Source organism: Pantoea sp. CCBC3-3-1 (genome assembly GCF_007981265.1).
Taxonomy (GTDB): domain Bacteria; phylum Pseudomonadota; class Gammaproteobacteria; order Enterobacterales; family Enterobacteriaceae; genus Erwinia.
The window spans coordinates 4,013,749-4,128,652 of sequence record NZ_CP034363.1 but is presented as its reverse complement, the minus strand read 5'-3'; the positions used below and the strand labels follow the sequence as shown (position 1 = coordinate 4,128,652).

Here is a 114,904-nt window from a genome sequence, read left to right as displayed (position 1 = left end):
GACTCCGTGCCGCCGCAGAATGGCTCTGCCGCACAACAAAGCTACGCAGAAAACTCATTCTGATGCCCACCTGACACACCCCGTTCGCGGGGTGTTTCTTTATTCTTTACAGGAGAAATGATTATGTCCTCACGCGGCGTTAACAAGGTGATTCTTGTCGGTAATCTCGGCCAGGATCCTGAAGTGCGTTATATCCCCAACGGCAGTGCAGTTGCCACCCTTTCTCTGGCCACGTCTGAGAGCTGGCGCGACAAGCAGTCCGGTGAACAGAAAGAAATGACCGAATGGCACCGGGTGGTTATTTTCGGCAAGCTGGCAGAAATTGCGGGTGAATATCTGCGCAAAGGCTCCCAGGTTTACATCGAGGGCCAGCTGCGCACACGCAAATGGACCGATCAGTCCGGCCAGGAGAAATACACCACAGAGGTGGTGGTTAACATTGGTGGCACGATGCAGATGCTTGGCGGCCGCCAGTCCGGCAGCGGTCAGAATACGTCTTCCAGGAACGACTGGGGTCAGCCACAGCAACCTTCAGGCCCGACTCACAGCGGTCAGGCTTCAGGCAGCAGTGCCGGTGCACCACCGATGGACTTTGACGATGATATACCGTTCATTGGCTTCGGGTATGGTGTACCAAAATCGGCAATCCATGCACTCTGAATTAACGGAGCTTTGACTGTAATGACTGTCTCTGACAAACTTCAGGAAGCAACTTTTTTTGTTGCATCTTATGCTATCTCCGGAGCATATCTGTTCCGGCGGTTTCTTCACTTTTTGACTAACGGAGGCTTGTATGGGCGCACGTTACGATTCAGACGTAGTTGCCTGGGCCAGTGAACAGGCAGCTTTACTGCGTGCCGGAAAGCTCAGTCAGATTGATATTGAGAATATCGCCGAGGAGATTGAAGACGTGGGCAAAAGTGAAAAGCGTGAGCTGGCCAGCCGTATGGCTGTCTTACTGGCCCACCTACTTAAATGGAAGTTTCAGCCTAGCCATCGTGGTAAAAGCTGGGAGTTAACCATTAAAGGACAGCGTGATTTGATTGTGCGTCGTCTTAACAAGACGCCGAGCCTCAAAAATGCGCTTTCTGATCCTGAATGGCTTGCGGATGTCTGGTTTGACGCCCGCGCCAATGCTTCTAAAGAAACGGGTATTGGTCTCGATATCTTCCCTGAGGACAGCATCTGGACAAAAGATACAATTCTCAGCAGCGAATTCTACCCGGACTGATTACTGTCTGGTTCACCGCAACGCCATCCTTTCGGGTGGCGTTTTTTTTCATCCACGGAAAATCAGTTGTTAATTGAGTGAAACCGGACCGATTCCGCACAGTGAGGGCTGTTTTATCACTGTACAGGAAAATTCCGGATGAAACGTAATACCTCTCACAACATATTTTCACCAGGCAGGCTTGTTGCGGCTCTTCCTCTGCTGCTCCTTACGGGCTGTGTTTCCCAGCCGCAAAAGCTGCAACAGCGTGCGCCTGCCGACCCGACACCCGGCACCACCGTCACCCGTAACGTTCAGCCGGTCTCGCCGGACGAGTACGCGCGGACGCCTGAAGTGGTGCGTTACGATCGTTATCTGCTGGTCAGTACCGATCCGCAGGCGGCCCAGCGCGACCCTCTTTCCCAGATCATTGATATCCGCATTCCGTCATCCCTGCATCCTACTGTGGCGGATGCGCTGCGTTACGCCCTGCGCCAGTCCGGTTATTCCCTGTGTGCGACGGGCTCTGCCAACGGTGTGCTTTACCGCCAGGCATTGCCGGCGGTCCAGTACCAGCTGGGCCCGATGCGCCTGCGTACTGCCCTGCAGGTCCTGGCCGGTCCGGCCTGGCAGCTTGAGGTGGACGATGTACAGCGGGTGGTCTGCCACAGCCTGCGCGACGGCTACCAGTTGCCGGTCTCCCAGCTTCCGCCGCCGGTCAGTACCTGGTCCACGCCTGCGCCGTCAGCCATGTCACAACCGGCCATCAGCGCCCCGCAGTCCGTCCCTGTTCAACCTGTCAGCGGAGGGTTTCTGAGAAAATGAGCGAACAGCAACCTTTTCATACGGACCCCGCGCAGGCCCGTAAAAGATTCAGCTGGCGTCCCGGCCGCCGCTTCATCCTGGGCACTGCCGGTGGTGTGGCGCTGGCCGGCATTCTGGCGCTGGGTTACACCGCCTTCACACTGGGCATCTCGAATCTCGACGAACGCCTGACGCGTCTTGAATCGCAGGGCAGTACCGCGGCCTCTGCTGAGACGGTCGCGGCCCTGCAGTCTGACGTGACCACGCTCAGCACAGGTCTGCAGGACACGCGGAAAAATCTCGGCGAAGTGCAACAGCGGCTCAGCGCTGTTGCGAAACAGACCGGCAGCGATGACGCCGTGCGTCAGTCATTGCGAACCCTTCAGGAGGCACAGCTGGGGCTGGAAACCCGCCTGAGTGCGCTCACTGAGCAGCTCGCAGCGCTGAAAACACACCCCGCACCGGCCGCACCTGTCGCCGCACCGGTTAAAAAAGCAGAACCTGCGGCAAAAAAGCCCCGTCCCGCTGACACACGTCGTGCTGCTCCGTCCCTTCGCGTGGCCCGCAATGCGCCTTTTGTGCTGACGGGCGTGGAGACGCGGGGGAATGATTCCTGGGCGGCCATCGCTCCCCGGGGTTACAGCAGCCTGTCGCAGGTGACACTGGTCGGGACGGGCGAAACCGTTGCCGGCTGGACGCTGGTCAGTGCCGGTTACGGTGAGGCGACGTTCCGGGTTAACGGCCGCCTGACCGTACTCAGGGCAGAATAACGGAGCGAATGATGAAACTGAAACATACCTTTTTAGCCGCCATGCTGCTGAGTCCCCTAACTCAGGCTGCGACCACATCAGGACAGACGGATGTCAGTCAGCAGGCATCAACACAACGGACGGACTCCGCACAGCAAAACCTGCAACAGCAGGCCGGTCAGTGGGGCCTCAGTGCTGACGAGTACCAGCGTTATCAGCAGCTGATGAAGGGCCCCCGCGGTATCCAGTCGCCGGGCCTCGATCCGCTTTCCACCCTGGGTATTGAGGCGCAGACGCCGGCAGAGCGCCGTAAGTTTGCGGAAAAGTGGGTGAAGGAAGAATTTGCCCGCACCCAGAAAGAGCTTGATTTCCAGCGTGAGGTGAACGCGGCCTGGCAGCGTCTGTATCCGGGCGCACTGCCGGTCAATATGGGGAACGCCTCCGGCGTGGCGCACGACAGCGGCGGCCGGCTGGCACTGTTCGTCAGGTCAAAAGACTGCGCGACCTGCGACGCAAAACTGTCTGCCGTGCTGGCTGACAACCGGCCGGTGGACATCTATCTGGTTGACAGCCAGGGCAGTGATGATGTGCTGCGCAGCTGGGCGCGGGACCATCACATTCCCGTGGAAAAGGTCCGCAAACGCCAGGTCACGCTGAACCACGACGGCGGACGGTGGATGCGCTTTGGTAACGGCCTGATGCCGGTATTACTGCAGCAGGCGGGAGACGGTAAATGGGCAATCGCAGCATTCTGACCGGTGCGCTGGCGCTGGGCGTACTGATGGCGGCCGTCTCTGACGGTCATGCTGACCAGACGGTGCCGGAGGGTTACGTCCGCGTGGCCATGGCTCACGGGGTTCCCCCGGAAGCGCTTTACTCGGTATCACTGAGCGAGTCATCGCGCAAACTTCCCCGCGGAGTACGGCCATGGCCCTGGACCATCAATGTGGCAGGCAAAGGGTATCGCTATGAGACGCGCCTGCAGGCCTGGCAGGCGCTGCAGGTCTTTATGAAGCGTCACCCGCTTAAGCGCATCGATGTCGGTATTGCCCAGGTCAATCTGGGCTGGAACGGTCATCATTTTGCCTCGACGTGGGATGCGTTTGACCCTTACACCAACCTGAACGCCGCCGCCACCATTCTGCGTGAGTGCTGGGCGCGTAAGCCAGGCAGCTGGCTGGATGCGGCCGGCTGCTACCACCATCCCGCAGGTGGTCAGCCTGCTGCACGTTACCGCGCCATTGTGAGAGGGCATCTGGCAAAAATCAGCCCTGCACCCCGCATTTCTGCGCCGGCAGCTGAAGCGCCCCGTACGGTTGCTGCGCTCACCCCCGATCCAGGCTTCGTCTGGACTGAACCCGGGAGATAACCCTGATGAAAACGCTGTCCTTACTGCTGTTTACCCTCCTTCCCCTGACCGGCCATGCTGAACTGAACGTGATTGCTGATCTGGGCGGTGAAGATGCCGCCCCGTATTATGAGGCCGTCAATAAACAGCCCGGCATGAGCACGGAAAACGACACCGAACCTTCACCCCCGTCACCCGTGCTGCAGGGCGAGGCCGCCATGCTCCCGGTATTCACGCCGGAGTTGCGCCCGGGCAGCGTTCCCGACCGGCCGCTGCAGCTGCCCGGCATCGGGGCGTTGTTTCTGATCGGGGATGATGCCCTGTCCCGTGACTGGCTGAAGGCCAATGCCGGCGCACTGGCTGAACAGCATGCGGCCGGGATGATCGTCAACGTTACGGACATGGCTGCCGTGCGCGAGCTGCGCGAGCTGGCACCCGGTGTCAGCCTGGCCCCGGCTTCCGGCAGCGAGCTGGCCCGTCGCCTGCAGATCGCGCATTATCCGGTACTCATCACTGATACCGGCCTGACGCAGCAGGTCAGGCCGTAATGGTAGCGACACCGCTCAACGGTCTGCTGACAGGGCACCCCGCAGGGATTGCCATGCTGGCCATCCTCTTCCTGGTGGCGATGGCCTTTCTCAACCTGCGCCGGCGGGAAAACGCCAGCGCCCGCCGTCACCGGCGATACCGGGCAACGGCGGGGCGGGTACTGGATAAACTGACCCGCCTGCCGGGAGACGGGCAGCGCCTGACTTATCTGCGCAAAATCAGCCCCTATGTCTTTGAAGAGCTGTTGCTGTCTGCCTTTGAACGCCAGGGGCTGACCGTGGTGCGTAATGCCTCCTACAGCGGTGACGGCGGCCTTGATGGCCAGGTCATCATCGACGGCGAGCACTGGCTTATCCAGGCCAAACGGTACAGTCGTGCTGTTTCCCCCGCACATGTTGAGGACTTCGACCGGCTTCTCCTGCAGTCTGGCCGCCGGGGGCTGTTTATCCACACGGGCCGTACCGGAAAGATGAGCCGCACCCTTTGCACGGCGTCACCGCGCCTGCGCATCATCAGCGGGCAACGCCTGCTGGCCATTCTTGCCGGTCAGGACGTCCGGCAATATCTCTGAGGAATCCCTTATGCATATCATCCTGAACAGTCTGCGTTACGCGTTGTGGCTTGTGTTCTGTTTATTCCGTCATGCCGTGTTCCTGCCTGCCGCTTTCTGCGGTGTACTCCTGCTCGCCTGGATTGTCCTGGGCCATCCGGTCAGTGACCTTAACGACCAGCTGCAGAAGGAGGCAACGGCATGGCGCACCGCGCCGCCCGGACACTACATGTGGGAGGAATGCCCGGTGCCTGATAATGCGGCTCCGCCTGAAGCAAAGCCGGCAGCCTGCACCGTCACAGCCGTCTCCACAGAAACCGCGGCGAATAATTACCTGCTGTCATTGCGGGCCGTATGGTTCGTTTTTCTCTTTCTGTCGAATGTTCTGTATGTGCTCTGGCGCTTACTGGCGAATGCCCTGCATTACCACTGTCTGCCCCGCAGGGAAGCCGGTGCCGGAAAGGGGGCGTATATCCGTATGGCCAATGGTAAAATCATAAAGGAGGCAGGCGATGAGTAACCGTTACGTGATTGAAGCCCTGTTGCGTCCGGCCGTTGAGCTGAATACCGCCGTGGTATCGGGCATGGCAGCGTATGTCTGTGTCCAGGCCCCGTGGGCTGTTGCCCTGGCCCCGTCAGTCAGCTATGTCACTGCTGCCGGGTTTGCGGCGCTGGCCGTCACCCGCACCCATCAGGGGATGAAGATTATTCGCTACCGCCGGAATCTCCGCCGCCTGCCGCGCTATGTCATGAGTACTAAACAGATCCCCGTCAGCCATCGTCGCCTGTTTCTCGGGCGGGGGTTTCGCTGGACCCAGAAACACACCCAGCGCCTGCAGGATACGCTGCGCCCGGAAGTGGCCCGCTATCTGCAGCCGAACCGCTTTTACCAGGGCGCGCGTCATCTTGAAATGCTGACAGAGCATCGTCTGCCCTGGCTGGGCAAGCTGCTGAGTGCCGATACGCCGCTGAACCCGGTGCGGCCATTACCGCCGGTGGGCGGGAATCCGGCGCTGCACGGCATCGAGCCCGACGAAAAAGATGTCACCCTGGCCCTGGGGGAGCGCGTTGGCCATACGGTGGTATACGGCACCACGCGCGTCGGCAAGACCCGGCTGGCAGAGCTGCTGGTCACCCAGGATATCCGGCGGGGTGAAGTCACCATCGTGTTTGATCCGAAAGGGGACGCAGACCTGATGAAACGCGTCTGGGCAGAGGCCCACCGGGCCGGGCGCGGGGACGAGCTGTATATTTTTCATCTTGGCTGGCCTGAAATGTCAGCCCGTTATAATGCCGTCGGGCGTTTTGGCCGCGTGTCAGAGGTGGCGTCCCGCGTGGCCGGTCAGCTTTCAGGGGACGGCAATAATGCCGCCTTTCGTGAATTTGCCTGGCGGTTCGTCAATATTATTGCCCGTGCACTGGTCGCCCTGGGAGAGCGCCCTGATTACACGCTGATTATGCGCTACGTGAACAACATCGCCGATCTCTATATCCGCTACGCCGAGAAAATCATTCATGAGCAACTACCCTCTCTGCAGACGCAGATTGAGAATAATCAGCAGGTGCTGGGAGAGGACGACGTGCCCCGTAACATGCAGGGGCAGCCGGATGCCTTACGCATCTGGGCCATTGAAATTGCCCTGAGTTCTGAAGAGGGTAAAAAACTCTACGATCCCATTCTTGACGGGCTGCGCTCAGCGGTACGTTATGACCGTACTTACTTTGACAAAATTGTGGCATCCCTGCTGCCGCTGCTGGAAAAACTGACCACCGGCAAGACCGCTGAACTTCTGGCCCCTGACTATCTCGATATGGATGACTCACGGCCCATATTTGACTGGGAGCAAATCATCCGTAAAAAAGCCGTGGTCTATGTGGGGCTCGATGCGCTCAGCGACAGTATGGTGGCAAGTGCCGTGGGCAATTCCATGTTCGCCGATCTGGTGAGCGTGGCCGGGCACATTTATAAACACGGCATCAATGCGGGCCTGCCGGGCGGTAAAGAAGGGAAGTCCCTGATTAACCTGCACTGCGATGAGTTTAACGAGCTGATGGGGGATGAGTTTATCCCTCTCATCAATAAAGGGGGCGGTGCCGGTATGCAGGTGACGGCCTATACCCAGACCTCTTCTGATATTGAGGCACGCATCGGGAATGCGGCCAAGACGGCCCAGGTACAGGGTAACTTTAACAACCTGATTATGCTGCGCGTCAGGGAGAACCGCACCGCTGAGCTACTGACCACGCAGCTGCCGCAGGTGGAGATTTACACCAAAACGCTGGTCTCCGGGCATCAGGACACGGCGGATGTCAACGCAGACCAGGACTTCACCTCCAGCACCCAGGACCGCGTCGGCACGGTAAAAGTCCCACTGCTGGAGCCGGCCGATATCGTGACGCTGCCAAAAGGGCAGGCGTTTGCCCTGCTGGAGGGCGGTCAACTGTGGAAAATACGTATGCCGCTGCCTGCCGGGGATGCTGATGATGTGCTGATGCCGGAAAGTATCGAGAAAATCGCGGAGGAGATGCGGCGCAGCTATCACAGCGGCGAATCCTGGTGGCGGGACGGTCCGGCCCTGAACGTGCCGGTCACAGGAGGGGAGAATGGCTGAGGTAAAACGTCCTCCACAGCAGCAAACGCTGCCGGAGCGCAAGCACGGCATTCTGTATAACCTGCTCTGGGGCTGGCCGTGGGCCCTGGTGGGCGTGGTGCTGTCCTCGCTGCTGCTGAGCCTGCTGATTGAATATATCGGCATCGCGTTTTTCTGGCCGGAAGCCGGGGCGGCGCACAGTGAAGCGGTCATGAACACCGAGCTGGGATGGCTGTCCACAGAGTTCACCCGCAGCCTGTTGCTGTCTGAGCCTTCCGTGACCGTCGTCCGGTGGGTGACTGTTGCATATCAGTGGGCCTTTGTGGACAGTGGCTTCCTGGACTGGGTCCGTCAGCAGTATGCGCACCAGATGCACAGTGATAATGCCATCACCCGGGAAATCAACAGCTGGAGCGGCTGGCTTGCCGGCTACCTGCGTGAATATCTGCTGGCCACAATATGGATAAGCATTATCACCCTGGTACGTGTCACCATCCTGGGGCTGTCCGTGCCACTGTTTGTGCTGGTCGTGGTGGTGGCGCTGGTTGAGGGGCTGGGGCGGCGTGATCTGCGGCGTTATGGGGCGGGGTATGAAAGTTCCTTTGTCTATCATCATGCCAAGAAGCTGGTCAAGCCGGCCGCTGTGGTGCCCGCCATGCTGTACCTTTCCTGGCCCACGGCAGTCTACCCGAACCTGCTGCTGTTGCCGGCGGCTGTCCTGCTGGGGATTGCCGTGACCGTGACCACGGCTTCGTTCAAGAAGTATCTTTAACCGGCGCTGGACGGAGGCGTGCAAAACCTGTTTTGCGCGCCTGCCGTCAGCAGACAAGCCACGAAACAACCGTTACTGGCGCGTCAGTGTCAGTTATTATAAACAGTCAGCTCTGTCACTTTAAAGCTGTCTGGCTTAATGGACAGGCTGTTAAAGGGGGCCTGTAGCTTCCATTGCTGACCCGGCTCCAGGTTCTCAGCCATTGCTATAGTATTCCCTACCACTGCGCCATTCTGCAGCAAGTTGAATTTGACAAATACAGACTTCACGGGCTTATCCGATACATTCGTTCCCGTACCTTCCAGTTGCTGCAATCCATTTCCGGTAGTGGCGAAATGCAGGTCTGACAGTTCAACCTTTTTATTAGCATCGGCAGCAAGAACAGGGCCAGTAATCAGTGCAGTGATTAACGTGGCCTTCAGTGCAGTCTTCATCATTTTCATTTTCCCTCTGTTTCCCGTTGAGCTTTTCTTAATACCACAATGAATATTTATTTACAGCTATTCCTGCCACCGGCACTGGCCTGCAATTAATTTTGAAATTCCTGTTTAGGGTTTATCGCTGACCCGAAGCTCCCCCTTCCGCATCCTGTCCGCACCCCTTAATCCTTCTGGAGGTGCGTATGAACTCAAATCGTCCGGCCATGCGGCACAACCGTCGTGTCCCGGGCATCACCGGCCTGGTGCTGCTGACCTTTCTGGCGTCAGCTGCTGCACAGGCATCCGAGAAAGACGAGCTTGCGTCTGTTCAGCGTCAGCTGGACCAGGTTCAGGCGTCGCTTGAACGGGCCCGCGTGGCGGCTGCACAGGCCGACCCGGCTGACCGTGGCCGCTTTTTCTTTGATTACCGTCAGGCCACATCCGATCTCAACACCATCCGCAGCGGCATTGACCGCTATCTGGAACCCTCCCGCGCGCAACCGCGTGACCCGTCTTTTGTGGCCGGTAATTACCGGCGGGAGCGGCCCTGATGCCCATGACACCCGAGCAAACCAACGCGTTTAAAGCCGGCTCCGGCAGCCTTGACCTGAGCATTCTTAATCTGCTCAGCATCGGGGCACTGATAGCGTTTCTTTTTCTGTGGGCCGCGTGGGGGCTGTCGGATGTCTGGACCGGGTGGAGTAACACCAAAGTGCGGGATGCGGCGCTGGGGCGATTTGTTATCCGCGTCGTGCTGCTGTTGCTCGCGTGTATCTGGATGTTCGCCAGTTAACGCATTCAAATCATTTCAGGAGATACATTTCATGCACCAATCTGAGTCTGTTGTTGCCCGCCTGCGCCGTCTTGGCAGCCGTGCGCTGACCCGCGCCGGTACGCTGGCTATTCTGGGCTGGCTCACCTGCAAACCGGCCTTCGCTGATTTACCCCAGGTTGAACCCCCCACATCAGGCGGCGGAAGCGGCCTGTCCGGACAAATCAAGGGGTACATCCAGGATGGTCTTGTCATCGGCGGGCTGGTCGTGGCCGCCGTTGCCTTTATCAGCGTCGCCATTGCTGCCCTGCACACGTTTACCGAAGTCCGTAACGAGCGGGCCACCTGGACCAAATTTGGCTCCATTATCGTGGTGGGCGTGGTGCTGCTGGTTACCGTTATCTGGCTGGTCGGCAAGTCTGCCGACATTCTGCTGTAGGAGTCCACGACGATGCAGACCATTCGTTTTCTCCCTGACCGTCTCAACAGTGAGCCCGTGGTGTTTCGCGGGTTTACCACCCATGAGATGGGGCTGGCAGCCCTTGCCGGCGCGGGAGTGGGTCTGCTCCTGTCACTGCCGTTTATCCCGCTGGCCGGCTGGGTTGTTGTTCCCACCGGCCTGCTGGTCATGCCGCTGCTGCTCGTCTGGTTTGGCGGCCGCTGGATGGCCAGGCTCAAGCGCGGTAAGCCCGAGAACTGGCTCTGGCAGCGACTGGAGACCAAAAAACGCCGGCTGGGAATGGGCAATCCGAAACTGATAGTGGATGCCCGGGGCTGGTCAGTGAAACGTAACAGGAGAGCCTCATGAGCCGTTATCGCCATGCGGTAAAAGACCGCGACCAGCATATTCAGACGCTGCGCATCGCCTGCGCCGTGCTCGCCTTTTTCCTTTTATTCACCTGTGCCGGCTGGATGCTGGCACCCAGCAAGCTGACCGTGCATAACCCGCCGGATTTACGCTCCGGCAGCACGCGGCCCTGGTGGGAAGTGCCGCCCCCGACGGTCTATTCCTTTGCGTTTTACATTTTTCAGCAGCTCAATGCCTGGCCGAAAAATGGCGAGGTGGACTATTCCGCCAAAATCGATGCGCTGTCGCCGTATCTGACGCCGTCCTGTCAGGATTTCCTGAAAGCGGACGCGAAGAAGCGCGGTGACGCCGGCGAACTCACCGACCGCGTGCGCGTGGTGTATGAACTGCCCGGCCGTGGTTACCAGTCACAGAGTGTGACCGTACAGGATCGCGATCACTGGATTGCCCGCCTGGACGTGGTGGCCGATGAATATTTCCACGCCGAGCCGGTCAAACGCGCCCTGGTGCGTTACCCGCTGAAAGTGGTGCGCTGGGAAGGGGATGCGGAGCGCAACCCGTTCGGTCTGGCGCTGGACTGTTATGCCGGTGTGCCCCAGCGTCTGGAGGCGGCACCGCCTGCACCCAAACCGGAGAAGTCAGGAGTGTTTCAGTGATGAGTAAAAATCCCCACGCCCGCGCCGGGCTGATGGCGCTGTCCCTCGCCCTGCTGCCCCTGGCGACACTGGTATCACGTCCTGCCGGCGCAGATGAGCTGATGAAATGGGAGCGTATTCCGCTGCAGATCCCCCTGAAGGTTGGGCAGGAGCGGGTGGTCTTTGTGGACAAAAACGTCCGCGTTGGGTTTCCGCCGGCGCTTAACGGCAAACTCCGGGTGCAGAGCACCGGTGGGGCCGTCTACCTGAAAGCCGACAGCGCCTTCCCGCAGACGCGGGTGCAGCTGCAGGATGTGGAAAGCGGCGAGGTCCTGCTGTTTGATCTCGCCGCCGGTGAAAAAGGGCCGGCCGAACCGGTCCGGCTGGTCTACAGCGGTGATGTCAGCACGCTGAGCCAGGCATCTGATGCGGCTGGTCAGTCAGGTGGTGCAGACCGGGGCGCTTCCGGATCAGGCCCGTCAGCCCCCACCGGCAGCGATGACGGCACGCAGGCCAGGCGGAAAAAAATCCGCTACAGCGCCCCCATTCCGGTGCTGCTGACCCGCTATGCCGCCCAGAGCCTGTATGCGCCGGCCCGTACGGTTGAGGCGGTGCCCGGTATTCATCCGGTCAACCCGCATCTGCCCCGGCGCGTCAGCACGCTGTACCCTTCAGAGCCAGTGACGGTCACGCCGCTGGCGGCCTGGGGGGCGGCAAACCGCAGCGTGGTGGCCCTCAGGCTCACGAACACCGGCGGCCGTAAGGTCGTTCTGGATCCGCGTGCGCTGCAGGGGCAGTTTGTGTCCGCCACTTTCCAGCACCGCTGGGTCGGTCCTGCCGGCACGCCGGAAGACACCACCACCGTGTATGTGGTGACCGCCGGTCGTCCGGAGAGCGCCTTCATCGCCGAACCATCTGCGCTGCGTAAAGCGGCCCGTGCAGTAAAACAGGAGGCCCGCCATGCAGATTAAATCCAATGCCCTGGTGAAAGTCATCGTGCCGGCCGTGGTGATTGCCGGGCTGGCCGTGGGGCTCAAAAGCTGCAAAAACGAACCGGCAGAGCAGCCGCAGGCAAAACAAAGCGGCGGTGCCCTGCAAAACCTCTCGCCGGATGAGCTGAAGGCGCTGGGCGTGGAAGGCGACACCCCGGAGGACACGCTGCGCACGCTCATCGGCCGGCTGAACGATGTGCGTGACCGTCAGAAAACGCTCGATAAACAGAACGCTGATTTAGTGAAGGAGAACGAGCGCCTGCGTAAGCGCAATCAGGACGTGTCAGGGCAGGTGAATGAGGCCGTCAACGGTCTGCGTGAGCAGTACGACAAACGCCAGGCACAGCTGCAGGATGAGCAGCTCAGCCTGACGGCGAAGATCAAGAGTCTGACCGACAAGCTGAAACAGCCCGACGCCGGGAAAAAGGCGGCAGACAGCGATATCCCGCTGGGGCTGGGCCTGGATGGCATGGGCAGCAGCACCGGGGGCGCGGCATCTCAGGGCAGTGACGGCATGATGTGGGTCACGCCGACGGACCAGAAAGAGACGGATCCGCGTGATGCGGCCAGCGGCAAGGCGTCATCTCAGTTCCCGACTTCGTTTCTGGGGGACAATGAGCTGACCCGCCAGAAAGCGGCCTATGAGCAGAAAGTGAAGGGGCACACCAATGAGAAAGGGGCGGAAGAGAGTGCCGAGCCGGTGTACACCCTGCCGGAAAACTCCACGCTGGTCGGCAGCCGCGCCATGACGGCACTGCTTGGCCGCGTGCCCATCAACGGCACCGTGACCGATCCCTACCCGTTCAAAGTACTCATCGGTAAGGATAACCTGACAGCAAACGGCATCGAGCTGCCGGACGTTGAAGGGGCCATCGTTTCCGGGACGGCCAGCGGTGACTGGACGCTGTCCTGCGTGCGCGGCCAGGTGACCAGCGTCACGTTTGTCTTTTCCGACGGTACGGTGCGCACCCTCCCGAAACCGGAGGCCGTTAACAGCGGCGGGCAGAATAATAACGCTCAGGCCAAACAGGATACCGGCACCGGTGGGGGTATCGGCTGGATTTCGGATGAAAACGGCATTCCGTGCATCGGGGGCGAACGTAAGTCCAACGCCTCCACCTATCTGCCGACCATCTTTGGCCTGTCAGCGGCCGGTGCGGCAGGGGATGCCCTGAGTCAGGGGCAGTACACCACGCAGAACAACGTCAACGGGATTTCCTCCACCATGACCGGCGACGCCGGACAGGCGGCGCTGGGCAAGGCCATTTCCGGCGGCATGTCGGAAACCACGGACTGGATCAAACAGCGGTACGGGATGACGTTTGATGCCATTTACGTGCCGCCGGGGGCCCGCCTCGCGGTGCATATCACCCGTGAGCTGGCCATTGATTATGAAGACAAGGGCCGTAAGGTGCGCTACGACTTCACCCTGCCGGGTGGCGTCAGCGACAGCGGCGGACTGGACTGAGTGACGGTCATGACGGGGCACATGACGCTTCTGCCGATGTCATCCGTGTGCCGGACCTTCAGCGATGGCGCGGGCTGGCACATTGACGTGCGGCCCTCGCCGTCGGCCGTCCTGCAGCTGCGCCCGGTGGCGCTGCTGCCTGCCCGTCTGCCTTTACTGCGCTGGCAGCGGGGCCGGCTTTTACTGGATACCGGCCGGTTTTCCCTGCCGCTCAGTGCCTGCGACTGTGCCGTGTCGTGGTACAGCCCGAAACTTTCGCGCCGGCTTCACTGCCCTTATATGTCCCTGCAGGAGCTGGCGCATCTGCTGAATGTCAGTGCATTTGTTTTTATCTGTAGCGGCTACGATCCGGCCGCCTCACAAAGGAGATACCGGTAATGTACAGAACAGTTTTCATTCTGGCTCTGGCCTGTTCAGTGCTCAGCGGCTGCTCAACCTCCAAGGAGGAAATGCTGCCGGCGGGCGATAACACCATGCTTGAGCTGTGGAACGGCGCGGACGGGGGCGGCAGTACCGCCCGCCAGTCGGCAGAGGCCCGGGACACGCTGCGCCGTCCGCTGACGGGCAGTGAAACGCAGGCGGACGCGCAGGCCGACCGCAGCTACAGCCGGACTCAGGAGAGTGAAATTTCGCAGCAGTTTCCCCGGCTGCCTAACCCTGACATGGTGATGTATCTGTATCCCCACCTGGCCGACGGTAACACGCCGGTGCCGGGATACAGCACCGTGTTTCCGTTCTACAGCCAGACGCAGTATGCCATGCCTGGCGAGCGCACGGAGGCCCTGTAATGTTTTCACTGTTTACCCGCACCACCTCCCCTGACCGTCAGACGCCGGCTGATGGCGGTCAGTCCGTTCAGGCCGATGATACCCTCAGCACGGGCGTGAGGGGCCGCCAGCCCCTGACTCGTCCCGGGAAAATGTCCCGCCAGGATGAGGCAAAAATTTATCATGCCAGTCCCTCCATCATTGACTTTCTGCCCTGGGCGGAGTTTCTCGATGAAGAGCAGTGTCTCCTGCTCGATGACGGTGTGTCGGTGGGGGCGGTCTATGATGTCACGCCGGTGGCCACCGAAGGACGGACAGAAGACCGTCTGGAGCAGATCCGTGACTCGGTGGAGGATGCGCTTCAGGACAGCTTTGATGAACATGACGTGAATCCCTGGGTCGTGCAGTTCTTCTGCCAGGACGAGGACGACACTGACGCGTACCTCGACAGGCTGCGGGGGTATGTCCGACCGCATGCGCAGCGCACGGCGTTTACCGACGCCTGGCTGGGGGAAATGGAGCGTCATATCCGCAGTATCTCCCGGCCTGAAGGCCTGTTCACCGACTCACTGATCACCGGCCAGCCGTGGCGCGGGCAGCAGCGCCGCACCCGGATGGTGATTTATCGCTGGCTGGGAAAAAACCGGGATCCGATGCCGCCGGTGGCGATGCTCAACCAGGTGTGCGACCGGGTTGTGAATGCCCTGGGCGGGGCGGGGATCCGCTGCACCCGGCAAAACGGCCTCCAGGTGCATGGCTGGCTGCTGCGGCTGTTCAATCCGTCACCGGACTGGGTGGAGAAAACCACGCTTTATCGCCAGGCTGCTTACGCAGACCCGCGCGAGACGCCTGAAGGCACCGTGCCGGTCAGCAATGATTTTGCCGAAACCCTGTGGTTCACGCCGCCGGTCTCCGACCCGGAAAACGGCGTGTGGTGGATTGACAACAAGCCGCACTGCGCGGTGTCGGTGGAAAAACTGCGTACACCGCCGGAGCCTGGCACGCTGACTGGGGAGAAAAGCCGGGGTGAAAAGAAAATCAATGCCCTGATGGATATGTTTCCGGAAGGGACCATGGTGTGCATGACGGTGGTGGTCCAGCCCCAGGACCGGCTTGAGGAACAGTTTAACCGGCTGTCGAAAAACGCGGTCGGGGAGAATACTGAGTCGGGCCGCGTCCGCCAGGATGTGAAGACGGTCAAAGAGTACCTGGGCAACCGGCACAAGCTGTACCGGGCGGGGATCACCTTCCTGCTGCGCGGTGATGACATGACCAGCCTGAAGCGCAAGCGGCTGGCGCTGTCGACCGTGCTGCTCGGGGCCGGCCTGCAGCCGGTCCGCCCGGAGTTCGAAGAGGGGCCGCTGAACAGCTGGCTGCGGGCGCTGCCGATGTGCTTTAACCCGGACAGTGACAAAAAACACTGGTACACCCGTCTGACCTGGGTTCAGCACCTGGCCGGTCTCCTGCCGGTGACCGGGCGGGAAACCGGCACGGGGCACCCCGGCTTCAGCTTTTTCAACCGCGGCGGGGATATCCTGACCTTCGATCCGCTCAACAAGCATGACCGCACCCAGAATGCGCATCTGCTGCTGTTCGGCCCGACCGGGGCGGGCAAGTCGGCCACACTGTGTGCCGCGCTCTCCCAGCTGATGGCGGTCCACCGTCCGCGGCTGTTTATTGCGGAGGCCGGCAACTCGTTCGGCCTGCTGGCCGACTTCTTTGACAGCCTCGGGCTGACGGTGAACAAAATCAGCGTCAGACCCGGGAGTGGTGTCAGCCTGCCGCCGTTTGCAGACGCCCATAAACTGGTGGAAGAGGGCCTCGCCGCCCAGGCCGTGGATGAGAGCGACCTGCCGGATATCGACACGGACGACGATGGCGAGGATGACAAACGTGACATTCTCGGTGAAATGGAAATCTCCGCGCGCATGATGATCACCGGGGGCGACCCGAAAGAAGAGGCTGACCTGAAGCGTGCCGACAGGGCGATGATACGTGAGGCGCTGCTGATGGCGGCGCATGCCACGTATAAAGAAGGACGGCAGATGCTGCCGTCTGACCTGCAGCAGGCGCTGTATGACATTGCCTCTGATAATGATGAGGGCGTCATTAATGTCCGTAATGCCCAGCGCAAGGCGAAAGCGGCGGAGATGGCGGAATCCCTGGGCATGTTCACCCAGGCCGGCAGCTTTGAAGCGGAGCTGTTCAACCGCGAAGGGGCGCTGTGGCCGGAAGCGGACGTGACGCTGGTTGACCTGGGGCATCTGGCGCGTGAGGGCTATGAAGCGCAGATGGCCCTGACCATGGTCTCGATGACCAACATGATTAACAACATCGCGGAGCGTGACCAGTTCCTGGGCCGGGATATTGTCTTCACGGTGGATGAGGCGCATATCGTCACGGTCAACCCGCTGCTGTCGCCCTACATGACCAAGGTGGTCAAGATGTGGCGTAAGCTCGGGGCCTGGCTGTGGCTGGCCACCCAGAACCTTAAAGATTATCCGGACATTGCCGAGAAAATGCTGAACATGGCGGAATGGTGGATTTGCCTGACCATGCCCCCGGAGGAGGTGAAAGATATCAGCCGGTTCCGCGCGCTCACGCCGGAGCAGGAATCGGTGCTGCTGTCCGCCAGTAAACTGTCAGGCTGTTATACCGAGGGCGTGGTGCTGGCGAAACGGATCGAGGCGCTGTTTCGTGCCGTGCCGCCCAGTCTCTTCCTGGCACTGGGCATGACGGAAAAAGAAGAGAAAGCCGAACGCCGGGCGCTGATGAATGAATTTCACTGCAGCGAACTGGAGGCGGCAAAACGCGTCGCGCAGAATCTGGACCGTCTGCGCGGTCTGACGGAGAAACAACAGGAGCCTGCCACTGTATGATGACACTGAAGTACCCTGAACCCGCCATTCATCAGCACAGTGGCGGCGCGCTTTTCACCCTGTCGCCTCAGGGGGAGCCCGGCGTGCTCCCGGCGACACATCAGCACCTGGTGAGGCTGCGGGCGATGCTCAGGCAGCGTCTGACCGGGCCGGTCAAAATGACGTGTCACCCGCACCGGGTGGGACTCAGCAGCAGCGTGGCCATCTATCTTGAGGGAAAGCTGAAGCAGGCGGTGAATATTCTTATCACCGTGACGGGACAGACGAGCTGGCCGCAGGAAGAGGAGTATGCGCATCCGCGCTGGTATATCACGGTGCCGGATTCGGCTGATCTGGTGTATCTGATGCTGTGGATTAACGGGCTTGACGTATAACTACAGACTTGCCTTCACCAGGGGCATGATTATAAAAAGAAAATAACAATATTGCATACCGGCCCCCAGGGCCGGTTTTTTTGCTAAGTAACGTCATAAAATTGACTACGAGGTCAAGAAGATTTCCTTCGCATAACCTTCTTAACACATTCACTTATAAATCCTTTTTGCTGATGGGAAATATCCATGAACATTGATTCACCCTCCATTTTGAAAGGTAAAACTCCTCCCTCGTATGCAAACCCTGTTTTGTTTAGAGGATAAAATAGCGCAATCCTATACTCTGCTTCATGAGAAAATATATTTGGTTTAAAAAAAACAAGTTCTTCAGGAGTGAAGCTGTCTGGTGCCGTTCCTGGATGGTAATAGATCACATCTTTCCCTTTAATTTCAGTACCTGGGAATCTGTGGTCTAAAAGAGAAAGTCTTTCTTGGAGAAGATCCACGTCGAATGCGATGCAGATATCAGCTTTAAAAGCAGCATAGAGTTCTGGCTCATCTTGCCGATTACTCAAACATATACAATAACAATGACGAGGCGATAGCGTAAACATGGGATCTGCTGTCATATCGTCAGGGTTAAGGGTGCGCCCATTAATTTTTATAGCAACTTGATAACGATCCGGAGTGAAAATTTTTTCCATTTCATTATCGCGCATTTTTTCGTTTTCCATGCGTGAATAATGCGTCAGGTCACACAGTCGTATCGGAGCTTCGTCGCGGATAACGGGGCCAAGAATCTTCTCCTTTCCATACAGATACCTGATATTCATCATCACCTCTGGCAATTTAGTTGATTGATTACAGATTAGTACTTTATGCCGGGTTTAACCGTCTGTAGTTATATCCTTAGCTAAAGGTTGTGATCATTTCCTACTGCAAAAGCTACAGATTCGCTGATTAATTTTTTTGTTCGGGTATAGAGTTTAATGCGGCTTTTTTGAACGGCCACGGGCACGCTGTCAGGCGATTCAGTCTGACGGAGCCCCGATTCATGAAACTGACCTCTCTTGTTTTCCTGCCGGCTCTGCTGCCGGCATCCGTACTGGCCGGCACGGTCGTCTTCACCGACAGTCAGCATCTGCCGGCTAATCTGCCGCCGGACGTGCCGGTGGTCCTTCTTGATGGCCCTGACCGGCTGCAGGCCGACATGTTCGGGGAGCTATCCGCAGACCCGCAGCAGGCCGAGGCACAGGTCAGGCAGGTTATGGTGTCTCCTGCCTGGCAACAAAAACAGCAGCAGCTGAATGATTCCTATCGGCAGGTGGTCCGGGCCTGGGAACTAGGCATTAAAAAAGTGCCGGCCGTGGTGTTTGATGACCGCGATGTGGTGTACGGCACTACGGATGTGGCCGTGGCCACTTCCCTGCGTAACCGGGGAGGTGGTCAGTGATGACAAAACCTTCCCGCCTCAGAACCACGCTTTGCTCGCTCGGTGTTGCGACTGTGCTGGGTACGGCAACCGCGCCGGCCGCTGTAGCGGCGCTCAATACTGCGCAGATTATTGCCAGTGCCGTGTCGCAAAACTGTATCAGCTGGCGTGTGAGTGGCATCTGTTACTGGCTGTTCTGTACCCCTTTTGGTTGTAAGGTGCGCACGTCGGTCAAGGTCACCCACTTCATCCCCCAGACAGTCGTTTCGACCTATGTTGCGCCGGGCGGTAATCCGTGGCAGGAAATGGCGTTTGTCAGCCAGACTGCCGGCGGGCTGGAGAATGCGGTAACCAGTGGGCTATCCGGTGTTTCTGCCGGCGGAGCCAATCCGGCCGACATGAAAAATCCCGGCCAACGTAAATCTGCCGTGCGTTTCAAGTATGCCGAGGCGATTGGCCACCCGGCCACCTCCCTCATTGGCGGCAGTATTCCGGGCTATTCCTGTAATACTGCCGCCACCCCGTTAATGCCTTACTTCCTGAGTACGCTGGATTCGGCGGCCTGGCGCACGGGCGTACCGGAGTCCCTCTATCCGGAAGCGCTTGTGCCCGGCCAGCGGGAAATTGGCAGTCAGGCCGCAGCAAACATGTGGGGCAACGTCTATCCCCGTTCAGGGTTTGTCAGCCAGACCGATGATGATAAAGCCTCTGCCGTAGTGGCACAGCGTGTCGCAGACATTATCACCCGCGCCGGGCAGCCGCATGTGTATCAGGTGCTTAAAGGCAACCGCCATGACGGGTACTGGCCACCGGGCGAGGTCAAGGAAAACACCGGCACGCGTAATCACAAATGGCAGCGGCTGGCCCCCCACATGACACAGTCATGTGCCGTCTTCCCGGACGGGAGCCACACCGCCGCGAGCGATAACAACGAAGCCTTTGCGCTCTGGCAGCCCTACAGCTGCTGCAAAAAGCGCGGGCAGACATTTCTGGGCAGCACTGATATCTGATGAGGAAAACCGTGAAAAAATCACCTTCATTTTCGGCCGTTCACGTAAGCCTGCTGCTGACCGGCTCCCTGCTGACGGTTCTTCCGGCGGCACACGCAGCCGATGATGACAACACCATCCTCGGCATGTCCCTGCCGCAGGTGAACAACAGCGCCATCGGTTACGGCAAGTCCGTGGATGGTGCCGTGTCTGACAAACTGTTCTACACCCTCGGCGGCGGATCTGTCATTTCCCAGCCGGCCACGCGCGGCAATATGCAGAAGCTGGGGCTGAACACCGGCTGGAGCAGTGACATGATGTGCGGCAATTTCGACCTGAAAACCACCGTCGGCAACCAGCTCAACGGCGTGACATCCGGGTTTAAAAATCTGATGGGTGACGTGATTCAGGGGGCCACGGGTGCGGTGGCCAGTCTGCCGGCGATGGTCATTCAGCGGGCCAACCCCGGTCTGTATGACATGCTCACCAACGGTGTGCTTCAGGCCAATGTGTCATTCGACAAGGCGCAGCTCAACTGCCAGAACATGGCAAAAAAGATGATGGACTTCAGCGACAGCAGTAACTGGACACAGCAGGCCATGATGGATGAATACAAGTCCATCGTGAACAGCGGCGACGCTGATGCGGTCCGGGTCGATGATGCAGGCAGGAACGCCACCGGCGCGTCGGGCAGCAACTGGATCGGAGGAGAGAAACGCGGCGGCGCGGGCCAGCCTGCCATCCGGGTTACCCATGACCTGATCGCTGCCGGCTACAACATGATGAACGGTCTGCCGGTTACGGCTAACTCAACGGTGGGCGAAAGCCGCTGTAACGGCGGCGCGTGCTCTAAATTCGGCAGCGCTGAGGAGGCGGCGGCCATGACCGTGAAGGTGCTGGGCGACAAATCCATGCGCACCTGTGCCAACGCCAGCGAATGCACCAGTGGTAATGCCGAGAACCAGCCCGGGACGACCATTGCCGGCACAGGCTTTGCGCCCCTGCTGGAAGACGCAACCAAAGCCAACGCTGAGCAGCTGGTCAAACTGGTCAATGGCACGGAGAAGCCCACAGCGGAGAATCTGGCGAAGCTGAAAACCGGCGGACTGCCTGTGACGGCCGGCGTGATTAAAGCCCTGCAGCGTGATCCGGATAATGCGGCCCTGACCGCCCGCCTTGCTGGCGAGCTGGCCATGTCCGACACAGTGGAAACGGCCCTGCTGATGCGCCGCATGATGGTCACCGGTATGTCAGAGCCCAATGCTGCCGCCCAGCCAAAAGCACTCGGTGCTGCCGGTGAGCGCATTGAGGCGCTGGACCGGGAAATCGCGGCGCTCAAAACCGAGATGGAGATGAAGCGCGAGCTGTCCCGTAACTCGGTGCTGACCATTATCGACAGGGAGAATCAGCGCGTCGAAACCAACCCGCAGACCCAGGCGGATGACAATACCGACAGCCGCTTCAATCAGATGGCCACGCCGAAACAGGCCGAATGAGGGAACAGCTATGCACAATAAAATGACTGTCAGGAAAGCCCTGACCCGTGCCGGCATCTTTCTGGCCTGCATGGCGCTGTTCATGGTGGTCTCGCTGATAGTGGCGGACACCGCCATGAAACATCCGGGGGAGGCTGCTGCATTCCGGCGCTGGATGCAGTCGACGCGCGACGGCTGGCTGATATGGCGGCTGGCGCTGTATGCGCTGGTTGCGTGGGGCCTCTGGAAAATCCGGCATGCGCCGGGTTTTCGGGAGGAGTTCCGGTGGCCGCTGCTGCGCATCAGCGTGGTCAGTGTGCTTTTTATCGCGTTGTGTGAGTACGCGATGTTTACCGGTACGGGAGCTTGACGATGACAACAAACAGCTATCTTGAGTATTTTCTCACGCTGCTCGGCTGGGTCATCAATCACGGCCTGTGGAACGTCCTGCTGGGTACCGGCCTTTTTGTTCTGCCGCTGGCATTCAGGGTTGTGGGTATCTGGATGCGGGTTCGCGAAGAAGGGGAGGATGAAGGCAACAAGGGGATGCTGTCGCTGCCCCGTATCGAGAACGCGCTTTATGCCGGGTTCCTGGTGATGATTGCCTGCTGTGTGCCGCTGATTAACGTCAGCCTCAGCACAATGCAGTACGACACGACCCGGGCTAAAACCTGTGGCGTCTGGACCCCGAAAGCGCCGGATGAAAGCGGTTATGCCGGCGTGGTCTCCAGTCTCAACGACCAGACGGCCGCAGCACCGGTGTGGTGGGTGCTGATTCATAAACTCTCAAAAGGTGTCACCCAGGCGGCCGTGGCGACCATCCCCTGCCGGCCGGATATGCGGCAAATCCGCTTTGAGGTGCAGCACACGCGCATCGATAACAAAGCGCTGGCGCAAGAGCTGCAGGACTTCACCAACGACTGTTACTCAGTCGCGCTCTATCTCTGGAAGCAGCAGGACCAGGGGCAGACAAAGGACAAAACCACGCTGCGTGATATCGAATGGATCGGCAGCAGTACCTTCCTGAGCCGGTATTATCCCTCGCTACAGTCGAAACTGCCCCGGGCTGCATTCCCGTGGAGTGACAGCCGGGACAGCGGCCGACCCAATACCGGAAGAGGCGGTTATCCCACCTGCAGCGAGTGGTGGAGCAGTGCGGATACCGGGCTGAAAGCCCGCGTGAAGGACCAGGCCGACCCCGATATGTGGCTGCGCATCTCGGCCGCCATGAAAATGTCAGGCTTTAATGAGAGTGACTACCAGGAAGCCGTCATCCGTCGACTGGTAAGCCCGGAAAGCCTGACGGTCTCACAGACCGGGCATGTGTATGCCGGCTATGGCGGTAACGCTGATTTTACCCTTGATAATGCCGCGGCGCGCGTGGCCTCTGTTGCCGGGGCCTCTCTGGGCAGTCTGGCGGCGTTCCCGGCGTTCGATGCGATGCGGCAGGCGCTGCCGATGGTGCAGGCCATCCTGCTGATGGCAATATATGTCATGCTGCCGCTGATCCTAGCGTTTGCGGCCTATGAGTTCAAAACCGTTATTACGCTGACCTTTGTGATGTTCGCCCTGAACTTCCTGACGTTCTGGTGGGAACTGGCTCGCTGGCTCGACAGCTGGCTGCTGACTGCATTATACAGCTCAGATACTCACAGCCGGTTTAATATGGCAGGTCTGCAGAACAGTACCGATGACCTTATTATGAATCTGGTTATGGGCACTATGTTTCTTGTACTTCCTGCCGTTTGGCTAGGCGCTTTATCATGGGCAGGAGTCAATATCGCTCAATCGCTAAGCAATGCTTTTGTAAGCGGTACGGCTGAAAGCAAAAACTCAGGAGGGAAGTTAGGCGAAGCGGGCGCAAATTTGGTTGTTAATAAAGTAGGAAAATAAAAGATAAGACGGCGACTGATGCTTTAGTCGTCGTCTTCAAGTTTTATACCAGAAGCATACCATCCTGAACCTGCATCTCCATGAGTCCTGTATTCCATAGTTGGCTTTTGACCGGATATGGGATTGTTTTCATCCATATCCTTAGCTGTTGATGAACTAGATAAGAGAGCTGAGCCAACAAAAACTAGCCCTCCCAAAAGTAGTGCCGATCCTGCGATAAGCATTCCGCAAAATATAAACGCTAAAATAATTAGAGAAAATAATAAAACCGCCGGGATATTTCCAACCCAACCGGGCATATTATGGTTAGTGGCCCATGAGACAAGCTTATGATTCAAATTGAAGAAGTTTCTTTTTAGGAACGTCCAATAAAACGCAATACGTTCGCCTCGGCGGCTGGCTCGTTCCTCTTGGTTCAGATGCATTTTAGGCTCCTGTCCTGAGTTAGAGAATTATTGTGGGACTATAGCGGATTTTTTGAGCAATTACTAATTACTGCTTCAGTACCCAGAGCTACCTAATAAATTCTCTAAAAATCATCAGGTTAATTTTTTCCGATGCGTTACGACTTGTCATCACTAAAAATGCATTATTATACTGTTTTTATATACAGTATAATTTGAGGGGGCGAACCATGCCGATTCCTTTAGAACAGACGATGTGTTGGGATAAAACTTCGCAGAAAAATTCAGCCAACACACCGGTTTTGATGATGGCGGCGATCGCCAGACTTACAGGTAGCAATCCATCACTGGCATGCGTTCCGTTGTTTAGCGATGGGGTTTCATGTGGGTTCCCTTCTCCTGCTCAGGATTATGTCGAAAAGCGTCTTTCCCTTGATGACCTTTGTATTCGCTATCCGGAAAGCACCTACCTGGTGCGGGCAGAAGGTGACTCAATGCGTAACGCTGGCATCAGAGACGGAGATTTACTTATAGTTGAATGTATACGTGAAGCTAAACACGGTGACATTGTTATCGCAGCTGTAGATGGAGAATTTACCTGTAAGAGGCTACAACTACTGCCTTCACCAGCCTTGGTGCCGGCTAACCCGGCATATTCAGCTATAGCACTGAATGACGATATTGAAACAGTTGTCTTCGGCGTGGTACGCCATCTTGTGCATTCATTCAAGTTCAGGGACGCTTAACAGTGTTCGCCCTGGTCGATGTTAACTCATTTTACGCTTCATGCGAGACAGTTTTCAGACCCGATCTCCGTGGCAAACCTGTGGTGGTGCTGTCTAATAACGATCTGAGTGGTGAGAAGTGTTAGTTAGTTTCGAGCGTTCAATTCTTCAGGTTTAAAGAAAAAAATGGTCCGCTATGAGCGAACAGCGGACGTAATGTTTTAGTTACGAACAGGATTAAGCCACTTGATGTATGCTGGGTCAGCCAATAAAGGATGAGAAAATGACTGAAAAAAAAGACCCCTTCTGGAACCGTATGGTTCCAGAGCTGACGGTAACGGATTTTCCCGCCTCCCTGCACTTCTATGTCAATGTGCTTGGCTTCAACATTATGATAAAGCGAAAAGAACCCGATTTTGCTTATCTCAATCTTGGTGAAGCCCAACTAATGCTTGAGCAATACCACTCGGATGGATGGAACACGGGAGAATTTACAAGGCCACTCGGACGTGGCATAAATTTTCAGATAGAAGTTGATGACGTTGAACAGATTCTCGCCCGGGTACATGCGCATGGCGTAACGCTTTATCGGGATCTCCACGAGAGCCATTACAGTATCGGAGAAAGCTCTGCCTGCCAGAGAGAGTTTCTCGTGCAGGATCCAGATGGTTATCTTTTGCGATTTAGTCAGTTTATCGAATGAGATAATAGTGTCCGCTTCTGGGGCGGGGCGGACCAGATTACTGAATTGAAGGTCCACTGTGAGCGAGAAGGGGACCCACCATAATGATATGGTTTCAACGGAGAGTATCTTTGCCTGAATGCTTCAGTTGGCACTACGTGCAAGCTTATCTATTGATGGGCCAGAAATCCGATGATAGTTAACACTCCTGATAATCTGAGCACCGAGAGACTCATAAAACTTTTGCGCCTGTGGGTCTGCTGCCACTGATAACCAGTCGAGCTGAAAGCATTCCCGTTCTTTAGCACGGCTGGCTATAAAACCCATCAGCCCTCTCCCAATTCCAGCCCTTCTGAAAGGTGCAGAAACAAAAAGCTCTTTGATAAACATTTGCCCACTGAAACGCGGTGAGGGGTACATTACTGACACACATGAGAACGCAGCGATAACTCCATCACAAACCACTTTGTGAACTTCGGTACCGGAGTCGGCTGCAAAGATCTTATCCCTCAGATACGCGGACATGTCACTCCTGGATAGGCAAAGCGTCTGGTTATAGTAGGTTTCCATTTCGATAAAAATATCAGCTAAATCATCATATTCGTCTGGTCTGCAGATGGTGATGTGCATGTATGGTCCTCAAGAAAAATGTAATGATTTATCCTAGCGTAAGGAAAACAGAAGTAAGGGAGCTATCTCAACAATGAGCTCTACAGCGCTTCCCTCCTCAGAGCACTGATATTTGCTACTAACGGTACACAGCGGCTGAATGCAGCTATGAGCGAACAGCAAACGTTGACTGGTGAATACTTAGTGAATTCATCATTATTGAACATACCCTCCCGGCAACGAACCCAATCTCAATCGTTCTCAGACAGCTAGCGCTAGTTGTTGATGACGCTCTATAAATTTCGCTTTGAGGGCGCTATAGCGACGAGCATCGTTCCTGCTGAGTAATGCAGCTGCGTGTTTTATCTCAGCATATTCTTCTGCGATGTCTTTGTTTATTCGAAGATAATCACGAAAAGCAAGATGTCTCAATACCTTCATATCTCCGACTGCAAACGCATGGACTTGATGACTACGCTGATCACCACCTTTAATGAAATATCTGCGCCCCGCAATCCCGTTCTCACCGCGAGCAACATACCCGGCGTGGGCCATTGCTGAATGGTACTTATCCAATTCATTGATGTCGGAAACTTCAAGTAGTATATCAATTACGGGCTTTGCTGAGAGACCAGGAACTGACGTACTTCCAATGTGATGGACATCCTTAGCCATTCCACCGAGCAATGTTTTTATCAGTAAACTTTCAGCTTCAAACATCTCAGGCCATTTATCATCGTATGGCACAACAATAATCTTCCGCATAAACGCATTCTCTCTGTCCAAAATGTGCAACTCAACCCTGAACCCCGGCATTGCCTGCAGCCGGCGTTCCCTGGTGAAAAAACAGAGTCCACTGGCCCTCATCCGAACAAATCCAGCAAGAGGAACGTAATGCATGATGGCTGCCATCAGCGTAAAACGTCCGATAGTGAAGCAGAGCGTAACCGCAGCCCATCTCCGTAAGACGGAAATCGCTGCTGAGAATTAACGGTGCAGCCTTTTCACTTAGCAGCGACGCAATGGTCTCTGACCGGTCGACCGTCACACCTGACCGGGTGATTTCACGGAATTCAGGATGAAGAATCAGTTCCAGCCACTCCCGATCATTGCGCCTGTCGCCGTGAAGGCTGCACTCAAGCAATCTGAGCTTCTCCAGAAGCATTTTGCTTATCCTCAAGTGATTAAGCCGGAAGTTCAAATTTACCATAACAGTTCATGCGCTACTTCCGCTTTTGGCACACTACGGACGGTGACTGATCATTTCCTTTTGAAGATGCTTTTCATCGGATTCGATCTAAAAGTTGTTAACTGATGTAGCCCTCCGGCTCTTAACACACAGAAAAAGTTAGTAATTCAATACTTATAAAAATCATGTCGTTACATATTACTAACTGTGAGTGCCATTCAGATATAACGATGGCTGCATAATAGCCCGCTCCTCAGCAGCAAAATCACTTGGGTTAAAAATGGGCGATCCTTGGTTTAAGGTTGGTCGTGAGGCTGAGAGAAAGGGAGTTGTAGCATTTTCAAGTAATTACAGCTTATATGCTGATATGTCAGACAGAGTGATGACTATTTTGCAGCTTCTAACCCCGCGCGTGGAAATATACAGCATTGATGAGGCATTTTGTGATCTTCAAGGGGTGAGTAATCTGTTGTCGCTTGAAGAGTTTGGCCATCATATACGTACTCAGATTAAGCGAAGAACACATCTGACTGTGGGAGTGGGAATAGGCCCTACAAAAACGCTCGCCAAACTGGCTCAGTATGCAAGTAAGCGCTGGCCCGCAACGCGAGGTGTAGTAGATCTCAGTGACAGACAGCGTCAGCGTAAGTTAATGGCTTTAGTGCCAGTTGAGGAGATCTGGGGTATCGGACGTAGGCTGGGTAAAAAACTACAATTTATGGGAATTAACAATGCACTTCAGCTGGCTGAGCTGTCACCTTCATTCATTCGTAAACAGTTCTCAGTAGTTGTTGAGCGCACGGTCAGAGAGCTGAACGGCACTCCTTGCCTCGGTTTAGAAGAATTTACTGCCCCAAAAGAACAAATCATATGCTCCCGATCTTTTGGAGAAAAACCGTCGGACGAAGTCAGCCTGCATCAGGCCATTTGCGCTCATGCTGAACGTGCAGCAGAAAAACTCCGTGCAGAGCATCAATTTTGTAAACGGGTAGCAGTTTTCATTAGTACCAGCCCTTTCTCAGAAAATGAGGTGTTTTATAAGAACCAGGCGGTAACAGAGCTTGCTGTACCCGCTCAGGATTCACGGGATATCATCAACGCGGCTATAAAGGCATTTGATACGATATTTGTCCCAGGGCACCGTTATCATCGTGCTGGCGTGATACTCACTGATTTCCGAAGCGCTGCTATATCTCAATTGACCCTTTTTGATGACTTTCAGCCCCATCGAAACAGCGAAGAGCTGATGACATTAATCGATAGCATTAATCACTCAGGTAAAGGTTCGGTCTGGTTTGCAGGGCAGGGCATTAAAAGTGATGCCACAGGCTGGAAGATGCGAAGAGAAAGACTTTCGCCTGCCTTTACAACCAGGCTGGATGACATCATCAAGGTGAAGTAGTTCTATTAATGTGCTCAGCCGTCGACCCCGAATTATTGACTTTCATTGAACAATGCGTCAGGGTCTTACGGCCTGTTACATTGTGCAAAAGTTATTAAATTATGGAGGAAAGTGAATATGAGGAGTGTCGGACTAGCCTTAATACTACCTGTTTTACTGACTGCCTGTAGTATGAGTGAGATAGCAGAAACAAATAAAAAAATTAGTGATGATGCATCAGGGTTAATGGGCTCTTTAAGAGGGGATGGCTCAGATAATTCTTCTAAGGTCATGACTCCTCGTCAGTCAGAAAAAAAAGAATCCACTTCAAAAAGCTTCAAGATCCCTGTTGATGTTGATACGGCAGCGGCCAGAATAAAGCGAAAGTATAAATTTTTATCCAACGATGAGTTAAGGTCGATCAGAGAAAGGAATAACGACGGCGAGTGGGTAGCTGGCGCAATAACTGACAGCCATCAGGAATGGGATTCAATGCCCGGCAGCTATTATAAAATGGGCTCCGACTGGGGTGATTATGATGATCACCTTACTATTGAGCTCGAAAAAAATGGTTCAGGGAGCCGTCTTTTTATAACATATAGCTCATCATCTCAAAAAAGACTGGCGAGTTCCGGATTGCAGGATTTAATAAAAAATATTAAAAGCTCTGCTGAAGGAAAATAATATTTATATGAGTGTGGATAAGGTGCGTCCACACTCAATATTAAATGGGGGGCTATGTTTAATCTTTTATCATCTCTCAGAAAAAAGAAAGGATATCGTACTTTAGGATATAGTGACACACTGGGCTATGTTGCTAACTTTGAGCATGCTTTAAAATTTACAAAAAAATTAGGATTTAACGAAGGCACGATTAAAGATATAAATGAAAGGCCGCTTAATTATGAAAATATGATGGAGTATGTGTGCTTTGCAACGGGCTTGCGAGATTTCAAATCTTCCGCAAGACAATGTATTAAATGGTGTCATTTTTTAAAACCTTATTTTGAAGATGCTTTAGGTTGCAGAATATGGACAACTGTTGGCCAAATATGGAAGGGTGATGAAAGTATTTATGACCCATCATATGATGAGTTTGAAAGATGGTGCAGGAAGGGGTTTCACCATGAGGATTTTCTGGACAGAACAGCTTTAAATCTCCATGCGTGGTACACAACAGATACAGGTCATTTAATCGATATTTCTTATCTGAGTACTATTGCTGGTTTTTATTCTGATTGCCATGAATTTGCAGGGGAAGTGTTGATAGGTAAGCCTGATGAAATTTTCCGTGGTCATCAGTACGTACCCATGATTCTGGGAGACAGAATAATCGAAAAAATTCAAAAAAATTCATCTATACCTTTCCTCGCTAATGATGTTGAGGAGCTTAAGTCAATTGCTATAGTGATTTATCCAGATCCTGATTATAAATAACGCAAGATAGTTGACGGTTATTTGAGCCATTGCTAATATCCACTTTGCTTAGAAGTCGCTACGGCGACCATCCAAAACCCCAGTAACCTGAGAGGGGTGCCTTCGGGCGGTTACCAGCTAATGCTTCAGCGGTCTGAGAGAAGCGCCTTCGGGTGACTGCCAGCTAAAGTCCCGAAAACCTGAGAGGGACGCCTTTGGGCGGGAAACCCGTTTAACCTTTGAAAACGGGAACCATAATCTGGTCAAGGTTACCGGTTGAGAATGACCGGCTATCACATCAATGATTCACGTCTTTATGATGATGAATTGTCTACAAAGGAGCTGAATCAGGCTCTGATCTTTCACTACGTTATGATTCTTTTCAGGGATACGCCCTGAGTTTCGTACGACTTTTGCATCGACGGATAAGGCCATTTGGTACATTTGGCCGCTTACGGCGTTGCATTAGGAGCACGAAGCTGCGCGGCGTCACTTGTGAAGTGGCGAAGACACTACCAAGTGACGCGCGCAGCGCATAACGGTCAGCGCTTACGCACTGTACCTTCAACGACATGTTTACCAACTGACTAACACGTATTAAAGGGTTTCTGACGTCCTGAATACGTTTTTCATCTCAAAACTGATTAACTTTCAACCTAACGTTCATTCGTTTTTTAGAAGTTTGAACACCACTTAATAAGGAGAAATTGGCACGACATCGATGGCGACACCAGACAACTGGTGTGTGGAGGCAGACTGATTCATTTCAGCCCGGCGAAAGTCGCGAACAGGTCAGAGACCTGGGGAGCCTCGCAATAACTCAACATTTCGCCGCCCCGATGCACAGATGTCTGCCGAGACGCAGGAAGCGCAAAATGAACCGTGCCGTTGGGGTGAAATTTTATCGTCTGCTATTGTTGTGCAGCCGGTGACAGAGCTTTTCCGTTCACACAGACGGAAAAGCTCTGTCACCTCATTATTTGGAGAGTCGTTTGTGGCAAAACTGAATAAAAACTTAAAAACACTTGCCCGCCAGGCGGGGGGAAGTTTTAAAACCGTATCTGACCGTACTAAAATTGCTGATCGATTTGCAGAACGAATGATCAGTCTTAACATTCAAATTCGGGACATTAAAAACATAAAGACTAACCACATAGAAACTTACATTCGAAGTCGCCTTGCTGAAAATATTTCCAAGCGTACACTACAAAATGAGATGGCGGCGATACGCGCAATACTACGTGTGTCGGGTAAAACCTTCATGGCTGATCCAACTCATCCGAAACTGAACAATGATGCTTTGAATATTTCTGGAACCAGCCGTGACGGAACTAAGGTTGCAATAACTGATGACTATTTCAAGCAGGTTTTTGCATCTGTTAGTGAAAAGGATGAAGGCGTCGCCTGCGCAATGAAACTTTCACGCCTTTTAGGTTTGAGAACTGAAGAAACTATACAGTCTGTAAAATCACTTCAGACATGGAAAAAAGCACTGCAGAATGGAGATGAGAAAGTTCGCGTTGTTTTTGGTACTAAAGGAGGGCGACCGAGAGATACCACGATAATAAACCGAACTGAAACTATTGAAGCCATCAACAGAGCAATAACTTATTCTGCTGAGAACAACGGAAAACTTATCGATAAACCTTCTATTCATCTGGCAATCGAGCGATACAGGAATATCGTCCGGGATGCCGGGTTGGTTGGAGAGTTTGCTCCTCATAGTCTCAGATATGCGTACACTCAGGATGTGCTTAAACTCCATAAGAATAATGGTTTCAGCCAGAAAGAAGCTGAGGCTCTTGCTTCAATGGATTTAGGGCATGGTGATGGCAGGGGGCATTATATAGCCAGAGTATATAATAAGACTAAATAATGGCAGGACTTCACTTTGTCAGATTTGCTTTTTTTTAAACTCTTTTAATCTTATCCGAAACCCTACTCAAGTTATTAGGGGGAGCCGAAAAGTATCTAACTAAGCACACAACCACGGGATATTAAGTTGTTATCGGGGTTTGAGGACCAATGGAACTAAAACGTACGTTAAGGAGATAATTCATTGTTTAAATTGAAATTTAATTCTCTCAAATCTCCGTTTAAAATATCATCGGATAGCGTGAACGTATAATGCCCCAGCATATTGATATGCCCGTGCATCAGTGGGGATAAACGGGCGATATCCTCATCCCTGGTTTCTTCTCCATGACTGCACATCCAGCTCAGTGCTTCCTGCATATAAAGCGTGTTCCATAGTACCACTGCGTTAGTGACCAGCCCCAGTGCCCCGAGTTGATCTTCCTGCCCCTCACGGTATCGTTTTCTGATCTCACCGCGCTGTCCGTAACAAATTGCACGCGCCACTGCATGGCGGCTCTCTCCCCGATTTAGTTGCATCAGGATCCGACGACGATAATCTTCATCATCAATATAATTAAGAAGATACAGCGTCTTGTTTACACGCCCCACCTCCATGATAGCCTGAGCCAGCGCTGACGGCCGTGAGCTTTTCAGTAGTGAGCGAATGAGTTCTGAAGCATGAATGGTACCCAGCTTCAGCGAACCCGCCGTTCGCATCATCTCATCCCACTGATTTTCTGCCTTAGACAGATCTGCACACCCACGGGCCAACTCATCAAGTGCTCCGTAATTTGCCGATTTATCCACTCGCCAGAATACGGCTTCACCGGCATCAGCCAGACGAGGGGAAAACTGATACCCAAGTAGCCAAAACAGGCCAAAGATAATGTCACTGGTACCGGCTGTGTCTGTCATGATCTCAACCGGATCCAGCCCTGTCTGCTGTTCAAGAAGACCTTCAAGCACAAAAATGGAGTCCCGTAATGTGCCGGGGACAACGATGCCGTGGAATCCAGAGTACTGATCAGAGACGAAGTTGTACCAGGTGATGCCACGCCCAGAACCAAAATATTTTCTGTTCGGCCCGGAATTGACTGTTTTCACTGGCGTGACAAAGCGCATGCCGTCAGCTGAAGCCACCTCGCCGCCACCCCAGCGGCCAGCAAGCTCCAATGTGGACTGAAAATCAACCAAGCGGGCATTGGCACTGACCAGCGTTTCTGCCCGGAGGTAATTCTGTTTCACCCAACTGAGTCGGTGGCGCGTCAGTGCCGGTATATTGTGCTTTATCAGCGGTTCCAGTCCGATATTGCAGGCTTCAGCCATCAGTACCGCGCACAGGCTAATGTGTAGATCCTGTGCTCGAGCCCCGGATTCACTGACATGCGTAAACTCACGTGTAAATCCCGTTCTGGCATCTATCTCAAGCAACAGCTCCGTCAAATCTACCGGTGGGAGCAGTTGTCTGACTCGATTGTTTAGACGAAGCAACGACGGTGGCTCCTCCAGTTTCTCCAGGCTGCTGATAGTCAGGGAAGGATATTTACCGTCATTGCAGATATGGACTTCCGCATTTCCTTTAAAGCGGGATGCAACTGCTCTCCAGGTTTCATCCAGTTGGACCGCTAACTGTTGTACGCCTTTATGTCCATCGGTGGGATGCCCTAGTGCCCGGCAGACGGGGACCCGCTGAGCCTGCCATTCTTCCCCCTGCAACAACTTCTCGCGGGGATCTCCCCAGCGATCGCTGTTTTTCAGCCAGATGTCCCGGCGTCGCAATGCATCCTGAAGGCGCTCCAGCAGACAAAGCGAGTAACCAGCACGTTGTATCCGGCCTTCCGCATCGTACACCAGGCGTTTCCAGGGACCGGTAATAATATGTTCAGGAGCATCATCAAGGATGCGTTTTTTCGAGCCGTTTAGTTCGGTCAGATAATGAATCGCGGCCAGCATATGTTCTCCGGCTGGCGCAGCGTGGAAATGCAGGTCACGCAATACCGCCGGCAGAAAACGTTTCACACGACCATACTGTTCCACCATTTCGTCATGAAAATTGTTGTTCTGAGGCCGCGCCAGCTCATTAACTTTACTGACGGATTCTGCCAGTCTGCTTTTCGATATGCTACTGAATATGACCTGCCTCAGTTCCGCTTCATCAGCCTGATCATCCAGCAACAATGAACATGCGCGTGCCAGCAGCAGCGCTGCCCGGTCAAGATCTTTTAGAGTCCTGAGACGTTTTTTCTGCCCCGTATTCTTCGCCGCACGGGTGATATCCAGTATCAGCATATCGAGCACATCAACGGCTTCATCCAGTGCCGCAGTCTCCTGTGCTTTAACGAATGCGGTGAGTACGGCCAGCTTTCTCTCCTGTGGCATACGTGCGATGTATTTTACCGACGCCATGCCCGCATAGCGGGCCAGATTGCGCAACTGTATGGCGGGCAGGCCGGTAAAGTTCAGTCGGGAAAACTCAAGGTTTCGCAGTCGGGTATACCGATCCAGCGCTTCAGTAAACGCCGGACCGCTGACGGTGACCGGCCCCTTTTTCAATTGCTCCAGTGGCGAAATGCGCTGCCCCTCAGGAATTTCCAGTAGCTCCGTGACGCGAGCGGTCTGCCAACTGTCAGGCAGCGCGGCCAGCTTTTTCCAGAGCCGCTGATTTGCCCTTTCGCGTATTTCACTGACGAGACGTACAAGTGTGGTTGCTCCAGGCAACAGAATCTTATTCTGAAGCAGCCACGCGGTGGCAAAATCAAACATCAGACCGGGGCGTTAATTACTGAGCCATGCGCGGGTGTACAGCAGGCGTTTCAGGCGGAAAGACCACGGAAAATCGCCAAATTCATGATAGCCGTAATACTCCTTTATCTGCGCGGTATGCTCCCTGCGAGTGGTGTCACGTTCGGCATAGCGTGAGAGAACTTCCGGACGGCGTATATTAAGCTGTACGGCGACAAAATGCTGAACTCTGATATCCATATGAATACCACGTGCCAGAATATTAAGCGCTACTTTACTTGCACGGTACAGGTCAAGACCTATTCCCGGTTCGGTATTACCTGCAATACTTCACCTGTGTGATGAAATAAATACTATCGTTCCCTATTTTTTCAGTGAAGGAAGAAGATGTGGGGCCAAGCGGACAGGCCCAAAAGCATTGTTAGTCAAGTGATTTACTGATAAATATAAGCATAATATGCATAAAAAAACATCCTATAAATGGTTTTTTAATCGGGAAATAGCATTTAATAGGAATCGATGCCTAACAATCAATTTTTTATACTAATATTTTTATCTTATCGTACCTTTCCGTACGGTTGGACCTCGACACCCACGTTAAACATTTAAGCTCTTGACTTGAAGTCCTGTATTACTGATCCTAATCCGAAATCCTGTTCCATTCACAAACAGAGTTCCGTCATGATATTCACTTCCCTGAGCGAATGTTAATCCTAATAAAATACAATTACTTCACACATCGGATGGGTTTTTTTATTCTAAATCAAACCAGCCTTTTGGCCGATTTAATTTAGAATATGACTATTTCTTTCTGACAGGTAATACTTCCTCTGCGAGCCATTCCACAACCTGGCTTCTGTTAAGCCCATTCGCGATTGCATAGCTATCAATCTTACGAATGACAGCAAGTCGTAGCGAAAGGGATACTGGCTTCTTACCCTCCTTATCAAGGTTTACACCTGCGGACACACTCCCGGTCACCCCAGCTTGCTCACGTGCTGTCAGAACATCGCGCATGTGTCTTAACAACTTGGCAGATAAAATACCTTTTGAGGCTAACTGGTACTTACTGGTTGCCTTGTTAAATTTGATATCAGCCTGAAATTCGTCTCTGACTTCACGAAGATCACGCGTAAAAGTGGGTTCGGAGCAGTCCATCTCCTTAAAAAGCGTGTCTTTACGCACGGGCTTTCCTGTACTCAGCAAGACAATCAGTTTGTATTGTCTAAGCTGTTTAGGGCTGATGGTCATAGCACACCATATCTCTGGATAACACGCGCCTCATTAACGTGAGGCTAAAAGTACATTTTCAAACTGCTTAGCGATGCCGCAATACTTGGATCGCTCAAGTACGGAGACAGCCCAGTTGCGATGCGTTGCAGGCTCACACATCGCTCCCTGCGATTTAAAAACGGCCTGTGATGAGTTGATAATGCGGAGGGCATCCTCATAATCGTCTTTCTCGACCATTAATCCCTGGTGAATCAAATTCAGGTGCGAAGGGTGAATTGCTGTCTTACCCACCAGACCGTGTGCAACGTCCTGAGTTAACTCCCGCTGCAGTAACTCGATGTTGTCGATTTGCTCGCAGACGGGTGCAGTCAAAGAGAAACCACGAGGCGCGAAAACCGATACCAGCATCTTCACTACATAGCCCATGGGGCCATCGTAAAGTGTCAGGTTCTTCGGGTGTCTCATAGAAATTACACTCATCAGATCGTTGCCACCGATACGCAAAGCCACGATGCGATCACGACAGGCATGGTTTTCAAGCAGAACCGCAAGCTCAGTCATTTCATGTACGTCATAGACCTCTCGCGTCTCAAGCGTTGGCATGAGCGCGAGAGTCGTCGCTGAAATGATTTCCCACCAGAAGGGTAAAGTAGATTTGGTGAACTTTGGCACAACAAAACCATCAATTCCCACCAGATCGTAATTTTCGACGAGTTCACGAGCCATCTGATCATGACGGGGGCGTATAAAGACCAGTGGGCGACTATCCGGGCTGTCTTGATCGGCTGTGTGCTTCAGTTCATCCAGTAGTTCACTTAGGTTGTACAGGGCCATATCGATCTGTTCTTCACTGACCGCATCTTCCAGGCAAATGACCATTGAGCGAAGCTCTGGGATCTTGCGATGAAGGATGACTTCAGCTAGATCGGTGCGGGTAGCTGGCATATAGAGTGTTGCGCCAAGCATGAATGGAGATATGTTCTTGCTCATGATCATGCCACCTTTTTGATGATAGTGACGGCCCGATACTGCCCAAGCGCTTCGCCAACTTCTTCAATGTGGATGCCGCGTTGCTCGGCAAGGTACACAAGCAGCTCCACATCTTTATCGTCTTTACTCTTCACAAGCACGTGATCAGGCACTCTGCGAAGCACTGCGCGGGTCGCTTCAGCGATTCCCGGTTTAATGCGGTTGATATTTGTAATGCCATACTTTGCTGCCAGCTGGTCAATAACCTGCAGGCTGATCTTACGCTGATTGTTATTTTGAGATGATAAGGGCGCAGCTACTGGCACCTCCTCTTCACGCAGCTTCTTTCTGATATGGTCAATAGTATCCACCAACATGGTGCTGCATTCGAACTCCTTGAGGTGGCCACACTCCATGCATCCATGAAAGCCTGACTCCGTCCACACTGAACGGGAGACCATTCCCGATACCGGAGCCCCCATGATGCCAAATGGGATCAACCAGTCATCATCAGATGCGGCCAGCCAGGCGCAACCTGCAGGGTCGGCAAGCACAGCAAGACGAGGAATATCAGGGTACCCAGTACGTCCCTTGAGGCTTTCTACCAGCTGGCTGGTTATCGCACCTTTACCTGTCCAGCCGTCAACAAACACGATCCCGCCTGTTCCATGTTTTGCCTCGATGTAATCCAGCGCTTCTGTATCAATCCCCCTGTCCCGGATGATGCTGATACCGTAGTGGTGCGATTCCAGACCCATGTCTGTCATTGCTCGCTGAAGCATTACGCCTAATGGCACACCGGCACGAACCAGGCTCACCAGGATAACAGGAGTATTGCCAATATGGCTGACGAGCCCTTTTACAAGACTGAGTACTTCCTTCGCCATCCGCGCTGCACCCAAATCCAGTGCACGGCCAAACAACTCAAGGTGTGCAGAACTCGGGGCTGGCTCCTGGCTCAGCATGTCGGAATAATGCTTTTGTCCAGACTGAATAAGATGTTCTTTTTCGTCGACTGGCGTCATTTCCATTTGTACCGGCGTTAACAGGAACTGTACGTCAGTTGAGAGGTAAGAGCCGTGAAATGGCTTTGGATCGAGAATAGTCATGTGGATTTATCCTCTAAAACAATTTCTGACTGACTGCATCAGCAAACTGACTTCTGGAAGGCATGCCAAACCAGTGGCAGTGCTTCATGAATGTGTGGTCGCTGAGGCTGTCGCCAAGACCCAGCACCGGAAACGCGCCGCGTTCTTCGCGCAGTTTTTTTAGAAGCCACTCAACGGCCAACCCCTTTTGAACACAGTTGGGGATCCAGGCAACATTGTTGCCGTTTTGATGGATATAAAAATCAGTAGTGTCAAACGCTTTTACAGCGTTCGCATTGAAGTCAAAAAGCTCCTTTATACGAGTACTGTCCCGATGCTTCATGACGAAATACACTGGTGTGCTGTCATATTCATAGTTCATGCGGCACCATGCATTCACACCTGAGTCCAGTAGCTGAGCGCTCAGCCTCTCTTGATATGAAATGAGCTTTTTACGCATACCTGACAGTGCCGTTTTGACAACGCTCGCCCATTCTTCGTTAACTGATCCGTCCGGGTTAGCGATAACAGCGCCATGCGTCATGACTTTCCATGAACTAAATGGGATCTGGACGCGTGAAGTTTCTTCTGTGCCACGGGCAGTAACTGGAATAAGTTCTGCGGTCGCAAGAAGCCAGTCCACCATCATCGACTGTTCTTCGGACATAAAGCTTCTTGGTTGAAGCTCCCGATCAAGGGCACCTGTGCGATAAAGTATCTGGCCGTTTTCATCGAGCATCTTTCGTTTCGTCTGAAACAACGTGTCATCCAGATCGCAAAGAGCAAGCGGTTTATTCATAGCAAACGACCTCAACACGTGGAGCAACCTTACTGAGTACGGCGAGTAGCTGCGGGCAGACGGACGAATAGGGTGTTTCAACGCAGACAATCACGCGCTCAAAGCTCTGGTGAGCAACGTTATAGATAAAATTAGGGATACCGAGACCGTAGTTATCGGTGAACGCAATGATTGACTCAATTGCCATTCCCTGCGCGATGGGAGAACGTGTAAGAGAACCAAACTTCACGATTGCTCCTTCATTTTCCAGTCGTTCAGCCAGCAGGAAGGGCTGCCAGATAAATTCCCCTGAGCCGATAACGAGAATGGTTTCACCGGGTTCAGTCTGGAGATGGTTGCCCAGATTAGACGTCGTCTCATGCATACCCAGTCGGCCCCAGTCCTGGCGAACGGACACAGGAACTGTGCCGGTTGCTGTGACGTTCACGGATGGCATAACTGGGACGGGTGCATTCAGGCGAGGCTCCCAGTTCCATTCCCCTTTCACTAGCGAGACGACGTCAACCGGGAGTGGGCAATTGTTGGTAATGGCATTGTTGCTCCAGTCGGTGAGTGTAACAGTCACTACACGTGTCACGTCCGAAAGACCCGCATCGCGAAGAGCCTGTAACAGATTCAAAAACGTTTTACCTGTAGTGGCTTCGTCATCGATAAGAACCAGAGTTCGGGCATTTAATGCACGTCGACGCAGTGTGTCATCTTCCGGCTGGTAGATGAGGTGATCTGTGGCATGACTGTGATCTTCTTTGAATTCACAAAGTAGTTCGCCGTCGACCGGATGACGTGTGCTGGTCAGAAATACAGGCTCCGCTACGCGTGAGCTGGCCTCACGGAATACCCCTGCAGCCAGACCGACGGCTGTTTCTGCCATGCCGATAAACAGAACCGGCTCAGGTAAGTCAGCAGGAATGCCAGCGGCCAGCTGGACATAGGTCTCCTTCATCAGCCCAGGTGCGACCGGGATGTGGCGGCCCAGTACTTTGCTGACAAACAGGAAGGCACGTTTTGGATTATTGCGCTGAGCGATGTCGAAAAGCATTTCGAGCTCAATCGCGCTGGTGGTTTTCACGGTCAGAGTTCCGCCAGTGAGCTCACGCTGATAAACCTGTTGTTGTGAAGGGGTCATGTCTTCCTGCCTTAGTTCTAATTATTGGAAGTCGGTGATGGAGTGATGCTGCACACCGGCAGTGGCTTGACTGAATGCGTGGGTATCACTGTAATGGATTTAAAGCGCAAAGCATTTACCAGGACGTCATCATCAGAAATGATACCCAGCTGCCTTAGTGCATAAAGCCCAGGTAAATTCACTTCACTGTGGGCTGTGTAGCCTATTCCTCCGGACGGGCGGAGGTTAGCTTCCAGCAGGACGGGCATACCATTTTCATCGTTGCGGGTCTGTACGTTAATCAATCCATCCGCACCAAGTGCTTTTGCACAATCGAGGGCAAGCTGATAAGCAGGTCCCTCGTTCTCCAGCGTTTGCAACGAACCGACTTTAGTCCTGGCGACAGCGGCCAGGACGCGGCCATTTTCGACCAGCATGTCTACTGAACGTTCTGGCCCGGGAAGATACGGCATGACTATCTGTATCGGTAACTCTTCTCCGGCCAGTTCTGCTCTCTGCAATGAAGCAATCGCGACATCAGGATGTATCTGTCGGTAGTCAGGATTGTTATAAAAGCTGAGGGTTTTAGCAGTGCGCTTGAGGATCCAGAATCCCAGGCCATAAATGCCTTTCACTGGCTTGATGCATGGCAGCATCCCCCGGGATTCAAAGTCTTCAATCGCGCTGGCAAGTTCATCAGGGCTTTGTACTTTTACTGAAACGACGGATGGCAGACCATACGTCATCATCCTGACACTGAACTCTGCTTTATTATCAGCCAGCTCAAAGGTCTCAAGGTTTGTCGCACCGGTAGTCAGCCTTATGCCCATCTCTTCGATGGCATCACGATAGCGTTCGAGAATATGCCCACGTTTTCCGGCATGAATGGCGACGACATTATGCTTTCTGCAGATGCCGGCAATAAACGGGAGCAGGTCTTCGGTTTCATCAGGCTCAAGGTAAGCAATATCTGCTTCAGAAAGGATTTCCGGGCGCTCATTGCGGTGGGACGCAATGATACGGAAATCCTTGTCACACTCTGTGCGGGCCATTTTCACTAAGGCAAGCATGTCTTTCTGAGACGATACACCCTCCATAAACCAGATGGATACAGGTTTAGCCATTCTGAAGTATTCCTTGGATTTGATGCTGAAATGACGATTCGGTGAGTGTAAGCATATCTGATTTTTTAAGCAATCATATTATGATTATTTCAGACTTGCCGTATGTAAACTAAATTTTATGTCTTTACATAATTTGACTTAATTCCATGAATAAATTAAATAACCTTTTACATCAATAACATAATCATTATTAAAGTATCACTACATGATTGCATTATTGCGAGTGTAAAAAGTCATGTTATGATTGTTTTGCTTTGAAATTATCGACAATTTTACTACAGCAATAACACCTATCAGTAAGGGGATGTGATGGTATCTTTAAGTAAGAATCAGACAATTTCTTTGGCTAAATCCAGCAGCGCAATTTCACAAATTCAGTTCGGCCTCGGCTGGGATCCTGCTAAAAAGAAAGGATTGTTTGGCAAGTTACTTGGCGGTGGTGACAGCATCGACCTCGATGCAAGCTGCGTCATGTTAGGCACTTCGGGCAACGTTATTGATACAGTCTGGTTCCGCCAGCTGAAGTCTAACGATGGCTCAATTCAGCACAGTGGTGACAACCGTACAGGCGAAGGTAATGGTGACGACGAAAAAATCATCGCTGACCTGTCCCGTCTCCCATCAAATGTTGAGCACCTGGTCCTCACAGTAAACAGTTTTACAGGACAGAGCTTCAATGATGTCGAAAATGCATTCTGCCGCGTTGTCGATCAGCAGGGCAAAGAGCTGGCTAAATACACACTCACTGAACAGGGCTCACACACGGCGGTCATCATCGCTTCTCTGAGCCGCAGCGGCGGTGAGTGGAACTTTACCGCTCACGGTAATGCATCGCGTGGCCGCACCATTCAGGACATGATCCCTGATATCCAAGCGGTAACCCGCTAATGAACCTGACGCCGGGGGGCAATGCCCCCGTTCCTGACCAGTCGCTGGTGGTACGTATATCCTCCGGCACACCCGTAGATGTGTCGTCCTTCCGTCTGTATGACAATGGTAAGGTGCGTGGCGATCTGGATATGATTTTTTACGGCCAGCGTGAGAATGATGACAACACCATCCGTTACTCCTCATCTGGTAATGAAACCATGTTCTCGGTCAATCTGCCGCAGCTGCGTCAGGATGTACAAAAGGTGGCTTTCACCGCAACCTGTGATGCAGGAAAAAACGTTTCTCAGACCGAGCGCCTGGCGATTCAGGTTGAAGCGAATGGCAACGTTATCTTGCGCAGTCATGTCGACCTCACAGGGCGTACTGAGGCGGCGCTGATTCTGGGTGAGCTCTACCGACGTAATGGTGAATGGAAGTTCCGCTTTGTGTCACAAGGTTTTAATGGCGGGCTTAAACCACTGGCTGAGCACTTTGGAGTGGATATCTCTGATGCTCCTGCAGCCAGCCCGACACCTCCTCTAGCACCAGCACCAGAACCAGCACCAAAAGTTAACCTGAGTAAGGTCAGTCTCACCAAGGAAAAGCCCTCAATCAGCCTGACCAAAAAGGATGATTACGGCCAAATCCAAATCAATCTCAACTGGAACCAGCGAGGAAGCTCAGGCGACGAAGGTTTCCTGAAGGGGATATTCAACAACAAAAAAGGTATCGATCTGGACCTTGCTGCGTTTGTTGAGCTCTCTGATGGACACCGCACAATTGTTCAGGCGCTGGGTAATCGGTTTGGCAGCTTCCGAAATGAACCTTACGTCGAACTTCAGGGTGACGATCGCACGGGTTCGGTCAGTGACGGTGAGTGGATCCATATCAACGGTTCTGAATGGAAACACATCCGTGAAGTGCTGGTCTTTGCCTTTATTTATGAAGGCGTACCGAGCTGGGAAAACACGGACGGTTCGGTGACCATCACTGTACCGGGACAGCCACCCGTTGAAACGTTCATGACTGAAGGTAACAACCGTCAGAACATGTGCGCCATTGCCCGTCTGGTCAATGAAGGGGGTGCGATCCGCGTGGAGCGTATCAACCGTTACTTCGGCGGCCATCAGGAGCTGGATCAGGCTTTCGGTTGGGGTTTCAGCTGGAAAGCTGGCTCTAAATAGTTAACAAAGAGGGGTAGACATGAGTTTCTTCAACAAGCTTAAAGAGTCATTTAATTCCGGTCGTGACGAGCTGACCAAACAGGTCGGGCGCTACAAGAACCGCGCTTTCCTTGAAGGCACAGTAGCAGTCTGCGCTCGTATTGCTGTCTCAAGCGATGGCGTCAGTTCTGAAGAGAAGATGAAAATGATGGGGTTCCTGCGTGAATCGCCTGAGCTGAACATCTTCGACACCACAGAGGTGATCGAATTTTTCAACAAGCTGGTGACGTCTTTCAATTTCGACATTGAGGTTGGGAAGGGCGAAACCATGAAGTACATCCTTGCACTTAAAAATAAACCAGAGCAGGCGCAGTTAGCTGTCCGTGTGGGCATCGCTGTGGCGAAAAGCGACGGTAATTTTGATGAAACCGAAATGGCAAACGCTCGCGAAATCATTGAAGCCCTCGGCTTTACGACCAGCGAGTTTGGCCTGTAACGGTTACTGACTTTCAATCTCTGGAGCTAAACACATGCAATCCACCCACATCGGGTTCCCGATCGAGACGGTAGCAGTTTTCCTGCTGCTGTCAGTAGGTGCCATTTTTATCGACTTGTTCATGCACCGCCATGACAAGCCAATCTCTCTGAAGAGCGCTGCTGCCTGGTCGGTCTTCTGGATCTTCATGGCGCTGGCATTTGCGGGCTTCCTGTACATCCATCACGGTCCGGAAGTTGCGAGTCTGTTCGTAACAGGTTACGCCCTGGAAAAAGTGCTGTCGGTCGACAACCTGTTTGTCATGATGGCTATTTTCTCATGGTTCGCCATTCCGAATAACTTCCGTCATCGCGTGTTGTATTGGGGGATTATCGGCGCAATCGTGTTCCGTGGCATTTTCGTTGCCATCGGTACCAGTCTGCTTGCTCTGGGCCCGTGGGTGGAAGTTGTGTTCGCAGTCATCGTGGGCTGGACTGCGGTAATGATGCTGAAAGGCGGCAATAATGACGATGAAATCGAAGACTACTCGCAGCATCTGGCTTACCGCATGGTCAAACGGTTCTATCCTATCTGGCCAAAGCTCAAGGGTAATGCATTCGTAATCAGCCAGAAGGAAGTGGATGCAGAGCTGGCTAAACCAGAAAATGCCGATGTTCAGGTGGGACGCTTGTCCAAAGCAGCGCGTTACGCAACCCCGATGCTTCTCTGTTTAGCCGTTGTTGAACTTTCAGATGTGATGTTTGCATTCGATTCAGTTCCTGCAGTCATCGCGGTCAGCCGTGAGCCACTGATCGTATACAGCGCCATGATGTTCGCTATCCTCGGCCTGCGTACGCTTTACTTTGTGCTTGAGGGACTGAAGCAGTATCTGGTTCATCTGGAAAAAGCCGTTATCGTTTTACTGTTCTTCATCGCCGTGAAGCTGGGTCTGAACGCAACTGAGCACTTTTTCCATCACGGCTATTCAATCAGTGCGACCATGAGCCTCTACGTGGTTTGGGTGTACTGGCAGCAGGTATCATTGCAAGTCTGCTTTTCCCGGCTAAAGATGAGCAGACAGAAGAAGGGCGCGATTAACCGCGTCGTTAATCACAGCATACAAGGTATGCACCAACACGATTTGAGGATAACAACATGGCAGTGACTCTCTCTAAAGGCGGCAACGTATCACTTTCTAAAGTTGACCCGACTTTGAAAAACGTGAAAATCGGTCTGGGCTGGGATACCCGCTCTACCGATGGTCAGGACTTCGACCTGGATGCATCAGCTTTCCTGCTGACTGACGCTGGCAAAGCTCGTGGTGATAACGACTTCATCTTCTACAACAACCTGAAATCCTCTGACGGTTCCGTTACCCATACCGGTGACAACCGAACCGGCGAAGGTGAAGGCGATGACGAATCACTGATTATTGAACTGAACCGCGTACCGCAGGAAGTGACCAAGATTGTATTCGTGGTCACCATCCATGATGCAACAAACGCCGTCAGTCTTTCGGTCAGGTCGCGAACGCCTTCATTCGCCTGGTGAACAACGACAGCAATGTTGAAGCCGCTCGCTATGATCTGTCTGAGGATGCCAGCACTGAAACCGCAATGCTGTTTGGTGAACTGTATCGCCATGCTGGTGAATGGAAATTCCGTGCCGTAGGCCAGGGTTATGCAGGTGGTCTGGGTTCAGTTTGTGCTCAGTACGGTATCAACGCGTCTTAATAGCGTTTCACATTACGCAGTGATCTTACGCCCGGTTTGACCGGGCATTAGCCTAAAGCAATGAGGAATTAAACATGGCAGTTAACCTGACGAAAGGCGGTAACGTAAACCTGTCCAAAGAAGCACCAACCATGACCAAAGCAATCGCAGGTCTTGGCTGGGACCTCTCGTGTGACTGATGGTCAGGCATTCGATCTGGATGCCTCTGTATTCCTGGTTGGCGCAGACGGAAAGTGCTGAGTGATCAGCATTTCGTTTTCTTCAACAATGCGAAAAGCCCTGACGGCTCTGTCGTTCACCAGGGTGACAACCGTACTGGTGAAGGCGAGGGTGATGATGAACAGGTTAAAATCTCCCTGGCTACTGTACCGGCTGACGTTCAGAAAGCGGTCTTTGCCGTCACCATCTATGACGCTGAAGCCCGTAAGCAAAACTTCGGCATGGTATCTAACGCTTACATCCGCATCGTGAACGAAGACAACAATGCGGAAATCGCGCGTTACGACCTGTCTGAAGATGCCAGCACCGAAACAGCAATGGTATTCGGCGAACTGTATCGCCACAACGGTGAGTGGAAGTTCAAAGCCGTAGGCCAGGGGTTTGCGGGTGGCCTGTCCGCTCTGGCTTCACAGCATGGCGTCAGCGTCTAAATAAAAACTCTGTATCAGCCTCTTCCATTTTGAAGGGGCTTTTTTTTGCCTGTGTTGGCAGGTGTAACGTGATTAATGGGGATTAATATGGATCTTTTACCCGGTCAGAATACTGTTATTAGTGCCAGCCAGATAGAGGTTCGCCTCTCCTATACTCAGAAGACAACATTTCGCAGCGACTTAGATGCATCGGCTTTTCTCCTGAGAGAAAATGATAAAACGCATGCAGATGAAGATATGCTCTTCTTCAACAATAACAGCAACGCGAATAAAAGCGTTACTATGCGCTCTGAGCAGGGTGATACCTTCTTTGCTGTCAATCTGTCCACTCTTCCCTCATCTGTTTCCAAAATTGCCCTGACCGTTGTGATTGACGGTCCGGATACACTGGATGGACTTGATCAGCTCAAAATGACCGTCGACGGCCATACATTTAACGTGCCGCTGCAGGGAAGAAGTGAGAAAGCGCTGATCGTAGCTCATATCTATCGCCACAATGGGCAATTCAAAATTCGCGCTGTAGGTCAGGGATTTGATGGTGGTCTGCATCCGCTGGCTCTTCACTTTGGGGTGGATGTCGCAAGCCCTGAGCCAGCTCCATCTGCAGCTCCTGTTCCAGCCTCAAATACGACTGTCAGCCTGGAGAAAAAGCTGGCGAAGGCACCGGCACTGGTCAGCCTGGCGAAACCCATACGCGTCAGTCTGGAAAAGCATCGTCTCTCAGACGTAAAAGCCCAGGTTGCCTTTGTACTGGATGCATCCGGGTCAATGACCGCGCAGTTCAAGAAAGGCAATGTGCAGAAAGTTTTAGAAAGGATTGCAGCTCTGGCTGTCCAGTTCGATGATGATGGTTCAATGCCGGTCTGGGGCTTTGCCGAAAAACACAAACGGTATGAAGATGTGACCCTCGACAATTTGGATGGTTACATTGAACGGGTTCAGAAAAACGGCAAGAAAGGTATGTGGGAAATATTGCCTGGGTTGGGCGGCACCAACAATGAGCCACCAGTGCTGGCTGATATCATTCGTGAGTTCAGGAATTCAACGTTACCGGTTTATGTCGTGTTCATCACTGATGGTGGCATAAACAAGACCCGTGAAATTAAAGAGAAGATCGTCGAATCTTCTGGTTGCCCGATATTCTTCAAATTCGTTGGTCTGGGGGGCAACAATTACGGGATTCTGGAAAAACTCGACAACCTTAGCGGACGTCCGGTCGATAACACCCACTTTTTCCCGATCGATAATTACGAGCGGCTGAGCGATGAATACCTCTATGACCAGTTGCTAGTTGAGTTCAGAGAGTGGTTAGATGCAGCACGCAGAGAGGGGATCTGCCGCTGAATAATGCGAAACCGGCCAGATGGCCGGTTTTGTTAAGCACTCAAAGGCGTGATGGACTGGAAGAGATATGTCGAGTTCATTCGTCTTTGCACTTCAAAGCGTTCAAAAGCCTCAACCGGATTGACGCACTCCAGATTGTTGAAATTCAATGCCTCAAAATCTCGTCTGTTGATTCTTGCAGAAACAATATACTCATCCTCCAGAAAGCCACTTTGCTTGCTTATACGCTGCGTGTAACCGCTAATAACGACTTTCTCAAAGGGAAGGGCACAGAATGCCATACCGGCTACCCTCATCAGAATACCGTGTACGTGTAGCGCGTATCTTTCCCGGACTGCCTTCTGCGAAATTTCTTTTTCCAGAATCTCCGTTCCCTTAGCATTTAATCGAACCGTCGAGGTCGGCATATCTTCAACCTCAGGACAGTCGATTTCGATCATGATGACAGAGCGTTCTGGTTCAACCTGGAAGGCCACCAATGTTTCACGGGGCCAGTCGGTTGCCTGAAGCACCTCAGTTAACAAAGATTCAAAATACCCACTGTCAGCTGCAAAACGACGGTCGATATCTTCAGCCGTATGTTGAATCTTTTTATCGTGTTCAGCTGCGTCATACTGCCAGTGAGAATATTGTTCTGCCCAGAGCTGCCGCGCTGTCTGGTAACGTTTCAGGGTAAGCGCATTTTCTTGCTGGCACATTTCGACTTCAAGTTGCCACCTTTCCAGATTCAGACGCTGCCGCTCCTGACGGGCATCTGCAGACTCGAACACTCTGCCAATGAAACCACGACCATGATCATCGTCCGGCCGAGGTGGTTCAGACAACGGGAGTGGTTTATCGGGGCGAACAGGAGCTGGTACTGCATATGGCTTGAGTGCCAGTTCACGATAATAATTAAGTAACTCAGAGTATGTATGCCCGGTTCTGGGGTCAGGCGTCAGCAAATGGATATTAATGATGGCATCAACGGCGCTGTTTAGCGCCTCAACTTCCCTCTCAAGCTCATCACGCAGCTGGGCATTAGCTTCGGCTTGCTGTGCTCTCTGTCTGCTTGAAGAACTTGCCCGGTCCAGCCGTGTCCGGTAGCTAAGGCCGGTACCTGGCAGACCAAAGTTTGCGTATGTTCCTCTCTTACCGAACGACACAGATGCACCTCGCGGCCCCACGCTCATGCTCGCACCGGAACCACTGAGGTTTAGCCTGACTCCCGGCATGATGCTTATTGATTTTCGAAATCTTAGTCCCATTTCCCTGACCATAAGGTTATAAGTACTGGAAGAGTATATTTTTATGTCATAAGTGTCTTCGGTAGCCGAATAAATAATTTCTTGAGGCCGGGCCTGCATTCTTCTTGGGGTTTGTCCGGTAGAGAAGTGGTCGTGCTGCTAACAGGGTTCGAGGGCCAACCGTACGGAAACGTACGATAAGAAAAAAATAAGCGTATAAAAAATCGATTGGTAGACATCAGGGCCTGTTAAATGCTATTTACCGGGTATTCTCATGCTTGTTATGTTTATATTTATCAGTTAGTTACTTCACTAACGTACGTTTTCGTTCCGTTGGACCTCAACCCCCTTATCAATTTGAGAGCACCCTGAAACCGCCGGAAGACAATTTGAGGGTGCAAAAGATTTTTTTGGTGCACCTACTGACCAGAAATTATAACAGCTGAGTTTCTATCCGGTTTACACCCTTTCCTTTGTTTTTACGTGAGATTTTAATCTGTCCCACCTCTATCGTATTTGAGACGTGTGTACCGCAACAAGGCATTGTTATACCTGCGCAACACCAGATTCGCATGTCATCCTGAAATTGAAATTCTATCGGATGCGCCTGATTGATGAAATCGTTAACTTCCAGCTCAAGAACGGCAAGAGATTTTGGATCAAGATTGTTCGCCAGTATGTAGTCAGTGCGATCTTTGAGGCCATTCACGAAAGACCCCTCAACGGAAAGAAAATCTGGAGTTTTACTCAGGAAATATTCAATCAGGTGACTAGCCGTATGAAGGCGCATGGTATTCAGCCTGCGAACGCTATCAATCTTTCCGCTTATTTTCTGCCCTATTTCCAGACCATCTACTGCCAGGTAATGCTTTATAGGCGCAGTGAAATCCAGTCGGCTTTCTCCTACATCATCAACATGTACCGCATTAACCTGACGGCCTTCAATGAATCCGATGTCATAATCCTGATTCCCTGAAAGTGGATAAAACAGTGTCTGGTCAAGCACGAGATGGTCATCACCAATGTAAGTAATGGTTGCCTCAAACTCGTGGTCATATGGCTTTTCATCAAACAGTCTTCTTGTGGTTAACATAATATTAAGCTCATAGAGAATAAAAAAACGGGATCAGGAATGGAACAATGATGGTAATAATTCCGCCCGACAGTAAGGCTACTGGAACGTAAGAGACGCCACAGTGCTTCTCAATGATAGGAAGGGTAACATCCATGGCAGTAGCACCGGCAACACCGATCGCAATATTCCCGTTTCCAATTCGCGATAACGTTGGTATGAGTAGGAGGGCAATGGCCTCACGAAAAAGATCACACAGAAATGCAACCGAGCCTAAAAGCGGATCCCCCATTTTTGTGAACAGAATACCGGAGAGCGTGTACCATCCAAAACCAGAGCTTACTGCCAGGCTGTGTGTAAATGAAAGTGGCAGGAACACTGACACGGCAGCTGCACCTATGTAGGATGCCAGTACAGTGAAACATGTCATCACAATATTGGTTCTGTTGAAAAATATTTCTCTGAGATTCAGGCCAGAGTAAGAAAGCTTGACGGCAATAACGAATATCAGCAGATACAACAGCCAGGAGATAAGTGGATCGTAGTTAACATCAGGGATGAGCCTGTAGAATCCGGCCACAAATCCGATAATAACCAGTCCCGCCAGAAGCAGCGGATCTTTGATATACCCCATGATATCGAAAGCTGCGGCCTGCCCTGAATCAAGCGGCTTCTGCTCTCCGCTCTCTGAACGCGTCCGCAGATGAAAAATCTTTAACACTACAGCTATCGAGAGTGAAGATGCAGTGGCAATGCACAGAGCATTAATCCCGACGAGACTGAGCTTGTCCATGATCCCCGGGATAAGTCCGACGGTTATTCCCATCAGTATGAGCAAGGCATACAGGCACGCATTAGAGATTTTTTCAAATGCTCCGATACTGAGTTGGGAATAAAAACGTGTGAAGTTGAAACCCAGAATAAAGGCGATAAGGATCGGAAAGAGATTAACAAACGCTAGGTACATAACTTAGTCCAGAACACAGGTTGAAATGATATCGTTGAAAGTTTCAGCGCGGCGGATCAACGTGATATCTCCGTTTTTACGCAGGAGATATTCCGGAGGCCGAACGCGTGAGTTGAAATTAGAACTCATAGAGAACCCGTAGGCACCCGTATCTTTAATACACATTAAATCTCCAACATTGGTCAGAGGGAGCGTCCTTTGCCGGGCAAATATGTCACCGGACTGGCAGAGGTAACCCGCTATATCATAGGTTTCCTGTGCTGTCTGGCTGGCTGACATGTTCTCAATATCATGCCAGGCATCGTATAAAAAGCAGCGGGGAAAATGATTGTGACCAGTATCAAGCCCGATAAAATTCCTTGAAGAAGTCCGTTTTACGGAGGTGACCTGGCTGATTAATATACCGGCACCCGCAACCATATATCTCCCAGGTTCAATGATAAACCGGATATCGCTGTTAATGTCGTATGTGGATCGTAACTCATTGAGGGATGAATGTATGGCACTGATGTCATAAGGCTTATGCTTGACGTAATCATAGCCAAATCCTCCACCAAAATTGATGAACTTTAGCGAAGAGAAACCCTTAGCCAGTTCTGCCATGATACCGGCATTTTCGATATAATTCGCCGCATCCATCTCACCCGAACCGGTGTGTGAATGCAGACCGTCTATAGTCACGGACGCTTCCCTGCACAGCGCTTCTGCCTCGCAAAGTTCTGAGGGCTGTATGCCAAATTTAGAAAGCTCTCCATTTGTAATAACTTTCGCTGAGTGACCAGCACCCACACCTGAATTAATCCTCAGGCTGACAGAGGTGCCGGGGTGATTATCAGTTATAATGCGCAGCGCATCCATCGAGCCAATGGTAATATTCACCCCAGCCTGCACCGCCATATAAATTTCATACGGCATCAGACAGTCAGCGTTGTAATAAATACTTTCCGGCGGGATGCCTGACATCAAAGCGATCCTGATTTCTTCAACAGAGCAAGCATCCGCTCCAAATCCCGAAGTACCCAGTAACTTAATAATATGGGGATTAGAGTTCGCTTTAACTGCATAAAGAAATGAATATTCCTTTTCTCTAAAGCATTCTTTCAGAGCCGTTATGACACAATCAATTTCTGGCTCACTGTAAATATAAAATGGCGTCTGTGTACTGGCACTGAAGTCACGGATAATGTTACATAATTCCATTTAATTAATCCTGCTGCAGTTTGGAAAGATAGCGCTCCCCTGAATCTGGAGAGATACACATGATTTTTTTATCGGGTTCTCTTTCAAGGATTTTCATTGCTGTAGAGACAACTGCACCGCTGGATAACCCGATATCCAGGGCGTACTTCCGCCTGATTAATCCGTATGCAGAAAATGATTCTGCGTCGTTCACGGAGTAAACCTCATCTGCTACTTCCTTGTTGAGGATGCCAGGAATAAAATTAGAGCCAATTCCTTCCACCTGCCATGAAGAAGGCATATAGGTACTTCCGCTGAAGTAAGAGTGATATAGAGAGCCGTGCGGATCGGCGACAACGAATTTTGTCCTGCTTCCCCGTTCACGAAAATAACGGTTTAATCCGACCAGTGTGCCACCGGAACCGACACCGCAGATAACGATGTCTGCGTTTCTGCCGCCCTGCAACCAGAGTTCAGGCGCAGTACTGTGATAGTGGGCCTCAATATTTGACTGATTATAAAACTGATCGCAAAAGAAACGGCCCTTCTGTGATGCATAGCGCCTGGCCGCTTTAACATAGTGATCTTCAGAATCTGCAGGGGTTTCAGAAGACATAATAATAACGTTTGCGCCATGAAACTTAAGAAGCGCCAGTTTTTCCTGACTGATTTTATCGTGCGTTATTATTGTGACCCTGTAGCCTTTGAGGCGTCCTATCCAGGCGATACCTATACCTGTATTTCCGGATGTTGCCTCGACCAGTTCATCGCCTGGAGTGATAAGTCGTCGGCTTTCAGCATCATGAATGATTTTATGCGCCACGCGGTCTTTTATTGAACCGCCGGGGTTAAATGATTCAAGTTTGATTCTCACATCAGCTTTAGGGTAGAGGTCTCTGAGAACACTTATTGTGGGAGTGTTACCGATCAATGCAAGAAGACCACTATCTCCCTGTTTTTCCGCTATCTTTGCATCCATTGTTGCTCACCTGATTTCGTTTGTCGGATATGGCATATGTAATTTCATTTTATGCATATAGACAATACGCACCTCTGGGGCCTAATGTGGTCGATAAGAGGTTAATCCTGTTAAATCCGTATTTCTGGTTGTAGATTTTATGTTTCTTTTTTTTCTGCAAGATTATAATTTGCTTTGTGGCTACTATTCGGGCTTATAAACTTTTTAATCATTTGCGGCATATGATTAATTTTTCTTATTTAACAAATTATTCTGTTGAGTTTGAATTATTTTTTCGATATCACCCTCACCAGCTGTAACGTTAAATTTACGTTTGATGATATGAAGCTTTTATTTTTTCAGATATCTCATTAGTCCATGCAACCATCGTAGTCACGCCTAACACGCATCGACTCTCCTGCGAGGCACGCTTAAAGCAAAAAAGTGACGCAGAAGAAAATCATGAAAATTCAGCGTATTGCTCAGGCCATCAGTTCCCCCGCCTCTTGTATGATGACCTTGATACATTATTGTGAATCGCCAGGCTACCACCTGTAGTGGCTTCCAGCGCTGGCTTAAACATGGAGTAAACCAATGAAATTCCCCTAAGCATCCTAAGGCGCCCCATCCCTACGGTTTTCATCACTAATTCAACTTACTTCATCTGAACCGGACGGGAATATATAAGCAAGGTTTGTGGTCTTGATGGTTTAGTAGGGATTTGAAAGCTTGCCGACTTTTTAATCCTGCAGTACGATGTTTTTGCTAACTGTTGTCTTTGCGACAACTGCCAATGTTCCGGTGATTTGAGAGGAACGCCTTCGGGTAATCACACGCCAATGTCATCATTACCTGAGAGATGGCGCTTTCGGGCGGTAACAAATCTGTTTAACCTTTGAAAACAGAGACCCCTGCGGTTAAGGTCCTTGTCTACTTCGCATTACATCCCATACACCTGTTTTACTCATCTGGCATTCTGTGCCTGACCTAGGTTGACATCATCAATATTTGCTCTGAAAATAGACAGGCTTACTTGTTGCTACATGCAACCAGCTAATGCTCCGGCAGTCTGAGAGGAGCGCCTTCGGGTGACTGCCAGCCAACGTTTTACCGGTCTGAGAGAAACACCTTCGGGTGACCGGAAAATCCTCGCAGCCTGAGAGAGGATACCTTCGGGTGGTAAATCCGTTTAACCTCTGGAAACGGATATCACTGAACAGTGACTGAGGTCATTTCAACTTATTCGACAGTCAGAATGTTTTTTTTTCTGACTCCCCGACGGGAAACACTTCCCGGTCGGGTAGGTGTTTCCCTTTTTTATGGAGAAACACCATGTCTGTCATCTCTTCTGCGGTTTTCCCTGAACACCTTCTTACTCAACTTCAGCAGTCTGCTGACGCAGCTGTCCGGAGATTAAAATCTTTCATTTATCTGCATCGCAACAGCAGCTGGTATGTCAACGGTTCGGGCAATTATGCCGTCCGTGCGCATATCACTTCTGTTAAAGACCAGGGCGTTAACGTCTTTCTTACCGTTCGTACAGGTTGCCACCGCGCTGACTATGTATTTCACCGCCTGCCGGTTTCCTTTCCTGAGAGAATAACAGGTCGTCGAAACGCATACCTCTATGCCTGCCGTCAGGCACAGCATCTGGCATACCTGCGCTATCGTTTTCTTTCCGGAGGGTATTCTCATATCAGCAGTCTGATTCATAAGCACTGAACTGAACGGCTGATAATTTCAGTCAGCAAATGTTGTGGACCCTGACGGGGATATCTCTCCGTCGGAGGGAGTATCCCGTTATTTACCTGAGGATATACCCATGTACGCAGACGTTTATACGCTTAAAACACCACTGGATACACTCAGCTGGCTTTGCCTGCTTGAGAGTGAACTCCTGAGCATCAGGGCATTTCAGCGTCTCGATCTTCATACGGACCGGGATGAACCCAGTGAACTGACGTATCTGGAAGATGCCATCATTAACGCCGGCACAGCTTATGGCTGGTTTGTCTGTTTTCTCAGGGACGGTGATATCCCGCCGCTGCCTGCCACTGCCAGAGAACTTCTCTGCGCGCTGGACAGTCTCGGTAAAGAAATTAACCGGCCTTTCTGGGAGCAGGCTGTGACCCGTGGGCAGGATGAAGCTTGTGGTGACAAAGCTATCGCGGCCCTCGAAATGATTTAATCAGACAGACAGAACGCACCCTGACGGGAATTTACTCCCGTCCGGGGGATAAATCCCCCCTTTTTTATTCGCGGAGGATTTATCGATGAAAAACCTGTTTTCTTCGCCGGCTTCCATGTCGGTTGTCTACACCATCGAACATGTCAGCACGGTTCCGTTGCGACACTGGCATGCTTTCGTTCTGGCCGTCACAGAAACTTTCTGGCAACTGCCGGTGCGTCTGCGTCCGGGGAATACGTATCTGCCGTCGCTTAATCGCGCAGCTGACCTGTTTCCGGTTGCTGATGTCATGGCGTTTTGTGGCGACACAGGCGGCAGTGTCTGGCCAGTCAACATGACCATTGAGCGTGAGCGCAACCGCAATACGCTGAGTATCCAGGAGCTGGATTTTCAGCATCAGCCCTGCGATTTCTTTGCACGCATTGTGATGGTCCTGCTGCATAACCTGTGTCCGGACAGCTTCCGGATACATTCTTCAGACGAGGGTCGCAGCTGGGCGTTACCGTTACGCTGGATTGAACAACATCTCGGCCTGCCTGAGCAGCCGACGCTGACCGCGCCTCAGCCGGTACTGAAAACACCGGTAGGCGAGGGCGCGTTTGATTCCCTGCTGCTGCAGCTGCTCTCCGGTGGTGAGCGGGTGCTGAGCAATGAGGACTGGAATGCCTTTGTGCTGGCGGAATTCCATCTGTACGAACTGAAGCGGGTCGCGGAAAAATCTGACTCGTTTTAAACAGTAATGACTTTAACCCCGTCGGGAGAGATGACTCCGGACGGAGCGGCTCTCCCGTTTTTACAGGAGAGCCTCATGCTTTTTTTCGACAATAAAGACCTGACGAACGTCCTGCTGACCGCCCGCATGCAGGGAGGCCAGCTTCATCTGGCAAAGGATGAGGGTGTTTATCTTATGCCGGCCACCGGTGCCTGGCAGGGCAACGATCCGGTGCCGCGTATTGCGTATGCCGCAGGGTGTCACCCTCAGAAAAATGAGGACTGGTACGACATGGCACGCCTGCTTGCCGGCGGCGATGATTTCATTGAATCACTGTCGATAAGCGACGCGGTAGCCACCTCTGTACTGTCCGGCAGGACGGACCTGAGGATCCTGATTACCGACACACAGATACAGGTGCTCACCGCAGCGACTGACCGGGTGAAAGTCGCGCAGTACCGCCAGAAAGCCGATCAGCTTTTGGCGAGTGCAGTCTGTCACTTCAGTGCCTGTGTCGGGCCTGATGAACTCTGCCGCTGGCGTGAAAACGCCGTGCGTCTGCTGACGCAGGCGGCCTTCATCAGTTGTAAGCGGGCGAAGCCTGAAGATCATCAAACCTTTCTGAACGCCTGTGGCAGGCTGCAGGCCAGGTTATCGCAGGTGACCCCGCAGGGGGCGCTGCGAATAACCGGACGTTAACTCACCCCGGCAGGGACTTTTGCTGCCGGAAAGGTTCCTGCCTCTTTCTGAACCGAAGGAGGCCCGTATGGGACTGGATATTTTTCTCTACAGCCAGCACAGGCAGATCGTCGCAGTACCGGCACCGTATCATCCGGTGTGTGAACTGAGCCGCGATTTTTCACTGATTACCTGGGTGGATAAGCATGTCGGTGAGGTGGAAAACGCGACCTGTCTGGAACTGTCACGCGAGCATATTCAGCAACTGAAAGAGAGGTTGGACTGTGCGATTGCGACATTTACAGAGGGTAATGAGGATAATCCGCTTCTTCAGCGCCGGCTGCAGTACGTTTTCACCCTGCGTGACAGGCTGGAAAGCCTGCTCAGTGATTTTGACTTTGAACATGAATACCTGTGGTTTTATGCCGCATGGTAACTGACTTCTGAATTTCCCGTCGACGGGCGTATCTCTGCGCCCGCCGACGCAGGGGTATGCCTCTGATTAAAGGTATATCTCATGAAAAAAACGACTTCACACAAGGCGGCCCGCCGTCCGGCAAAACAGACTGACCTTTATCGTCAGATCACCGACCGCATTGTTGTCGCGCTGGAAAACGGAGTCGCGCCCTGGCGTAAGCCGTGGCGCGTGGCTGCCGGCAGCGGTCTGGCCGGTCTGCCCCTGAATGCCACAACCGGACGTCACTACAGCGGCGTGAATGTCCTGCTTCTCTGGATGTCAGCGGACGAGCAGGGTTTTCGCAATAACCGCTGGATGACTTACCGGCAGGCGCAGCAGGCTGGCGGGCAGGTGCGTAAGGGTGAGAAAGCCACCCTGGCGGTGGTTTATAAGGACTGGACGAAGCAGGCGGAGGATCGCGAAGGCAACCGCCTTTATGACAGTGACGGTAAACCGCTGATGGAAACCGTGCCGATGCTTAAACCCCTGCAGCTGTTCAACGCTGAGCAGTGTGAGGGGTTGCCGGCAGAGGTTGCGGCTTCACCTGAGCAACCGCCGACGGTGGATGAGGACGGCATACTCAGCCCGGACGTGATGAACAGGGTGATCCGGATGTTTAACGCCACAGGGGTTAAACACCGGATGCTGCCTCAGAACCGGGCTTATTACCGCCCGCTGACGGATGAAATTGTGATGCCGGTGGCTGAGCAGTTTTTTACGGAGGCGGACTGCTGGTCCACGCTGCTACATGAACTGGTACACAGTACCGGTCATGCGAAGCGACTTAACCGGGAGGGGATAACCTCCTCATCCCGCAAGTTCGGGGACCCGGTGTATGCCTTTGAGGAGCTCATCGCCGAAATGGGCAGCGCGTTTTTGTGTGCCCAACTCGGGGTATTCGGTGAGGTTCAGCACGACAGCTATGTGGACCACTGGCTGAAGGTGCTGAAATCTGACAAAAAGGCCCTGTTCCGCGCCTGCCGGCATGCGCGGGAAGCGTCGGAATATTTGCTGGCACAGCCTGAAAGTCAGGCTGTGGCGGCGTAATTAACTTATCCGGTGGCGGTTATTCCGTAACTGTCGCCGTCCCGTGAGGACACCGCTCCTCACGGGCTGTGTCCTCTTTTTTTTATGAAAGAGGAGTATTCACTATGTCCGAATGGTGTCATAACCGCCTGGAAATCACCGGTAAATCCGTCTGCATCGATGTCATGCTGCAGTGGATAAACGGAACTGACGTACCGCGTCACCGCCACGCCGTGCAGCAGAGCATACAGCTGTTTCTGGCCGGCGCGGCGGGGATACTCAAGCCGGTGCGGACCACGTCGTATCCGCCCTGTCAGGGGCTGGTCCGTGCAGGCACAGGGCTTTCCACTGCGGCCAACCAGGCGTTTGAAAGCTGGCTGGCATTGTTGCTGAAGGATGCCGTCCTCGATGCGGAAACCATCCGGGCCATTGACCGGCTGTATCACCAGTCAGGTCTGGGCGCGCTGAAATGGGAGAATATTCCCGGCCCGGCACGTGAGGTTATGGCGGAGCTGATTGCCAGACAGTATACCGACTGGTCTGGTCAGTGCCGGCGATGAGTCTGATGCCGCAACTGCCTGGGAGCGGCTCAGCCAGTATCCTGAACGCTCCCAGCCCTGCGATATGCTGGCCGTCATACCCACCCGGCTGGCAGCAGAGCTGAACGGTTCCGGGGGGCTGATGTCAGGCGTATCGACCACAACCAGCCTCTACTGCCGGCAGTACGGCATGGAGTGGCCGGCCGGGCACAATGTCAACTGGCAGCGCCATAAGCCAAACAGTCTTACGCTGCAGATGGATACGCCCTGGCTCCCGCCGTCAGGTGAGGTTGTCGGGGAAATTGCTGCGGTACTTGACTGCGAGGTGCGTCACAGCTACAGCGAGCCCGTGAGCGGGCTCAGCGGTTACGACTGCTATGACGGCGGTGAACATGTCGATGGATACAAAGGTGCGGCCGGCGCGTCTCAGCCCGGTCAGGTGCTTTATCTCGTCAGCGATGAGCCGGCGTTACCGGCTCAGGAAGCAGGATCTTATCGTGAGGTCCGGGGGTAAAAGCCTGCTCCTCCGTTAACCCAGCCACGGCAATGCCGTGGCTTTTTACCCTCAGGGGACACGTCCCCTGGTCAGGGTGCGTGCTCCCTTTTTTTATGGAGAAGACGCATGCCTGGCATGATTAACCACGAAAAAGCCTTTGTTAAGTTGTTCAGTCAGACGGCCCGGTATCATCACCGGTTTAAAGTGTTCGAAGACTTCATCAGCTGCAGCGTCATCGCGCTGGAAAACCGGCTTTGCTTCAGTGAGGCGCGGGAGCAGAAGTATTTGCGTATAGTTCGTGGATACGAGAAGGAGGACGTCACGCGCATGGCGCAGCTGCTGGCCCACGTTGTTAACGGGCTGGGTGAAGCGTCCGGGGACTTCCTGGGGCGCGTCTTCATGCAGCTGGAGCTGGGTGACAAATACCGGGGGCAGTTTTTCACGCCCTGGGATGTGGCCAGAATGATGGCGGCCATGCAGCTGGGCGACACTGAAACGCTGTTCCGGGACAAACCCTTTATCACGCTGAGTGAACCTGCCTGTGGTGCAGGTTGCATGGTGCTGGCATTTGCCGATGTTCTGCGAAAAGCGGGCTGGCCACCGCACCGGTATCTGTGGGTATCCGCGACAGATATCGATCCGCTTGCGGCCGGTATGGCTTACATACAGTTATCCCTGAGTGGGATCGCCGGAGAAGTAGTGGTAGGTAACACCCTAGCGGACGAGCGAAGAAGGGTACTTCATACGCCGGGGCATTACCTGGGAAACTGGATAATGCGGCTTGAAACTTTCACTGGCAATGCTGCCTGATTTATAATCTAACTAAACCGGCCATTATGGCCGGTTTTATGTTACAAGCAATTTTAAACAGGCTATATTATATCTTGAGTAATTACCAAATTTATCATAGGCATGGGAGTCAAGGACATAACAATAATCCTGAGATAAAGCCACCATGCATATACTACGGCATCACTGTTGGCAGCATTGTCATCAAGTAAGCCATATGCCACATAATTTCGGAGGTTCGCTCCTATAGGATCCGTAAAGATAGCACGTAAGTTAAAATGAAGATCTTCGCCAAATATTTCAGCTGACTGAGGTTTATCTAATAACGAACTTAATCCAATCTCATTTTCCACACCGCCTTCATTAATACTTGTAATGATTCCTGCTCTCTTGAGTACATTTCTGACCAAGAATTCTACCTGTGGAGAGATGAGATGGATTGCCTCAGCGAAACGGAATTCAAATCCTAAATATAGACCCCTTGATGTTAATTCAATTCTTTCCTGAGGAATTAACTTGGAATGACAACACAGTTCGCTAAAAAATTTATGCGGGAGGTTATATTCTTTATTAAGCTGATTAATTGCGGGTATAATCTGGCCTGCGACGATAAGTTTCAATGAAATGTCGAATGATCTCATTATTTCTTCATTAATACCCTCATCGCCTTCTACTTTTGGCTTTGTACGGCCAATTACTCTCCCATCTCCTGAAATGTGTATTGACCCAAAAAGATCGGATATCCTAAATTTCCTTTCTTCGTCTTGATCTAAAATTTCATTTAATTCAATCATTTTAAAGTTAACAAAATAAAGTAGAGCTTGTTGTAGATCTGATTTTCCTTTAACGTGCTCTATCGAATTATCAACAAGATTCTCAATATCAACTGCTGGGGTTTGATAAGTATGCATATCTTCCAAAGACAACATGCCATGTTTTCTGATTAGCTTAAGGGCGCTTTCTATTTTAGAGTTAACTCCCATTTCCTCTCTAAATTTTTTCGGTATAAGACGATATCTTTCCAAAGCATTTTCATAAAAATGCCTAGCTAAAGGGTTGCCTTGATACTCTTTAGAAGCCTGTTGTTCTGCATGTAGATAGAAACACTCAGCGCTTTCGAAAATGGCGTTTCTATGTTCATAGTCCTTTTTGAGAACTTTAAAAAATCAAGCTGAAATGAAAAATAATCTTTCAGCAAAATCAAAATCTCCATTCTCCTTAGAATAATTTCCATGATTAACGATTATATGAGCTATCTCTTCTAAACTTTTTGATTTTCGGTAAAACAAACCGAAGTCTTTTATGAGAGAAAAAAGGCTGAACGATACCCCTAAATTCCCCGGAGTGTGTGACCTTATATAATCTTCAACTCTTTTTTCAATAGTGTTAATAGCTGACTTCTTGCCAAATTGCCTAGAAAGCACTATCGATCTCTCGTATAACGGTTCAACTAAGCTAAACCAAGTTTCATCTATAATAGGGTGCGAGAGATATCCCTCTAAAATAGTCTCCACTAAATCATATCGTCGCGGTGATTCTAACATGAGAACTGTTTCACACAGTTTAGATTTAAATACACTGGTATTTAACAATGATAATACGTAGTTAATGATATTTATATCATCTTTAACCAAATCAAAAGGAGAGTACGATCGTCTGTCATGTAGCGTTATTGCATGTGTTAAGGGCGCATTTCTACTTCTAGGTATCAAGGCTATCATGGATATGTTAGCCAATATATGAGCAATATTTTCAAGTTCGATCTTTTTATTCTTATTATAACTGTCTTTAAGCTGAGAGAAAAAAGTATGTCCCGAAAATCCATAGGCGTCACCTTTATCTCCTTTTTCGTACTTTGCTATATAAGAAGAAATTTGACTAACTATTTCATTTTTATCATCTTCACTGAGCATGCCAACCTCGTTTAAATTGATTATTGCTGTATGAGAGAAAATTATGTAGGTATCATTACATCATCATGTATGGTCAGTTAACTACGAAACGTGTTTCACTCCACGATTCAGAAATATAGTTGTTCTGCAAATTATATTTTTTTGATTTTGAATTTAAAATCGATATCTGTGCATACCTTGGTCACAGTAAACCGAGATTTTAACATCTCTGGAGACTGCTATGGCCTGGAATACGACTCAAGCGCAGAATGCTGTTGTACAATGGCAAGGTACACAGCTTGTAGTAAACGCCTTTGCGGGAACAGGTAAAACCTCCACCTTAGTGAGCTATGCCGAAGCCAACCCGGGAAGTAAAATGCTTTACCTCGCCTATAATCGCGCTGTGAGGGATGAAGCTGAACGCAAATTTCCATATAACGTTGAGTGTAAAACATCGCATCAGCTGGCGTGGCCCCGCTTTGGCAAACACTTCCGTGAAAGGCTGACAGCAAGTCTGCGCATTACGGATGTGGCCCGCAAGCTCAATACCCGGCACTGGCCGCTGGCGCGGCTGGCGCTCAGCGGGCTGAACATGTTCCTCTGCAGTGCTGACCCCGAGCCGGGGCTGATACATCTGCCGTCTGAGGATGATCGCCACGGTCTCGATGCAGGTAAAATTCTGGGGGCAATCCAAATCCTCTGGTATGAAATGAGCCGTATTGATTCAACCTTTCCCGTCACGCACGACACCTACCTTAAACTGTTCCAGCTCTCTCATCCTGACCTGTCAAAACGCTGGGACACCATCCTCTTCGATGAGGCGCAGGACGCCAATCCGGTGACCAGTGCGTTTGTACTGAATCAGCCCTGCCGGGTCATCTTGGTCGGCGATCGTTACCAGCAGATTTACCGGTTTCGCGGGGCGGATAACGCGCTCAATGCCCCTCAGCTGGCGCAGGCAGACAAATTGTGGCTGACGGCGAGTTTTCGTTTTGGCCCTGAGGTCGCGCGTATGGCCAACATCCTGCTGGACCGTGCCGGAGAAGATAAACAGGTAAAAGGCAACGGGGGTGAAGACAGTGTGGTGACCCGAATTCCGGAGGGAACTGAGCACATTGCTGTACTGAGCCGGACGGTATCCGGTGTGATTGGGAGTGCTTTAACGGCAAGTCTCATGGAGAAAAAGGTCTTCTGGGTCGGCGGGATTGAAGGCTACAAGACCGAAGAGCTTGAGGATCTGTACTGGTTCTCCGCCGATATGCCTGAAAAGATGCAGTCCCCGCGCCTCAGCCGGGACTACCGGGATTTTGACGAGTACTGCTCGATAGCCAAAGCCACGCAGGACGTGGAGATGAACCAGGCTATTCGCCTGCTCGATGACTTTTTCCCGCTCCCTCAAAAGCTGGCCATTATGCGCCGTCAGGTCGTCACTCATGAAAAAGAGGCTCAGGTCACGGTTTCAACCGCACACCGCAGCAAAGGGCTCGAATGGCCGGTGGTGATGCTGAGTGAGGATTTTACTGACATTACCGACCCGCTTCTTTCGCAGGATGAGCGGCAGGATGAGACTAACCTGCTGTACGTGGCTGTCACCCGGGCCAGAAGAACGCTTGTGCTTAACGAGTTGATGCGCTGGCTGAGCGATGAAGGCGGGAAAAACCGCGAGACGACGCATGAAACCGTACCGTCCGGAAATGGAGAGAGCGCCGACAGGCACGAAGTAACGGGAAAAACTTCTGAGAATGAGTAACTGGTTTTTTATGGTGAAGCGCGGGGAGTGTCACAACACTGGGCAGCCCTATACCAGGAGAAAATCATGCGCGACAGAATCAGGACTCTGAGGTTTCTGTTTTCAAAAGGTGAACCGGAACCAGTACATCATGTATCCGTTGTCACACCTGCCGGCTACCACACTCCGCGTACGGTCGATACGCTGTGCTGTAGCCCATTGAGAAAAACCTGCCTGCGACAAATATGGGAAAACAGCTCACTTCCGGCGGATGTTTATCACCGGTTTTATATAACGCCACTGCATGGCTTACTGGCCAGGGTACAGAATGTGCCGGCAACACAGCAGGGAAGGTGGTCGCAGTCAGACGGCTTCGGGGACCTTACGCTGCAGTTCACAACCTGTGCGGTCAGACTGGCCAAAGGATACATGTTTCCACCCGGAGCTGCGCCAGAAGAGCAGGCAGAGCAAAACGTGATGTGGAATGCGGTCATTTTCTGGTCTGCACTGTTCTGGCATTTGCCGCTCCTGGCGTCTCTGGAGGGGGAGCTGCTTGATGGTAAAAGCTGGCTTCCGGGAATAACCGTTCCGGACTCGCCTTATCGATTCCGCTTCCGGGAAGCTGACAACTCCTCAGCTTTTGCAGCGCTGGCAGCCGGACAACTTATGCCAGCGGAAGCGACAGGCTGGCTGGCAGAAAATCCCAAAGCTCTGGGAAATCTTGCCGGGTCCTTATGGAACCAGCATCCGGCAATGCCGTTGATCCGAAGCCTGATGAAACAAGCAGCTGAGAAAACAGAGTCTCCTCTGATGGAGAGGAAACCTGCGGAAATTTTAAGTTCTAATACAGGTGAAATTCCAGAAAATACAGCCCTTTCAAATGAGGGGGGCGCTACGGTTTTACCTACAGATATTTTATCTGAACAAACAGCTCTGCGCGGGGCAACTGATCCATCTTCCCCTGAGATTTTTTCACTTGCCACAGGTATTGATAACCCCACTCAGCTTAGTGACTCACCAGTTAAAAGCCGCGAAGAAAACGAAGAAGAAAGTGCTTTAAGCGAAATCGTAAAAAGTACTGGCTCTGACTCTCTGCCCTCTGAAGATGATGCTGATGCTCTCCTGTCTCTTTTCGAAATGTCAGGAGATGCTATAGCTTCAGAAAATGAAGGTGAGGTACAGGCAGACGTGTGCGTTGTGATTGCAGAGGAACAGCAATCGTCAGAACCCCTTGAAAAGAAAGAAGACCCCGCAAATGAAAAGGAACCGTCTGCAAAAGGAAACTCGGACTATTCTCAGGTTGAAATTGTTAACAAATGTGATGAAAGATCAGATTCCGTACCCGTAGCAGTCTCCGGTACTGACGTAGCGGAAGGAGAACAGTTTTTTGACTGGCTCCGGGAGGGACTCAATCTGGGAGATATTAGTTTTAATGGTAAAGCAGACAAAACCCATGTTATTGCCGGCTATGTCTTTTTACCCGTCCCCGGTATCTTTTTCGACTACCTTAAGGCCACTGGTTCGACTATTCAACGGGAAAGCATTCAGGCTTCTTTTGAGCGACTTAACCTGCATAAGCGTCGTGATAACAGGAGATTTTATTTTGCTCAGCTTTACGATACACCCGACAAGGCCGGGAGGTTCAAACGGGTAAAAGGCTACCTGGTGAAAAGCAGGCGGGTATACAGAGAGACCATCCCTCAGGACAGTCAGTTCATTTTGTTTCCCTGACCACAACGTCGGTCTGACATCTGGTGCGTTACTGTTACTAAGAGAGGAATGGAAAAAATGAACGAAAATAGTGCTGACTGGCTCTGGCAGGAACTTATGGATGAGTACTTTTTCTGTAAATCGCTGCGCGAAGATACCGAGTGGAGTTATAAGAAGGTTGTTCGTGGTTTCAGGAAGCATATTGGGGAAGCCTGTCCGCCTTACGGCATAACCAGTCGCGATGTGCTTGAGTGGCGAAGGCGTGTGCTCAAGAAGCAGTGCCTTTCTGCACATACCTGGAACAATAAGGTCAGCCATATGCGTGCCCTGTATAATTTTGCCATCACTTCTCAACTGACGAACTTAAGTAAAAATCCCTTCAATGGTGTATCGGTCAAACAGGACAAGAAGCGTAAAAAAACGCTAACAAAAAACCAGATGATAAAAATCTGGCTAACTATGCAGCAATTTGCTTCTGAGCCCAGAACCGAGTCTAAATGCGCTCTGAGGCCAGTATGGTACTGGCTGACTGTCCTGGACACGTTGCGTTACACCGGTATGCGGCAAAATCAACTGCTCCATATACGTCTAAAAGATGTGTCTCTTGACGATGGGTGGATTGAATTAAGAGCGGAAGGCAGTAAAACGTACCGGGAATGGCGGGTTCCCGTTGTCAGTCATTTACGACCGAGACTGGAAGCGTTGCTTCAGCGTGCAAGGGACTGCGGTGCCGGCAATAATGATTCGCTCTTTCACTATGAGCGGTTTGTCTCTTCGCCTGCAGAAAGGGCGTCTCTTTCGGAAAAACCATCGCTGCAACCGTTACGCTCGTTTTTTCGCAGGCTGTCAAAAGAGTGCGGGTTTGATGTTTCTCCCCACCGGTTCAGGCACACCCTTGCCACGACACTGATGAGCTCGCCTGAACGAAATCTGCAGCTGGTTAAGGGGTTGCTAGGACACCGCAACGTGAGTACAACAATGGAATATGTTGATATCAGTATGGATATTGTGAGCCAGGCGCTGGAAAAGGAAATGGCGCTTTACACCGACAAGGCTGAAGAGATGTTTTACAATGGTTGACATTCAGTCACGTCATTGTAATTATTCACGGTGATCGAGAAAAGGGAGCCTGTTAGCAGCAGGCTCCCTGATCGAGAGGGTAACTTCTTGATGTATGCTGATGTGAGGATCAACATCAACAAGTACCACTCCCGTTAAACGCCCGTCAGTTTTCTCACCTCTGACCAGCGTGCTTCGAATAGTGGTGCCCGGAGGCGGAATCGAACCACCGACACGGGGATTTTCAATCCCCTGCTCTACCGACTGAGCTATCCGGGCAACGAGGCGCATTAAACCGTAGTCGCTTAAAATCGTCAACGGCTTTATGCAGGAAAGCGAACTGATTGCACTCTTTTTCAGCAGTTGTCGGCAAAATAAACAGTTTTCTTACCTCTCCTGATTGCTTTTCAACCAGGTAACACGGCCTGGCAGATACGGCGCTTATCAACAGCTTTCTGATTGAATAGCTTTGCATAACAAATGCATAGGCAACGGAAATATAACCTTTTGATACCACCAGTAATTGGTTAACTTATTGAAAATGAAAGATAAGATAAAAAGGGCGCTTGCAGTTTGATGCACTCTCTATATTGAACCTGAAAAAAAAAGATGCCATTATTGCGGCCGTTTATCATCATCCATCTTCTGAGGTCGCCGCCATGAAAAGGTCACAGCTGCAAAGCGTCTGTCACCAACATCACTCGATGTCGTGCCGCCGATCCGCTTGTCACATTCCGTCAAAAAATTCTCCCGCCATGCGGTGAGGGTTTTTATACGCTTTACTGTTGGCCATGCGTAAAAACAGACGCGATCTGATTTTACTGATGTCTATCGGTTGAAGCCGGACTCCATCTGCTGAAAACCCTGACACCTTCGCCGGGCGAGGGCCGTAGCCTTTTCCCATTGCTGTGCCTCTGGCACCCACTCATCCTTGTTTTGGATTAGTGCTATGACACCTTTGAAAATTGCAGCCAGCACCACTGTGGCCATCCATCTCCAGACCGGGCGCGAAGTCGTCACGCTGGAAAAAACCGATTTTACTGATGTGGCGGCGGTGGTCGTCTCCGTTGCAGACTCACGCAGCGGCATGCTGGCTCTGCTGCGCCACACCGGGTTTAATCTGCCGGTCTTTATTGCCCTGGATGACGCTGACCAGGCGCAGGATTTACCCGAGGTGACGGGTTTATTGACCGGTGAAGCGGATGATGCCGCCAGGCTGGAAGCGGCTGCCTCACACTATCAGTCCGGCCTGTTACCGCCATTTTTCGAGACGCTAACTAAATATGTGGCGATGGATAACAGTACTTTTGCCTGTCCGGGCCATCAGGGCGGCGCGTTCTTCAAAAAGCATCCGGCCGGCCGTCAGTTTTATGATTTCTTCGGTGAGAACGTTTTTCGTGCCGATATGTGCAACGCCGACGTCAAATTAGGCGATCTGCTGATCCACGAAGGATCGGCCAAGGATGCGCAAAAATTTGCGGCCAAAGTATTTAACGCCGACAAAACCTATTTTGTGCTGAACGGCACGTCCAGCGCCAATAAAGTGGTGACGAATGCGCTGCTGACGCGTGGCGATCTGGTGCTGTTTGACCGTAATAACCATAAATCGAATCATCACGGCGCATTGATTCAGGCTGGCGCGACGCCTGTTTATCTGGAAACGGCACGTAACCCGTTTGGGTTTATTGGCGGTATTGACGCCCACTGTTTTGATGAAGCTTATCTGCGTCAGCAAATCGCCCAGGTCGCGCCTGAGCGGGTCACGGAAGCACGTCCTTTCCGTCTGGCCGTTATCCAGCTCGGGACCTACGACGGCACGGTTTATAACGCGCGTAAGGTGATCGACAGCATTGGTCATCTGTGTGACTACATCCTGTTTGATTCAGCCTGGGTGGGGTACGAGCAGTTTATTCCCGTGATGGAAGCCTGTTCGCCGCTGTTGCTGACGCTGAACGAGAACGACCCCGGTATTTTTGTAACGCAGTCGGTGCACAAGCAGCAGGCGGGCTTCTCGCAGACTTCGCAGATCCACAAAAAAGACAATCACATTCGTGGTCAGCAGCGTTTTTGCAGCCATAAGCGGCTCAATAATGCTTTTATGCTGCATGCTTCAACCAGCCCGTTTTATCCGCTGTTCGCGGCGCTGGACGTGAATGCCAAAATGCATCAGGGCGAAGCGGGCCGCCGGTTGTGGCACGAATGCGTTACGTTAGGCATTGATGCGCGTAAGGCGATCCTTGCCAAATGCGAGATGATCAAACCTTTTATTCCTGACGAGGTAGAAGGGCAACCCTGGCAGGATGCGCCAACCGCAACCATCGCCTCAGACGCGCGCTATTTCAGTTTTGCGCCTCGTGCTGCCTGGCACGGTTTTGCTGGCTACGAGCGGGATCAGTATCTGATCGATCCCTGCAAGCTGCTGCTGACGACGCCGGGAATTGATGCCGCCAGCGGCCAGTATGCGTCGTTTGGTATTCCGGCCACCATCCTGGCGAACTATCTGCGCGAAAATGGCGTAGTGCCGGAGAAATGCGATCTTAACTCGATTCTGTTCCTGCTCACCCCGGCAGAAAGCGTGGAGAAAATGGCGCATTTGGTGGCGAAACTGGCGCAGTTTGAACAACATATCAAGGAAGATGCGCTGTTACGCGATGTGCTGCCCACTATTTACCGCAAGAATGCAGCGCGTTACGAAGGTTATACGCTACGCCGCCTTTGCATGGAGATGCATCAGCTTTACGTCAGCCACGGCGTGAAGGACTTGCAGAAAGCGATGTTCCGCCAGGAAAGTTTACCAGCTGTGGCAATGAACCCTCAGGATGCAAACCGGGAGTTTATTCGCGGCAATGTCGAACTGGTGCCGATCGCTGAAGCACAAGGGCGGATCGCCGCAGAGGGCGCATTACCTTATCCACCGGGCGTGCTTTGCGTGGTCCCCGGCGAAGTTTGGGGCGGGGCGGTGCAACGCTATTTCCTTGCGCTGGAAGAGGGGCTGAATCTACTGCCCGGCTTCTCGCCCGAACTTCAAGGCGTCTATGCCGAAACGGACGAAAACGGCGTTAAGCGTTTGATGGGCTATATGATCAACGGCTGATTTTGCCAGCAGGGGGGGGCACCCCCTGCTACAGGGCAGCTAGCTCAGTGCCTCAGAATCTTCTCTGGCCTGGCGAATGATCGCTTTCGCTATCCATTTGCCGATATCCTGAAGCTGATCGTTATCGCATCCCCAGATATCTTTCATGACCAGGAAAATTTCTGAACCGTACACCAGCGACAGGGCATGCACGACGCGCTCAACGAGATGGGGCGGCAATTCGCTGTGTAAAGGTTCAACCACGTGCTGCAACAAGGCTTTACGATTTCCTCGCACCAGCTTTTCTTTGTCCGGGTTGTCATTAGACTGCGACTGCGCCCATTGCGTTAGGGAAAGATGCAGTGCCGCTCGCAGTGTCCCTTCGTGTTCAAGCATGCGCGGAAAAGCGAAGGTCAGCAGCTCTTCAACACGATCCCCCACCTCTTCTTGTGAAGGTCGCCAGCTTTTAATCGGGCTGAGGGTTTCCGTAACAATGGCGGAGACCAGCGCACTTTGGGTAGGGAAATAGCGATAGGCTGTTGCACGAGAAAGCTGGGCAACGGCGGCAACTTCGGTAATGGATGGGAACGCGCCGCTGTCGAACATTTTCATTGCTGTTTCAATCAGTAAGCGACGTGTTCTTGCACGTGTGGCGGTCAGAATTTTAACCCCAGCGGAATCCCTTTGCTCCACAATAACCTCATTTTTACGATTAAATCTGCTTGTTATTCAAGCCATTGATGACGGCAGGCGGGATAATCACGGGTATCGCCGCCAGAGCCTGCAGGACAGGTTCCATCAGTAAGCATAGCCAACATCCTTGTGAGACGTAAATTCCATTCAATTGATTTATCAATGATGAAGATGATACTGTTATCTCATCATGAAAGGGTGTAAAAACCCAATGACGTATTTACTTTTTTATTGTTGTTTTATCAAGTCTTTATTACGTCTGATAACAGGGTGTTGTTACGACTATGACTATTAATACTCGCTATATTTACGTTGTTGCTACAGCAGATACTAAAGGAAGGGAACTGTTTTATGTTAGCGATTGCCTGAGCAAGGCAGGGGCTAACGTACTCACGGTTGACCTGTCTACTCAATTAGTTAGCACCGCTTCGCAGGCTGATTTTCCTCCTGAACTGATTGCTGATTTTCATCCCAACGGACGCGATGCCGTGTTCTGCGGTGACCGTGGAAAAGCTATTGATGCTATGGCACTGGCATTTAAGACTTTCCTCACTAAAAGAGGAGATCTGGCAGGCGTCATTGGGATGGGCGGCTCCTGCGGCACGGCGTTAATCACGCCTGCCATGCAGGCGCTACCGGTTGGTATACCCAAAGTGATGGTGTCGACGATGGCATCCGGTGATATTTCTGGCTACGTGGGTGCCAGCGATATCAGCATGATTTATTCTGTCACTGATGTTGCCGGGCTTAACCGCATCTCACGTCAGGTGCTGGGCAACGCGGCGAATCAAATCGCTGGCGCGGTGCTTTTTCCCCTGGAAGAGAATGCGGCGGATAAGCCTGCGCTTGGGCTGACCATGTTTGGGGTGACAACACCCTGTATTCAGACCGTCAGTGCGATGCTGGAAGACGATTACGACTGTCTGGTGTTTCATGCCACGGGCAGCGGTGGTAAAGCCATGGAGAAGCTGGCAGACAGCGGTATGCTGTCAGGCCTGCTGGATCTGACCACGACAGAAGTGTGCGACATGCTGTTTGATGGCGTGCTGGCGTGTGATGAAACGCGTTTTGACGCGGTGGCAAACAAACGCATTCCCTGCGTGATGTCATGCGGTGCACTGGATATGGTTAATTTCGGCCATCAGTCTACGGTGCCGCAAAAATATGCCGGGCGCCTGTTCTATCATCACAATGCTCAGGTGACGTTGATGCGCACCACGGCGGAAGAGAATGTGGCGATGGCGAAGTGGATCGCTGAAAAGCTTAATCGCTGTGACGGCAATCTTGTTTTCCTGATCCCAGAAGGCGGCTTCTCACTACTGGATGCGCCGGGACAGCCCTTCTGGTCGCCAGAAGCCAGTCAGGCCTTTATCACCACGCTGGAAGCTCACGTCCAACAGACCGAAAGCCGTAAAATTCTGCGTCTGCCTTTTAACATCAACGATCCGCAGTTTGCGGTCGCGGCGGTCAAACAGTTTCAACAGCTGGTCGAGAAGGAGTTTTAACGATGGCTTTTACCCGTCAGGAGATACTGACTAAATTTAACGCAATGATTGCGCGCCGTGAACCTATCATCGGCGGCGGTGCGGGTACCGGACTCTCTGCAAAATGTGAAGAAGCTGGCGGCATCGACCTGATAGTGATTTATAATTCAGGCCGCTATCGCATGGCCGGACGCGGTTCACTTGCTGGCCTTCTCGCCTATGGCAATGCAAACGAAATTGTCGTGGATATGGCGAAAGAAGTCCTGCCGGTAGTGAAAAACACGCCGGTGCTGGCTGGCGTCAATGGCACCGATCCTTTCTGTCATTTCGATAAGTTTCTTGATGATTTAAAAGCGATGGGTTTCTCCGGCGTACAAAATTTCCCCACCGTGGGCCTGATTGACGGCAACTTCCGGGCAAACCTTGAAGAGACCGGCATGGGCTATGGGCTGGAAGTGGAAATGATACGCCTGGCTCATCAAAAAGGCCTGCTCACTACGCCCTATGTATTTAGCGAAGAAAATGCCGTGGCCATGACCGAAGCGGGCGCAGATATTATCGTGCCGCATATGGGGCTGACTACCGGCGGCAATATTGGTGCAGAAACGGCACTTAAGTTATCAGATTGCGTGCCGCTTATTAACCAGTGGGCAGAGGCTGCAAAGCGTGTACGCAAGGATGTGATTGTGTTGTGTCATGGAGGGCCCATCTCAACTCCTGAAGATGCGCAGTACATACTTAGCCACTGCCCGCAGTGTGATGGATTTTACGGTGCCAGCTCCATGGAGCGGTTGCCAACGGAAGTCGCACTGACCGAAACAACCAGAAAATTTAAAAATATAAGTCTTTAATTTTTGCCAAGACTGGGGAATTTCCCCTTATCCACCGGCGACTCTCAGAGTCGCCGTTTTTTTTGCCGACAAACCGGGAACAGTAACGGGCAGCGAACTGCCCGTTGCGGTTAATAACGGTGATAGCTTTTCTGCGCGTTGCTCACTTTGTAGAGGTAGCGACGTGATTCAGCAGAAGGATGGTTAGTGGCCAGCGTCTGATAAACTTCAGCCGGCGACAGGTCATTAATGGCGTTAAAGGCCCGCCCCTTATCGCTGGAGAACACTTTCAGCACGCTGCCTGCACCGCCGTTGTAAGCGGTGATGACCGCATAGCGCCGCGAAATCGGATTAGTAATGCCGCCCAGGTAACTGCCCTGCAAGATAGAAAGATAGGCCGTTCCGGCATCGATATTATTTTCCGGATCCAGCAGATAGCTGCGGCTTGGCTTGCCCCATTTACCCTTCATGCGGAACACATCCACGCCTGCGGTATGCTGTACAACCTGCATCAGTCCCAGCGCGTCGGAATGACTGACGGCATAAGGGTTAAAGCTCGACTCGATCTGCATAATCGCCAGGATCAGTGACTGATCGACGCCATATTTTTCAGCCGCTTTACGTACCATCGGCAGATATTTATGCGCACGCTTATCCAAATGGTTAGGTACCATCGGGATGGTCACCGACCAGATAACATGCAGGCCTGAATTACGGCGCTGAAGTTTATTCTGGATCAGGTAATCGGCGAAGCTGGCGGCACGACCCTGCCAGCGGATCGCCTGACCGGTATTATCTAACACCTGGCCGTACAGCAGCGGCTCCTGACCAAGCTGGATATCGTTGGCATCGGAATAAAGATCGACATTGCCAGGATCTTCACCGATCAACAGCGTGGTGATAATTGCCTGACGCAGGCTGGCCATCGGATCGGTTCCGGCAATGGTCTCGATAGTGATGGAACCGGCATCAAAGTTGATATGGCTGCGGGTGTAATATTGATCGCTATATTTTACGTAATCTTTCGGGCCAGCGATCAGCACCTCGTTAATGCCCCAGATATTTTCGATGTTGTGGGCAAACTGCCCCATCAGGATATCGAATCCGTTGGTGTCCTTAACCCATTCTTCATGGAAAACCGGCTTTTTATTGCTGGAGCAGGAGATCAACAACGGCGCAATAACCAGTAAACCTATCAGCTTCTTATTCATTATGTCGTGCTTCGCCCAAACTGAGAGGGCCTCTGTGGCGAGGCCTTTTGATTATTCTTCTGGCGGGGTAAAACCTTCGATATGGACGTCGTGTCCTTCGAACAGGAATTTCACCATCTCCTGCTCAAGCAGTTTGCGGTCTTCCGGGTTCATCATGCTGAGCTTCTTTTCGTTAATCAGCATGGTTTGCTTACTCATCCACTGCGACCAGGCCTCTTTCGAGATCTCGTTATAGATACGCTTGCCCACTTCGCCGGGATAAAGCTGGAAATCCTGTCCTTCAGCATCACGTTGCAGGAACGTGCAAAAAATAGTTCTGCTCATTATTCTTCCTCATCTGTCGCGCGGAGAGCCAGCGCGGTTTGTTGCGGCTGACGCAGCTGCTGTAGCAGGCGTTCCACCGGGGCGGCCAGCCCGACGGACGGCGGCTGCGCTAAGTTATACCAGAGACCAGCGGGTTCATCCATTGCGGCGCTGGCCTGAGGCAGTTTCAGCCACATTGGCACGATATCCAGGTGAAAATGGCTGAAGGTGTGGCGAAAAGCGATGCCCTGCGACAGTGAGGCCGCATCGATCCCGCGCTGCTGGAGCCACTGCTCCAGCTCGGGGCGGGTAGCAAATTGTGGGAAGCAGAACAGCCCGCCCCACAGGCCCACCGGAGGCCGCTGTTCCAGCCAGACCTTCTCGTCGCGCTGCATCATCAGCATCCAGCCGGTGCGCTCGGGCAGCGTCTGTTTTGGTTTCTTGCCGGGATAATTAGCCCAGCTGCCGTTGGCGTAAGCTATACAGCCGAGATTCAGCGGGCAAATTTCACATTTTGGTTTTGAGCGCGTGCAGACCATCGCCCCAAGATCCATCATCGCCTGGTTAAACTGGCTGACGCCTTCGGCTGGCGTCACCTCTTCGCTGATTTGCCACAGGCGTTTTTCTACCTCTTTTTTTCCCGGCCAGCCTGCAACGGCGTAGCAGCGGGCCAGCACGCGCTTCACGTTGCCGTCGAGGATGGGAAAATGTTTGCCAAGAGAAAGAGAAAGAATAGCGCCAGCCGTTGAGCGGCCCACGCCAGGCAAATCCGCTACTTCTTCAAACGTCTCCGGGAATGTGCCCGCATGCTTTTCTACCACCATGATGGCGGCTTTATGTAAATTTCGTGCGCGGGCATAGTAGCCAAGCCCGGTCCACAGATGCAGCACCTCATCAAGCGGTGCGGCTGCCAGATCGGCTACCGTGGGGAAGCGCGTCATAAACCGTTCAAAATAGGGGATAACGGTCGCTACCTGGGTTTGTTGTAGCATAACCTCAGAAAGCCAGACTTTATAAGGCGTTTTTTCCTGTTGCCACGGCAGGGTTTTACGGCCAAAGCGCTGATACCAGTCCAGTACCTGCCGTGAGAACTGCGGCGCTTGCATCATGTTTCAGAGATTTCCAGTAAGAATTAAAAAATCAGGCTGGGATTCCAGCACAGACCAACTATGCTGTAAACCGGAACTTTCCAGGGCTTGCTTAACCGCTGTAACTTTGCATAATGCCCGTTTTCCAGATATTGCAGACCAGCAGGCAAAACATGAAGAATGATGTTATTACACCGGAGTTTGACGAAGACGGCCGTCCAATGCGCCGTATTCGCAGCTTCGTACGTCGTCAGGGCCGCCTGACGAAAGGCCAGCAGCATGCGCTGGACCATTTCTGGCCGGTAAAAGGGGTGGAGTATCAGCCTGAGCCGGTGGATCTGGCGGAACTGTTTGGCCGTGAAGCGCCTGTGGTTCTGGAGATCGGCTTTGGGATGGGCGCCTCGCTGGTGGCGATGGCGGCAGCGAACCCCCAGCAGAACTTCCTTGGTATTGAAGTGCACTCGCCTGGCGTAGGTGCCTGCCTTAGCACTGCGCATGAGGCTGGCGTGGAGAATCTGCGCGTGATGTGTCACGATGCGGTGGACGTGCTGGATAAGATGATCCCGGATCACTCGCTGCGTATGGTGCAGCTGTTTTTCCCGGATCCCTGGCATAAAGCGCGTCATAACAAGCGTCGCATTGTTCAGGTAGCTTTTGCTGAGCTGGTAATGCGTAAACTGAAGCTGGGTGGTGTATTCCACATGGCTACCGACTGGGAAGCTTATGCCGTGCATATGCTGGAAGTCATGAGCTCGATTTCCGGCTTTAAAAACCAGTCGCCGACGCTTGATTACGTGCCGCGTCCGGACTCGCGCCCGTTAACGAAATTTGAGCAGCGTGGACAGCGTCTTGGTCACGGTGTATGGGATTTGATGTTTGAGAGGATTAAATAATGGCTACCCAACGCAGTCGTCGTTTGCGTAAAAAAATGCATATTGATGAGTTTCAGGAACTGGGCTTTTCCGTGGGCTTCTCTTTCCCGGAAGGCAGCAGCAGTGAAACGATCGATACAACCGTTGATGCGCTGATTGAAGAAGTGATCGACCCCAACGGCCTGGCTTTCGATGGCAGCGGTTATCTGCATTGGGAAGGTTTGGTCTGCCTGCAGCAGATTGGCAAGTGTACCGATGAGCATCGCGAGCTGGTGCGTAAATGGCTTGAGGATCACAAACTGACCAATGTTCAGGTGACCGAACTTTTTGACGTCTGGTGGGACTAATAGTTGAGTTTGTCAGTATTCTGAGGCCACGCTTGCGTGGCCTTTTTATTCAATGGAGGCAAGATGCGTAAAGCGATGGTCGTAGGGGCATTCTTACTGGTTGCGGCGGGTCAGGCGCAGGCTGATTACCAATGTAGCGTGAATCCTCAGGATGACGTTGTTATTTCTCCTCAGACGGTACAGGTGGTTGGTGCCAGCGGTAATCTTGTCATTACCCCAACCGGTGATGTGCAGCGCAACGGGCAGTCGATCAAACCAGACAATGCCACCCGGCAAACAGCGATCGATTATCAGGCTGCATTACGCCGCGATTTACCCTGGATCGATCAAGGCGCTCACCAGCGTCTTGAAAAAGGCCGTGTGGCGCTGGACAGGGTGATTGTTGAGAAACTGGGGCAGGGCAGCAAGGTTCGTAGTCGGCTGACTAAGCTGGACGAGCAGTTAAAACAGCAAATGAGCCGCATTATCGAACGCCGCAGCGACGGCCTGACCTTCCATCATCAGGCTATTCAACAGGTTCGTCAGGACGGTGAACGCCTGGTGCAAAGCGCGCTGGGCGGCATCGTGCAGGACAGCCTCAATGAAATGGGCACTCAGCCATCCAGCGGCGGCAACTCTTTGCAGGCGATGATGGGAAGCCTTGGTGGCCTACAGCAGGCGGTGCAGGCTGAATGGAGCAATCAGGAAGCGGATTTCCAGAATTTCGGCCACGAGGTGTGTAATCGTGTTACCAGCCTGGAGCAACAGCGTAAATCGTTGATAAACGGGATGAAATAAACGAGAGGCCGTGCTGCCAGCTTAATCGAAGGCTCGCAGCACGGTTGGCAGGAATGACAGATTACTCTTCTGCCAAAAACAGCTCCAGCAGCGAGTTCAGGAACAGTTTTCCTTTCTCGGTGATCTGCCAGTGTTCTGCGGTCTCTGTGAGATAACCTTTTGCCAGCGCTTCGTTGATTTGCGGACGAATAACCTCTTCGGCCAGGCCGGTGTAGCGGCCGAACTCCTCGCGCGGCGCGGCTTCCAGCAGGCGGAAACGGCTCATAAAGAACTCGAACGGCTTCTCTTTATCCGCAACGTCATACTGCTTGTCCAGATAGTTACCCGCCATAAACCCACGCGGATGCTTCGTCTTGCTGGTACGGACAATACGTCCATCCGGCTGTGTCAGTTTCCCGTGCGCGCCGCAGCCAATCCCCAGATAGTCGCCAAAGCGCCAGTAGTTGAGGTTGTGCTCACAGCGGTAGCCCGGTTTAGCATAGGCGGAGGTTTCATACTGCTCGTAACCCGCCGCGGTCAGTAACTGATGACCCTGTTCAAAAATATCCCAGAGCGCATCGTCATCCGGCAGAATCGGCGGACGGGAAGCAAACAGCGTATTCGGTTCGATGGTCAGCTGATACCAGGAAAGATGAGGCGGATTCAGCTCAATCGCCTGGCGCAGATCGCTCAGCGCTTCGTCCAGCGACTGATCCGGCAGACCGTGCATCAAATCGAGATTAAAACTACGCAGGCCTAAATCCGTAGCCAAATGCGCCGCGCGTTTGGCTTCATCAGGGCCGTGAATGCGTCCCAGACGCGTCAGCTTCTGCTGGCTGAAACTTTGCACGCCAATAGAGATGCGATTGATACCGGCTCGCTGATAGCCGCTGAAGCGGTCTGCTTCCACGGTGCCCGGATTCGCTTCCATGGTGATTTCAGCCGTTGGCGACAGCGGAAGACGTGCCCGCACACCATCCAGCAGCATCTGCATCGCTTCACTGCTCAACAAGCTTGGCGTGCCGCCGCCGATAAAAATGGTGCTCACTTCACGGCCGGACATCAGAGGCAGATCGATATCCAAATCGGCCAGCAGATGGCGCACATACTCTTCATGCGGCACTTCGCCCTTAAGCGCATGCGAGTTGAAATCGCAGTAAGGGCATTTCTGCACGCACCAGGGAATGTGGATATAAAGGCTGAGTGGCGGCAGATTATGCATTGCGCAACGCTTCCAGCATCAGGCTTAACGCTTTGCCACGGTGCGAAACCGCCCGTTTTTCATCTTTCGTCAGCTCGGCAGCGGTTTTACCCAGTGTTGGCACATAGAAAACCGGATCGTAGCCAAAGCCGCCTTCACCCGACATAGCGCGGGCGATTTCACCCTGCCAGCTGCCGTGGAACACCAGCGGCGTAGGATCTTCAGCATGGCGCAGATAGACCAGCACGCAGTGAAACTGTGCCGTACGTTTGCCGTCGGCGACATTTTCCAGCGCCTGAAGCAGCTTCGCGGTATTTTGCGAGTCGCTGGCATCAAGGCCGGCATAGCGCGCGGAGTAGATCCCCGGCGCGCCGCCCAGCGCATCCACAGCCAGGCCAGAATCATCGGCAATCGCGGGCAGACCCGTTATCGCTGCCGCATGACGCGCTTTCAGGATGGCATTCTCAATAAAAGTCAGGCCGGTTTCTTCGGCAGACTCCACGCCCAGCTCGGTTTGCGCCACGATGTTGAGGCCAAAGTCGGCCAGCAAATCAGCCAGTTCACGAACTTTTCCGGCATTGCCGGTGGCGAGCACTACTTTTTGCATATCAGGTCCAGAATTCAGTCAGGGTTTACAGCAAATACCAAAGGCCAGGGAACAGATCCATACCGAGATAGTTCAGCATATACAGGATCAGGATCACCACCATGGCGGAAAAATCGATGCCGCCCATGGCTGGCAAAATACGGCGAATCGGCGCCATTAGCGGCTCGGTCAGTTGGATCAGCATATAATCAACCGCGCCACGGCCCTGGCTTATCCAGCTCATTAGCGAGCGAATAATAATCACCCAGAACACCAGATAACCTGCCGATTTTACCAGCGACAGCAGGCCAACCAGCAGATTCATCGGGTCGAGCGAGATGGCGCCCACCTGAATCAGCAGCAGGATGGGGTACTTCAGCGTGGTCAGCACAAAGGCCAGCAGCAGCGAGGCCGTGTCAATTGGCCCGAGCGAAGGCAAAATACGCCGCAGTGGCTTCACTGTCGGCTGCGTGATTTTCACGATGAATTGTGAAAGTGGATTGTAAAAATCACAGCGCGCCCACTGCATCCAGATACGTAATAGCAGCACCATCACGTACAGGTCGATCAAAGTTTTGACCAGAAAAGTCAACGTCAGCATGAATTCCCTCAATTGTTGTTGTTAGTCGCGCCATAGTCACGCGCGCCAAAAATAGCGGTGCCGATGCGCACCATCGTACTGCCTGCCGCAATCGCGGCTTCCATGTCGTCGCTCATTCCCAGAGAAAGCGTATCGACGGATGGATAGCTTTTTTGTAGCCCGGAAAACGCCTCAGCCATCTGTTGGCAAACGGCAAGCTGCCGCTGGTAGTCGCTTTCCGGCGCTGGAATAGCCATCAGGCCACGCAGCCGTAAGCGCGGCAGTTGAGCAATCTCTTCTGCCAGCGCGGGCAGCGCTTCCAGCATGATGCCAGATTTGCTCTGTTCATCGCTGATGTTTATCTGAATCAGCACGTTTAGCGGTGGCAGCGCTGCGGGGCGCTGCTCATTAAGACGCGTGGCGAGCTTCAGACGATCGATGGTATGGCACCAGGCAAAATTCTCCGCCACCAGCCGACTTTTGTTGGATTGCAGCGGCCCGATAAAGTGCCACGTCAGCGACGAATTTTCCAGCAGCTGGATCTTATCTACGCCTTCCTGCACATAGTTTTCGCCAAAGCATGACTGACCAGCAGCGGCGGCTTCTTCGATCGCGCTCGCAGGTTTTGTTTTGCTTACTGCAAGCAGGGTAATCTCTGCTGGATCACGCCCGCATCGCTCGGCTGCCGCTGAGATTCGCTCGCGGACTTGCTGTAAGTTGTGCTGAATTGAGGTCATAGGTCAGGGAGTATTATGGATATTGAGAAGATCGTGGCGCTTAGTGTAAAGCATAACGCCGGGGATCTGCACCTTTGTAGTGGTCATTCTCCGTTCTGGCGCCGATCCGGGCATCTGGAAAAAATAGCCGATATGCCACTCATTGACGACACGCAGTTGCAGGCGGTTGCGCGACGCTGGCTGGACGCAGGGCAGCAGGCGCAGTTTGAGCAGGCAGGGCAAATCGATTTTGCCCTGTCGCTGCCTGGCGGAACGCGTCTGCGCGCCAATTTTTTCCGGCAGCGGCAGGGCGTTTCTCTGGCACTGCGAGTGATCGCCAGCGACTGTCCTGCACTGGCCAGCCTGCGTCTGCCGCCTGTTGTCAGCGAACTGTTGCGTCTTCAGGATGGCCTGGTGCTGGTAACAGGCGCGACCGGAAGCGGCAAATCCACCACGCTGGCGGCGTTGATTGGGGCAATTAATCAGCAGCAAAAACGCCATATTTTGACGCTGGAAGATCCGATTGAATTTATTCACCGTAGCCAGCAATCGCTTATCCAGCAGCGGGAAGTCGGTCTGCACTGTCGCTCTTTTAGCGCGGGGCTGAGGGCGGCACTGCGTGAAGACCCGGACGTCATCTTACTGGGCGAACTGCGTGACGGTGATACCATACAGCAGGCCCTGACCGCTGCGGAAACCGGGCATCTGGTGCTGGCAACGCTGCATACCCGGGGCGCGGCTCAGGTCATTGACAGGTTAGTAGACGTGTTTCCCGGCGCGGAAAAAAACCTCATCCGTAGCCAGCTGGCTGGCAGCCTGAAAGCGGCCATTGCGCAAAAGCTGGTGCCTGACAAGACGCAGGGTAGAATCGCTTTATTTGAAGTGTTAGTGAATACGCCAGCGGTAGCGAGCCTGATTCGGGAAGGTAAAACGCATCAGTTGCCCGGCGTGTTGCAAACCGGCATGCAGTCCGGCATGCAAACCTTCGAACAGAGCCTGAGTGAGCGTCAGCAGGCAGGTTTGCTGCCATAAAATCAGCTCCAGGCGCTTTCAAACCAGCTTTCGAGGATGACCACGGCTGAAAGCGAGTCGACGCTGCCTTTGTTCAGCGCCCGAAAGCCACCGCGTGAAAAGAGATCGGCGCGGGCTTCTACCGTACTCAGACGCTCATCATGCAGATCGACCTGAACGCCAAAACGGCCGTGCAGGCGATTAGCAAATTTGCGCGCTCTGGCCGTAAGCGGCTGCTCGGTGCCGTCCATATTTAGCGGCAATCCGACCACTACGCGATCGGGCTGCCACTCTTTCAGCAGCGCTTCGATTTTATCCCAGTCGGGAATGCCATCCTGAGCCTTTAGCGCGGCCAGCGGTCTGGCGGTGCCGGTCAGCTGCTGGCCAATTGCCACGCCGATGCTTTTGGTGCCAAAGTCGAAAGATAACAAAGTCATATGGCTCATCAGGCGTGTCCAACATCACTGGTGATATTATGGATATCCACACCAATGCTTTTCGCCGCTTCGCGCCAGCGCTCGGCAATGGGGGTTTTGAACAGAATATTGCTGTTAGCCGGGATGGTAAGCCAGGCATTTTCGAGCAGCTCGCTTTCCAGCTGGTCTTTCTCCCAGGCGCAATAGCCCAGCGCGACAAGTACGTTTTCTGGCTGCTCTGGCGTACCCAGCGTTTCCAGCACGTCGCGAGAAGTGGTCACTACGGTATTATCAGAAACACGGATACTGGAGGCAAAAGTATGCTGAGCAGAATGCAGAATAAAACCGCGATCTTCCGCCAGCGGGCCACCTGAAAAGACCGGCTTGTCGAGCTTGATTTCAGGCTCGCGAGGCGTCGGCATAATTTTAAGCTTTTTGAGAATACCGTCTACGGTCAGGTTCTCCATCGGCTTATTGACAATAATACCCATGGCCCCTTCGTCATTGTGCTCGCAAATATAAACAACCGAGCGTTTGAACAAAGGATCCTGCAGCGTGGGCATGGCAATCAAAAAATGATGCTGTAAATTCATATAAGGATTCTGTAGTCAGGTTAACCGCTCGCGGCAAGGCCCGCAGCAATTAACGGGGTTAACATGGGGGCGCATTGCCCCCAATTACCTCATCAGGCTAAACGCTTCTCTATCGCATCCATCAGCATACCAGTTATTGAAATGGGGAATGCGGCCTCGATCTCACGTATACAGGTTGGGCTGGTAACGTTAATCTCTGTCAACCTTTCACCAATGATGTCCAGACCGACAAAAATCAGTCCTTTAGCCTTCAGCTCAGGGCCAACGCGACGGGCAATCGCCAGGTCGCTTTCAGATAATGGACGAGCTTCGCCACGACCGCCAGCGGCCAGATTACCGCGTGTTTCGCCAGATTTAGGAATTCGGGCCAGGCAGTACGGCACGGGTTCGCCATCCACCATCAGCACGCGCTTGTCGCCATCTTTGATGGCCGGCAGGTAATTCTGCGCCATGCAGTAAAAGTTACCGTGATCGGTCAGCGTTTCAATAATGACCGACAGGTTAGGATCTTCCTTTTTAATGCGGAAGATTGACGCGCCGCCCATGCCGTCCAGCGGCTTCAGGATCACGTCGCCATGCTCCTGCCAGAATTGACGGATCTTTTCGGCGCTGCGGGTAACCAGCGTGTCAGGAGTCAGATCGGCAAACCAGGCGGTGAAAAGCTTTTCGTTACAGTCACGCAGGCTCTGCGGCTTGTTGACGATCAGCGTGCCTTTTTCTTCTGCACGTTCGAGGATGTAAGTGGCATAGATAAACTCGGTATCAAACGGCGGATCTTTGCGCATCAGCACAACGTTCAGGTCAGCCAGGGCGATATCCTGCTCGCTGCCAAATTCGAACCACTTATCGTAATTCTGCTCAACGCTCAGCTTGCGGGTAAAAGCGCGCGCTTCGCCGCCACGCAGATAGAGATCTTTCATCTCCATATAGTGGATTTCGTAACCACGGCGCTGTGCTTCCAGCAACATAGCGAAGCTGCTGTCTTTTTTAATATTGATGGAGGTAATCGGGTCCATCACAATGCCAAGCTTAATCATTCTTTTCTCCAGTTGAGCTGTCTTACTTGCCTTATGCGCGACATTCGTGTGCAAACGGGCTGCGACCATGACGTCCGGCCGGATGAACTACCCTAAATCGCCAAATCTTACCTGCAAAGCGGTGATGGCGGTCAGAGCCGTGGTTTCAGTGCGCAGCACGCGCGGCCCTAACAGAATATCGGTAAAGTCGTAACGTGCTGTCATCGCAATCTCATCTGCGGTCAGGCCGCCTTCCGGGCCGATCAATAACCGCACGCGACTGACTGGCTGAGGCAGCGTATTGATGCTCTGGCTGGCTCTGGGATGCAGGTTAAGTTTCAGACCTTCATCTTCTTCAGCACTCCAGGCTTCCAGCGACATCGCTTCACGCACTTCCGGGAGGCTGTTTCTGCCGCACTGTTCACAAGCCGCAATAACAATTTTTTGCCACTGCTGGATTTTTTTCGCCAGCCTTTGCTCATCAAGCTTTACGCCACAGCGTTCAGAAAACAAGGGGGTAATCGTATTAACTCCCAGCTCGACCGCTTTCTGAATGGTGAACTCCATCTTCTCGCCGCGCGACATAACCTGCCCTAAATGCAGATGAAGCGGGGATTCACGGCTTTCTTCACGACTTTGCGACAGTAAAACGCGTACGCTTTTTTTGTCTGCCTGTACGATTTCGGCGGCAAATGTCAGATTAGTGCCATCGAACAATTCCAGCGCCTGGCCGGGATTCATTCGCAAAACGCGGCCGACATGGTTAGCGGCTTCGTCGCAAAGCGCTATCTCGTTGCCGACAACAAGCGGCTCGGGATGATAGATGCGGGGTATTCGCATGGGGATCCTGATTAAAGTGGTTAGCCGCGCCAGGGCGCGCGGCCAAAAAGTGACATCTAGTTTAGGCCAGTGATTTTACCGCTGGCAAGCACGCTGTATATAGGGATTATGATTCCCCTGCACGCGGGCAATGCGGTTATCACGCTCGCATTCCCATGCCGTTACCGGATATTGCTTATCCCATACGGTCATCAGCTGCGTCTGCTGTTTTGACATCGCAATCTGATACCGATCGCGCATGTAAAACCAGGTACGGGCGATCGCGCCGCGTGCACGTGCAGGGGGCTCAGCCAGCTTGTTTTTAAAATCGATCTTCATTTCACACTGGCCATACTGATGCTCACTGCCGTTCCACTGGCTGTACATAAAGTTGCCACGGTCGCCGTTTACCTCGCCGATAGCGGGTTGCAGGTTATGCAAATCAGATTCAATGCGGCGGTATCCTGCATCTTTCGCGCACTGCTTTCTGCCGCCTTGCTGCCAACACTGACGCTGGTGGCCAAACGTCCAGGCCGGAACAACATGCTCCCACTCAATTCGGTTGGCACGGTTGGCATTTTTACGCACCTGATAACCACAGGAAGCCAGGTCCGGCACGCCTTTTTTACCCTGCCAGCGGATTTTACAGCCGCAGTAGAACGAGCCAGGCGCATCTGCATTGATCTGTGCCGCATAGGCTTTAGCCTGCGTGAAATTGTTCTGATGATAGTTGTCCAGGCTCAGAGCGTGGACAAAAAAAGTGGGAAGCAGCAGTGTGAGCGAAAAGGCGCTAATAATTTTACGAAGCATATTCCAATATTCTGTTAGTCAGTCAGGTCGGCGAGAGTAACAGAAGCGCCAGATAACAGGAAATTGCTGAGTGTCTAATCGCAATTATTGCGCATTTTTTTCGCGAACGTTGATCTCAGGCACGCTGAAATCACCCGGCTGCAAGCGCTCGCCGCAGTGCACGCAGCGGTATTCACTTTCGCCTCGCATCACCCGATTATGACGACGGACCGTTAGCTGATGCTGCTGACAGCGGCAGCGATAGGGAAACGCGCGGCTGCGCACCGATTCGATAGCAAACTGATGCGTGCGTCTGGCGGGTACGCCCAGCACGCTTTCCATCATCCATTTCCATTCTTTGCCGTGCGGTGCAACCCGGCCAAAGTGTCGCCAGACTAATAAATGCGCGAGTTCATGCGGTACCACCTCGTCAATAAAAGCCTGCTGATTTTCGAGTAGCAAAACGGGGTTCAGTCGGATTTCCCAGGTCTGTAGCCAGGCGGTGCCCGCGGTAGTGCCACGCTGCTGATAAACCAGCTTCGGTTCAGGATAGTTGCGTTCGAGGTGCTGGTTAGCCAGCTGCAATTTCACGCGCAGCGAATGCATCACGGCTTGTTGCAGGGCGATGGGTAAGCGAAGGGGTTTCATACGGCAGAGAATACGATGTGGCGAAGGGGATTTCAATGAATCTGGCCGGGTTTCCCCGGCCAGTCAAACTTAGTCGCGCTGACCGATGTCACGCAGCTTTTTGCCGCTCAACAGGTTACGCTCAATGTGCTCAAGAGAAACGTTTTTCGTTTCCGGGATCAGCCACAGAGTAATCAGGATAAAGACGATATTCAGACCCGCATAGACCCAGAAAGTATTCGCATTACCCAGGGTGTTCAGCATGGTCAGGAAGGTCGCTCCCACGATCATGTTAGCAATCCAGTTGGTCGCAGTGGAAACGGTGATACCGAAATCGCGGCCTTTCAGCGGCTGAATTTCTGAACACAGTACCCAAATCAGCGGACCGGCGCTCATGGCGAAGCCGATGATAAACATCAACAACATACCGATTGCGAAGTACTGTGCGCCGGTAGAGTGAATACCGACATGCAGCATCGTTCCCAGCACGCCCATGCCGATCGCCATTACCAGGAAACCCAGTTTCAGCGTCGGTTTACGGCCCCAGCGATCCACCAGCCCAATCGCGATAAAGGTTGCCAGCACGTTGATCAGACCAACGATAACGGTTCCCCACATCTGCTCGGTCGTATTGGTAAAACCGGCGATTTCAAAGATTTTTGGTGCGTAATACATGATGACGTTCATGCCGGTGAACTGCTGCATAACCTGCAGAAGCACACCCAGATAAACAGCGCGACGGAAGTTGCTGTTGTTCTGGAACAGGTTCCAGCCAGACTGTTTGATCTTCAGGCTTTCACGAATTTCATCCAGTTCACGCTTTGCCTGTTCGCTGGTATCACGCAGACGATCGAGCACGCGCTGCGCATCGCGGAAGTTGCCTTTAGCCGCCAGCCAGCGTGGGCTGTTTGGCAGGAAGAAAACGCCAACCAGCAGCAGCAGAGCAGGGATAGTAATTACGCCGAGCATCCAGCGCCATTCGCCGCTGTAGCTGAAAGCCGTATCAGAAAGATAAGCACCGAGGATACCGATGGTGATCATCAGCTGGTAAAGCGAAATCATGCTGCCGCGAATTTTTTCGGGAGCGATTTCGGAGAGGTAAAGCGGAGCGGTGTAGGAAGCGACGCCAACAGCCAGACCGAGCAGCACGCGAGCAATAATCAGCATTTCCGCATTCGGAGACATGGCCGACCACAGGGAGCCAATCACGAACAGGACGGCACCGATCATCAGGCTTTTTTTACGGCCGAGGAAAGAGGACATCCAACCGCTGCCGACGGCACCGATGGCTGCACCAAACATCATGGAACTGACGATCCACTCTTGCTGATGTGCGGTGATGCTAAAATCTTTCGCGATGAAGGGCAGGGCACCGGCAATCACACCGATATCCAGACCAAAAAGCAGACCCGCGAGTGCGGCAAGAAAACACACAAAAAGGGTCATCGCCTTGTTCGATGTTCTGCTCTGTTTCTTATTATCAGGCATAAAGCCTCCATTTGAGTGGTACTGCATATTGTTGTTATAAATGTTAGAAAACCCGAGCGCGTAAGACTGTGCGGCAGATCACATCAGTGTAATCGGTTACACACCAGATCTTTCTGAAAATGACGATTTTCACACGCGCTTACGCTTTATAACCAGTTAGTCATAGCGCTAAATAGCTTCTCTTAGTTCCCTGACGGTCCTCTATCAGACAGCGCTGAAAATAGCGCATTCTGACCGCAATTGTTAAGGCTGGAAATTCTTAATTGTCAGATAAATCGTACGTTTCCGGCTGTAACCGTTAACATTTTGTTAATTTCTGACAGAATTTCGCTCGAAAGCCCCCTTTTTTTACCTATATTCCATTCCCTGGTGTGGATGGACATAACGTTTTATTCGCAGTTGATGAGCAATCACCCAGCAGCAGACAGCAAAAAGGGCACCCTTAGGTGCCCTCGATACTGCGAGTCTGAACTTATTTCAGGCCAGCAGCTTCACGCAGCTGATCGGCTTTGTCGGTTTTTTCCCAAGGGAAATGTTCACGACCAAAGTGACCATAAGCTGCGGTTTCACGATAAATCGGGTGCAGCAGGTCCAGCATCTGGATCAAACCGTATGGACGCAGGTCGAAGAACTCACGTACCAGCAGAGTCAGTTGCTCAGTAGACACTTTTTCGGTGCCGAAGGTTTCTACCATGATAGAGGTCGGTTCAGCCACGCCGATCGCGTAGGAAACCTGAATCTCACAGCGATCCGCCAGGCCAGCAGCAACGATGTTTTTCGCTACGTAGCGCGCAGCATAAGCTGCTGAACGGTCAACTTTTGATGGATCTTTACCAGAAAACGCTCCGCCGCCGTGACGCGCCATGCCGCCGTAGGTATCAACGATGATTTTACGACCGGTCAGGCCACAGTCGCCCATTGGACCACCGATAACGAAACGACCGGTTGGGTTGATGTGGTATTTGGTGCTCTCGTTGATCCACTCAGTCGGCAGAACCGGCTTGATGATCTCTTCCATCACCGCTTCCTGCAGATCTTTCTGCGAGATCTCTTCAGCGTGCTGAGTGGAAAGAACAACCGCATCAATCCCTACGATTTTGCCCGCATCATACTGGAAAGTGATCTGGCTTTTGGCGTCCGGACGCAGCCATGGCAGCGTGCCGTTTTTACGCACTTCGGCCTGGCGCTGTACCAGACGGTGAGCGTAGGTCACTGGCGCAGGCATCAGCACGTCGGTTTCGTTGGTCGCATAGCCGAACATCAGGCCCTGGTCGCCCGCACCCTGTTCCAGCGGATCGGCGCGGTCAACGCCCTGATTGATATCTGGCGACTGCTTACCGATGGCATTCAGTACTGCACAGGAATTGGCATCAAAGCCCATGTCGGAATGGACATAGCCGATTTCACGCACGGTGTTACGAGTGATCTCTTCGATATCAACCCATGCAGAAGTGGTGATTTCGCCGCCCACCAATACCATGCCGGTCTTTACATAGGTTTCGCAAGCCACGCGTGCTTTTGGATCCTGCTCAAGAATGGCGTCAAGAACGGCATCAGAAATCTGATCGGCGATTTTATCGGGATGTCCTTCTGAGACGGACTCGGAAGTGAAAAGGTGTTTAGCCATTTATTCGTTACCTTACTGAAACGGGTTGAAATCAACTGCATAGCGCGAAAAAACTGGACTCCAGACTGTTCACTGGATGTGGTTCTTTGCGCCCCCCTCAGGCAAAACCATGAGCAGACTATGGCTTTAAGACGCTTAGAAGTTAACCAGTATAGATGGATTCACATCTGGATGGCTATTTTAGGTTACTCGTTAAGCGGATTGCCAGCACTTTTTAGCGAAACGGCTCTTCTCTGTAGCGAGAAAGTGTCAAATTATCCTGACACCGCTCCCATCCCCTAAATTTTAGTTTTGCATTACTGTCGCTATGGCTGTATAAAACGCCGCTGCTTTTCACCGACATCAGCTGGGTTTAGCGGCAGGCACGTCAGCAACGAACTTTTCGCGCTGGCTTTTCAGGGCGTTTCCACTTGTGTTAAGTGGCGGTGATCAAAGTAATGAACACGGGTTTAGCCGGTCAATTACGCCAGCCAGGCGTGCTCAATTCCTCTTCTTTTAGCTCTTCTGTTCGGGCGCCTTGTCGATGTCCCCTCGGTCATCAATTTGAGACAAGTGCCGATTAATCTCTGTTAACGTCGTTTTCAGGTCCCTCTCTGAAAGGGATTCGCTATTGGTCTGACCCGCTACCGGGAGTCCGCTACGTGTTTAATGTTATACTTATGCTATCGCCTGAGGCGGCGATTCAGCGTTTTATGCTGATTTTAACGCCATTGTTTGGGTTGTTGTCGCGGGATTTCCCTGCGATAGTAGCTAACTATTCCGCATCATTGCAATTTGAGGCTCGCGATGTCTGACGACAACAAGATGATCAAGGGTTCGTCAGCAGGCGAACAGGGTGGACTCCGTTCAATGCAGGAGGTGGCCATGAGCGATCAAGATGCCAGCAAAATGCTGCGCACCTATAACATTGCCTGGTGGGGCAATAATTATTATGACGTCAATGAGCTGGGGCATATCAGCGTTTGTCCCGATCCGGACGTGCCTGAAGCTCGGGTCGATCTGGCAAAACTGGTGAAAGAGCGCGAAGCCGATGGCCAGCGCCTGCCAGCGCTGTTTTGCTTCCCACAGATCCTGCAACACCGCCTGCGCTCGATCAACGCCGCTTTTAAACGTGCGCGTGAAGGCTACGGCTACCGTGGCGATTACTTTCTGGTGTATCCCATTAAGGTTAACCAGCACAAGCGTGTTATCGAATCGCTGATCAGCTCTGGCGAACCACTGGGCCTGGAAGCCGGTTCAAAAGCAGAGCTGATGGCCGTTCTGGCGCACGCAGGTATGACCCGCTCGGTGATTGTTTGTAACGGTTATAAAGACCGCGAATATATTCGTCTGGCGCTGATCGGCGAAAAGATGGGCCACAAGGTCTATCTGGTGCTGGAAAAAATGACCGAAGTGAAGATGGTGCTGGAAGAGGCTGAGCGCCTGAATGTTATTCCGCGCCTCGGTATCCGCGCCCGTCTGGCGTCGCAAGGCTCCGGTAAATGGCAGTCCAGCGGCGGCGAGAAGTCTAAATTTGGCCTGTCTGCGACTCAGGTGCTGAAGCTGGTGGATATCATGCGTGAAGCAGGGCGGATGGAAAGCCTGCAACTTCTGCATTTCCATCTCGGCTCGCAGATGGCAAATATCCGCGATATCGCTACCGGCGTGCGCGAATCAGCCCGTTTCTACGTCGAACTGGCGAAGCTTGGCGTCAACATTCAGTGCTTTGACGTCGGCGGCGGTCTGGGCGTGGACTATGAAGGAACCCGTTCACAGTCCGACTGCTCGGTAAACTACGGCCTGAACGAATATGCCAACAATGTTATTTGGGCAATTGGCGCGGCATGCGATGAACATGACCTGCCACATCCGACGGTGATCACCGAGTCCGGTCGTGCGGTTACTGCACACCACACGGTACTGGTATCGAACATCATTGGTGTTGAACGCAACGAATTCAGTACTCCGCAGGCGCCTGCTGGTGAGGCTCCACGCCCTATCATCAGCATGTGGGATACCTGGCAGGAAATGCATGAGCCGAACAATCGTCGCTCACTGCGTGAATGGCTGCACGACAGCCAGATGGATCTGCACGATATTCACACCGGCTATTCGCAAGGCACTTACGACCTCAAGCAGCGTGCCTGGGCAGAGCAGCTGTATCTGAGTATTTGTAACTACATTCAGCAGCACCTGGATCCGAGCAACCGTGCTCACCGTCCCATTATTGATGAGCTTCAGGAACGGATGGCGGATAAGATTTACGTTAACTTCTCGCTGTTCCAGTCAATGCCGGACGCGTGGGGTATCGATCAGCTGTTCCCGGTGCTGCCGCTTGAAGGCCTGAATAAGTCTCCGGAACGCCGCGCGGTATTGCTGGACATTACCTGTGACTCCGACGGCACGATCGACCATTACGTTGACGGTGACGGTATTGCAACTACCATGCCGATGCCGCAGTACGATGTGGATAATCCACCGATGCTGGGCTTCTTCATGGTCGGTGCCTATCAGGAAATTCTGGGCAACATGCATAACCTGTTCGGCGATACCGAAGCGGTGGACGTCTTTGCTTATGCAGACGGTCGCGTGGATGTTCAGCTGTCTGATGAAGGCGACACCGTCGCGGATATGCTTGAATACGTTCAGCTGGATCCGCAGGAGCTGTTAACGCACTTCCGTAAACAGATCAAAGAGAGCGATCTGGATGACGATCTCCGTGCGCAGTTTATCGAAGAGTTTGAAGCGGGTCTGTACGGCTACACTTATCTGGAAGATGAGTAGGCCAGCTGATTAGCGAAACGCGCTGATTGTGGGCCGGCACGCTGCCCGGCTCAGGCAATACGGTTATCAATCCCTTCCTCGTCGGGCTTAACGACGCGGCGGGGATTTTTTTCATCTTTACTTTTACGCGCCTACTGGCAACAGCAAAAGAGGATTGGCAATGAATAACACTCTCGGCAATCAATACGACAACTCCCTGGTTTCAAACGCGTTTGGTTTTATGCGTTTCCCGGTTAACTTTCAGCCTTACGACAGCGACGCAGAATGGGTCATTACCGGTGTGCCTTTTGATGCGGCGACGTCGGGCCGCCCTGGCAGCCGCCTTGGCCCGGGCGCCATCCGTCAAATTTCTACCAACCTGGCCTGGGAAGGCTGCCGCTGGCCGTGGAAATTCGATCTGCGTCAGCGCCTGAAAGTGATTGATTGCGGCGATCTGGTTTACGCGTTTGGCGATTCACAGGATCTGTCGGATAAATTGCAGGCGCACGCTGAAAAGCTGCTGGCTAATGGTAAGCGTATGCTGACCTTCGGCGGCGACCACTATGTAACGCTGCCGCTGCTGCGCGCCCACGCGAAGCATTTCGGGAAAATGGCGCTGGTGCATTTTGATGCCCATACCGACACCTATTCCAACGGCCCGACGTTTGACCACGGCACGATGTTCTACACGGCGCCGCAGGAAGGCCTGATCGATCCTGCTCATTCCGTGCAGATTGGTATTCGTACCGAGTTCGATGATTCTCTGGGCTTTAACGTGCTCGACGCAGCGCAGATCAACGATCGCAGCGTTGATGACATCATTGCCCAGGTGAAACAGATCGTTGGCGATATGCCGGTGTACCTGACTTTTGATATCGACTGTCTGGATCCGGCGCATGCGCCAGGTACGGGCACGCCAGTGATCGGTGGATTAACGACCGACAAAGCAACCAAGCTGGTACGCGGTCTGCAAGGGTTAAATATTGTGGGAATGGATCTGGTAGAGGTCGCGCCGGGTTACGATCAGTCTGATTTGACCTCTCTGGCGGCGGCGACGCTGGCGCTGGATATGCTGCATGTGCAGGCAGTGAACAAAGGCGAATAAAGCCCCAGGGCCCGCTTGCGTTTCTCAGGGCACTATCAGGTCAACAATCAAAGGCCAGCGCGTGGCTGGCCTTTATCATTATTTTCCTGCCGCAATGCGCTCCTTAATATGCTGTGCACGGGAAGCAGAGGAAGGATGGGAGTCAAACATTGTACTGCTGTTGCTGCCTTCCAGTTTCGCCAGTTTTTCAAAACTGGTTTCCAGCCCTTCTGGGTTGATGCCGCGCTTCTTCAACAGATCAAATGAGTAATCATCCGCCTGCGATTCCTGTTTTTGTGAGAACTGTGCATTCACCAGTTTCTCGCCCAGGTCGCCCAGCTGCGAGGCTGACAGCGTAGCAGCAATACCGCCAACGGAGGCCGCAGCAGAGCGTGCTGCCGTCGTGCCGTAAGCCACCTGCATCGCCCGACGCGTGTGCCCCAGCGCAACGTGACCCATTTCATGGCCCAGTACGCCTTCCACTTCGTTGTCGGTCATCATATCCATTAAACCGCTGTAGACACGGATACAGCCGTTCGCCATCGCCCAGGCATTAACATCCTTCGTGACGTAGACCTTATAGTTTGCCGGCGTGCCGTTAATATTATCGCCAAGCGCGGCGGCAATTTTATTCAGACGCTGGGTATAAACGCTGTCGGCAGGGGCAATTTGTGCCTCGCTATCCATTTGCTCGCAGGATTTCACACTGAGTTCTTTTACCTGCGCATCGCTGAGTGAGGCAGCCTGATAAGCCTGGGCACCCGACTGGAGCAGGGCATTGCTGTCAAAATTCTGACAACCAGAAAGTGCGGTGGCAATGGTCAGAGCCAGTACTGAAGCAGGGAGTTTCATATATTTTCATCCATTCCATAACAAGGTAATAAAAAACAATCACCTGCCGCTAAATAGCAGGGAAAAAGTGTGACTAAGAAGTAAACGTTATAACCGTACAGCGTACAAATGCCTAGTTGCGGCGGGCAAAAAACGCAAGTTTGGACCGGTTTTTTTGCACTTTTCGCCATGTACATGTTACCCCCCTTTCATGTACATTGAGGGTCGACTTTTACCACTTTGCCTGATAACTCATTGATTAAAATAGGTTAAGGACGGCGAAGCGTTTAATCCGATCTGGAGTAGAACATGTCTTCTCGTAAAGAGCTTGCGAACGCCATTCGCGCACTAAGTATGGATGCTGTACAGAAAGCCAAATCTGGCCACCCGGGCGCGCCTATGGGTATGGCGGATATTGCTGAGGTTCTGTGGCGTGACTTCCTGAATCACAACCCGACGAATCCTCTGTGGGCCGATCGCGACCGTTTCGTGCTGTCAAACGGCCACGGTTCGATGCTGATTTATAGCCTGCTGCACCTCAGCGGCTACGATCTGCCGATTGCTGAACTGGCTAACTTCCGTCAGCTGCACTCCAAAACGCCAGGCCACCCGGAGTTCGGTTACACCGCAGGCGTTGAAACCACCACGGGTCCGCTGGGACAGGGTATTGCTAACGCTGTCGGTATGGCGATTGCCGAGCGTACGCTGGCCGCGCAGTTCAACCGTCCGGGCCACGACGTTGTTGACCACAACACCTATGTGTTTATGGGCGACGGCTGCATGATGGAAGGCATCTCTCATGAAGTTTGCTCGCTGGCGGGCACGCTGAAACTGGGCAAGCTGGTTGCTTTCTATGACGATAACGGCATCTCTATCGACGGCCATATCGACGGCTGGTTCACCGATGATACCGCGGCGCGTTTCGAAGCTTATGGCTGGCACGTTGTTCGTGGCGTGGACGGTCACGACGCGGAAGCTATCCGTAAAGCCGTTGAAGAAGCCAAAGCGGTCAGCGATAAGCCTTCTCTGCTGATGTGCAAAACCGTGATTGGCTTTGGCTCACCAAACAAAGCCGGCACGCACGATTCACACGGCGCACCGCTGGGTGATGAAGAGATCGCACTGACCCGTAAGCAACTGGGCTGGAGCCATGCGCCATTCGAAATCCCACAGGACATTTACGCTCAGTGGGACGCGAAAGAGGCCGGTCAGGCGAAAGAAGCTGCGTGGAATGAAAAGTTCGCCGCCTACGCGAAAGCGCATCCTGAGCTGGCCCTCGAATTCCAGCGTCGTGTTAAAAACGAACTGCCGGAAAACTGGCAGAATGAGTCGCAGAAGTTCATCGAACAGCTGCAGGCGAACCCAGCTAAAATTGCCAGCCGTAAAGCTTCTCAGAACGCGCTGGAAGCCTTCGGCAAGCTGCTGCCAGAATATCTGGGCGGTTCCGCTGACCTCGCGCCAAGCAACCTGACCATGTGGTCCGGCTCTAAGCCAATCAATGAAGATGCCGCAGGCAACTATATTCATTATGGCGTACGCGAGTTCGGTATGACGGCGATCGCGAACGGCATTACGCTGCACGGCGGTTTCCTGCCTTATACCGCAACGTTCCTGATGTTTGTGGAATACGCTCGAAATGCTGCCCGTATGGCCGCGCTGATGAAAATCCGCCAGGTTATGGTCTATACCCATGACTCCATTGGTCTGGGCGAAGATGGTCCAACTCACCAGCCGGTAGAACAGCTTGCCAGCCTGCGCGTGACGCCAAACATGAGCGTATGGCGTCCGTGTGACCAGGTGGAATCAGCCGTAGCCTGGAAATATGCTATCGAACGTCACGACGGCCCAACCGCGCTGATCTTCTCCCGTCAGAATCTGGCGCAGCAGGATCGTGATGCTGAGCAGCTGGCTAACGTTGCGCGCGGTGCTTATGTGCTGAAAGATTGCGCAGGTCAGCCAGAAGTCATCCTGATTGCTACCGGTTCTGAAGTTGAGCTGGCGGTTGCCGCGTACGATCGTCTGACTGCGGAAGGCCGTAAGGCTCGCGTGGTTTCTATGCCGTCTACCGATGCGTTTGACAAGCAGGATGCTGCTTACCGTGAAGCCGTGCTGCCGAAAGCGGTTAGCGCGCGCGTTGCTATCGAAGCGGGTATTGCTGATTACTGGTTCAAATACACCGGCCTGAACGGCGCTATCGTTGGCATGACCACCTTCGGTGAGTCAGCACCAGCCGAGAAGCTGTTTGAAATCTTTGGCTTCACCGTGGATAACGTTGTCGCTAAAGCGAAAGCGCTGCTGTAAGACGTCAGGCTCGCCTGCTCAGGCAGGCGAGCCTGCCTAAAACCCTTAGCATTCACTGCCACCTCACGGCTGCAACAGGTTCCTTTTCGCGTTGCGGTTATTTCTGTTCGTTACGTATGAATTTCGCTATTAACATAAAATGACTGGGAAAAATCTCATTTAAGCGGCGAGAGAGCAGTTTCGCCCTGGCGTATGCTAAGTTTGTGCTGATCGGAATGCGCGATCGCACCAGCCTGCCTGACTCTGCAATGCGATATTAATGGGATGTTTTTTGACCACTCTTTCCCCGAATGTGATCCGGGTCAGATTTTTAACCTGGGATTGATCTAACTCATTCCAATTATTCCGTATTGTCTTTATTGTAGCTGAACCGTTTCAGTCCGCGTATCGACTGACGGGATTGGAATCGAATGCAGGATTGAAGGCGCAAAAATTCCCTGTACAAATGTAAACGTCTGCCTCAGGCTAACGTTCCAGTTTTGCACTGAATTTTGCTGCAGGAGTGATATGACGGTTCGCATTGCCATAAACGGATTTGGTCGCATTGGGCGTAACGTACTGCGTGCGCTTTATGAAACCGGACGCCGCGCTGAAATTACCATTGTGGCCATTAATGAACTGGCGGAAGCGGCAGGCATGGCGCACCTGTTAAAATACGATACCAGCCACGGGCGGTTTGCCTGGGACGTTCGTCAGGAGCGAGATCTGCTGTGGGTGGGCGAAGATACCATTCGTATTTTGCATCGTGCGGAAATCGCCGATCTTCCCTGGCGCGAGCTTAATGTTGATATCGTTCTTGATTGCACCGGCGTGTTTGGCAGCCGGGCTGATGGCGAAGCTCATCTTGCCGCCGGCGCTAAAAAAGTGCTGTTTTCCCATCCCGGTGGAAACGACCTTGACGCCACCGTGGTCTTTGGCGTGAACGAAAAAGAACTCAAGCCCCACGACCTGATCGTCTCCAACGCCTCCTGTACCACTAACTGTATTATTCCGATTATCAAACTGCTGGATGACGCCTTCGGCATCGAGTCAGGCACGGTAACCACTATCCACTCTGCCATGCACGACCAGCAGGTTATTGATGCCTACCACACCGATTTACGGCGTACTCGTGCGGCCAGCCAGTCGATCATTCCGGTGGATACGCGCCTTGCCGCAGGCATTACGCGTATTTTTCCGAAATTTAACGATCGCTTTGAAGCCATCGCCGTGCGCGTGCCTACGATTAACGTGACGGCAATTGATTTAAGCGTCAGCGTACGGGCTGCGGTACGGGCCTGCGAGGTCAACGCGCTGCTGCAAAATGCCTCGGAAGAAACATTTAGTGGTATAGTTGACTATACGGAATTACCGTTAGTCTCCATAGATTTTAACCACGATCCGCACAGTGCCATTGTGGACGGCACCCAAACGCGGGTCAGCGGTCAGCACCTGATCAAGACGCTGGTCTGGTGCGACAACGAGTGGGGCTTTGCTAACCGAATGATTGACACGACGTTAGCCATGGCCGCAAGCGGTTTCAGCCAGGGCGCGGATTGCGCCTTTAAAATTTAGAGAATCAACGAGAGGACTCACCATGTCAGTAATTAAAATGACCGATTTGGATCTTGCCGGGAAACGCGTACTGATTCGTTCCGATTTGAATGTGCCAGTGAAAGAAGGGAAAGTGACTTCAGATGCACGTATCCGTGCTTCACTGCCGACTATCGAAGCGGCCCTGAAGCAGGGCGCAAAAGTGATGGTAACCTCTCACCTTGGTCGTCCGACCGAAGGTGAATATAATGAAGAATTCTCACTGCTTCCGGTGGTTAACTATCTGAAAGATAAACTTTCATCTCCAGTTCGCCTGGCGAAAGATTATCTGGACGGCGTTGAAATTGCAGACGGTGAGCTGGTCGTTCTGGAAAACGTGCGCTTTAACAAAGGCGAAAAGAAAGACGACGAAACGCTCGCTAAAAAATATGCTGCGCTGTGCGACATCTATGTCATGGATGCCTTTGGTACGGCGCACCGCGCGCAGGCCTCTACTCACGGCGTTGGTAAATTTGCCTCTGTCGCCTGTGCTGGCCCGCTGCTGGCAGACGAGCTGGAAGCGCTGGGTAAAGCCCTGAAAAGCCCTGAGCGCCCAATGGTTGCCGTCGTCGGCGGTTCTAAAGTATCTACCAAGTTCGACGTACTGAATTCACTGGTTAAAATTGCAGATACGGTCATCGTTGGCGGCGGTATCGCTAACACCTTCGTGGCTATCGACAACAACGTAGGCAAGTCACTGTACGAACCTGATTTCGTTGATGCAGCCAAAAAACTGCGTGATGAGTTCAAAATTCCGGTTCCAACGGATTCCCGCGTCGGCACCGAGTTCTCCGAAACTGCGCCTTCTACCGTCAAAAAAGTCAGCGAAGTGCAAGACAACGAAGAGATCATGGACTTTGGCGACGAAACTGCTGAAGCCATGGCTAAGCTGCTGAAAGAAGCCAAAACCATCCTGTGGAATGGCCCGGTGGGCGTGTTTGAGTTCCCTAACTTCCGTAAGGGCACTGAAATCGTCGCGAAAGCCATTGCAGACAGCGACGCATTCTCTATCGCAGGCGGCGGTGATACGCTGGCAGCAATCGACCTCTTCGGCATCGAAGACAAAATTTCCTACATTTCTACCGGCGGCGGTGCATTCCTGGAGTTCGTGGAAGGCAAAAAACTGCCAGCAGTAGCCATGCTGGAAGAGCGCGCAAAACAGTAATCTCTGGGGCGGGAGTTTTGCTCCCGCCTGAACGATTGACCTGACTATCAGGTACAGAATCTCTTACTACGACCGACGAAACAGGACAAAAGACATGTCTAAAATTTTTGATTTCGTAAAACCAGGCGTTGTCACCGGTGATGACGTACAGAAGATCTTCCAAGTCGCCAAAGAAAACAAATTCGCTCTGCCAGCCGTTAACTGCGTGGGCACTGACTCAATCAACGCCGTTCTGGAAACCGCTGCGAAAGTAAAAGCGCCGGTCATCATCCAGTTCTCTAACGGCGGTGCGGCATTTATTGCCGGCAAAGGCCTGAAATCCGATAAGCCACAGGCTGCGGCAATTCTGGGCGCTATCTCTGGTGCGCATCACGTTCATCAGATGGCTGAGCACTACGGTGTGCCAGTTATCCTGCACACTGACCACTGCGCGAAAAAACTGCTGCCGTGGATCGATGGTCTGCTGGATGCCGGTGAAGCTCACTTTGCCAAAACAGGTAAACCACTGTTCTCTTCTCACATGATCGATCTGTCAGAAGAGTCTCTGGAAGAAAACATCGAAATCAGCAGCAAATATCTGGCACGCATGGCGAAAATCGACATGACGCTGGAAATCGAACTGGGCTGTACCGGCGGTGAAGAAGATGGCGTAGACAACAGCCATATGGATGCTTCTGCACTGTACACTCAGCCAGAAGATGTTGATTATGCTTACACCAAGCTGAACGCTATCAGCCCACGCTTCACCATTGCGGCCTCTTTCGGCAACGTACACGGTGTTTATAAGCCAGGCAACGTCAAGCTGACCCCAACCATCCTGCGTGATTCTCAGGAATATGTGACCAAAAAACATAACCTGCCGCATAACTCGCTGGATTTCGTTTTCCACGGTGGTTCTGGTTCTTCCGCTGCTGAGATTGAAGAGTCAATCGGCTACGGCGTGATTAAAATGAATATCGATACCGACACCCAATGGGCGACCTGGGACGGCATCCTGCAATACTACAAAAAGAACGAAGGCTACCTTCAGGCCCAGCTGGGTAACCCGGAAGGCGCTGATAAGCCAAACAAAAAATACTACGATCCGCGTGTATGGCTGCGTTCTGCCCAGACTTCAATGATTACTCGTCTGGAACAGGCATTTAAAGAGCTGAATGCGGTAGACGTGCTTTAAGCGAAAACGTCTTGCTGAATAAAAGGCCCCTTTATGGGGTCTTTTTTTTGCCCGTTAGGTAACAAATTATTAATTTCACTGGATATTTGGCAGTACGCCCCATTTTTGGTTACGCTTGTTGTTTGGGATGTCAGCATTGCCTGGCAATGAATAACTGCGAACGCTCAGTTGAGAGCAACAACAGGATAATCAGATGGAAGATCTAAACGTAGTAGATGGCGTTAACCGAGCGGGTAGCTGGCTGGTTCATAACCAGGCACTGCTACTGAGCTATGCGGTCAATATTGTTGCCTCAATAATCATCATTATCATTGGGGTATTGGTTGCAAAAATTGTCTCTAACGCACTGAATAAAGTGCTTAAAGCACGACATATCGATACAACCGTATGCGACTTCCTGGCGGCCATTGCCCGTTACGGCATCATCGCCTTTACGCTGACCGCCGCATTAAACCGTGTGGGCGTGCAAACGGCCTCGGTGATTGCACTGTTAGGCGCAATTGGTCTGGCCGCAGGTCTGGCGGTGCAGGGTGCGCTGAGTAACCTGGCCGCAGGCGTACTGCTGGTGATCTTCCGTCCTTTCCGTACCGGTGACTTTATCGATATCGGCGTAATGGGAACCGTACAGAACGTACAGATTTTCTCGACTACGCTGAAATCAGCCGATGGTAAGACGGTCGTCGTGCCAAACGGTAAAATCATTGCTGGTAATATCGTTAACTATTCCCGCGAGCCGGTGCGCCGTAATGAATTCATTATCGGTGTGGCCTATGACGCGGATGTCGATCGGGTGCTTAAACTGTTGCGCGAAGTGGTTGATGCCGATCCGCGTGTTCTCCAGGATATGGGCGTTCAGATTGGGCTGAATGAACTGGCAGCATCATCAGTGAACTTTGTGGTGCGCTGCTGGAGCAATGCGGGCGATCTGCAAAATGTTTACTGGGATCTGATGAAAAACTTCAAACGTACGCTGGATGCTAACAATATCGGCATTCCTTATCCGCAGATGGATGTTCACCTGCATCAGGATAAAACGGCTGAGCCAAAAGAAGAGGCTGACGCGCAGACGTTAAGCAAAGCAGAACCGGTGACTTCTAAGTAATATCAGACGATTTTGCCCGATAATCTTCTCAGAAGAGCGGACATCAGTGCCGCTCTTTTTTTAGTTCTGCATCATTAGCTATTCTGATAAACCATAAGTTCTTTCCATTTCCTCTAATGTTAACCTCGCTATAAACTCGCCGCCACCAGGTTAAGATTGAGGAATAGACCATGATTTCTGTTTTTTTCCAGGGGATGGCGTTGGGTGCCGCGCTGATCCTGCCTTTGGGGCCACAAACGCGTTCGTGATGAACCAGGGCGTTCGCAGACAGTATCATTTGATGACGGCAGGTCTCTGCACGCTAAGCGATATTGTATTGATTTGCGCCGGGGTATTTGGCGGCAGCGCATTATTAACGCAGTCACCGTTGCTGCTTAACCTGGTGACATGGGGCGGGGTACTGTTTCTGCTCTGGTATGGTCTGGGTGCCTTACGTACCGCCGCCAGCGGTAATATTGAACTGGCCAGCGCTAACGCGCTGAGGCAGGGGCGCTGGCGAATTGTCGCAACAATGATGGCCGTCACCTGGCTTAATCCGCATGTCTATATTGACACCTTTATGGTGCTCGGAAGCCTGGGCGGACAATTACCTGCCGAATCTCGCCGCTGGTTTGCGCTCGGCTCGGCCAGCGCTTCGCTGCTGTGGTTTTTCAGTCTGGCGCTGCTGGCAGCCTGGCTCTCTCCCCGATTAAACACCGCGACGTCTCAGCGTGTTATTAACCTGGTGGTTGGGCTGGTAATGTGGGCGATTGCGTTAAAACTGGCTCTTCAGGCATTAGGCTGGTTGTAAAGAAACGTACTCCAGGAATGGAGATCATAGTCGGAGAGCGATTCAGGCACTAACATAAGCTGTTGCACTATAACGGAACAATTGACTGGCGGTTCGTGCCGTCCGTTTTCTGCCCGGATGTGATTAAATCCCATGGAGGAATTCAGTGAAGCTTACAAAATCGGCTCTGGCCGCAATAGTTGGATTGTCTGTTCTACCTGCCGCAGCAATGGCTGATGAATTACCCAATGGCCCGCACGTGGTGACATCAGGCCAGGCCAGCGTAGACGCTACGCCTGATATTGCCACGCTGGCAATAGAAGTCAGTGTGTCATCAAAAGATGCTTCAGAAGCGAAAAAGCAGGCTGACGCGCGCGTCGCCCAGTATTTCGATTTTCTGCAAAAAAACGGCATTGAGAAGAAAGATATTAATGCTGCTAACCTGCGTACTCAGCCTGAATATGATTATCTGAAAGACGGTAAATCAGAGCTGAAAGGCTATCGTGCCGTACGTCAGGTTCAGGTCACGCTACGCCAGCTGGACAAGTTGAATGAGCTGTTGGATGGGGCGTTGAAGTCCGGTCTGAATGAAATCCGCTCCGTGGAGCTGGGCGTGGCGAACCCTGACAGCTACCGTGATAAAGCCCGTCAGGCCGCTATCGAGAATGCCACTCAGCAGGCAGGTGCGCTGGCGAAAGGCTTTAACACTCAGTTAGGGCCGGTCTACAGCATCCGCTACCACGTTGCCAACTATCAGCCGATGCCGGTGGCCAGAATGTTTAAAGCTGCTGACGCCGCGCCAATGACCTCCGCCGCGCAGACCTACGAGCAGCAGAGTATTCATTTTGACGATCAGGTTGATGTGGTGTTTGAGCTGAAACGTAATCCGTAGCAGCTTGTACGACAGCTGTACCAAAGGGCCATCCGGCCCTTTAATTTTATTCGCTTTGACGCAGTACGCGATGCCCGTGTGCAATCAGCGCATCGGTCACTTTACGCATCAGGCGGCTTTCCGGGGCAAAGCGGTGCCAGTAAAGCATACGGCGCTGAAACAGGCCCGGTGTTAAATCGATCAGATCGCCTTCCGCCAGCTCGCGTTCAATTTGCAGATGCGGGATCATACAGCAGGTTGTTCCCTGCCGCGCCAGCTGCACAAAAGCCTCTGAAGAGTTGACGATATGGCAGGGCACGCTACCCGGCGACAGATCGAAATTCTGCTGTAAAAAAGCCTGATGCATATCATCAAGATGATCAAAAGCGACCGCTGGCGCTTTCAGCAGCGCAGAGCGCGTCACGCCATTCGGGAAATAGCGGGCAGCAAACTCTTTTGAACCCACAAAGAGATAATCCAGCGCCCCTAACCGATCGACGAGGCAGCTAGGCAGCGGCTGAGGCTGGATACTGACCGCGCCGACAACTTCACCACGACGCAGCCGTTCCTGGGTACGGCTTTCGTCTTCTACCTGTAAATTAAGGCGCACGGGAGAATCCGTCAGGACGGTTTTCAGCGCGGGCAGCAGCCAGGTTGCCAGACTGTCGGCATTGACCGCCAGCGACAGCAGCAAAGGCGTCGTACCGCTGTTCTCGTCGCCCAGCCATTCTTCTTCCAGCAGCTCGACCTGATGCAGTAAGGCCAGCAATTTTTGTCCCTGCTCAGTAGGGCGGGGGGGAACGGTACGTACCAGCAACGGCTGGCCGAACATATTTTCCAACTGTTTGATGCGTTGGGAAACGGCCGACTGAGTAATACAAAGCTTTTGCGCTGCACGTTCAAAACCGCGCTCGCGGATCACTGCATCCAGCGCCTGAAGCGTTCGATAATCCGGGCGTTTCATTGTTCGTTTAACTCTCTTTCAGGTGTGAAGTTTGCACTATGCCACATTTTTGTCATTTTGCCCTGTGCAATGAAGCGTTTATCCCACAAGGCTGCGAGCTGGCTTCCAGACTGTCAACAAATCCGCCGTGAACAGGGATTTTTTTTGGGTGGTTGTTTTATACTACCGCCACACAACAGCAGCACGGATTTTAAATTTACCATGACGCAGGATGAACTGAAAAAAGCCGTTGGTTGGGCCGCTCTGCAATACGTTCAACCCGGCACCATCGTTGGTGTGGGTACCGGCTCTACCGCCGCGCACTTCATTGATGCTCTGGGATCGATGAAACAGCAAATTGAAGGGGCGGTATCCAGTTCGGACGCCTCAACATTGCGGTTGAAAAGCCTGGGGATCCCCGTTTTCGATCTGAATGAGGTCGATTCCCTGTCGGTCTATGTTGATGGTGCCGACGAAATCAACGGCTTTATGCAGATGATCAAAGGCGGTGGCGCAGCCCTGACCCGTGAAAAAATCATTGCTGCGGTTGCAGATAAATTTGTCTGTATCGCCGATGAATCCAAGCAGGTCGACGTGCTTGGCAAGTTCCCGCTGCCGGTAGAGGTTATTCCGATGGCGCGTAGCTTCGTCGCGCGAGAACTGGTGAAGTTGGGCGGTCTGCCCGAGTACCGTCAGCAGGTCGTTACCGATAACGGCAATGTCATCCTGGACGTGCATAATTTACATATACTGGATGCCGTCGCGCTGGAAAAGGCGATCAATGCTCTGCCTGGGGTGGTTACCGTTGGCTTGTTCGCCACCCGTTCTGCGGATATCGCATTGATTGGCACCGCCAGCGGCGTAAAAACCATACAAAAATGATCTTACCGGCGCGATGGCCGCGTCGGTTAATTTTTAATAAAAAACATCTTTTATTTTACAGGCCAAATTCGGTGACTTATGTCACATAATTTTCTCAGACAGGGCGATCCTGCTGATGAAGGTCTGCGCATCGTGATTATCTGTTGATTTAGAGGGATGCTTTTCTCCGCAGTACTGCACCCCAGGCAATCGTTTGTATTGCCGCGCGCGTAAATTTTGATATTTTGACAGAAGGCTGGCTTATTACCCACGGGGTAACCAGCCACTTCTGAAGTCTGCTAAATAGGGTCGGGAAATGGCAAAAGTATCACTGGAGAAAGACAAGATTAAGTTCCTGTTGGTCGAAGGCGTGCATCAGAGCGCGGTAGAGAATCTGCGGGCGTCTGGCTATACCAACATCGAATTTCACAAGGGTGCACTGGACAGCGAAACGCTGAAAGAGTCCATCCGCGACGCGCATTTTATCGGCATTCGCTCGCGTACTCATCTCACCGAAGACATTTTTGCGGCGGCTGAGAAGCTGGTAGCGGTAGGCTGTTTCTGCATCGGAACCAATCAGGTCGATCTGAACGCCGCGGCTAAGCGAGGAATTCCGGTCTTTAACGCGCCTTTCTCCAATACCCGATCCGTGGCTGAACTGGTTATCGGCGAACTGCTGCTGATGCTGCGCGGCGTGCCTGCGGCGAATGCCAAAGCGCATCGCGGCATCTGGAACAAACTGGCCGTTGGGTCTTATGAAGCTCGCGGCAAAAAGCTGGGCATCATTGGCTACGGCCATATCGGTATGCAGCTGGGCGTGCTGGCAGAAAGCTTAGGTATGCATGTCTATTTCTACGATATCGAAAGCAAGCTGCCGTTGGGTAATGCAACGCAGGTGCGCTACCTGTCAGAACTGCTGAATATGAGCGACGTCGTCAGCCTGCACGTGCCGGAAACGGCTTCAACGCAGAATATGATGGGTGCTGAAGAGCTGGCCATGATGAAACCGGGCTCGCTGCTTATTAACGCCTCCCGCGGCACCGTGGTCGATATCCCTGCGCTGTGCAAAGTGCTGGCTGATAAGCATCTGGCGGGCGCGGCGATTGACGTGTTCCCGGAAGAGCCTGCCACAAACAGCGACCCGTTCAATTCACCGCTGTGTGAATTCGACAACGTGATCCTGACGCCGCATATCGGTGGCTCGACTCAGGAAGCACAGGAAAATATCGGTATTGAAGTGGCCGGTAAGCTGGCGAAATACTCTGATAATGGTTCAACGCTGTCTGCGGTGAACTTCCCGGAAGTTTCCCTGCCGATGCATGGCCAGCAAAGCCGCCTGCTGCACATCCACGAGAACCGTCCGGGCGTTCTGACCGCCATCAACAACATATTCGCCGGTCAGGGCGTCAACATCGCGGCACAGTACCTGCAAACCACGCCGCAGATGGGCTATGTCGTGATTGATATTGATGCGCCTCAGGATGTAGCAAACACCGCGCTACAGCTAATGAAGGCCATTCCGGGAACCATCCGCGCACGTCTGCTCTACTAACTGCCTGCGTGAGGAGAAGCGATTCTCCTCACCTTTACCACTGCCACAGTTTTGACGGCGTGATTATCGCTTTCAGCGGGACGTCCCAATCGGCCACTGGCAGTGCCTCAACCTGCTGGCAGTCATGCGCCAGGCCAATCGGCAAAACATTATGCTGCTGCCAGTTTTGCAGCGTACGATCGTAAAATCCGCCCCCCATGCCCAGTCGCTGTCCTTGATTGTCAAAAGCGACCAGCGGCACCATCAACACATCCAGCTCGCTCAACGTTGCCAGATTGCGAATATCTAACGGCGGTTCAGGAATGCCCAGACGATTTGGCGTAAGCACGGTATCAGTATCGTAACGGAAGAAAAGCAGCTGGCCTTTAGAAAAAGGATGCAGCACCGGCAGATAAACCCGCTGATTATGTTGCCAGAATTTAGCAATCAGCGGCCGTGTGTTCAGCTCGCCATCGAAAGAGAGAAAGAGAGCGATTTTTTTGGCCTGCTGGATGGGGGGGAAATTTAGGGCGTGTTCGGCAACATGGATGGCAGCCTGCTGCTGTTGCTCTGACGTTAATCCACGACGCAAGTGACGTACGTGAGTGCGGATATCCTGCCGGTCAAGAAGGCTGGGGTTCATAGGTTTTACCGTATCAGTTAAGCAAAAAGGCGCGTCAGGGCTATCGCGTTAACAAGCTGAAACCACGACAAACAGCCTGTAGTTTTACACTAACAGAGAAGGATATTGCCATACGGTAAGGGGAATTTCGACCCTCAGGGTGAGAGCTGATAACCGGGGGGAATAATGCAAGGTAAAGAAGGGAATCTCCGAGATGCCGCCGCAGGCTGTAACCCTTGAACCCTTGGTTCAAGGTGAATGTACCGTCGCTACCATCAGGCTTCTCGGACGGACCGAGCATGCTCACAGGTAGCAGAGCGCCACACTCTGTTTGGTATGAAATATCGGCTCAGGGGACTGGCCCGCTTGCAAACATCTCAGAGAATTTTTTACTTCACCGTCACTGTATCACAGATAACGCTGATGTGTTATTCGAATTGGGCTCCGGTTCGCTCCGTAATGCGACCTTGTTCAAGCAGTGCCTGCTCGATGGTCTGCTGAAGCATCCGGATACGCTGCTCCATGTTACTGGCATAATCGCGGGTTTTCATTTTTTCCTGCGCCAGTTCATGACAAATATTCAGTGCAGCGATAAACACCAATTGTTCGGTATTGGTGACTCTAGTGCGAACTTTCAGATCCTGCAACCGCTGATTAAGGTCTTCGGCAGCCAGATTCAGCGCATCTTGCTGTTCAGGCGGACAATTCACTCTTAAAGAACGGCCAAAAATTTGGATATCTACGGGCTGTGCAGACATAAAACCATCCTGACTGATTACTTCGCCGCCAATCTCCCTTACTGCTCAAAGGCTTGGGAGCGGCGCAACTATAACTACCCCTGGCAGAAGAAACAACCCCTTTCTGGAATCAAAGAGGCACCTGGTGGTAGCATAACACGAACTTATCCAGCCAACGATGACCAAAACGTATGTCACTATCAAACACAATGCCGGGCTATGACACGCTGGCTTCAGCAATGACGCAGCAGGGAGTAGGCATGACGCCTGCTGAAATGCATGGCCTGATTAGCGGAATTCTCTGCGGTGGCAACAAGGACAGTAGCTGGCAGGCCCTGGTACATGACTTAACTAACGAAGGGATGGCCTTTTCGCAATCACTGGCGCAGCCGCTTACTCAGCTGCATCAGGCAACCAGCGACACGCTGGAAGAAGACGGCTTCCTGTTTCAACTTTATCTGCCGGAAGATGACGATATCACCGTGTTCGATCGCGCCGATGCATTGGCCGGGTGGGTGAACCATTTTCTGCTTGGCCTGGGCGTATCACAGCCTAAGCTCGATAAAGTGAAAGGGGAAACCGGTGAAGCCATTGACGATCTGCGCACCATTGCTCAGCTCGGCTATGATGAAGATGAAGACCAGGAAGAGTTGGAACAGTCGCTGGAAGAGGTGATTGAGTACGTGCGCGTTGCGGCGCTGCTCTGTCATGACACCTTTACCCGCGTAATGCCAACCGCAGTAGAAGTCAAAAAACCGACCCTGCATTAGTCGGACGGGCCGGAATTAAATGGACTGCATTCAGGAGAAGCTGATGACCCAGCAAGAGTTTGTGCGCCGTCGCCAGGCGCTGCTGGCAAAAATGGCACCGGCCAGCGCGGCGGTCATTTTTGCCGCACCAGAAGCGACCCGCAGCAATGACAGCGAATATCCTTTTCGCCAGAACAGCGATTTTTGGTATTTCACCGGTTTCAACGAGCCAGAAGCGGTGCTGGTGCTGATTAAAAGCGCTGAAAGCCACAATCACAGCGTCTTATTTAATCGCGTACGTGATTTAACCGCTGAAATCTGGTTTGGCCGCCGTCTGGGGCAGGATGCTGCGCCAGAGAAGCTTTCGGTCGATCGCGCGCTACCTTACGACGCTATCAGCGAACAGCTGCCTCAGCTGCTGAACGGTCTGGATGTGGTTTATCATGCTCAGGGGTTGTACGCGCATGCCGATACGCAGCTGTTTGCCGCGCTGGAAAAACTGCGTCGGGGCTCAAGACAAAATCTCTCTGCGCCGGCAACGCTGACCGACTGGCGACCCTGGGTGCATGAAATGCGGCTCTTCAAATCCTCTGCCGAGCTGGCCATGCTGCGTGAAGCAGGGCGCATCAGCGCGCTCGCTCATACCAGAGCGATGCAGCAATGCCGCCCCGGTATGTATGAATATCAGCTGGAAGGCGAAATTCAACATGAATTTAACCGTCACGGTGCCCGTTTTCCTTCATATAACACTATTGTCGGGTCGGGCGAGAACGGCTGCATTCTGCATTACACCGAAAACGAATCAGAAATGCGCGATGGCGATCTGGTCCTGATCGATGCCGGATGCGAATTGCAGGGATATGCAGGCGATATCACCCGTACTTTCCCGGTAAACGGCAAGTTTACTGCGCCCCAACGGGCGGTCTATAACATCGTACTGGCTTCGCTTTACAAAGCGCTGGAGCTGTTCCGGCCAGGCACCAGCATCCGTGAAGTCAATGCTGAAGTTGTGCGGATCATGGTGACAGGACTGGTCGAGCTGGGCGTCATGAGCGGCGACGTGGAGACGCTGATTGCTGAACAGGCTCACCGCCAGTTTTTCATGCACGGGCTTAGCCACTGGCTGGGGCTGGACGTACACGATGTCGGCTTTTACGGCAACGAACGCGATCGCGTGCTGGAACCAGGCATGGTACTCACCGTTGAACCCGGTTTGTATATTGCGCCGGATGCAGATGTTCCGGCTGAATACCGCGGCATCGGTATTCGTATTGAAGATGACATCATCATTACCGGGCAGGGCAACGAAAACCTGACGGACACCGTGGTAAAAGACCCGGATGATATTGAAGCCCTGATGGCGGCAGCGAAAGCGTAATGAGTATTGTTATTGCAGGCGGAGGGATGGCTGGGGCGACGCTGGCGCTGGCTATCTCTCATCTTACTCAGGGCCAGCTGGCGGTCACGCTGGTGGAAGCCACTGAACCTTCCTCGCGGTCTCATCCGGGCTACGATGGTCGGGCCATTGCGCTTGCCGAGGGCACGTGCCAACAGCTGGCGGCGATCAATCTGTGGCCCTCGCTGAAATCGTGCGCGACGGGGATCACGCATGTGCACGTTAGCGATCGGGGCCATGCCAGTTTTGTTTCGCTGGATGCAAAGGATTACGGTATTTCCGCGCTGGGTCAGGTGGTCGAGCTGCATGATATTGGCCAGCGTCTGTTTGCTCTGTTGCAAAAAGCGCCGGGTGTACGGACAGTTTGCCCGGCAAAAGTAACAGAGGTTAAACGCACGCCCGATCGGGTTCAGGTCTCGCTCAGCAATGGTGAAAGCTTAGCGGCTCAGCTTATCGTGGCTGCGGATGGTTCACGCTCGTCCATCGCGGCGTCGTGCGGCATTCAGTGGCAGTCTCAGGATTATCAGCAGGTTGCAGTCATTGCTAATGTTTCTACCGCGCAGCCTCATGAAGGACGAGCCTTTGAGCGTTTCACCCGTCATGGTCCGCTGGCGCTGCTGCCGATGTCCGGTGGCCGTAGCTCGCTGGTCTGGTGTCATCCGTTAGCCGATAAGCCAGAGGTCGATGGCTGGAGCGAACAGCGCTTTCTCAGTGAATTGCAGAACGCGTTTGGCTGGCGGCTGGGACGTTTTACGCAGGTCGGACGGCGGCACAGCTACCCGCTTCAGCTTCAGGCGTCCTCGCAGCACGTTTCCCACCGGCTGGCGCTGGTCGGCAATGCCGCTCAGACGCTGCACCCCATTGCCGGACAGGGCTTTAATTTAGGTATTCGTGATGTCATGACGCTGGCTGAAACCGTGGCTGGCGCGTGGCGCGCGGGACAGGATCCGGGCAGCTACGCCATTTTACAGCAGTATCAGCAACGCCGTCAGCCGGATGCCATGGCGACTATTGGCATCACCGACAGTCTGGTCCGGTTGTTTGCTAACCGCTACACGCCGCTGGTGCTGGGACGAAATCTGGGCCTGATGGCGATGGATTCCCTGCCGGTAATGCGTAATTTGCTGGCCGAGCGCACGTTAGGCTGGGTCGAGCGTTAAGGAGAAAAGCAGTGATGCAAACTTATGATGTGATCGTTGCCGGAGGCGGAATGGTCGGTCTGGCCGTGGCCTGTGGTTTGCAGGGCAGCGGCATGAAAATAGCCGTACTTGAGCGTGAAGCGCCGCAGACGTTATCAGCCGATGCGCCACCCGCGTTGAGGGTTTCGGCGATTAATGCAGCCAGTGAACGGCTGCTACAGCATCTTGATGTCTGGACGCGCATTTTGGCCAAACGCGCCAGTGCTTATCACGGCATGGAAGTGTGGGATCGCGACAGCTTTGGCCGCATTGCGTTTGATGATGGCCAGCAGGGGCTGGCACATCTTGGTCATATCATCGAGAACCCGATTATCCACCAGGTGCTGTGGGAAAAAGCCAGCGAGCTGAGCGATATCACGTTGATTTCGCCTGCTGAACTTCAGCAGGTCGCTTTTGGCGATAATGAAGCCTTTGTGACGCTGAGCGATGGCACGATGATGAGTGCGCGACTGCTGGTTGCTGCGGACGGTGCAAATTCCTGGTTACGCAACAAAGCGGATATCCCACTGACGTTCTGGGACTACGAACATCACGCGCTGGTTGCCAATATTCGTACCGAACAGCCGCACGACGCCGTAGCCCGTCAGGTTTTCCATGGCGATGGGATTTTAGCGTTTCTGCCGCTGGGCGATCCGCATCTCTGTTCCATTGTCTGGTCTCTTCCTCCGCAGGAAGCGACCCGCTTACAGTCGATGCCGGAAGAGGTGTTTAATCAACAGCTTTCCGTTGCCTTCGACCTGCGTTTAGGCCTGTGCACGCTGGAAAGCGAACGCAAAACCTTCCCGCTGATGGGACGCTATGCGCGTAACTTCGCGGCGCATCGGCTGGCGCTGGTGGGCGACGCAGCCCATACCATTCATCCTTTAGCCGGGCAGGGCGTCAATCTTGGTTTTATGGATGCCGCTGAACTCATCGGTGAAGTGAAACGCCTGCATCAGCAGGGGAAAGATATCGGTCAGCATCTTTATCTTCGCCGCTATGAGCGCAGCCGTAAGCACAGTGCCGCAATGATGCTGGCCGGTATGCAAGGATTCCGCGAATTGTTTGATGGTAATAACCCGGCGAAAAAGCTGCTGCGGGATATTGGTATGAGCCTTGCCGATAATCTGCCGGGCGTGAAGCCACGGCTGCTGAAGCAGGCGATGGGGCTTAACGATCTGCCGGAGTGGTTGCGCTAAATCTGCTTGTTTGACCCGGAGCCCTACTCCCAGGCTCCGGGAACGCCCTTTCTCTCTATTTTCTGACTAAAAAAGCGCCTGGAATTTGGGTTCTCACCCCTTTCGATGCCTTCTTATTTCAGCTTCCCCGATAGCAGAAAACGGCCTGCGCACTTTTCTTGTGCATGGCTGCGCCAGCGTTGTGCCTCATTTGAAAAATTCTAATTTAGCTACGATCTTCGCATTACTTTTATTTATGTGTGTGTTTGGCGCTTAAAGCATTTATTTATTCCTGAAGTGAAAAAACACGGCTTTTGACCTGAAGTTATGCGCAGATAATGAGATATATGCGTAATATTGCGCCATTTATTGGTGTAAATAGCTACAGCGCTTTGCGTAGTAAAAAAAGGCTTAAAAAAATCAGACCTTGTTTAACTTATGGTTTAAGGCCGTGTTCAGTGATAAGTTCGAAGGAAGGATATCGTTTGCGCCCGCTCGTCGTGGCGCCTGGCAACTTGCATACAGGATTGATATGACTCAGCAAACTCCCTTGTTCGAACAGCATCAGGCCTGCGGCGCGCGCATGGTGGATTTTCACGGCTGGATGATGCCGCTTCATTACGGTTCGCAGATGGATGAACACCACGCTGTCCGTACCGATGCCGGAATGTTCGACGTGTCGCACATGACCATTGTTGATTTACACGGCGTCCGCACCCGTGAATTCCTTCGTTATCTGCTCGCCAACGACGTGGCCAAACTCACTCAGCCAGGCAAGGCACTTTATAGCGCGATGCTTAACGCTTCGGCTGGCGTAATTGACGATCTGATTGTTTACTTTATGACCGAAGACTTTTTCCGGCTGGTGGTTAACTCCGCGACGCGGGAAAAAGATCTCGCCTGGATCTCCTCGCAGGTTCAGCCGTTTAACGTTGAACTAAGGGTTCGTGATGATTTATCGCTGATTGCCATTCAGGGGCCACATGCCCAGGCAAAAGCGCAGGCGCTGTTTAATGAGACCCAGCGTCAGGCCGTTGCCGGAATGAAACCTTTCTTCGGCGTACAGGCCGGGGATCTGTTTATTGCTACCACCGGCTATACCGGCGAGGCGGGTTATGAAATCGCGTTGCCTGATGAGCAGGCCGCCGATTTCTGGCAAAAGCTGGTGATTGCAGGCGTTAAGCCCGCCGGACTGGGCGCGCGCGATACGCTGCGGCTGGAAGCGGGTATGAACCTGTATGGCCAGGAAATGGATGAAGGCGTTAATCCTCTGGCCGCCAACATGGGCTGGACGGTTGCATGGCAGCCTGAAGATCGCGAATTTATTGGCCGTGAAGCGCTGCTGGCGCAACGAAACAGAGGCACAGAACAGCTGGTTGGGCTGATCATGACCGAAAAAGGCGTGTTGCGTAACGCGCTGCCGGTGCGCTTTACCGATGCGGCAGGCAATCTTCAGGAAGGCATTATCACCAGCGGATCCTTTTCGCCGACTTTAGGATGTAGTATTGCCCTTGCTCGCGTACCCGCAGGCATTGGCGAGCAGGCCATCGTCCAGATCCGCAATCGCGAGCTGCCCGTCAAAGTGACAAAACCGATTTTTGTTCGCGCCGGAAAACCGGTCGCATAAAAGGAGGTATCCGGTCATGTATCGGCCGGATACGCCACCAATAAACATAAAGGAGAGCTGGTGATGAGCAATGTGCCAAATGAACTGAAATACCGTGACAGCCATGAATGGGTACGTAAAGAAGCGGACGGCATCTATACCGTTGGCATTACCGAACATGCTCAGGAACTGCTGGGCGATATGGTTTTTGTCGATCTCCCGGATGTTGGCACCACCTACAGCCAGGGTGATGACTGCGCGGTCGCCGAGTCGGTAAAGGCCGCTTCCGATATCTATGCGCCACTCAGCGGCGAAATCGTTGAGGTTAACGCGGCGTTAGATGGCGAGCCGGAGCTGGTCAACAGCGCTTCTTATAGCGAAGGCTGGCTGTTTAAAATCAGAGCCAGCGATGAAAGCGAGCTGGACAATCTGCTGGATGCCGATGCTTATAAAGCCAGCATCGACGAGTAACTTTTAAGGGTGGACACGCCACCCGTAGCCAACGTAAGGCGGATACGCCCGCTTACGCCCGATTCAGGATTTTTCGCTAATGACCCAGACTCTCAGCCAGCTTGAACACACCGGCGCCTTTATCGAACGTCACATTGGTCCGTCGCAGGAGCAGCAACAGGCGATGCTAAACGCGACCGGCGCCGAATCGCTCTCCGACCTGATCGCCTCCATCGTTCCGGCTGATATTCAGCTACCGGGGCCGCCAGCGATTGGCGATGCGCTAACTGAGCATCAGGCTCTGGCGGAGCTGAAAGCGATAGCCAGCCAGAATTTGCGCTATAAATCCTGTATCGGCATGGGCTATACCCCGGTACTAACGCCACCGGTTATCCTGCGCAACATGCTGGAAAACCCGGGTTGGTACACGGCCTATACCCCTTATCAGCCTGAGGTGTCGCAGGGACGTCTGGAAGCACTGCTCAATTTCCAGCAGGTGACGCAAGATCTGAGCGGGCTGGATATTGCCTCCGCTTCGCTGCTGGACGAAGCTACCGCCGCGGCAGAAGCGATGGCGATGGCAAAACGCGTCAGCAAGTTGAAAACGGCTAACCGCTTCTTTGTCGCTGACGATATTCATCCACAAACGCTGGACGTCGTGCGCACGCGTGCCGAAACGTTTGGTTTTGAGGTGCTGGTCGATAAAGCTGAAAAGGTGCTGGATCATCAGGATGTGTTTGGCGTGCTGTTACAGCAGGTAGGCACAACCGGCGAAGTACATCATTACGCTGATTTAATTACTGAACTAAAAAGCCGGAAAGTCATTGTCAGCGTGGCCGCCGATTTTATGTCGCTGGTGCTGTTACAGGCGCCGGGCAAGCAGGGCGCGGATATTGTATTTGGGTCTGCACAACGCTTTGGCGTTCCGATGGGCTACGGCGGGCCGCACGCCGCTTTCTTCGCGGCCCGCGATGAGTACAAACGCTCCATGCCTGGCCGCATTATCGGTGTTTCGCGCGATGCCGCTGGCAATACCGCGCTGCGGATGGCAATGCAGACGCGCGAGCAGCATATTCGCCGTGAAAAAGCGAACTCTAATATCTGTACTTCCCAGGTTCTGCTGGCCAATATCGCCAGTCTGTATGCGGTATTTCACGGTCCGGCAGGCCTGAAACGCATCGCTTCCCGCATTCATCGCCTGACCGATATTCTCGCCGTTGGGCTGCAAAAAGGCGGGTTAACGCTGCGCCATCAGAGCTGGTTCGACACGCTGACCGTTGAGGTAGATGATAAAGCGGCCGTATTGGATCGTGCGCTGAGCTTCGGCATCAACCTGCGTACCGACATTCATAATGCCGTAGGCATCACGCTCGATGAAACCACCACGCGTGAAGATGTCGCGGCGCTGCTTTCTGTTTTGCTGGGCGAAGACAATGTTGCAGATATTGAGACGCTGGATGAAGAGGTGGCCGCCGGCAGTGCTTCGGTGCCGACTGGCATGCTGCGTGAGGAGGCTATCCTGACCCATCCGGTCTTCAATCGCTACCACAGCGAAACGGAGATGATGCGCTACATGCATAGCCTTGAGCGTAAAGATCTGGCGCTAAATCAGGCGATGATCCCGCTCGGTTCCTGCACGATGAAACTGAACGCCGCCGCAGAAATGATCCCGATCACCTGGCCTGAATTTTCGGAAATGCATCCGTTCTGTCCGGCGGACCAGGCGACCGGTTATCTGCAAATGATCGGCCAGCTTTCTCAATGGCTGGTGCAGCTAACGGGCTACGACGCGCTTTGTATGCAGCCAAACTCGGGTGCGCAGGGCGAATATGCGGGCCTGCTGGCGATCCGCCGTTATCATGAAAGCCGTAACGAAGGCGGACGCCATATTTGCCTGATCCCGAGTTCCGCTCACGGTACCAACCCGGCGTCGGCACAAATGGCCGGAATGGAGGTGGTGGTGGTCGCTTGTGATAAGCAAGGCAATATCGATCTGCACGACCTGCGGGCAAAAGCAGAGCAGGCTGGCGAAGCGCTCTCCTGCATAATGGTGACCTATCCTTCAACCCACGGCGTGTACGAAGAAACCATTCGTGAAGTCTGCCAGATTGTGCATCAGTACGGTGGGCAGGTGTATCTGGACGGGGCCAACATGAACGCTCAGGTCGGCATCACCACGCCGGGCTACATCGGCGCAGACGTTTCGCACCTTAACCTGCATAAAACCTTCTGTATTCCTCACGGTGGTGGCGGCCCGGGTATGGG

At 52.7% G+C, this 114,904-nt stretch carries 111 protein-coding genes, 1 tRNA gene, 1 other RNA gene and 7 pseudogenes (2 of these 120 running past the window's edge); 78 read left to right on the top strand and 42 right to left on the bottom strand.

Annotation, left to right across the window (positions count from 1 at the left end; translation table 11 throughout):
* The 12 genes from EHV07_RS19285 to EHV07_RS19230 all read left to right on the top strand — a co-directional run.
* Positions 1–63: the end of an STY4534 family ICE replication protein gene (locus EHV07_RS19285; RefSeq protein ID WP_147199764.1), read on the top strand. It extends 408 nt beyond the left edge of the window; only the last 63 of its 471 coding nucleotides appear in the window; its start codon lies beyond the left edge, outside the window; it ends in the stop codon at positions 61–63.
* A gap of 60 nt (positions 64–123) precedes the next feature.
* On the top strand, positions 124–660 hold the full coding sequence (locus EHV07_RS19280; protein WP_147199763.1) for a single-stranded DNA-binding protein: 537 nt from the start codon (positions 124–126) through the stop codon (positions 658–660).
* 133 nt (positions 661–793) lie between these two features.
* Entirely contained in the window at positions 794–1,231 is a 438-nt protein-coding gene (locus tag EHV07_RS19275) for a DUF29 domain-containing protein (protein WP_147199762.1), read from the top strand.
* A 138-nt stretch (positions 1,232–1,369) separates the two neighbouring features.
* The gene (locus EHV07_RS19270) at positions 1,370–2,035 is read left to right on the top strand and encodes a PilL N-terminal domain-containing protein (RefSeq protein ID WP_147199761.1); all 666 of its coding nucleotides are present in this window, start codon (positions 1,370–1,372) and stop codon (positions 2,033–2,035) included.
* Positions 2,032–2,784, top strand: coding sequence for a hypothetical protein (locus tag EHV07_RS19265; protein WP_147199760.1), 753 nt, complete (start codon positions 2,032–2,034; stop codon positions 2,782–2,784). Before EHV07_RS19270 ends, EHV07_RS19265 begins: the two co-directional genes overlap by 4 nt.
* 11 nt (positions 2,785–2,795) lie before the next feature.
* Positions 2,796–3,518, top strand: a complete 723-nt coding sequence (locus EHV07_RS19260; RefSeq protein ID WP_147200674.1) for a TIGR03759 family integrating conjugative element protein — start codon at positions 2,796–2,798, stop codon at positions 3,516–3,518.
* Positions 3,497–4,132 (top strand): transglycosylase SLT domain-containing protein, encoded by a 636-nt coding sequence (locus EHV07_RS19255; RefSeq protein WP_147199759.1) that lies wholly within the window; start codon positions 3,497–3,499, stop codon positions 4,130–4,132. Before EHV07_RS19260 ends, EHV07_RS19255 begins: the two co-directional genes overlap by 22 nt.
* Positions 4,133–4,137: 5 nt before the next feature.
* Positions 4,138–4,659, top strand: coding sequence for an integrating conjugative element protein (locus tag EHV07_RS19250; RefSeq protein WP_147199758.1), 522 nt, complete (start codon positions 4,138–4,140; stop codon positions 4,657–4,659).
* Positions 4,659–5,231, top strand: a complete 573-nt coding sequence (locus EHV07_RS19245) for a restriction endonuclease (protein ID WP_147199757.1) — start codon at positions 4,659–4,661, stop codon at positions 5,229–5,231. Before EHV07_RS19250 ends, EHV07_RS19245 begins: the two co-directional genes overlap by 1 nt.
* Before the next feature lie 10 nt (positions 5,232–5,241).
* Positions 5,242–5,730, top strand: a complete 489-nt coding sequence (locus EHV07_RS19240; RefSeq protein ID WP_147199756.1) for a hypothetical protein — start codon at positions 5,242–5,244, stop codon at positions 5,728–5,730.
* Positions 5,723–7,822, top strand: a complete 2,100-nt coding sequence (traD, locus tag EHV07_RS19235) for a type IV conjugative transfer system coupling protein TraD (protein WP_147199755.1) — start codon at positions 5,723–5,725, stop codon at positions 7,820–7,822. The genes EHV07_RS19240 and traD overlap by 8 nt, the downstream gene beginning before the upstream one ends.
* Entirely contained in the window at positions 7,815–8,573 is a 759-nt protein-coding gene (locus tag EHV07_RS19230) for a TIGR03747 family integrating conjugative element membrane protein (protein WP_147199754.1), read from the top strand. The genes traD and EHV07_RS19230 overlap by 8 nt, the downstream gene beginning before the upstream one ends.
* Positions 8,574–8,662: 89 nt before the next feature.
* On the opposite strand, the gene EHV07_RS19225 is transcribed toward EHV07_RS19230, so the two are convergent.
* A complete protein-coding gene (locus tag EHV07_RS19225) occupies positions 8,663–9,016 on the bottom strand; it encodes an FxLYD domain-containing protein (protein WP_254446274.1) in 354 nt (117 codons plus the stop codon).
* A gap of 179 nt (positions 9,017–9,195) precedes the next feature.
* Here EHV07_RS19225 and EHV07_RS19220 point away from each other — a divergent pair, with 179 nt between their 5' ends.
* The 11 genes from EHV07_RS19220 to EHV07_RS19170 are packed head-to-tail and all read left to right on the top strand — an operon-like array spanning position 9,196 to position 17,687.
* Positions 9,196–9,543 (top strand): RAQPRD family integrative conjugative element protein, encoded by a 348-nt coding sequence (locus tag EHV07_RS19220; RefSeq protein WP_147199753.1) that lies wholly within the window; start codon positions 9,196–9,198, stop codon positions 9,541–9,543.
* Positions 9,543–9,785, top strand: coding sequence for a TIGR03758 family integrating conjugative element protein (locus EHV07_RS19215; RefSeq protein ID WP_031592991.1), 243 nt, complete (start codon positions 9,543–9,545; stop codon positions 9,783–9,785). The genes EHV07_RS19220 and EHV07_RS19215 overlap by 1 nt, the downstream gene beginning before the upstream one ends.
* 31 nt (positions 9,786–9,816) lie before the next feature.
* The gene (locus EHV07_RS19210; RefSeq protein WP_147194307.1) at positions 9,817–10,203 is read left to right on the top strand and encodes a TIGR03745 family integrating conjugative element membrane protein; all 387 of its coding nucleotides are present in this window, start codon (positions 9,817–9,819) and stop codon (positions 10,201–10,203) included.
* A 12-nt stretch (positions 10,204–10,215) separates the two neighbouring features.
* Positions 10,216–10,572 carry a TIGR03750 family conjugal transfer protein gene (locus EHV07_RS19205; protein WP_031592993.1) on the top strand — a complete coding sequence of 119 codons (357 nt, stop codon included), beginning with the start codon at positions 10,216–10,218 and terminating at the stop codon, positions 10,570–10,572.
* Positions 10,569–11,228: a PFL_4703 family integrating conjugative element protein gene (locus EHV07_RS19200; RefSeq protein WP_147194310.1), complete on the top strand. Its 660-nt coding sequence runs from the start codon at positions 10,569–10,571 to the stop codon at positions 11,226–11,228. Before EHV07_RS19205 ends, EHV07_RS19200 begins: the two co-directional genes overlap by 4 nt.
* On the top strand, positions 11,228–12,178 hold the full coding sequence (locus EHV07_RS19195; RefSeq protein WP_147194313.1) for a TIGR03749 family integrating conjugative element protein: 951 nt from the start codon (positions 11,228–11,230) through the stop codon (positions 12,176–12,178). The genes EHV07_RS19200 and EHV07_RS19195 overlap by 1 nt, the downstream gene beginning before the upstream one ends.
* Positions 12,168–13,667 carry a TIGR03752 family integrating conjugative element protein gene (locus EHV07_RS19190; protein ID WP_147199752.1) on the top strand — a complete coding sequence of 500 codons (1,500 nt, stop codon included), beginning with the start codon at positions 12,168–12,170 and terminating at the stop codon, positions 13,665–13,667. The genes EHV07_RS19195 and EHV07_RS19190 overlap by 11 nt, the downstream gene beginning before the upstream one ends.
* Before the next feature lie 21 nt (positions 13,668–13,688).
* Positions 13,689–14,045, top strand: coding sequence for a hypothetical protein (locus EHV07_RS19185; RefSeq protein ID WP_254446273.1), 357 nt, complete (start codon positions 13,689–13,691; stop codon positions 14,043–14,045).
* Entirely contained in the window at positions 14,045–14,455 is a 411-nt protein-coding gene (locus EHV07_RS19180) for a TIGR03751 family conjugal transfer lipoprotein (RefSeq protein ID WP_147199750.1), read from the top strand. Before EHV07_RS19185 ends, EHV07_RS19180 begins: the two co-directional genes overlap by 1 nt.
* Positions 14,455–17,313, top strand: a complete 2,859-nt coding sequence (locus EHV07_RS19175; protein WP_147199749.1) for a conjugative transfer ATPase — start codon at positions 14,455–14,457, stop codon at positions 17,311–17,313. Before EHV07_RS19180 ends, EHV07_RS19175 begins: the two co-directional genes overlap by 1 nt.
* The gene (locus EHV07_RS19170) at positions 17,310–17,687 is read left to right on the top strand and encodes an acetyltransferase (protein WP_147199748.1); all 378 of its coding nucleotides are present in this window, start codon (positions 17,310–17,312) and stop codon (positions 17,685–17,687) included. Before EHV07_RS19175 ends, EHV07_RS19170 begins: the two co-directional genes overlap by 4 nt.
* Before the next feature lie 113 nt (positions 17,688–17,800).
* Here the strand turns inward: EHV07_RS19170 and EHV07_RS19165 are convergent, their stop codons facing one another.
* Entirely contained in the window at positions 17,801–18,346 is a 546-nt protein-coding gene (locus EHV07_RS19165; RefSeq protein WP_223151192.1) for a hypothetical protein, read from the bottom strand.
* Positions 18,347–18,681: 335 nt separating this feature from the next.
* Between EHV07_RS19165 and EHV07_RS19160 the strand changes: the two genes are divergently transcribed.
* Genes EHV07_RS19160 through EHV07_RS19140 form a run of 5 tightly spaced genes read left to right on the top strand, consistent with a single transcriptional unit; the run spans position 18,682 to position 23,416 of the window.
* Positions 18,682–19,080 carry a TIGR03757 family integrating conjugative element protein gene (locus EHV07_RS19160; RefSeq protein ID WP_147199747.1) on the top strand — a complete coding sequence of 133 codons (399 nt, stop codon included), beginning with the start codon at positions 18,682–18,684 and terminating at the stop codon, positions 19,078–19,080.
* Positions 19,080–20,069 (top strand): TIGR03756 family integrating conjugative element protein, encoded by a 990-nt coding sequence (locus EHV07_RS19155; protein ID WP_174822367.1) that lies wholly within the window; start codon positions 19,080–19,082, stop codon positions 20,067–20,069. The genes EHV07_RS19160 and EHV07_RS19155 overlap by 1 nt, the downstream gene beginning before the upstream one ends.
* Positions 20,069–21,544 (top strand): integrating conjugative element protein, encoded by a 1,476-nt coding sequence (locus EHV07_RS19150; protein WP_147199745.1) that lies wholly within the window; start codon positions 20,069–20,071, stop codon positions 21,542–21,544. Before EHV07_RS19155 ends, EHV07_RS19150 begins: the two co-directional genes overlap by 1 nt.
* Positions 21,545–21,554: 10 nt before the next feature.
* Positions 21,555–21,893: a hypothetical protein gene (locus EHV07_RS19145; RefSeq protein WP_147199744.1), complete on the top strand. Its 339-nt coding sequence runs from the start codon at positions 21,555–21,557 to the stop codon at positions 21,891–21,893.
* A 2-nt stretch (positions 21,894–21,895) separates the two neighbouring features.
* Entirely contained in the window at positions 21,896–23,416 is a 1,521-nt protein-coding gene (locus EHV07_RS19140) for a conjugal transfer protein TraG N-terminal domain-containing protein (RefSeq protein ID WP_147199743.1), read from the top strand.
* Between the two features lie 23 nt (positions 23,417–23,439).
* Here the strand turns inward: EHV07_RS19140 and EHV07_RS19135 are convergent, their stop codons facing one another.
* Positions 23,440–23,841, bottom strand: coding sequence for a hypothetical protein (locus tag EHV07_RS19135; RefSeq protein ID WP_147199742.1), 402 nt, complete (start codon positions 23,839–23,841; stop codon positions 23,440–23,442).
* Between the two features lie 209 nt (positions 23,842–24,050).
* On the opposite strand from EHV07_RS19135, the gene umuD reads away from it, so the two are divergent.
* The 3 genes and pseudogenes from umuD to EHV07_RS19120 all read left to right on the top strand — a co-directional run bounded on the left by umuD (position 24,051) and on the right by EHV07_RS19120 (position 25,248).
* Positions 24,051–24,566, top strand: a complete 516-nt coding sequence (umuD, locus tag EHV07_RS19130) for a translesion error-prone DNA polymerase V autoproteolytic subunit (protein WP_147199741.1) — start codon at positions 24,051–24,053, stop codon at positions 24,564–24,566.
* A 2-nt stretch (positions 24,567–24,568) separates the two neighbouring features.
* Positions 24,569–24,670, top strand: a pseudogene (locus EHV07_RS19125) (hypothetical protein); the annotation flags it as partial.
* A gap of 158 nt (positions 24,671–24,828) precedes the next feature.
* Positions 24,829–25,248 (top strand): VOC family protein, encoded by a 420-nt coding sequence (locus tag EHV07_RS19120; protein WP_147199740.1) that lies wholly within the window; start codon positions 24,829–24,831, stop codon positions 25,246–25,248.
* Between the two features lie 123 nt (positions 25,249–25,371).
* On the opposite strand, the gene EHV07_RS19115 is transcribed toward EHV07_RS19120, so the two are convergent.
* The 3 genes from EHV07_RS19115 to EHV07_RS19105 form a co-directional block, all read right to left on the bottom strand.
* Entirely contained in the window at positions 25,372–25,857 is a 486-nt protein-coding gene (locus EHV07_RS19115) for an N-acetyltransferase (RefSeq protein WP_147199739.1), read from the bottom strand.
* Between the two features lie 240 nt (positions 25,858–26,097).
* Complete coding sequence (locus tag EHV07_RS19110) at positions 26,098–26,601, bottom strand: GrpB family protein (RefSeq protein ID WP_147199738.1); 504 nt, start codon at positions 26,599–26,601, stop codon at positions 26,098–26,100.
* 31 nt (positions 26,602–26,632) lie between these two features.
* Entirely contained in the window at positions 26,633–27,046 is a 414-nt protein-coding gene (locus EHV07_RS19105; RefSeq protein ID WP_371419649.1) for a DUF4440 domain-containing protein, read from the bottom strand.
* A 259-nt stretch (positions 27,047–27,305) separates the two neighbouring features.
* On the opposite strand from EHV07_RS19105, the gene umuC reads away from it, so the two are divergent.
* The 4 genes from umuC to EHV07_RS19085 all read left to right on the top strand — a co-directional run bounded on the left by umuC (position 27,306) and on the right by EHV07_RS19085 (position 31,698).
* Positions 27,306–28,427, top strand: coding sequence for a translesion error-prone DNA polymerase V subunit UmuC (umuC, locus tag EHV07_RS19100; protein ID WP_254446272.1), 1,122 nt, complete (start codon positions 27,306–27,308; stop codon positions 28,425–28,427).
* A 117-nt stretch (positions 28,428–28,544) separates the two neighbouring features.
* Positions 28,545–29,090, top strand: coding sequence for a hypothetical protein (locus EHV07_RS19095; protein WP_147199737.1), 546 nt, complete (start codon positions 28,545–28,547; stop codon positions 29,088–29,090).
* A 54-nt stretch (positions 29,091–29,144) separates the two neighbouring features.
* Positions 29,145–29,843, top strand: a complete 699-nt coding sequence (locus EHV07_RS19090) for a hypothetical protein (RefSeq protein WP_147199736.1) — start codon at positions 29,145–29,147, stop codon at positions 29,841–29,843.
* A 973-nt stretch (positions 29,844–30,816) separates the two neighbouring features.
* Complete coding sequence (locus EHV07_RS19085; protein ID WP_147200671.1) at positions 30,817–31,698, top strand: integrase domain-containing protein; 882 nt, start codon at positions 30,817–30,819, stop codon at positions 31,696–31,698.
* A 167-nt stretch (positions 31,699–31,865) separates the two neighbouring features.
* Here EHV07_RS19085 and EHV07_RS19080 read toward each other — a convergent pair.
* The 7 genes and pseudogenes from EHV07_RS19080 to EHV07_RS19045 form a co-directional block, all read right to left on the bottom strand.
* A pseudogene (locus EHV07_RS19080) lies at positions 31,866–34,649 on the bottom strand (Tn3 family transposase); the annotation flags it as partial.
* 573 nt (positions 34,650–35,222) lie between these two features.
* Positions 35,223–35,672 carry a tellurium resistance protein TerW gene (locus tag EHV07_RS19070; protein WP_147199734.1) on the bottom strand — a complete coding sequence of 150 codons (450 nt, stop codon included), beginning with the start codon at positions 35,670–35,672 and terminating at the stop codon, positions 35,223–35,225.
* Between the two features lie 33 nt (positions 35,673–35,705).
* Positions 35,706–36,644: an HpcH/HpaI aldolase/citrate lyase family protein gene (locus tag EHV07_RS19065; protein ID WP_147199733.1), complete on the bottom strand. Its 939-nt coding sequence runs from the start codon at positions 36,642–36,644 to the stop codon at positions 35,706–35,708.
* Between the two features lie 2 nt (positions 36,645–36,646).
* Complete coding sequence (locus EHV07_RS19060) at positions 36,647–37,726, bottom strand: cysteine protease StiP family protein (protein WP_168199681.1); 1,080 nt, start codon at positions 37,724–37,726, stop codon at positions 36,647–36,649.
* Between the two features lie 19 nt (positions 37,727–37,745).
* Complete coding sequence (locus tag EHV07_RS19055; RefSeq protein ID WP_147199731.1) at positions 37,746–38,510, bottom strand: hypothetical protein; 765 nt, start codon at positions 38,508–38,510, stop codon at positions 37,746–37,748.
* Positions 38,503–39,636, bottom strand: coding sequence for a phosphoribosyltransferase domain-containing protein (locus EHV07_RS19050; RefSeq protein ID WP_147199730.1), 1,134 nt, complete (start codon positions 39,634–39,636; stop codon positions 38,503–38,505). The genes EHV07_RS19055 and EHV07_RS19050 overlap by 8 nt, the downstream gene beginning before the upstream one ends.
* Positions 39,637–39,653: 17 nt before the next feature.
* Positions 39,654–40,739: an ATP-grasp domain-containing protein gene (locus tag EHV07_RS19045; RefSeq protein WP_147199729.1), complete on the bottom strand. Its 1,086-nt coding sequence runs from the start codon at positions 40,737–40,739 to the stop codon at positions 39,654–39,656.
* 309 nt (positions 40,740–41,048) lie between these two features.
* On the opposite strand from EHV07_RS19045, the gene EHV07_RS19040 reads away from it, so the two are divergent.
* From EHV07_RS19040 to EHV07_RS19010, 7 genes and pseudogenes are all read left to right on the top strand, one after another.
* Positions 41,049–41,627 (top strand): TerD family protein, encoded by a 579-nt coding sequence (locus EHV07_RS19040; protein WP_147199728.1) that lies wholly within the window; start codon positions 41,049–41,051, stop codon positions 41,625–41,627.
* A complete protein-coding gene (locus tag EHV07_RS19035) occupies positions 41,627–42,793 on the top strand; it encodes a TerD family protein (RefSeq protein WP_147199727.1) in 1,167 nt (388 codons plus the stop codon). Before EHV07_RS19040 ends, EHV07_RS19035 begins: the two co-directional genes overlap by 1 nt.
* Positions 42,794–42,812: 19 nt before the next feature.
* Entirely contained in the window at positions 42,813–43,268 is a 456-nt protein-coding gene (locus EHV07_RS19030) for a tellurite resistance TerB family protein (protein WP_013360017.1), read from the top strand.
* Positions 43,269–43,302: 34 nt separating this feature from the next.
* Positions 43,303–44,345: pseudogene (locus EHV07_RS19025) on the top strand (TerC/Alx family metal homeostasis membrane protein).
* A gap of 57 nt (positions 44,346–44,402) precedes the next feature.
* Positions 44,403–44,980 (top strand): annotated as a pseudogene (locus EHV07_RS19020) (TerD family protein).
* A 74-nt stretch (positions 44,981–45,054) separates the two neighbouring features.
* Positions 45,055–45,630, top strand: a pseudogene (locus tag EHV07_RS19015) (TerD family protein).
* An 87-nt stretch (positions 45,631–45,717) separates the two neighbouring features.
* Positions 45,718–46,974 carry a VWA domain-containing protein gene (locus EHV07_RS19010; protein WP_254446271.1) on the top strand — a complete coding sequence of 419 codons (1,257 nt, stop codon included), beginning with the start codon at positions 45,718–45,720 and terminating at the stop codon, positions 46,972–46,974.
* Between the two features lie 32 nt (positions 46,975–47,006).
* Here the strand turns inward: EHV07_RS19010 and EHV07_RS19005 are convergent, their stop codons facing one another.
* From EHV07_RS19005 to EHV07_RS18985, 5 genes are all read right to left on the bottom strand, one after another.
* A complete protein-coding gene (locus EHV07_RS19005) occupies positions 47,007–48,188 on the bottom strand; it encodes a DUF4236 domain-containing protein (protein ID WP_254446367.1) in 1,182 nt (393 codons plus the stop codon).
* A 445-nt stretch (positions 48,189–48,633) separates the two neighbouring features.
* The gene (locus EHV07_RS19000; protein WP_147199725.1) at positions 48,634–49,293 is read right to left on the bottom strand and encodes an alanyl-tRNA editing protein; all 660 of its coding nucleotides are present in this window, start codon (positions 49,291–49,293) and stop codon (positions 48,634–48,636) included.
* Positions 49,294–49,303: 10 nt separating this feature from the next.
* On the bottom strand, positions 49,304–50,239 hold the full coding sequence (locus EHV07_RS18995; RefSeq protein ID WP_147199724.1) for a lysine exporter LysO family protein: 936 nt from the start codon (positions 50,237–50,239) through the stop codon (positions 49,304–49,306).
* Between the two features lie 3 nt (positions 50,240–50,242).
* Positions 50,243–51,439 (bottom strand): diaminopimelate decarboxylase, encoded by a 1,197-nt coding sequence (gene lysA / locus EHV07_RS18990; RefSeq protein ID WP_147199723.1) that lies wholly within the window; start codon positions 51,437–51,439, stop codon positions 50,243–50,245.
* 4 nt (positions 51,440–51,443) lie between these two features.
* Entirely contained in the window at positions 51,444–52,397 is a 954-nt protein-coding gene (locus tag EHV07_RS18985) for a PLP-dependent cysteine synthase family protein (protein ID WP_147199722.1), read from the bottom strand.
* Between the two features lie 1,311 nt (positions 52,398–53,708).
* Here EHV07_RS18985 and EHV07_RS24595 point away from each other — a divergent pair.
* From EHV07_RS24595 to EHV07_RS18945, 8 genes and pseudogenes are all read left to right on the top strand, one after another.
* Positions 53,709–54,098: a hypothetical protein gene (locus EHV07_RS24595; protein ID WP_168199649.1), complete on the top strand. Its 390-nt coding sequence runs from the start codon at positions 53,709–53,711 to the stop codon at positions 54,096–54,098.
* 100 nt (positions 54,099–54,198) lie between these two features.
* The gene (locus EHV07_RS18975) at positions 54,199–54,564 is read left to right on the top strand and encodes a hypothetical protein (protein ID WP_147199721.1); all 366 of its coding nucleotides are present in this window, start codon (positions 54,199–54,201) and stop codon (positions 54,562–54,564) included.
* Between the two features lie 85 nt (positions 54,565–54,649).
* Positions 54,650–55,297, top strand: coding sequence for a hypothetical protein (locus EHV07_RS18970; RefSeq protein ID WP_147199720.1), 648 nt, complete (start codon positions 54,650–54,652; stop codon positions 55,295–55,297).
* 75 nt (positions 55,298–55,372) lie between these two features.
* Positions 55,373–55,975: a DUF3085 domain-containing protein gene (locus EHV07_RS18965; RefSeq protein ID WP_147199719.1), complete on the top strand. Its 603-nt coding sequence runs from the start codon at positions 55,373–55,375 to the stop codon at positions 55,973–55,975.
* 67 nt (positions 55,976–56,042) lie between these two features.
* Complete coding sequence (locus EHV07_RS18960) at positions 56,043–56,390, top strand: hypothetical protein (protein WP_029591441.1); 348 nt, start codon at positions 56,043–56,045, stop codon at positions 56,388–56,390.
* A gap of 81 nt (positions 56,391–56,471) precedes the next feature.
* Entirely contained in the window at positions 56,472–57,458 is a 987-nt protein-coding gene (locus tag EHV07_RS18955) for an ArdC family protein (RefSeq protein WP_147199718.1), read from the top strand.
* 104 nt (positions 57,459–57,562) lie between these two features.
* Positions 57,563–58,490, top strand: a pseudogene (locus EHV07_RS18950) (DUF1281 domain-containing protein).
* 108 nt (positions 58,491–58,598) lie between these two features.
* A complete protein-coding gene (locus tag EHV07_RS18945) occupies positions 58,599–59,282 on the top strand; it encodes an N-6 DNA methylase (RefSeq protein ID WP_147199717.1) in 684 nt (227 codons plus the stop codon).
* A 62-nt stretch (positions 59,283–59,344) separates the two neighbouring features.
* Here EHV07_RS18945 and EHV07_RS18940 read toward each other — a convergent pair whose 3' ends face one another.
* Positions 59,345–60,286: a DUF4209 domain-containing protein gene (locus tag EHV07_RS18940; RefSeq protein ID WP_147199716.1), complete on the bottom strand. Its 942-nt coding sequence runs from the start codon at positions 60,284–60,286 to the stop codon at positions 59,345–59,347.
* A 141-nt stretch (positions 60,287–60,427) separates the two neighbouring features.
* Positions 60,428–61,174 carry a hypothetical protein gene (locus EHV07_RS18935; RefSeq protein WP_147199715.1) on the bottom strand — a complete coding sequence of 249 codons (747 nt, stop codon included), beginning with the start codon at positions 61,172–61,174 and terminating at the stop codon, positions 60,428–60,430.
* Positions 61,175–61,394: 220 nt separating this feature from the next.
* Here EHV07_RS18935 and EHV07_RS18930 point away from each other — a divergent pair, with 220 nt between their 5' ends.
* The 3 genes from EHV07_RS18930 (at position 61,395) to EHV07_RS18920 (ending at position 65,672) form a co-directional block, all read left to right on the top strand.
* A complete protein-coding gene (locus EHV07_RS18930) occupies positions 61,395–62,903 on the top strand; it encodes a UvrD-helicase domain-containing protein (RefSeq protein ID WP_147199714.1) in 1,509 nt (502 codons plus the stop codon).
* 66 nt (positions 62,904–62,969) lie between these two features.
* Complete coding sequence (locus tag EHV07_RS18925) at positions 62,970–64,613, top strand: TraI domain-containing protein (protein ID WP_147199713.1); 1,644 nt, start codon at positions 62,970–62,972, stop codon at positions 64,611–64,613.
* Positions 64,614–64,670: 57 nt separating this feature from the next.
* Complete coding sequence (locus tag EHV07_RS18920) at positions 64,671–65,672, top strand: site-specific integrase (protein ID WP_147199712.1); 1,002 nt, start codon at positions 64,671–64,673, stop codon at positions 65,670–65,672.
* Positions 65,673–65,854: 182 nt separating this feature from the next.
* Here the strand turns inward: EHV07_RS18920 and EHV07_RS18915 are convergent.
* Positions 65,855–65,930, bottom strand: a tRNA-Phe gene (locus EHV07_RS18915).
* A 670-nt stretch (positions 65,931–66,600) separates the two neighbouring features.
* Between EHV07_RS18915 and EHV07_RS18910 the strand changes: the two genes are divergently transcribed.
* Entirely contained in the window at positions 66,601–68,745 is a 2,145-nt protein-coding gene (locus EHV07_RS18910) for an ornithine decarboxylase (RefSeq protein WP_147199711.1), read from the top strand.
* Between the two features lie 39 nt (positions 68,746–68,784).
* Here the strand turns inward: EHV07_RS18910 and EHV07_RS18905 are convergent, their stop codons facing one another.
* Positions 68,785–69,330 (bottom strand): TetR/AcrR family transcriptional regulator, encoded by a 546-nt coding sequence (locus EHV07_RS18905; protein ID WP_254446366.1) that lies wholly within the window; start codon positions 69,328–69,330, stop codon positions 68,785–68,787.
* Between the two features lie 371 nt (positions 69,331–69,701).
* On the opposite strand from EHV07_RS18905, the gene EHV07_RS18900 reads away from it, so the two are divergent.
* Both EHV07_RS18900 and EHV07_RS18895 read left to right on the top strand, forming a co-directional pair.
* The gene (locus tag EHV07_RS18900; RefSeq protein ID WP_147199709.1) at positions 69,702–70,922 is read left to right on the top strand and encodes a Tm-1-like ATP-binding domain-containing protein; all 1,221 of its coding nucleotides are present in this window, start codon (positions 69,702–69,704) and stop codon (positions 70,920–70,922) included.
* Between the two features lie 2 nt (positions 70,923–70,924).
* Positions 70,925–71,752, top strand: coding sequence for a phosphoenolpyruvate hydrolase family protein (locus EHV07_RS18895; RefSeq protein WP_147199708.1), 828 nt, complete (start codon positions 70,925–70,927; stop codon positions 71,750–71,752).
* Positions 71,753–71,862: 110 nt separating this feature from the next.
* On the opposite strand, the gene mltC is transcribed toward EHV07_RS18895, so the two are convergent.
* The 3 genes from mltC to mutY are packed head-to-tail and all read right to left on the bottom strand — an operon-like array spanning position 71,863 to position 74,354.
* Complete coding sequence (gene mltC / locus EHV07_RS18890; protein WP_147199707.1) at positions 71,863–72,942, bottom strand: membrane-bound lytic murein transglycosylase MltC; 1,080 nt, start codon at positions 72,940–72,942, stop codon at positions 71,863–71,865.
* A gap of 51 nt (positions 72,943–72,993) precedes the next feature.
* Complete coding sequence (locus tag EHV07_RS18885) at positions 72,994–73,266, bottom strand: oxidative damage protection protein (protein WP_147199706.1); 273 nt, start codon at positions 73,264–73,266, stop codon at positions 72,994–72,996.
* Positions 73,266–74,354 (bottom strand): A/G-specific adenine glycosylase, encoded by a 1,089-nt coding sequence (gene mutY / locus EHV07_RS18880; protein WP_147199705.1) that lies wholly within the window; start codon positions 74,352–74,354, stop codon positions 73,266–73,268. Before mutY ends, EHV07_RS18885 begins: the two co-directional genes overlap by 1 nt.
* Before the next feature lie 152 nt (positions 74,355–74,506).
* On the opposite strand from mutY, the gene trmB reads away from it, so the two are divergent.
* From trmB to EHV07_RS18865, 3 genes are all read left to right on the top strand, one after another.
* Positions 74,507–75,226, top strand: a complete 720-nt coding sequence (gene trmB, locus EHV07_RS18875) for a tRNA (guanosine(46)-N7)-methyltransferase TrmB (protein ID WP_147199704.1) — start codon at positions 74,507–74,509, stop codon at positions 75,224–75,226.
* Positions 75,226–75,552: a YggL family protein gene (locus EHV07_RS18870; RefSeq protein WP_147199703.1), complete on the top strand. Its 327-nt coding sequence runs from the start codon at positions 75,226–75,228 to the stop codon at positions 75,550–75,552. The genes trmB and EHV07_RS18870 overlap by 1 nt, the downstream gene beginning before the upstream one ends.
* Before the next feature lie 63 nt (positions 75,553–75,615).
* Positions 75,616–76,329: a DUF2884 domain-containing protein gene (locus EHV07_RS18865; RefSeq protein ID WP_147199702.1), complete on the top strand. Its 714-nt coding sequence runs from the start codon at positions 75,616–75,618 to the stop codon at positions 76,327–76,329.
* A gap of 61 nt (positions 76,330–76,390) precedes the next feature.
* Here EHV07_RS18865 and hemW read toward each other — a convergent pair whose 3' ends face one another.
* The 4 genes from hemW to EHV07_RS18845 are packed head-to-tail and all read right to left on the bottom strand — an operon-like array spanning position 76,391 to position 79,412.
* Positions 76,391–77,530, bottom strand: a complete 1,140-nt coding sequence (gene hemW, locus EHV07_RS18860) for a radical SAM family heme chaperone HemW (RefSeq protein WP_147199701.1) — start codon at positions 77,528–77,530, stop codon at positions 76,391–76,393.
* Positions 77,523–78,116: an XTP/dITP diphosphatase gene (locus EHV07_RS18855; RefSeq protein WP_147199700.1), complete on the bottom strand. Its 594-nt coding sequence runs from the start codon at positions 78,114–78,116 to the stop codon at positions 77,523–77,525. Before EHV07_RS18855 ends, hemW begins: the two co-directional genes overlap by 8 nt.
* Before the next feature lie 25 nt (positions 78,117–78,141).
* Positions 78,142–78,696, bottom strand: a complete 555-nt coding sequence (locus tag EHV07_RS18850) for a YggT family protein (protein WP_147199699.1) — start codon at positions 78,694–78,696, stop codon at positions 78,142–78,144.
* 8 nt (positions 78,697–78,704) lie between these two features.
* Entirely contained in the window at positions 78,705–79,412 is a 708-nt protein-coding gene (locus tag EHV07_RS18845; RefSeq protein ID WP_147199698.1) for a YggS family pyridoxal phosphate-dependent enzyme, read from the bottom strand.
* 15 nt (positions 79,413–79,427) lie between these two features.
* Here EHV07_RS18845 and EHV07_RS18840 point away from each other — a divergent pair, with 15 nt between their 5' ends.
* On the top strand, positions 79,428–80,423 hold the full coding sequence (locus EHV07_RS18840) for a type IV pilus twitching motility protein PilT (protein WP_147199697.1): 996 nt from the start codon (positions 79,428–79,430) through the stop codon (positions 80,421–80,423).
* Positions 80,424–80,425: 2 nt separating this feature from the next.
* Here EHV07_RS18840 and ruvX read toward each other — a convergent pair whose 3' ends face one another.
* The 8 genes from ruvX to metK form a co-directional block, all read right to left on the bottom strand.
* A complete protein-coding gene (ruvX, locus tag EHV07_RS18835) occupies positions 80,426–80,848 on the bottom strand; it encodes a Holliday junction resolvase RuvX (RefSeq protein ID WP_174822366.1) in 423 nt (140 codons plus the stop codon).
* Positions 80,848–81,411 carry a YqgE/AlgH family protein gene (locus tag EHV07_RS18830; protein WP_147199695.1) on the bottom strand — a complete coding sequence of 188 codons (564 nt, stop codon included), beginning with the start codon at positions 81,409–81,411 and terminating at the stop codon, positions 80,848–80,850. Before EHV07_RS18830 ends, ruvX begins: the two co-directional genes overlap by 1 nt.
* Positions 81,412–81,503: 92 nt before the next feature.
* Positions 81,504–82,448, bottom strand: coding sequence for a glutathione synthase (gene gshB / locus EHV07_RS18825; protein WP_147199694.1), 945 nt, complete (start codon positions 82,446–82,448; stop codon positions 81,504–81,506).
* 87 nt (positions 82,449–82,535) lie between these two features.
* A complete protein-coding gene (gene rsmE / locus EHV07_RS18820; RefSeq protein ID WP_147199693.1) occupies positions 82,536–83,267 on the bottom strand; it encodes a 16S rRNA (uracil(1498)-N(3))-methyltransferase in 732 nt (243 codons plus the stop codon).
* 75 nt (positions 83,268–83,342) lie between these two features.
* A complete protein-coding gene (endA, locus tag EHV07_RS18815; protein WP_147199692.1) occupies positions 83,343–84,056 on the bottom strand; it encodes a deoxyribonuclease I in 714 nt (237 codons plus the stop codon).
* A gap of 84 nt (positions 84,057–84,140) precedes the next feature.
* Positions 84,141–84,683 carry a SprT family zinc-dependent metalloprotease gene (locus EHV07_RS18810; protein ID WP_147199691.1) on the bottom strand — a complete coding sequence of 181 codons (543 nt, stop codon included), beginning with the start codon at positions 84,681–84,683 and terminating at the stop codon, positions 84,141–84,143.
* A gap of 69 nt (positions 84,684–84,752) precedes the next feature.
* Positions 84,753–86,150, bottom strand: a complete 1,398-nt coding sequence (locus tag EHV07_RS18805; RefSeq protein WP_147199690.1) for a sugar porter family MFS transporter — start codon at positions 86,148–86,150, stop codon at positions 84,753–84,755.
* Positions 86,151–86,622: 472 nt separating this feature from the next.
* Positions 86,623–87,777 carry a methionine adenosyltransferase gene (gene metK, locus EHV07_RS18800; RefSeq protein ID WP_147199689.1) on the bottom strand — a complete coding sequence of 385 codons (1,155 nt, stop codon included), beginning with the start codon at positions 87,775–87,777 and terminating at the stop codon, positions 86,623–86,625.
* Between the two features lie 786 nt (positions 87,778–88,563).
* Between metK and speA the strand changes: the two genes are divergently transcribed.
* Positions 88,564–90,540, top strand: a complete 1,977-nt coding sequence (speA, locus tag EHV07_RS18795) for a biosynthetic arginine decarboxylase (protein ID WP_147199688.1) — start codon at positions 88,564–88,566, stop codon at positions 90,538–90,540.
* A 160-nt stretch (positions 90,541–90,700) separates the two neighbouring features.
* Positions 90,701–91,624, top strand: a complete 924-nt coding sequence (speB, locus tag EHV07_RS18790; protein WP_147199687.1) for an agmatinase — start codon at positions 90,701–90,703, stop codon at positions 91,622–91,624.
* A 78-nt stretch (positions 91,625–91,702) separates the two neighbouring features.
* Here speB and EHV07_RS18785 read toward each other — a convergent pair whose 3' ends face one another.
* Positions 91,703–92,455, bottom strand: coding sequence for a M48 family metallopeptidase (locus EHV07_RS18785; protein WP_147199686.1), 753 nt, complete (start codon positions 92,453–92,455; stop codon positions 91,703–91,705).
* Between the two features lie 288 nt (positions 92,456–92,743).
* Here EHV07_RS18785 and tkt point away from each other — a divergent pair, with 288 nt between their 5' ends.
* From tkt to EHV07_RS18750, 7 genes and pseudogenes are all read left to right on the top strand, one after another.
* Positions 92,744–94,735 carry a transketolase gene (gene tkt, locus EHV07_RS18780; RefSeq protein WP_147199685.1) on the top strand — a complete coding sequence of 664 codons (1,992 nt, stop codon included), beginning with the start codon at positions 92,744–92,746 and terminating at the stop codon, positions 94,733–94,735.
* Positions 94,736–95,242: 507 nt separating this feature from the next.
* A complete protein-coding gene (gene epd / locus EHV07_RS18775) occupies positions 95,243–96,289 on the top strand; it encodes an erythrose-4-phosphate dehydrogenase (protein ID WP_147199684.1) in 1,047 nt (348 codons plus the stop codon).
* A 22-nt stretch (positions 96,290–96,311) separates the two neighbouring features.
* Positions 96,312–97,472 (top strand): phosphoglycerate kinase, encoded by a 1,161-nt coding sequence (gene pgk / locus EHV07_RS18770; protein WP_147199683.1) that lies wholly within the window; start codon positions 96,312–96,314, stop codon positions 97,470–97,472.
* A gap of 94 nt (positions 97,473–97,566) precedes the next feature.
* On the top strand, positions 97,567–98,646 hold the full coding sequence (fbaA, locus tag EHV07_RS18765) for a class II fructose-bisphosphate aldolase (protein WP_147199682.1): 1,080 nt from the start codon (positions 97,567–97,569) through the stop codon (positions 98,644–98,646).
* Positions 98,647–98,839: 193 nt separating this feature from the next.
* A complete protein-coding gene (gene mscS, locus EHV07_RS18760; RefSeq protein ID WP_147199681.1) occupies positions 98,840–99,748 on the top strand; it encodes a small-conductance mechanosensitive channel MscS in 909 nt (302 codons plus the stop codon).
* 170 nt (positions 99,749–99,918) lie between these two features.
* Positions 99,919–100,538 (top strand): annotated as a pseudogene (argO, locus tag EHV07_RS18755) (arginine exporter ArgO).
* Between the two features lie 145 nt (positions 100,539–100,683).
* Positions 100,684–101,409, top strand: a complete 726-nt coding sequence (locus EHV07_RS18750) for an oxidative stress defense protein (RefSeq protein ID WP_147199680.1) — start codon at positions 100,684–100,686, stop codon at positions 101,407–101,409.
* A 46-nt stretch (positions 101,410–101,455) separates the two neighbouring features.
* Here EHV07_RS18750 and EHV07_RS18745 read toward each other — a convergent pair whose 3' ends face one another.
* Complete coding sequence (locus EHV07_RS18745; protein ID WP_147199679.1) at positions 101,456–102,352, bottom strand: LysR family transcriptional regulator ArgP; 897 nt, start codon at positions 102,350–102,352, stop codon at positions 101,456–101,458.
* A gap of 201 nt (positions 102,353–102,553) precedes the next feature.
* Here EHV07_RS18745 and rpiA point away from each other — a divergent pair, with 201 nt between their 5' ends.
* Both rpiA and serA read left to right on the top strand, forming a co-directional pair.
* Complete coding sequence (rpiA, locus tag EHV07_RS18740) at positions 102,554–103,213, top strand: ribose-5-phosphate isomerase RpiA (RefSeq protein ID WP_147199678.1); 660 nt, start codon at positions 102,554–102,556, stop codon at positions 103,211–103,213.
* A gap of 295 nt (positions 103,214–103,508) precedes the next feature.
* Complete coding sequence (gene serA / locus EHV07_RS18735; RefSeq protein ID WP_147199677.1) at positions 103,509–104,744, top strand: phosphoglycerate dehydrogenase; 1,236 nt, start codon at positions 103,509–103,511, stop codon at positions 104,742–104,744.
* 34 nt (positions 104,745–104,778) lie between these two features.
* Here serA and EHV07_RS18730 read toward each other — a convergent pair whose 3' ends face one another.
* From EHV07_RS18730 to zapA, 3 genes are all read right to left on the bottom strand, one after another.
* Complete coding sequence (locus tag EHV07_RS18730) at positions 104,779–105,366, bottom strand: 5-formyltetrahydrofolate cyclo-ligase (protein WP_147199676.1); 588 nt, start codon at positions 105,364–105,366, stop codon at positions 104,779–104,781.
* A gap of 181 nt (positions 105,367–105,547) precedes the next feature.
* Positions 105,548–105,732, bottom strand: a non-coding RNA gene (gene ssrS, locus EHV07_RS18725) — 6S RNA.
* Between the two features lie 41 nt (positions 105,733–105,773).
* Complete coding sequence (zapA, locus tag EHV07_RS18720) at positions 105,774–106,103, bottom strand: cell division protein ZapA (RefSeq protein WP_147199675.1); 330 nt, start codon at positions 106,101–106,103, stop codon at positions 105,774–105,776.
* Positions 106,104–106,273: 170 nt separating this feature from the next.
* Between zapA and EHV07_RS18715 the strand changes: the two genes are divergently transcribed.
* The 7 genes from EHV07_RS18715 to gcvP form a co-directional block, all read left to right on the top strand.
* Entirely contained in the window at positions 106,274–106,852 is a 579-nt protein-coding gene (locus tag EHV07_RS18715) for a YecA family protein (protein WP_147199674.1), read from the top strand.
* A 43-nt stretch (positions 106,853–106,895) separates the two neighbouring features.
* Entirely contained in the window at positions 106,896–108,209 is a 1,314-nt protein-coding gene (gene pepP / locus EHV07_RS18710; RefSeq protein WP_147199673.1) for a Xaa-Pro aminopeptidase, read from the top strand.
* Positions 108,209–109,387 (top strand): 2-octaprenyl-6-methoxyphenyl hydroxylase, encoded by a 1,179-nt coding sequence (ubiH, locus tag EHV07_RS18705; protein WP_147199672.1) that lies wholly within the window; start codon positions 108,209–108,211, stop codon positions 109,385–109,387. The genes pepP and ubiH overlap by 1 nt, the downstream gene beginning before the upstream one ends.
* A 14-nt stretch (positions 109,388–109,401) precedes the next feature.
* On the top strand, positions 109,402–110,604 hold the full coding sequence (gene ubiI / locus EHV07_RS18700) for an FAD-dependent 2-octaprenylphenol hydroxylase (protein ID WP_147199671.1): 1,203 nt from the start codon (positions 109,402–109,404) through the stop codon (positions 110,602–110,604).
* 511 nt (positions 110,605–111,115) lie between these two features.
* Positions 111,116–112,210: a glycine cleavage system aminomethyltransferase GcvT gene (gcvT, locus tag EHV07_RS18695; protein ID WP_147199670.1), complete on the top strand. Its 1,095-nt coding sequence runs from the start codon at positions 111,116–111,118 to the stop codon at positions 112,208–112,210.
* Between the two features lie 63 nt (positions 112,211–112,273).
* Entirely contained in the window at positions 112,274–112,660 is a 387-nt protein-coding gene (gcvH, locus tag EHV07_RS18690; RefSeq protein ID WP_147199669.1) for a glycine cleavage system protein GcvH, read from the top strand.
* A 79-nt stretch (positions 112,661–112,739) separates the two neighbouring features.
* On the top strand, positions 112,740–114,904 hold the 5' portion of the coding sequence (gcvP, locus tag EHV07_RS18685) for an aminomethyl-transferring glycine dehydrogenase (protein ID WP_147199668.1). 709 nt of this gene lie beyond the right edge of the window; the window shows 2,165 of its 2,874 coding nt (coding positions 1–2,165); it begins with the start codon at positions 112,740–112,742; its stop codon lies off the right edge, out of view.

Coding starts and splice junctions, on each gene's coding strand:
- EHV07_RS19280 (WP_147199763.1), top strand. CDS start 124: ATGTCCTCACGCGGCGTTAACAAGGTGATTCTTGTCGGTAATCTCGGC.
- EHV07_RS19275 (WP_147199762.1), top strand. CDS start 794: ATGGGCGCACGTTACGATTCAGACGTAGTTGCCTGGGCCAGTGAACAG.
- EHV07_RS19270 (WP_147199761.1), top strand. CDS start 1,370: ATGAAACGTAATACCTCTCACAACATATTTTCACCAGGCAGGCTTGTT.
- EHV07_RS19265 (WP_147199760.1), top strand. CDS start 2,032: ATGAGCGAACAGCAACCTTTTCATACGGACCCCGCGCAGGCCCGTAAA.
- EHV07_RS19260 (WP_147200674.1), top strand. CDS start 2,796: ATGAAACTGAAACATACCTTTTTAGCCGCCATGCTGCTGAGTCCCCTA.
- EHV07_RS19255 (WP_147199759.1), top strand. CDS start 3,497: ATGGGCAATCGCAGCATTCTGACCGGTGCGCTGGCGCTGGGCGTACTG.
- EHV07_RS19250 (WP_147199758.1), top strand. CDS start 4,138: ATGAAAACGCTGTCCTTACTGCTGTTTACCCTCCTTCCCCTGACCGGC.
- EHV07_RS19245 (WP_147199757.1), top strand. CDS start 4,659: ATGGTAGCGACACCGCTCAACGGTCTGCTGACAGGGCACCCCGCAGGG.
- EHV07_RS19240 (WP_147199756.1), top strand. CDS start 5,242: ATGCATATCATCCTGAACAGTCTGCGTTACGCGTTGTGGCTTGTGTTC.
- traD (WP_147199755.1), top strand. CDS start 5,723: ATGAGTAACCGTTACGTGATTGAAGCCCTGTTGCGTCCGGCCGTTGAG.
- EHV07_RS19230 (WP_147199754.1), top strand. CDS start 7,815: ATGGCTGAGGTAAAACGTCCTCCACAGCAGCAAACGCTGCCGGAGCGC.
- EHV07_RS19225 (WP_254446274.1), bottom strand. CDS start 9,016: ATGAAAATGATGAAGACTGCACTGAAGGCCACGTTAATCACTGCACTG.
- EHV07_RS19220 (WP_147199753.1), top strand. CDS start 9,196: ATGAACTCAAATCGTCCGGCCATGCGGCACAACCGTCGTGTCCCGGGC.
- EHV07_RS19215 (WP_031592991.1), top strand. CDS start 9,543: ATGCCCATGACACCCGAGCAAACCAACGCGTTTAAAGCCGGCTCCGGC.
- EHV07_RS19210 (WP_147194307.1), top strand. CDS start 9,817: ATGCACCAATCTGAGTCTGTTGTTGCCCGCCTGCGCCGTCTTGGCAGC.
- EHV07_RS19205 (WP_031592993.1), top strand. CDS start 10,216: ATGCAGACCATTCGTTTTCTCCCTGACCGTCTCAACAGTGAGCCCGTG.
- EHV07_RS19200 (WP_147194310.1), top strand. CDS start 10,569: ATGAGCCGTTATCGCCATGCGGTAAAAGACCGCGACCAGCATATTCAG.
- EHV07_RS19195 (WP_147194313.1), top strand. CDS start 11,228: ATGAGTAAAAATCCCCACGCCCGCGCCGGGCTGATGGCGCTGTCCCTC.
- EHV07_RS19190 (WP_147199752.1), top strand. CDS start 12,168: ATGCAGATTAAATCCAATGCCCTGGTGAAAGTCATCGTGCCGGCCGTG.
- EHV07_RS19185 (WP_254446273.1), top strand. CDS start 13,689: ATGACGCTTCTGCCGATGTCATCCGTGTGCCGGACCTTCAGCGATGGC.
- EHV07_RS19180 (WP_147199750.1), top strand. CDS start 14,045: ATGTACAGAACAGTTTTCATTCTGGCTCTGGCCTGTTCAGTGCTCAGC.
- EHV07_RS19175 (WP_147199749.1), top strand. CDS start 14,455: ATGTTTTCACTGTTTACCCGCACCACCTCCCCTGACCGTCAGACGCCG.
- EHV07_RS19170 (WP_147199748.1), top strand. CDS start 17,310: ATGATGACACTGAAGTACCCTGAACCCGCCATTCATCAGCACAGTGGC.
- EHV07_RS19165 (WP_223151192.1), bottom strand. CDS start 18,346: ATGCGCGATAATGAAATGGAAAAAATTTTCACTCCGGATCGTTATCAA.
- EHV07_RS19160 (WP_147199747.1), top strand. CDS start 18,682: ATGAAACTGACCTCTCTTGTTTTCCTGCCGGCTCTGCTGCCGGCATCC.
- EHV07_RS19155 (WP_174822367.1), top strand. CDS start 19,080: ATGACAAAACCTTCCCGCCTCAGAACCACGCTTTGCTCGCTCGGTGTT.
- EHV07_RS19150 (WP_147199745.1), top strand. CDS start 20,069: ATGAGGAAAACCGTGAAAAAATCACCTTCATTTTCGGCCGTTCACGTA.
- EHV07_RS19145 (WP_147199744.1), top strand. CDS start 21,555: ATGCACAATAAAATGACTGTCAGGAAAGCCCTGACCCGTGCCGGCATC.
- EHV07_RS19140 (WP_147199743.1), top strand. CDS start 21,896: ATGACAACAAACAGCTATCTTGAGTATTTTCTCACGCTGCTCGGCTGG.
- EHV07_RS19135 (WP_147199742.1), bottom strand. CDS start 23,841: ATGCATCTGAACCAAGAGGAACGAGCCAGCCGCCGAGGCGAACGTATT.
- umuD (WP_147199741.1), top strand. CDS start 24,051: ATGCCGATTCCTTTAGAACAGACGATGTGTTGGGATAAAACTTCGCAG.
- EHV07_RS19120 (WP_147199740.1), top strand. CDS start 24,829: ATGACTGAAAAAAAAGACCCCTTCTGGAACCGTATGGTTCCAGAGCTG.
- EHV07_RS19115 (WP_147199739.1), bottom strand. CDS start 25,857: ATGCACATCACCATCTGCAGACCAGACGAATATGATGATTTAGCTGAT.
- EHV07_RS19110 (WP_147199738.1), bottom strand. CDS start 26,601: ATGCGGAAGATTATTGTTGTGCCATACGATGATAAATGGCCTGAGATG.
- EHV07_RS19105 (WP_371419649.1), bottom strand. CDS start 27,046: ATGGTAAATTTGAACTTCCGGCTTAATCACTTGAGGATAAGCAAAATG.
- umuC (WP_254446272.1), top strand. CDS start 27,306: ATGGGCGATCCTTGGTTTAAGGTTGGTCGTGAGGCTGAGAGAAAGGGA.
- EHV07_RS19095 (WP_147199737.1), top strand. CDS start 28,545: ATGAGGAGTGTCGGACTAGCCTTAATACTACCTGTTTTACTGACTGCC.
- EHV07_RS19090 (WP_147199736.1), top strand. CDS start 29,145: ATGTTTAATCTTTTATCATCTCTCAGAAAAAAGAAAGGATATCGTACT.
- EHV07_RS19070 (WP_147199734.1), bottom strand. CDS start 35,672: ATGACCATCAGCCCTAAACAGCTTAGACAATACAAACTGATTGTCTTG.
- EHV07_RS19065 (WP_147199733.1), bottom strand. CDS start 36,644: ATGAGCAAGAACATATCTCCATTCATGCTTGGCGCAACACTCTATATG.
- EHV07_RS19055 (WP_147199731.1), bottom strand. CDS start 38,510: ATGAATAAACCGCTTGCTCTTTGCGATCTGGATGACACGTTGTTTCAG.
- EHV07_RS19050 (WP_147199730.1), bottom strand. CDS start 39,636: ATGACCCCTTCACAACAACAGGTTTATCAGCGTGAGCTCACTGGCGGA.
- EHV07_RS19045 (WP_147199729.1), bottom strand. CDS start 40,739: ATGGCTAAACCTGTATCCATCTGGTTTATGGAGGGTGTATCGTCTCAG.
- EHV07_RS19040 (WP_147199728.1), top strand. CDS start 41,049: ATGGTATCTTTAAGTAAGAATCAGACAATTTCTTTGGCTAAATCCAGC.
- EHV07_RS19035 (WP_147199727.1), top strand. CDS start 41,627: ATGAACCTGACGCCGGGGGGCAATGCCCCCGTTCCTGACCAGTCGCTG.
- EHV07_RS19030 (WP_013360017.1), top strand. CDS start 42,813: ATGAGTTTCTTCAACAAGCTTAAAGAGTCATTTAATTCCGGTCGTGAC.
- EHV07_RS19010 (WP_254446271.1), top strand. CDS start 45,718: ATGGATCTTTTACCCGGTCAGAATACTGTTATTAGTGCCAGCCAGATA.
- EHV07_RS19005 (WP_254446367.1), bottom strand. CDS start 48,188: ATGCCGGGAGTCAGGCTAAACCTCAGTGGTTCCGGTGCGAGCATGAGC.
- EHV07_RS19000 (WP_147199725.1), bottom strand. CDS start 49,293: ATGTTAACCACAAGAAGACTGTTTGATGAAAAGCCATATGACCACGAG.
- EHV07_RS18995 (WP_147199724.1), bottom strand. CDS start 50,239: ATGTACCTAGCGTTTGTTAATCTCTTTCCGATCCTTATCGCCTTTATT.
- lysA (WP_147199723.1), bottom strand. CDS start 51,439: ATGGAATTATGTAACATTATCCGTGACTTCAGTGCCAGTACACAGACG.
- EHV07_RS18985 (WP_147199722.1), bottom strand. CDS start 52,397: ATGGATGCAAAGATAGCGGAAAAACAGGGAGATAGTGGTCTTCTTGCA.
- EHV07_RS24595 (WP_168199649.1), top strand. CDS start 53,709: ATGTCTGTCATCTCTTCTGCGGTTTTCCCTGAACACCTTCTTACTCAA.
- EHV07_RS18975 (WP_147199721.1), top strand. CDS start 54,199: ATGTACGCAGACGTTTATACGCTTAAAACACCACTGGATACACTCAGC.
- EHV07_RS18970 (WP_147199720.1), top strand. CDS start 54,650: ATGAAAAACCTGTTTTCTTCGCCGGCTTCCATGTCGGTTGTCTACACC.
- EHV07_RS18965 (WP_147199719.1), top strand. CDS start 55,373: ATGCTTTTTTTCGACAATAAAGACCTGACGAACGTCCTGCTGACCGCC.
- EHV07_RS18960 (WP_029591441.1), top strand. CDS start 56,043: ATGGGACTGGATATTTTTCTCTACAGCCAGCACAGGCAGATCGTCGCA.
- EHV07_RS18955 (WP_147199718.1), top strand. CDS start 56,472: ATGAAAAAAACGACTTCACACAAGGCGGCCCGCCGTCCGGCAAAACAG.
- EHV07_RS18945 (WP_147199717.1), top strand. CDS start 58,599: ATGCCTGGCATGATTAACCACGAAAAAGCCTTTGTTAAGTTGTTCAGT.
- EHV07_RS18935 (WP_147199715.1), bottom strand. CDS start 61,174: ATGCTCAGTGAAGATGATAAAAATGAAATAGTTAGTCAAATTTCTTCT.
- EHV07_RS18930 (WP_147199714.1), top strand. CDS start 61,395: ATGGCCTGGAATACGACTCAAGCGCAGAATGCTGTTGTACAATGGCAA.
- EHV07_RS18925 (WP_147199713.1), top strand. CDS start 62,970: ATGCGCGACAGAATCAGGACTCTGAGGTTTCTGTTTTCAAAAGGTGAA.
- EHV07_RS18920 (WP_147199712.1), top strand. CDS start 64,671: ATGAACGAAAATAGTGCTGACTGGCTCTGGCAGGAACTTATGGATGAG.
- EHV07_RS18910 (WP_147199711.1), top strand. CDS start 66,601: ATGACACCTTTGAAAATTGCAGCCAGCACCACTGTGGCCATCCATCTC.
- EHV07_RS18905 (WP_254446366.1), bottom strand. CDS start 69,330: ATGTTCGACAGCGGCGCGTTCCCATCCATTACCGAAGTTGCCGCCGTT.
- EHV07_RS18900 (WP_147199709.1), top strand. CDS start 69,702: ATGACTATTAATACTCGCTATATTTACGTTGTTGCTACAGCAGATACT.
- EHV07_RS18895 (WP_147199708.1), top strand. CDS start 70,925: ATGGCTTTTACCCGTCAGGAGATACTGACTAAATTTAACGCAATGATT.
- mltC (WP_147199707.1), bottom strand. CDS start 72,942: ATGAATAAGAAGCTGATAGGTTTACTGGTTATTGCGCCGTTGTTGATC.
- EHV07_RS18885 (WP_147199706.1), bottom strand. CDS start 73,266: ATGAGCAGAACTATTTTTTGCACGTTCCTGCAACGTGATGCTGAAGGA.
- mutY (WP_147199705.1), bottom strand. CDS start 74,354: ATGATGCAAGCGCCGCAGTTCTCACGGCAGGTACTGGACTGGTATCAG.
- trmB (WP_147199704.1), top strand. CDS start 74,507: ATGAAGAATGATGTTATTACACCGGAGTTTGACGAAGACGGCCGTCCA.
- EHV07_RS18870 (WP_147199703.1), top strand. CDS start 75,226: ATGGCTACCCAACGCAGTCGTCGTTTGCGTAAAAAAATGCATATTGAT.
- EHV07_RS18865 (WP_147199702.1), top strand. CDS start 75,616: ATGCGTAAAGCGATGGTCGTAGGGGCATTCTTACTGGTTGCGGCGGGT.
- hemW (WP_147199701.1), bottom strand. CDS start 77,530: ATGCATAATCTGCCGCCACTCAGCCTTTATATCCACATTCCCTGGTGC.
- EHV07_RS18855 (WP_147199700.1), bottom strand. CDS start 78,116: ATGCAAAAAGTAGTGCTCGCCACCGGCAATGCCGGAAAAGTTCGTGAA.
- EHV07_RS18850 (WP_147199699.1), bottom strand. CDS start 78,696: ATGCTGACGTTGACTTTTCTGGTCAAAACTTTGATCGACCTGTACGTG.
- EHV07_RS18845 (WP_147199698.1), bottom strand. CDS start 79,412: ATGACCTCAATTCAGCACAACTTACAGCAAGTCCGCGAGCGAATCTCA.
- EHV07_RS18840 (WP_147199697.1), top strand. CDS start 79,428: ATGGATATTGAGAAGATCGTGGCGCTTAGTGTAAAGCATAACGCCGGG.
- ruvX (WP_174822366.1), bottom strand. CDS start 80,848: ATGAGCCATATGACTTTGTTATCTTTCGACTTTGGCACCAAAAGCATC.
- EHV07_RS18830 (WP_147199695.1), bottom strand. CDS start 81,411: ATGAATTTACAGCATCATTTTTTGATTGCCATGCCCACGCTGCAGGAT.
- gshB (WP_147199694.1), bottom strand. CDS start 82,448: ATGATTAAGCTTGGCATTGTGATGGACCCGATTACCTCCATCAATATT.
- rsmE (WP_147199693.1), bottom strand. CDS start 83,267: ATGCGAATACCCCGCATCTATCATCCCGAGCCGCTTGTTGTCGGCAAC.
- endA (WP_147199692.1), bottom strand. CDS start 84,056: ATGCTTCGTAAAATTATTAGCGCCTTTTCGCTCACACTGCTGCTTCCC.
- EHV07_RS18810 (WP_147199691.1), bottom strand. CDS start 84,683: ATGAAACCCCTTCGCTTACCCATCGCCCTGCAACAAGCCGTGATGCAT.
- EHV07_RS18805 (WP_147199690.1), bottom strand. CDS start 86,150: ATGCCTGATAATAAGAAACAGAGCAGAACATCGAACAAGGCGATGACC.
- metK (WP_147199689.1), bottom strand. CDS start 87,777: ATGGCTAAACACCTTTTCACTTCCGAGTCCGTCTCAGAAGGACATCCC.
- speA (WP_147199688.1), top strand. CDS start 88,564: ATGTCTGACGACAACAAGATGATCAAGGGTTCGTCAGCAGGCGAACAG.
- speB (WP_147199687.1), top strand. CDS start 90,701: ATGAATAACACTCTCGGCAATCAATACGACAACTCCCTGGTTTCAAAC.
- EHV07_RS18785 (WP_147199686.1), bottom strand. CDS start 92,455: ATGAAACTCCCTGCTTCAGTACTGGCTCTGACCATTGCCACCGCACTT.
- tkt (WP_147199685.1), top strand. CDS start 92,744: ATGTCTTCTCGTAAAGAGCTTGCGAACGCCATTCGCGCACTAAGTATG.
- epd (WP_147199684.1), top strand. CDS start 95,243: ATGACGGTTCGCATTGCCATAAACGGATTTGGTCGCATTGGGCGTAAC.
- pgk (WP_147199683.1), top strand. CDS start 96,312: ATGTCAGTAATTAAAATGACCGATTTGGATCTTGCCGGGAAACGCGTA.
- fbaA (WP_147199682.1), top strand. CDS start 97,567: ATGTCTAAAATTTTTGATTTCGTAAAACCAGGCGTTGTCACCGGTGAT.
- mscS (WP_147199681.1), top strand. CDS start 98,840: ATGGAAGATCTAAACGTAGTAGATGGCGTTAACCGAGCGGGTAGCTGG.
- EHV07_RS18745 (WP_147199679.1), bottom strand. CDS start 102,352: ATGAAACGCCCGGATTATCGAACGCTTCAGGCGCTGGATGCAGTGATC.
- rpiA (WP_147199678.1), top strand. CDS start 102,554: ATGACGCAGGATGAACTGAAAAAAGCCGTTGGTTGGGCCGCTCTGCAA.
- serA (WP_147199677.1), top strand. CDS start 103,509: ATGGCAAAAGTATCACTGGAGAAAGACAAGATTAAGTTCCTGTTGGTC.
- EHV07_RS18730 (WP_147199676.1), bottom strand. CDS start 105,366: ATGAACCCCAGCCTTCTTGACCGGCAGGATATCCGCACTCACGTACGT.
- zapA (WP_147199675.1), bottom strand. CDS start 106,103: ATGTCTGCACAGCCCGTAGATATCCAAATTTTTGGCCGTTCTTTAAGA.
- EHV07_RS18715 (WP_147199674.1), top strand. CDS start 106,274: ATGTCACTATCAAACACAATGCCGGGCTATGACACGCTGGCTTCAGCA.
- pepP (WP_147199673.1), top strand. CDS start 106,896: ATGACCCAGCAAGAGTTTGTGCGCCGTCGCCAGGCGCTGCTGGCAAAA.
- ubiH (WP_147199672.1), top strand. CDS start 108,209: ATGAGTATTGTTATTGCAGGCGGAGGGATGGCTGGGGCGACGCTGGCG.
- ubiI (WP_147199671.1), top strand. CDS start 109,402: ATGCAAACTTATGATGTGATCGTTGCCGGAGGCGGAATGGTCGGTCTG.
- gcvT (WP_147199670.1), top strand. CDS start 111,116: ATGACTCAGCAAACTCCCTTGTTCGAACAGCATCAGGCCTGCGGCGCG.
- gcvH (WP_147199669.1), top strand. CDS start 112,274: ATGAGCAATGTGCCAAATGAACTGAAATACCGTGACAGCCATGAATGG.